Origin of the sequence: Paenibacillus sp. FSL E2-0190, from assembly GCF_037992965.1 — a bacterium.
GTDB classification, from domain to species: Bacteria; Bacillota; Bacilli; order Paenibacillales; family Paenibacillaceae; genus Paenibacillus_AQ; species Paenibacillus_AQ odorifer.
Genome location: NZ_CP150306.1, coordinates 5,708,980 through 5,824,322, shown reverse-complemented (window position 1 = coordinate 5,824,322; position 115,343 = coordinate 5,708,980). Strand labels below are relative to the sequence as shown.

The 115,343-nt window shown below is 45.3% G+C and carries 96 protein-coding genes and 1 pseudogene (2 of these 97 only partly in view); 74 read left to right on the top strand and 23 right to left on the bottom strand.

All coding sequences use genetic code 11. From position 1 onward, the window contains the following. The 3 genes and pseudogenes from NST25_RS25585 to NST25_RS25575 all read left to right on the top strand — a co-directional run. Positions 1–1,295: the 3' portion of a hypothetical protein gene (locus NST25_RS25585; protein ID WP_076302431.1), read on the top strand. 121 nt of this gene lie to the left of the window's left edge; only the last 1,295 of its 1,416 coding nucleotides appear in the window; its start codon lies off the left edge, out of view; the stop codon is at positions 1,293–1,295. 173 nt (positions 1,296–1,468) lie between these two features. Next, positions 1,469–2,374, top strand: a pseudogene (locus tag NST25_RS25580) (IS1595 family transposase); the annotation flags it as partial. 26 nt (positions 2,375–2,400) lie between these two features. Further along, positions 2,401–3,315, top strand: a complete 915-nt coding sequence (locus tag NST25_RS25575) for a phosphotransferase (RefSeq protein WP_076280494.1) — start codon at positions 2,401–2,403, stop codon at positions 3,313–3,315. A gap of 328 nt (positions 3,316–3,643) precedes the next feature. Here NST25_RS25575 and NST25_RS25570 read toward each other — a convergent pair whose 3' ends face one another. Continuing rightward, positions 3,644–4,396 carry an AAA family ATPase gene (locus NST25_RS25570; protein WP_076130435.1) on the bottom strand — a complete coding sequence of 251 codons (753 nt, stop codon included), beginning with the start codon at positions 4,394–4,396 and terminating at the stop codon, positions 3,644–3,646. Between the two features lie 253 nt (positions 4,397–4,649). Between NST25_RS25570 and NST25_RS25565 the strand changes: the two genes are divergently transcribed. The 4 genes from NST25_RS25565 (at position 4,650) to NST25_RS25550 (ending at position 8,787) form a co-directional block, all read left to right on the top strand. Beyond that, complete coding sequence (locus NST25_RS25565; RefSeq protein WP_076098583.1) at positions 4,650–5,750, top strand: DUF3880 domain-containing protein; 1,101 nt, start codon at positions 4,650–4,652, stop codon at positions 5,748–5,750. A gap of 54 nt (positions 5,751–5,804) precedes the next feature. Further along, entirely contained in the window at positions 5,805–6,920 is a 1,116-nt protein-coding gene (locus NST25_RS25560) for a glycosyltransferase (protein ID WP_076134266.1), read from the top strand. Between the two features lie 53 nt (positions 6,921–6,973). Further along, the gene (locus NST25_RS25555; RefSeq protein ID WP_340392747.1) at positions 6,974–7,153 is read left to right on the top strand and encodes a hypothetical protein; all 180 of its coding nucleotides are present in this window, start codon (positions 6,974–6,976) and stop codon (positions 7,151–7,153) included. Between the two features lie 161 nt (positions 7,154–7,314). Further along, a complete protein-coding gene (locus tag NST25_RS25550) occupies positions 7,315–8,787 on the top strand; it encodes a glycosyltransferase family 4 protein (protein WP_339188370.1) in 1,473 nt (490 codons plus the stop codon). A gap of 309 nt (positions 8,788–9,096) precedes the next feature. Here NST25_RS25550 and NST25_RS25545 read toward each other — a convergent pair whose 3' ends face one another. After that, the gene (locus NST25_RS25545; protein WP_340392744.1) at positions 9,097–9,459 is read right to left on the bottom strand and encodes a hypothetical protein; all 363 of its coding nucleotides are present in this window, start codon (positions 9,457–9,459) and stop codon (positions 9,097–9,099) included. 81 nt (positions 9,460–9,540) lie between these two features. Between NST25_RS25545 and wecB the strand changes: the two genes are divergently transcribed. Genes wecB through NST25_RS25505 form a run of 8 tightly spaced genes read left to right on the top strand, consistent with a single transcriptional unit; the run spans position 9,541 to position 16,499 of the window. Beyond that, on the top strand, positions 9,541–10,635 hold the full coding sequence (wecB, locus tag NST25_RS25540; protein WP_076195127.1) for a UDP-N-acetylglucosamine 2-epimerase (non-hydrolyzing): 1,095 nt from the start codon (positions 9,541–9,543) through the stop codon (positions 10,633–10,635). Next, positions 10,625–11,611 (top strand): polysaccharide biosynthesis protein, encoded by a 987-nt coding sequence (locus NST25_RS25535; RefSeq protein WP_036679704.1) that lies wholly within the window; start codon positions 10,625–10,627, stop codon positions 11,609–11,611. The genes wecB and NST25_RS25535 overlap by 11 nt, the downstream gene beginning before the upstream one ends. Further along, positions 11,608–12,447 (top strand): SDR family oxidoreductase, encoded by an 840-nt coding sequence (locus NST25_RS25530; protein ID WP_076130430.1) that lies wholly within the window; start codon positions 11,608–11,610, stop codon positions 12,445–12,447. Before NST25_RS25535 ends, NST25_RS25530 begins: the two co-directional genes overlap by 4 nt. After that, complete coding sequence (locus NST25_RS25525) at positions 12,444–13,415, top strand: NAD-dependent epimerase/dehydratase family protein (RefSeq protein WP_339188363.1); 972 nt, start codon at positions 12,444–12,446, stop codon at positions 13,413–13,415. The genes NST25_RS25530 and NST25_RS25525 overlap by 4 nt, the downstream gene beginning before the upstream one ends. Continuing rightward, on the top strand, positions 13,412–14,128 hold the full coding sequence (locus NST25_RS25520) for a glycosyltransferase (protein WP_076130428.1): 717 nt from the start codon (positions 13,412–13,414) through the stop codon (positions 14,126–14,128). Before NST25_RS25525 ends, NST25_RS25520 begins: the two co-directional genes overlap by 4 nt. 5 nt (positions 14,129–14,133) lie before the next feature. Beyond that, positions 14,134–14,709: a class I SAM-dependent methyltransferase gene (locus tag NST25_RS25515; protein WP_076141519.1), complete on the top strand. Its 576-nt coding sequence runs from the start codon at positions 14,134–14,136 to the stop codon at positions 14,707–14,709. A gap of 33 nt (positions 14,710–14,742) precedes the next feature. Next, complete coding sequence (locus NST25_RS25510) at positions 14,743–15,465, top strand: glycosyltransferase (protein ID WP_339188359.1); 723 nt, start codon at positions 14,743–14,745, stop codon at positions 15,463–15,465. Next, positions 15,462–16,499, top strand: coding sequence for a glycosyltransferase family 4 protein (locus NST25_RS25505; protein WP_339188356.1), 1,038 nt, complete (start codon positions 15,462–15,464; stop codon positions 16,497–16,499). Before NST25_RS25510 ends, NST25_RS25505 begins: the two co-directional genes overlap by 4 nt. A gap of 76 nt (positions 16,500–16,575) precedes the next feature. Here the strand turns inward: NST25_RS25505 and NST25_RS25500 are convergent, their stop codons facing one another. Continuing rightward, the gene (locus NST25_RS25500) at positions 16,576–17,643 is read right to left on the bottom strand and encodes a glycosyltransferase family 4 protein (protein WP_076219322.1); all 1,068 of its coding nucleotides are present in this window, start codon (positions 17,641–17,643) and stop codon (positions 16,576–16,578) included. 201 nt (positions 17,644–17,844) lie between these two features. On the opposite strand from NST25_RS25500, the gene NST25_RS25495 reads away from it, so the two are divergent. Then, a complete protein-coding gene (locus NST25_RS25495; RefSeq protein WP_076281923.1) occupies positions 17,845–18,879 on the top strand; it encodes a YhcN/YlaJ family sporulation lipoprotein in 1,035 nt (344 codons plus the stop codon). 80 nt (positions 18,880–18,959) lie between these two features. Here NST25_RS25495 and nagA read toward each other — a convergent pair whose 3' ends face one another. The 8 genes from nagA to NST25_RS25455 all read right to left on the bottom strand — a co-directional run bounded on the left by nagA (position 18,960) and on the right by NST25_RS25455 (position 28,689). After that, positions 18,960–20,144, bottom strand: a complete 1,185-nt coding sequence (gene nagA, locus NST25_RS25490; RefSeq protein ID WP_339188353.1) for an N-acetylglucosamine-6-phosphate deacetylase — start codon at positions 20,142–20,144, stop codon at positions 18,960–18,962. Continuing rightward, on the bottom strand, positions 20,132–20,860 hold the full coding sequence (gene nagB / locus NST25_RS25485) for a glucosamine-6-phosphate deaminase (RefSeq protein ID WP_076130421.1): 729 nt from the start codon (positions 20,858–20,860) through the stop codon (positions 20,132–20,134). The genes nagA and nagB overlap by 13 nt, the downstream gene beginning before the upstream one ends. After that, positions 20,860–21,738 carry a MurR/RpiR family transcriptional regulator gene (locus NST25_RS25480; RefSeq protein ID WP_339188350.1) on the bottom strand — a complete coding sequence of 293 codons (879 nt, stop codon included), beginning with the start codon at positions 21,736–21,738 and terminating at the stop codon, positions 20,860–20,862. The genes nagB and NST25_RS25480 overlap by 1 nt, the downstream gene beginning before the upstream one ends. Positions 21,739–21,972: 234 nt before the next feature. Then, entirely contained in the window at positions 21,973–22,953 is a 981-nt protein-coding gene (locus tag NST25_RS25475) for a LacI family DNA-binding transcriptional regulator (protein ID WP_076130419.1), read from the bottom strand. Between the two features lie 198 nt (positions 22,954–23,151). Beyond that, positions 23,152–24,756, bottom strand: coding sequence for an FTR1 family protein (locus tag NST25_RS25470; protein WP_339188347.1), 1,605 nt, complete (start codon positions 24,754–24,756; stop codon positions 23,152–23,154). Positions 24,757–24,994: 238 nt separating this feature from the next. After that, positions 24,995–26,332: an iron uptake transporter deferrochelatase/peroxidase subunit gene (gene efeB, locus NST25_RS25465; protein WP_340392737.1), complete on the bottom strand. Its 1,338-nt coding sequence runs from the start codon at positions 26,330–26,332 to the stop codon at positions 24,995–24,997. 5 nt (positions 26,333–26,337) lie between these two features. Beyond that, positions 26,338–27,225 carry an iron uptake system protein EfeO gene (gene efeO, locus NST25_RS25460; protein WP_340392735.1) on the bottom strand — a complete coding sequence of 296 codons (888 nt, stop codon included), beginning with the start codon at positions 27,223–27,225 and terminating at the stop codon, positions 26,338–26,340. A gap of 1,296 nt (positions 27,226–28,521) precedes the next feature. Then, positions 28,522–28,689 (bottom strand): hypothetical protein, encoded by a 168-nt coding sequence (locus tag NST25_RS25455; RefSeq protein WP_169744806.1) that lies wholly within the window; start codon positions 28,687–28,689, stop codon positions 28,522–28,524. A 215-nt stretch (positions 28,690–28,904) separates the two neighbouring features. On the opposite strand from NST25_RS25455, the gene NST25_RS25450 reads away from it, so the two are divergent. The 9 genes from NST25_RS25450 to NST25_RS25410 all read left to right on the top strand — a co-directional run bounded on the left by NST25_RS25450 (position 28,905) and on the right by NST25_RS25410 (position 39,917). After that, positions 28,905–29,129: a LuxR C-terminal-related transcriptional regulator gene (locus tag NST25_RS25450; RefSeq protein WP_019908812.1), complete on the top strand. Its 225-nt coding sequence runs from the start codon at positions 28,905–28,907 to the stop codon at positions 29,127–29,129. 166 nt (positions 29,130–29,295) lie between these two features. After that, positions 29,296–30,057 (top strand): SagB/ThcOx family dehydrogenase, encoded by a 762-nt coding sequence (locus NST25_RS25445; RefSeq protein ID WP_076130854.1) that lies wholly within the window; start codon positions 29,296–29,298, stop codon positions 30,055–30,057. A gap of 200 nt (positions 30,058–30,257) precedes the next feature. Next, the gene (locus NST25_RS25440) at positions 30,258–31,277 is read left to right on the top strand and encodes an AraC family transcriptional regulator (protein WP_179086330.1); all 1,020 of its coding nucleotides are present in this window, start codon (positions 30,258–30,260) and stop codon (positions 31,275–31,277) included. 171 nt (positions 31,278–31,448) lie between these two features. Next, on the top strand, positions 31,449–33,230 hold the full coding sequence (locus tag NST25_RS25435; protein WP_340394469.1) for an ABC transporter ATP-binding protein: 1,782 nt from the start codon (positions 31,449–31,451) through the stop codon (positions 33,228–33,230). Continuing rightward, entirely contained in the window at positions 33,227–34,966 is a 1,740-nt protein-coding gene (locus tag NST25_RS25430) for an ABC transporter ATP-binding protein (protein ID WP_340392734.1), read from the top strand. The genes NST25_RS25435 and NST25_RS25430 overlap by 4 nt, the downstream gene beginning before the upstream one ends. A 32-nt stretch (positions 34,967–34,998) precedes the next feature. Beyond that, positions 34,999–35,415: a hypothetical protein gene (locus tag NST25_RS25425; RefSeq protein ID WP_339244773.1), complete on the top strand. Its 417-nt coding sequence runs from the start codon at positions 34,999–35,001 to the stop codon at positions 35,413–35,415. 621 nt (positions 35,416–36,036) lie between these two features. Continuing rightward, on the top strand, positions 36,037–36,936 hold the full coding sequence (locus NST25_RS25420; protein WP_076186413.1) for a hypothetical protein: 900 nt from the start codon (positions 36,037–36,039) through the stop codon (positions 36,934–36,936). 92 nt (positions 36,937–37,028) lie between these two features. Beyond that, entirely contained in the window at positions 37,029–37,493 is a 465-nt protein-coding gene (locus NST25_RS25415) for a phage tail protein (RefSeq protein ID WP_076186411.1), read from the top strand. Between the two features lie 471 nt (positions 37,494–37,964). After that, positions 37,965–39,917, top strand: a complete 1,953-nt coding sequence (locus NST25_RS25410; RefSeq protein ID WP_340392732.1) for an AraC family transcriptional regulator — start codon at positions 37,965–37,967, stop codon at positions 39,915–39,917. Between the two features lie 98 nt (positions 39,918–40,015). On the opposite strand, the gene NST25_RS25405 is transcribed toward NST25_RS25410, so the two are convergent. The 4 genes from NST25_RS25405 to NST25_RS25390 form a co-directional block, all read right to left on the bottom strand. Continuing rightward, positions 40,016–41,185 (bottom strand): DUF4179 domain-containing protein, encoded by a 1,170-nt coding sequence (locus NST25_RS25405; RefSeq protein ID WP_076194583.1) that lies wholly within the window; start codon positions 41,183–41,185, stop codon positions 40,016–40,018. Then, positions 41,172–41,705, bottom strand: a complete 534-nt coding sequence (locus NST25_RS25400) for a sigma-70 family RNA polymerase sigma factor (RefSeq protein WP_340392730.1) — start codon at positions 41,703–41,705, stop codon at positions 41,172–41,174. The genes NST25_RS25405 and NST25_RS25400 overlap by 14 nt, the downstream gene beginning before the upstream one ends. Positions 41,706–41,942: 237 nt before the next feature. Next, complete coding sequence (locus tag NST25_RS25395) at positions 41,943–42,491, bottom strand: hypothetical protein (protein ID WP_076194586.1); 549 nt, start codon at positions 42,489–42,491, stop codon at positions 41,943–41,945. A gap of 87 nt (positions 42,492–42,578) precedes the next feature. Beyond that, positions 42,579–43,790: a sugar efflux transporter gene (locus NST25_RS25390; RefSeq protein WP_052097297.1), complete on the bottom strand. Its 1,212-nt coding sequence runs from the start codon at positions 43,788–43,790 to the stop codon at positions 42,579–42,581. Positions 43,791–44,038: 248 nt separating this feature from the next. Here NST25_RS25390 and NST25_RS25385 point away from each other — a divergent pair, with 248 nt between their 5' ends. Then, positions 44,039–44,968, top strand: a complete 930-nt coding sequence (locus NST25_RS25385; RefSeq protein ID WP_340394466.1) for an aminoglycoside phosphotransferase family protein — start codon at positions 44,039–44,041, stop codon at positions 44,966–44,968. A gap of 200 nt (positions 44,969–45,168) precedes the next feature. Here the strand turns inward: NST25_RS25385 and NST25_RS25380 are convergent, their stop codons facing one another. Further along, positions 45,169–45,354 carry a hypothetical protein gene (locus NST25_RS25380; protein ID WP_036679656.1) on the bottom strand — a complete coding sequence of 62 codons (186 nt, stop codon included), beginning with the start codon at positions 45,352–45,354 and terminating at the stop codon, positions 45,169–45,171. Between the two features lie 507 nt (positions 45,355–45,861). On the opposite strand from NST25_RS25380, the gene NST25_RS25375 reads away from it, so the two are divergent. The 24 genes from NST25_RS25375 to NST25_RS25260 all read left to right on the top strand — a co-directional run bounded on the left by NST25_RS25375 (position 45,862) and on the right by NST25_RS25260 (position 74,161). After that, on the top strand, positions 45,862–46,773 hold the full coding sequence (locus NST25_RS25375) for a dihydrodipicolinate synthase family protein (RefSeq protein ID WP_038573110.1): 912 nt from the start codon (positions 45,862–45,864) through the stop codon (positions 46,771–46,773). A gap of 5 nt (positions 46,774–46,778) precedes the next feature. After that, positions 46,779–47,420, top strand: a complete 642-nt coding sequence (locus tag NST25_RS25370) for an SGNH/GDSL hydrolase family protein (RefSeq protein ID WP_076186401.1) — start codon at positions 46,779–46,781, stop codon at positions 47,418–47,420. Between the two features lie 148 nt (positions 47,421–47,568). After that, positions 47,569–48,975 (top strand): extracellular solute-binding protein, encoded by a 1,407-nt coding sequence (locus NST25_RS25365; RefSeq protein WP_076138085.1) that lies wholly within the window; start codon positions 47,569–47,571, stop codon positions 48,973–48,975. An 84-nt stretch (positions 48,976–49,059) separates the two neighbouring features. After that, entirely contained in the window at positions 49,060–49,935 is an 876-nt protein-coding gene (locus NST25_RS25360; protein ID WP_076129168.1) for a sugar ABC transporter permease, read from the top strand. A gap of 13 nt (positions 49,936–49,948) precedes the next feature. After that, positions 49,949–50,791, top strand: a complete 843-nt coding sequence (locus NST25_RS25355; RefSeq protein WP_080742596.1) for a carbohydrate ABC transporter permease — start codon at positions 49,949–49,951, stop codon at positions 50,789–50,791. Between the two features lie 24 nt (positions 50,792–50,815). Continuing rightward, positions 50,816–51,505, top strand: a complete 690-nt coding sequence (locus NST25_RS25350) for an N-acetylmannosamine-6-phosphate 2-epimerase (RefSeq protein ID WP_339188327.1) — start codon at positions 50,816–50,818, stop codon at positions 51,503–51,505. A 23-nt stretch (positions 51,506–51,528) separates the two neighbouring features. Beyond that, positions 51,529–52,407: an ROK family protein gene (locus tag NST25_RS25345; protein ID WP_312149213.1), complete on the top strand. Its 879-nt coding sequence runs from the start codon at positions 51,529–51,531 to the stop codon at positions 52,405–52,407. A 23-nt stretch (positions 52,408–52,430) separates the two neighbouring features. After that, positions 52,431–53,285 (top strand): MurR/RpiR family transcriptional regulator, encoded by an 855-nt coding sequence (locus NST25_RS25340; RefSeq protein WP_051491079.1) that lies wholly within the window; start codon positions 52,431–52,433, stop codon positions 53,283–53,285. A 30-nt stretch (positions 53,286–53,315) separates the two neighbouring features. Beyond that, positions 53,316–53,789 (top strand): YhcH/YjgK/YiaL family protein, encoded by a 474-nt coding sequence (locus tag NST25_RS25335; protein ID WP_076281915.1) that lies wholly within the window; start codon positions 53,316–53,318, stop codon positions 53,787–53,789. 236 nt (positions 53,790–54,025) lie between these two features. Next, positions 54,026–55,018 carry a MetQ/NlpA family ABC transporter substrate-binding protein gene (locus NST25_RS25330; RefSeq protein WP_139329957.1) on the top strand — a complete coding sequence of 331 codons (993 nt, stop codon included), beginning with the start codon at positions 54,026–54,028 and terminating at the stop codon, positions 55,016–55,018. Further along, positions 54,999–55,775, top strand: a complete 777-nt coding sequence (locus NST25_RS25325) for an ABC transporter ATP-binding protein (RefSeq protein ID WP_076194592.1) — start codon at positions 54,999–55,001, stop codon at positions 55,773–55,775. Before NST25_RS25330 ends, NST25_RS25325 begins: the two co-directional genes overlap by 20 nt. Then, positions 55,769–56,521, top strand: a complete 753-nt coding sequence (locus tag NST25_RS25320; RefSeq protein WP_081383954.1) for an ABC transporter permease — start codon at positions 55,769–55,771, stop codon at positions 56,519–56,521. Before NST25_RS25325 ends, NST25_RS25320 begins: the two co-directional genes overlap by 7 nt. A gap of 470 nt (positions 56,522–56,991) precedes the next feature. After that, a complete protein-coding gene (locus NST25_RS25315) occupies positions 56,992–59,565 on the top strand; it encodes an alpha-L-arabinofuranosidase C-terminal domain-containing protein (protein WP_340392729.1) in 2,574 nt (857 codons plus the stop codon). Positions 59,566–59,640: 75 nt separating this feature from the next. Further along, positions 59,641–61,077: an extracellular solute-binding protein gene (locus NST25_RS25310; RefSeq protein WP_076129173.1), complete on the top strand. Its 1,437-nt coding sequence runs from the start codon at positions 59,641–59,643 to the stop codon at positions 61,075–61,077. Positions 61,078–61,244: 167 nt separating this feature from the next. Continuing rightward, the gene (locus NST25_RS25305) at positions 61,245–64,175 is read left to right on the top strand and encodes an extracellular solute-binding protein (RefSeq protein ID WP_076194598.1); all 2,931 of its coding nucleotides are present in this window, start codon (positions 61,245–61,247) and stop codon (positions 64,173–64,175) included. After that, on the top strand, positions 64,172–65,137 hold the full coding sequence (locus tag NST25_RS25300; protein ID WP_076129175.1) for a sugar ABC transporter permease: 966 nt from the start codon (positions 64,172–64,174) through the stop codon (positions 65,135–65,137). The genes NST25_RS25305 and NST25_RS25300 overlap by 4 nt, the downstream gene beginning before the upstream one ends. A gap of 1 nt (position 65,138) precedes the next feature. Then, entirely contained in the window at positions 65,139–65,999 is an 861-nt protein-coding gene (locus NST25_RS25295; RefSeq protein WP_036679629.1) for a carbohydrate ABC transporter permease, read from the top strand. An 8-nt stretch (positions 66,000–66,007) separates the two neighbouring features. Beyond that, positions 66,008–67,501: a hypothetical protein gene (locus NST25_RS25290; RefSeq protein WP_340392728.1), complete on the top strand. Its 1,494-nt coding sequence runs from the start codon at positions 66,008–66,010 to the stop codon at positions 67,499–67,501. Continuing rightward, positions 67,498–68,112: a YIP1 family protein gene (locus NST25_RS25285; RefSeq protein WP_076129177.1), complete on the top strand. Its 615-nt coding sequence runs from the start codon at positions 67,498–67,500 to the stop codon at positions 68,110–68,112. The genes NST25_RS25290 and NST25_RS25285 overlap by 4 nt, the downstream gene beginning before the upstream one ends. A gap of 18 nt (positions 68,113–68,130) precedes the next feature. Then, positions 68,131–70,503, top strand: coding sequence for a DUF5696 domain-containing protein (locus tag NST25_RS25280; protein WP_340392727.1), 2,373 nt, complete (start codon positions 68,131–68,133; stop codon positions 70,501–70,503). A gap of 4 nt (positions 70,504–70,507) precedes the next feature. Then, positions 70,508–71,383 (top strand): sugar ABC transporter permease, encoded by an 876-nt coding sequence (locus tag NST25_RS25275; protein ID WP_081382489.1) that lies wholly within the window; start codon positions 70,508–70,510, stop codon positions 71,381–71,383. Positions 71,384–71,386: 3 nt separating this feature from the next. Continuing rightward, positions 71,387–72,379: a carbohydrate ABC transporter permease gene (locus NST25_RS25270; protein WP_081387615.1), complete on the top strand. Its 993-nt coding sequence runs from the start codon at positions 71,387–71,389 to the stop codon at positions 72,377–72,379. A 199-nt stretch (positions 72,380–72,578) separates the two neighbouring features. After that, positions 72,579–73,667 (top strand): low temperature requirement protein A, encoded by a 1,089-nt coding sequence (locus NST25_RS25265; RefSeq protein WP_076186426.1) that lies wholly within the window; start codon positions 72,579–72,581, stop codon positions 73,665–73,667. Positions 73,668–73,798: 131 nt separating this feature from the next. Then, positions 73,799–74,161 carry an HAD-IIB family hydrolase gene (locus NST25_RS25260; RefSeq protein ID WP_256721105.1) on the top strand — a complete coding sequence of 121 codons (363 nt, stop codon included), beginning with the start codon at positions 73,799–73,801 and terminating at the stop codon, positions 74,159–74,161. 147 nt (positions 74,162–74,308) lie between these two features. Here the strand turns inward: NST25_RS25260 and NST25_RS25255 are convergent, their stop codons facing one another. Beyond that, on the bottom strand, positions 74,309–75,304 hold the full coding sequence (locus NST25_RS25255) for a serine hydrolase (protein ID WP_340392725.1): 996 nt from the start codon (positions 75,302–75,304) through the stop codon (positions 74,309–74,311). Positions 75,305–75,417: 113 nt separating this feature from the next. Between NST25_RS25255 and NST25_RS25250 the strand changes: the two genes are divergently transcribed. The 6 genes from NST25_RS25250 to NST25_RS25225 all read left to right on the top strand — a co-directional run bounded on the left by NST25_RS25250 (position 75,418) and on the right by NST25_RS25225 (position 85,731). Next, positions 75,418–77,790 carry a YcdB/YcdC domain-containing protein gene (locus NST25_RS25250; protein WP_340392724.1) on the top strand — a complete coding sequence of 791 codons (2,373 nt, stop codon included), beginning with the start codon at positions 75,418–75,420 and terminating at the stop codon, positions 77,788–77,790. Between the two features lie 794 nt (positions 77,791–78,584). Beyond that, positions 78,585–80,249 carry an extracellular solute-binding protein gene (locus NST25_RS25245; RefSeq protein ID WP_339188309.1) on the top strand — a complete coding sequence of 555 codons (1,665 nt, stop codon included), beginning with the start codon at positions 78,585–78,587 and terminating at the stop codon, positions 80,247–80,249. A 183-nt stretch (positions 80,250–80,432) separates the two neighbouring features. Next, on the top strand, positions 80,433–81,338 hold the full coding sequence (locus tag NST25_RS25240; RefSeq protein ID WP_036679607.1) for an ABC transporter permease subunit: 906 nt from the start codon (positions 80,433–80,435) through the stop codon (positions 81,336–81,338). A 19-nt stretch (positions 81,339–81,357) separates the two neighbouring features. After that, entirely contained in the window at positions 81,358–82,245 is an 888-nt protein-coding gene (locus tag NST25_RS25235) for a carbohydrate ABC transporter permease (RefSeq protein ID WP_076099478.1), read from the top strand. A gap of 83 nt (positions 82,246–82,328) precedes the next feature. After that, positions 82,329–84,092: a histidine kinase gene (locus NST25_RS25230; protein WP_076129182.1), complete on the top strand. Its 1,764-nt coding sequence runs from the start codon at positions 82,329–82,331 to the stop codon at positions 84,090–84,092. Beyond that, positions 84,070–85,731: a response regulator gene (locus NST25_RS25225; protein ID WP_076186370.1), complete on the top strand. Its 1,662-nt coding sequence runs from the start codon at positions 84,070–84,072 to the stop codon at positions 85,729–85,731. The genes NST25_RS25230 and NST25_RS25225 overlap by 23 nt, the downstream gene beginning before the upstream one ends. 78 nt (positions 85,732–85,809) lie before the next feature. Here NST25_RS25225 and NST25_RS25220 read toward each other — a convergent pair whose 3' ends face one another. Then, positions 85,810–86,637 (bottom strand): TerC family protein, encoded by an 828-nt coding sequence (locus tag NST25_RS25220; RefSeq protein ID WP_036679597.1) that lies wholly within the window; start codon positions 86,635–86,637, stop codon positions 85,810–85,812. Between the two features lie 662 nt (positions 86,638–87,299). Here NST25_RS25220 and nifB point away from each other — a divergent pair. The 10 genes from nifB (at position 87,300) to NST25_RS25170 (ending at position 98,317) form a co-directional block, all read left to right on the top strand. Next, positions 87,300–88,676, top strand: a complete 1,377-nt coding sequence (nifB, locus tag NST25_RS25215; RefSeq protein WP_248549545.1) for a nitrogenase cofactor biosynthesis protein NifB — start codon at positions 87,300–87,302, stop codon at positions 88,674–88,676. Between the two features lie 3 nt (positions 88,677–88,679). Then, positions 88,680–89,549, top strand: coding sequence for a nitrogenase iron protein (nifH, locus tag NST25_RS25210; protein WP_235219430.1), 870 nt, complete (start codon positions 88,680–88,682; stop codon positions 89,547–89,549). Positions 89,550–89,624: 75 nt separating this feature from the next. Continuing rightward, a complete protein-coding gene (gene nifD / locus NST25_RS25205) occupies positions 89,625–91,088 on the top strand; it encodes a nitrogenase molybdenum-iron protein alpha chain (RefSeq protein ID WP_076129186.1) in 1,464 nt (487 codons plus the stop codon). Then, positions 91,085–92,626 carry a nitrogenase molybdenum-iron protein subunit beta gene (gene nifK, locus NST25_RS25200; RefSeq protein ID WP_076303286.1) on the top strand — a complete coding sequence of 514 codons (1,542 nt, stop codon included), beginning with the start codon at positions 91,085–91,087 and terminating at the stop codon, positions 92,624–92,626. Before nifD ends, nifK begins: the two co-directional genes overlap by 4 nt. A gap of 161 nt (positions 92,627–92,787) precedes the next feature. Beyond that, entirely contained in the window at positions 92,788–94,152 is a 1,365-nt protein-coding gene (gene nifE / locus NST25_RS25195) for a nitrogenase iron-molybdenum cofactor biosynthesis protein NifE (protein WP_076303287.1), read from the top strand. Beyond that, positions 94,142–95,479: a nitrogenase iron-molybdenum cofactor biosynthesis protein NifN gene (gene nifN, locus NST25_RS25190; RefSeq protein ID WP_076186360.1), complete on the top strand. Its 1,338-nt coding sequence runs from the start codon at positions 94,142–94,144 to the stop codon at positions 95,477–95,479. The genes nifE and nifN overlap by 11 nt, the downstream gene beginning before the upstream one ends. Continuing rightward, on the top strand, positions 95,445–95,849 hold the full coding sequence (locus NST25_RS25185) for a NifB/NifX family molybdenum-iron cluster-binding protein (RefSeq protein ID WP_076186358.1): 405 nt from the start codon (positions 95,445–95,447) through the stop codon (positions 95,847–95,849). The genes nifN and NST25_RS25185 overlap by 35 nt, the downstream gene beginning before the upstream one ends. Next, a complete protein-coding gene (locus NST25_RS25180) occupies positions 95,833–96,399 on the top strand; it encodes a DUF269 domain-containing protein (protein WP_340392723.1) in 567 nt (188 codons plus the stop codon). Before NST25_RS25185 ends, NST25_RS25180 begins: the two co-directional genes overlap by 17 nt. Positions 96,400–96,437: 38 nt before the next feature. Next, on the top strand, positions 96,438–97,190 hold the full coding sequence (locus NST25_RS25175) for a HesA/MoeB/ThiF family protein (protein ID WP_340392722.1): 753 nt from the start codon (positions 96,438–96,440) through the stop codon (positions 97,188–97,190). Next, a complete protein-coding gene (locus NST25_RS25170; RefSeq protein WP_076186351.1) occupies positions 97,187–98,317 on the top strand; it encodes a homocysteine methyltransferase in 1,131 nt (376 codons plus the stop codon). The genes NST25_RS25175 and NST25_RS25170 overlap by 4 nt, the downstream gene beginning before the upstream one ends. Before the next feature lie 92 nt (positions 98,318–98,409). Here NST25_RS25170 and NST25_RS25165 read toward each other — a convergent pair whose 3' ends face one another. The 3 genes from NST25_RS25165 to NST25_RS25155 form a co-directional block, all read right to left on the bottom strand. Continuing rightward, the gene (locus tag NST25_RS25165; RefSeq protein WP_036679567.1) at positions 98,410–99,300 is read right to left on the bottom strand and encodes a carbohydrate ABC transporter permease; all 891 of its coding nucleotides are present in this window, start codon (positions 99,298–99,300) and stop codon (positions 98,410–98,412) included. A gap of 27 nt (positions 99,301–99,327) precedes the next feature. Next, positions 99,328–100,212 (bottom strand): sugar ABC transporter permease, encoded by an 885-nt coding sequence (locus NST25_RS25160; RefSeq protein ID WP_036679565.1) that lies wholly within the window; start codon positions 100,210–100,212, stop codon positions 99,328–99,330. Positions 100,213–100,419: 207 nt separating this feature from the next. Further along, positions 100,420–101,796: an extracellular solute-binding protein gene (locus tag NST25_RS25155; RefSeq protein WP_076129193.1), complete on the bottom strand. Its 1,377-nt coding sequence runs from the start codon at positions 101,794–101,796 to the stop codon at positions 100,420–100,422. A gap of 238 nt (positions 101,797–102,034) precedes the next feature. Here NST25_RS25155 and NST25_RS25150 point away from each other — a divergent pair, with 238 nt between their 5' ends. The 5 genes from NST25_RS25150 (at position 102,035) to NST25_RS25130 (ending at position 109,210) form a co-directional block, all read left to right on the top strand. After that, on the top strand, positions 102,035–103,855 hold the full coding sequence (locus tag NST25_RS25150) for a sensor histidine kinase (protein ID WP_340392720.1): 1,821 nt from the start codon (positions 102,035–102,037) through the stop codon (positions 103,853–103,855). Further along, complete coding sequence (locus NST25_RS25145; protein ID WP_038573084.1) at positions 103,856–105,511, top strand: response regulator; 1,656 nt, start codon at positions 103,856–103,858, stop codon at positions 105,509–105,511. A gap of 71 nt (positions 105,512–105,582) precedes the next feature. Continuing rightward, positions 105,583–107,274 (top strand): alpha-glucosidase, encoded by a 1,692-nt coding sequence (locus NST25_RS25140; RefSeq protein WP_076186343.1) that lies wholly within the window; start codon positions 105,583–105,585, stop codon positions 107,272–107,274. A gap of 152 nt (positions 107,275–107,426) precedes the next feature. Continuing rightward, positions 107,427–108,161, top strand: a complete 735-nt coding sequence (locus NST25_RS25135; RefSeq protein WP_076186340.1) for a class I SAM-dependent methyltransferase — start codon at positions 107,427–107,429, stop codon at positions 108,159–108,161. Positions 108,162–108,199: 38 nt separating this feature from the next. Then, the gene (locus NST25_RS25130; RefSeq protein ID WP_340392719.1) at positions 108,200–109,210 is read left to right on the top strand and encodes an MBL fold metallo-hydrolase; all 1,011 of its coding nucleotides are present in this window, start codon (positions 108,200–108,202) and stop codon (positions 109,208–109,210) included. A gap of 1,649 nt (positions 109,211–110,859) precedes the next feature. On the opposite strand, the gene NST25_RS25125 is transcribed toward NST25_RS25130, so the two are convergent. Next, positions 110,860–111,459: a phosphatidylglycerophosphatase A gene (locus NST25_RS25125; RefSeq protein WP_340392718.1), complete on the bottom strand. Its 600-nt coding sequence runs from the start codon at positions 111,457–111,459 to the stop codon at positions 110,860–110,862. A 269-nt stretch (positions 111,460–111,728) separates the two neighbouring features. Between NST25_RS25125 and NST25_RS25120 the strand changes: the two genes are divergently transcribed. From NST25_RS25120 to NST25_RS25110, 3 genes are all read left to right on the top strand, one after another. After that, on the top strand, positions 111,729–112,862 hold the full coding sequence (locus tag NST25_RS25120; RefSeq protein ID WP_175617402.1) for a GerMN domain-containing protein: 1,134 nt from the start codon (positions 111,729–111,731) through the stop codon (positions 112,860–112,862). A 163-nt stretch (positions 112,863–113,025) separates the two neighbouring features. Then, positions 113,026–113,784: a ribonuclease PH gene (gene rph, locus NST25_RS25115; protein ID WP_036686952.1), complete on the top strand. Its 759-nt coding sequence runs from the start codon at positions 113,026–113,028 to the stop codon at positions 113,782–113,784. 1 nt (position 113,785) lies between these two features. Continuing rightward, the gene (locus tag NST25_RS25110; RefSeq protein ID WP_076129200.1) at positions 113,786–114,442 is read left to right on the top strand and encodes an XTP/dITP diphosphatase; all 657 of its coding nucleotides are present in this window, start codon (positions 113,786–113,788) and stop codon (positions 114,440–114,442) included. A 393-nt stretch (positions 114,443–114,835) separates the two neighbouring features. On the opposite strand, the gene NST25_RS25105 is transcribed toward NST25_RS25110, so the two are convergent. Further along, positions 114,836–115,343, bottom strand: partial view of a glycosyl hydrolase family 18 protein gene (locus NST25_RS25105; RefSeq protein WP_340033587.1) — the final stretch only. It continues 1,883 nt past the right edge of the window; the window shows 508 of its 2,391 coding nt (coding positions 1,884–2,391); the start codon falls outside the window, past its right edge; it ends in the stop codon at positions 114,836–114,838.

Sequence of the window (115,343 nt, the reverse complement as noted above, 5' to 3'; positions counted from 1 at the left end):
TGAATACCATCGGTCTGAACTACTATGATACTGGAGCATCGTATGCCGACCAGTTTTTCAATTTTAGTCATTCCAGTTTTGCGTATGAAAATTTATTTAGAGGTTTTTATCCATCCTCACAGATTTTTATAGTACTTGTGCCGAGATTGATCGGCGGGCTCATCCATGGCAGCTTTTTTGATGTTCGTTTGCTGGGTGCAGTTTATGGGCTTCTTTTACTGGCGGCAACTTGGCTGCTGGTGAAGTATAATGCTCGTGGCTCTTATGTTACAGGGCTGCTGTTGGGAGCAGCTATCTTATTTGTATTTTACGATATCGGGTATGTGGCCTATTTCAACTCCTTGTTTGGAGAACCAGTGTCGATGGTGTTTATGCTGCTGACATTTGCATTAGGATTAAGATTAACCAGCCAAGAGAAGCCAACCACTAAAGGATTAACCTTATTTTTTATCGCGATTCTGTTTCTGGTCACCTCCAAAATCCAGAATGCACCGATTGGGATTGCCTTTGCACTGATTTTCTTGCGGTTTATGATGCTTGACGGAGAGGGCAAATGGAGGAAGTTGGCGTTACGTTTTTCGATTGCCATCTTTCTTGTATCCATCGTTTTGTATGTGGCAGCGCCAAAAGATCTTAAGCATATTAATCTGTATCAAACGGTGTTTTTTGGGATTCTAAACGAATCGCCGGATGTGAAGGGAGACTTGCAGGATCTCGGATTGCCGGAGCGGCTGGAGGTACTGGCGGGTACAAATTATTTTCAGACCGATACAGTGATTAAGCAGGATGATCCTTCGCTGGTTCCGGACTTCTATGACCGTGTATCTCATAAAGATGTATTGTTCTTCTATCTGAAGCATCCGGACCGGTTGATAGATAATATGAAATATGCTGCGAGTAACAGCATGGCGATTCGCCCGTATTATCTAGGAAACTATGAGAAAAGCGAGAATAAACCAGCAGGTGCATTATCCTATACTTACAGTGCATGGAGCCAATTCAAAAACAAACATATTCCGCACACGCTCGGATTTCTCTCCATATTCTATCTGGTGTATTTTGCGGGAGCTTTGTTCCAGTATTTCCGCAGCAGGGATATTCGTGGCAAAGTTGCCGGCGAGCTGCTGATGCTGCTAGGGCTAATAGGGATTTTCTCCTTCTTGGTTCCGATTCTTGGGGACGGAAGGGCTGACATCGGTAAGCATTTATTCTTGTTTAATGTGTGCTTCGATATGATGGTTGTAGTCATGTTTGGATGGATTGTTCACAAGCTGACGGGGATTGCGAGACGCTAATTTCAAGAACCTATCAAACACAAAATAACACAAAGCAAACAGCAAGTTTCCGATTTGGAGACCTGCTGTTTTTTTTAAAATATGGCTATGTTAAACTTTGTTGTTGATATTTCATAATTACGAACAAGTGTTCTATAATAAGGGCGATATAACTGTTCGGAGATGATTTGCCTATGGATTTAAAGGAACTGAAAAAGCTTGCTGATACGTTGGACGATAATGGTAAGCGAGAACTTATCTACTTTTTGCAGTCCCGAACCAAGGGAGTGGCACTTCCAGTTCGAGCGATTGATGAAATTCAAGAGCAGAAGCATAAAGATGGACTTGTTTGCCCGCATTGCAAAAACCATTCTGTTGTTCGATTTGGAAAGTAGGCTGTAAGAACACGCACTGGAGAGGTTAAACGTCAACGTTACCGTTGTAAGTCCTGTCGCCAAACATTCAATGACCTTACGAACACCCCTCTGCAACGAATGAGGCGACCTCATATGTGGGTTCGTTTTATCGAATGCATGATTGAGGGCTTTTCTCTGAGAAAATGTGCAGAGCAGTTAAACGATGAAGTCACGCATGTCACCTTGTTTTACTGGCGGCATAAGATTCTTTCCGCTCTGAAGCAGATTCCAACCGAAGCATTTCAAGATATTGTTGAAATGGACGAGACCTACTTTCTTTACTCGGAAAAGGGCAAGCGGAATATTACCGAACGCAAGCCACGTAAACGTGGCGGCAAAGCGAAATATCGTGGTATAAGCCACGATCAAGTGTGCGTGCTGGTTGCCCGTGACCGTCAGAAAATGACTTACTCTGGCGTACTTGGGCGTGGACGTATTCGGATTACAAAATTAGACGAAGCGATTGGTGGTCATCTATCTGACTCAAACGTGTTATGCACTGATTCATGGAGGGCATTTAGCTCCTATGCGAATTCAAAAGGCATGACTCATTACCGATTCAAGACCGACGGAAAACAACGTGTGAAAGGCGTGTACCATATCCAAAACGTAAACAGCACCCACAGCCGCTTGAAGAAATGGATGGATCGCTTCACTTTTAGGGAATGTAAACATCTAAATAACGTAAGGAACGAGGAGGCAGACAATTCATGGGAGGAACGAATGTATGGGATGCGGAGTGGGAGGTTAACGAAGAGCAGGCGCGGACGCTGATCGGCAGACAATTCCCTCAGCTGTCATCGAAGCAAGTGAAGCGATTGGGCTGGGGCTGGGACAATACGGTTTTTCTCATCGGTGACGAGTACGTGTTCCGGTTTCCAAGAAGAACGATTGCAGTTGGCTCGATTCGTATGGAAGGGAAGCTGCTGCCAAAGCTGGAGACATATATAACCATCCCCTATCCGAAACCGTTGTTTTATGGCGAAGCAAGTGACGAATACCCGGCACCATTTCTTGGCTATGACTACGTGCTAGGAGATTTCCCAATCGGTTTGACGGAAGAACGCCGGGCTTTATCGGCAGAGACGCTGGCGAAATTTTTGCGGAGATTGCATGAGTTTCCGGTGCAGGCGGCGCTGGAGTGCGGAGTTCAGCAAGATCATCGAAACTTGACGGACATAGCATCGCGCAAAGTGAAATTGGAGGGCTTTCTATCGAAGGTGGTTGAACACTTGTCGCCGGAGGAGTCCGGTGTGATCGAAGCGTATATTAGCAGGCTGCAAAAGGACCGTGTCGAGGCGGTGAATGCACTGCTACATGGCGATCTTCATTTCAAAAATATGCTTGTGAATGAGAACGGGATCGTTTCCGGCATCATTGATTGGGGCGATCTGAGCGTAGGCCATCCGGCTTGCGATTTGAGCGTTGCTTATAGCTTTTTACCACCTTACGCTCGCGGCGTGTTTTTCGAAACGTACGGAGGAGCGGACGAGGAAACGAAGCTACTGGCGCGGCTAATCGCGGTATACATCCCCATACTGATCTTAATGCAAGCGGTCGATGACGGGAATGAAGCAATTGCGGCAGAGGCGAAATCCAACATCATGCGGGCACTGTCGGATTAGGCTTATTATTTCGTTGCGGCTATGGGGCTATGGCTATCGGCACCATTTTGTCGTTTAAAGGCCGCGATAAGGTACGATCCGCCTTCTCTGATGCCGCTTTATGTTGAGGAACACGAAATTCAACAGAGTAAGTCGTTGCGCTAACGGGACACGATAGCTAGCAATAAACCGCCTTTTCAACGAAGGCGGTTTTCTTATGGTCAAATATCAACATTAGAATTTAACATAGCCAAAAATATAAGAATTTATATGTTCCATGTTGTAAATATCCTTATATTTCTCGCTTAAACGCTTACCGTCCTTAAAGGGACGTCGAAGTCGTGTATGCTTATTCATCTTCAAATAACTCACGCAACATCCCTTGACGATCGTTCATAAACGCTTTGGTCACGGTATAATGTTCGGTTTCCTCCAAGGCGACGGACCGTATTCCCTCCCCCTCCAAGAGAAAAATTTCAGCGCCGGGATAGGACATCAGAATGGGGGAATGTGTTGCGATAATGAATTGTGAATCTTGCCCGACCAGCTCATGCATACGCACCAGCAGAGACATTTGACGTAAGGGGGAAAGCGCTGCTTCAGGCTCGTCGAGGATATAAAGACCGCGGCCGCCGAAACGGTGAACGAATGTAGCTAAAAAAGACTCTCCGTGGGATTGCTCATGCAGAGATTTGCCTCCGTAGGAGTCTTTGATCGGTGGGCCACCGGGTTGTTCATCCAACTCATCAATATAAGAAGCCACATTATAGTAACTCTCCGCACGCAGAAAAAAGCCGTCCTTCGGCCGTCTAACCCCTCTAGCAATTCTAAAATACTCATAAAGATTCGAATGCGAGGAACGAGTGTTAAAAGAAAAGTTTAGCGTTCCACCCTCAGGGTTAAAGCCCCAAGCAGCAGCAATTCCCTCTAACAAGGTTGATTTGCCTGTGCCGTTCTCTCCAACAAGAAAGGTCACTGGTTTTTGAAAAGTCAGGCGATCCAGCGTTCGAACAGCAGGCAGATGAAATGGATAGGTTTGAAAGGATGGCACCAGATCACGCAGCAGCTCCGCGTGTCGCAAATACAACGTGGTGTTATTCATAGTTCCCCCCTTGTGAATTTCAAAAAGTAATCATCTTCGGACAGATTGGACAGAGATGACAAGTTTAGTGCCTCTAGCTAGTCCTTTATAGTATAACAGCATCCAGCGAGTGGATGAAATCTGACGGGGTTCGGGCAAGCCGGGCAAAAGACAGGGTACATCTGCCAATTTAGTTCTAGTAATGACAGATGTCCATGAGGCGAGTGCTGACTCCGCATATAGTTATACTGTCTTGAGAATACAACGGGGCAGGGTGAAGGCCGTGAAAGCAAAAAGGAGAAAACACAAGCGTCCGCGAGATTATCGCGACGGTTATCACGAAGGATATCGTCTCGGCATGTGTGAGGCTGTGCAGCGTCGGAGTACTGTAGAGGTCGAAGCCTGTCGGCCATTTAAGCTAATGTATGTTCCTCAAGGGTTCCATGCAATCGATACTGGGGTAATTGAGGCGCTTCAGCAGCTTGTAAGTGAGCTTGTGATAAGCACTCCAGAAACTATGCTGGAGACCGCGGCTCGGGAGATGCCCGGGGCAGTGCTGGTTATGAATGGACTGCATGTTTTTCCGGAAAATCATTTAGAACAGATTACAGAAATCAGAAAGCTGGGCATTCGGACTGCGATCTGGTTTGTGGATGATCCTTATTTTACAGAGGATACTTCAGTGATCTGCCGGCATTATGATCACGTCTTTACGCATGAGCTCGGTTGTGTGGAGTTTTATCAATCCTTTGGAGTTCCATCCGTTCATTATTTACCGCTTTGCGTCAATCCAAAGATGTTCTATCCGCGCCGTACGGCACCGCAGTATAAGTACGACATTGTGTTTATTGGCAATGCATTTCATAATCGGACAGCGCTGTTTGATGAACTTGCCCCCTATCTAAAGGATAAGAAGGTGCTGATCGCTGGCGGCTTCTGGGAACGGCTTGCGACTTATGACCAGCTTGCCCCTTTTATTAGCAATGGCTTTATCCCGCCTGAGGAAACTGCGAACTATTACAGTGGTGCAAAGCTAGTCATTAATATTCACCGTCCGTGGGAGGAGGGGCAGGATAACCGGAATAGCTTCCGTTTACCATCACGCTCTATCAACCCACGTACTTATGAGATCAGTGCCTGCGGTACTATGCAGCTTACGGATGTTCGTGAGGATCTGGGCAATTATTATCGGCCAGGTTATGACTTGGATACTTTTGGCTCTGCTAAGGAATTGCAGGAGAAGATTGAGTACTATCTGAAGCATGAAAAAGAGCGCCGAATTTACGCTTTACGGGGACTACAGACAACCATGCGGAACCATACATTCACTGCGCGTTTGCCTCATTTGCTGAATGTGATTGCTTCAAGTGTATGAAATCTATAACGGGATAAAGGAGCGAGGATGATGATAAACAACAATGAATTTATTATGCCTGCACCACCGCTACCACTGACACCTCCAGAGGAAGAAAAGCTTCGTGGTCGTCTGAGTGGTTTTAAGGGCGGATATGATGAGGGATATTTACGGGGACGGCTTGCGATTTTAGATGGTCGGCCAGAAGAAGTATTTCCTGTACGGAATATTCATGTAATGTATGTGGCTTCTGGTAAAGGATATCCCTACTCTCCATTAGACGATGCAGTCCTCTACGCGCTGCAAAAATTAACCACACAAGTCACGATAACAGATGTGCGTCAAAACTTAGTGGAGTTAGCCGCCGCTCAAAGACCGGATCTGGTACTTGTGCTGGATGGTATGGATTTACCGCTTGAGCAGATCTCCGTTCTTCGGGCTAGCGGGATTAAGACAGCCATTTGGCTTACAGATGATCCTTATTACACTGATTTTACAGTTAAAATTGTGGCGCATTACGATTTTGTGTTCACGCTTGAGCGTAATTGTATTGATTTTTATAAGGGACTTGGCTGCCCTGAAGTTCATTATCTTCCTTTTGCCGCTCACCGCGAGCATTACCGTCCAACTACAACACGTTCACCATTGAATCGCGAAGTTAGTTTTATTGGCTCTGCCTATTGGAACCGGGTTAATTTCTTCCGTGAGATTCTTCCGGATTTGATGAACTATAACACGGTGATTAACGGCATCTGGTGGGACCGTCTGCCTGAGGCGGCACTCTATGGAGATCGAATTGAGATTGGCAAGTGGATGTCACCACAGGAAACAGCGGTAGCTTACAGCGGATCCAAAATCGTCATTAACCTCCACCGCTCGCACATTGATGAAGTAGTGAACAACAATACGCTTTCGATTCCGGCGGTATCTCCTAATCCGCGTACTTTTGAAATCGCGGCTACGGGTACGCTGCAATTAGTGGATGCCAGAGATGATATGGGATCTTTCTACAAACCTGGGGAAGAAATTGAGACTTTTGCAAGCCCTCAAGAAATGATGGATAAAATCCGTTATTACCTGACTCATGAGGAAGAACGCCGTGCGATTGCCCTGCGCGCTTTTGAACGGACGCTTAAGGATCACACCTACACCAAACGTATACACCAGCTGTTAACAGTAATTTATGGCTAGGTCATATGCCCGGAAATGGAACGGAAATGTGCGCTTACCAGGGGACAGGTGTCGTGCCGGCATCTGTTTTTCCTCGATATACTGTAGAACCGAACCTCAGCTTATGCCTGTGGCCTGATGAAAAGAAGCAACGTCTGGAGCGGGCTTGTATAGCGGAGCGGAAGCGACTGGCTAGATTCGAGAGCAGAGTGGAAGTGAAGGGGGAAGCTCGGGAGCGAATTGAAATTGACTGACGAGATTCTAGAGCGAAGCGGAAGCGATGTTGCGAGTCACAGGAGCGACCATTTTCAAAGAGAGTTTTACTGCGAAGGATAGAAATTAGCGCAAAGTTTGTAAATTTTTTAAGGAGGTGAATGGCTGCTCCAGGCCCCTCGTTAGGGAGCGCCGAAACGCCATGGCTGACAAAGCTACAATCGTCCTCTTTTCACATGTATCCAATACACGCAGTATTACGGGAGCGGAGAAGCTATTGTTGTTTTTCGCTCAGGAGCTTTCTCCGTACTTTAATTGTATTCTCGTTGCGCCTCAGGACGGCAAGCTGACTTCTCAGGCTCGAAGCTGTGGAATAAGTGTACAGTTGCTTTCGATTCCTCTTTTATATGGAATGTACACTCCTTATGCAGGGTTGGAGGCAGATGCTCAGAAATTCCAGGAAAGCAGGGAGTATCACGAATTAACAGACTGGCTGAATTCCCTGCGCCCGGCGTTTGTTATTACAAGTACCTGTGTGCATGCTCTGCCAGCAATGGCTGCAAAGTCACTGGGCATTCCGGTGATATGGAAAATATCAGAGACGATAACAGACAATGAATATACACCTATTAGTGTAGGGCTGATTCATCGGAATAGTGATGAGATACTAGCTATTTCACAAACAGCTGCAGCTTGCTTTCCAGAGGACGTGAGAGCGGAAAAAGTGATCCAGCTGCCTCCCTCTTGGAATGATAAAGAGATGATGATTGAGGCTTGGAGCAAGCTTCGGAGCGAACGGCGGCGGGAATTGCGGGTTAAACCGCATGAACAGCTGATCGGTTATATTTCTTCTTTTATCAACAAAGAAAAAGGTCTAGAACATTTTGTGAAAATGGCTGTGCTTGTGCACGCGGTTCATCCAAGCTCGAAATTTGTTGTCATTGGGTCAGCTGGCGATAAAAGCTACTATGAGCGCTGTGTCCGCAAGGTGAAGCTTGAGGGACTGTACACCCGGTTTAAATTTGTTGGTTATGCTGAATGTCTTCCATCTGCCTATTGCGCCATGGATGTGCTAGTGGTTCCTAGTCTGATCCGCGAAGGCTTCGGTATGACTGCTTTGGAAGGAATGGCTTTTGGAAAGCCCGTGGTCGCTTACGACTCTGGGGGCTTGCGAGAAATTCTGCACGCAGCGGGCTGTGGCGAAAATCTCGTGCCAGCATCGGACATTTCCGCGCTGGCAGAAAGAGTCAACGTCATGCTGGCGCAGCCGGGATTAGCGTTGACTCTAGGCAGTCAAGCGCGGGAGCGCGTCGACGCCGTCTATGGTCCGGCGGCTTATCGGAGCCGCCTGCAGGGTCTTGCGGAGATGTGGAACCTCCGCTATTGCAGCGCACCTGCGGTGCACGAGGCTGACAGCGTGGTGGTGGTGGAACCACCTGCTGTCCAGCCTGATTTACCCGCAGCGTCGCCGGCTTTGCCGGCGCGAAGCAAGGGCCTGCCAAGCCGCGTCGCCCGCAAGCGGCGCGGCAAAGCCCGGGCGCGCCGGCGAAGCGGGCGTCCGTTGGTTTTGCGCCGCGTTGCTCGCAAGCGGCGTAAAGGTTCTGCCCGGCGGCGCAGCACCACCGGGGGCAAGCGCCGCCGGGCCCGCCGCGGTGGACGGCGGCGCGCGGCGTAAATGCCTCGATTGCAGCGAAGCGGCAAGCTAAGCGCAAAGAGAGGCATATATGCCCTCGAATGCGTCGAATTCGGCAAGCTGAGCGCAAAGAGAGGCATATTTGCCCTCGAATGCGTCGAATTCGGCAAGCTGAGCGCAAAGAGAGGCATATTTGCCCTAGATTTCGTCGAATTCAGCTAGCCGAGTGCAAAGAGAGGCATATTTGCCCTAGATTTCGTCGAATTCAGCTAGCTGAGTGCAAAGAGGGGCATATATGCCCTCGAATGCGTCGAATTCGGTAAGCTGAACGCAAAGAGAGGCATATCTGCCCTAGATTGCAGCGAAATTGGCAAGCTGAGCGCAAAGAGAGGCATATATGCCCTCGAATGCGTCGAATTCGGCTAACTGAGCACAAAGAGAGGCAAAAATGCCCTTCATTGATCTCAATCCAGCAACCAGAGCCAAATGAACGGTACATTTCCCGCAAAAAGAGCTCATTCCAGCAACCAGAGCCAAATGAACGGTATAAATCCCGCTAAATGAGCTCAATCCAGCAACCAGAGCCAAATGAACGGTACATTTCCCGCAAAAAGAGCTCATTCCAGCAATCTGAGCCCAATGAGCGGTATAAATCCCGCTAAATGAGCTCATTCCAGCAACTTGAGCTAAATGAACGGTACATTTCCCGCTCAATGAGCTCAATCCAGCAACCAGAGCACAGTCCGCTGACTGAGCCAAGTCAGACCATAATTAAACAGGCAGGGGAGTGAACTCATGAAGATCATGACGATTTTAGGCACGAGGCCTGAAATCATTCGCCTCAGTGTAATCATTCCGCTTCTCGACGAACATGCTGAGCGGCACATCCTGGTGCATACAGGCCAGAACTTCACCGCCAGTCTCAGCGGCATTTTCTTTGCTGAGCTGGGACTGCGGGCACCGGATTATGTGCTGCAGGATAAACAAGCAGGACTAGGCGGCCAGCTTGCCGCCATGTTCGGAGGGCTAGAAAGCATTTTACTAAAAGAACAGCCAGATCGCGTCTTGCTTCTGGGCGATACGAACAGCGCGTTATGCGCGATTTTGGCTGAACGTATGGGAATTCCGGTGGTGCATATGGAAGCGGGCAACCGCTGCTATGACCTCCAAGTACCAGAAGAGAAAAACCGCCGTGTCATCGACGCCGTTTCGACCATTAATATGCCTTATACGCAGCAGAGCAAAAGACATCTAATCAGCGAAGGTTTCCCTAGCAGGCGTATCGTGTTAACAGGAAATCCGATCCATGAGGTCATGACCCACTTTGAGCACAAAATCCAGACCAGCGACATTCTGGAGCAGCTGAAGCTTACCGCAGGACAGTATTTCCTAGTCACGGCCCACCGTGCTGAGAATGTAGATGATCCAGAGTCCCTTGTACAAATTATGTCGGGTCTTAACGCAGTGGCTGAGCATTTTGGAATTCGTTTAATATGCAGCATTCATCCTCGCACTCGCTCCAAACTTACCGAGCAATTTTCCCTTCCAATGAACCCACTAGTTGAATTTCATGAACCTTTCGGATTTTTTGATTTTGTCTACTTGGAACAGCACGCCTTATGTGCCATCACCGACAGCGGGACTGTACAGGAGGAATGCTGCTTGATGAAAGTGCCAACAGTTACGATTCGCAGAACGACGGAACGTCCAGAAACAGTGGATTGTGGCAGCAATGTAGTCTCAGGTGTAGATCAGAAAAGTATTCTGCGCAGCGTCAAGCTGATGACGGCGCTCAATCGGGATTGGGAGGCACCGGAAGGATACATGACTCCGGATGTTTCGGTCAAGGTAGTTAAATTCTTGCTTGGAGGGAACCTGCATGTTCAATAATAAAAGGATTGTGGTCACAGGCGGAACTGGTTCCTGGGGGCATGAGCTGATTAGGCAACTTCTGCCACAAAATCCTAAGGAAATCATCGTATTCTCCCGCAGTGAATCCGCTCAAGTGGCGATGAGCCGGGAGTTTGAAGATCAACGTCTCAGCTTTATCATTGGCGATATCCGTGACAAGGATGCGCTGATTGCAGCCTGCCGTGGCGTTGATTACATCTTTCATCTGGCGGCGCTCAAACATGTTCCAGTCTGTGAAGATCAGCCTTATGAAGCACTCAAAACCAATGTAGTGGGAACTCAAAATGTGATCGAAGCTGCCATTGTAAATGGCGTTGAGAAAGCAATTTACATCTCTACCGATAAGGCTGCGAACCCATCCAACTTCTATGGAATGACCAAAGCGATCGGGGAGAAATTGTTCGTTTATGCCAATCTGATTGGCTCAAACACCCGGTTCGTTACTGTACGCGGAGGTAATGTGCTCGGAACGAACGGCAGCGTAGTGCATTTGTTCATGAAGCAGATTAAAGATAAGGGTCAGGTACGCATTACGGATATGAAAATGACCCGCTTCTTTTTTACCCTACGCGATGCTATTACGTTATTATTTAAAGCTTCTGAGGTTAGCTTGGGTGGAGAAATCTTCGTCATGACTATGCCTACCTGCCGAATTATCGATCTTGCTGAGGTGCTGATTGAGGCTTCCGGAGAGTCCAATGTGAGTATTGTTGAGACCGGGATTCGTCCGGGGGAGAAAATCCACGAGATTCTGATGAGCGATTTCGAAAGCTTAACTACCGTTGTCTACGATGAACAGTATCTAGTAATTCTCCCTACGCTGAACATGCCGGAATTAAAGGCACATTATAGCGCTTATCCTCATGTCTCTTTCAATAGCTTCAGTTCAGAGACGAATCTGATGGATCGGGAAGAGATCAAAAGCATCTTGATCCGGGGAGGGTTCCTGCAATGAAGCTGCTTATCCTAGGTGGAAACGGTATGGCGGGGCATATGCTGGCGGATTATTTTCGCCGCCAGGGCAAGCATCACGTCTTCCATACAACCCGGGATAAGAGCGATCTTGGCGGGCTGTATGTAGATGCGAACGATATAGCCGGAGTTGAGAAGCTGGTCGATATCGTTTCCCCTCATTGCATTATCAATGCAATGGGGGTTCTCAATCAATTCGCGGAGCGTGACAAAATTGGGGCTTACCACGTGAATGGCTTTCTCCCTCATCACTTGTGGCGAAAGGCGGAGGATGTTCAGGCAAGGCTCATTCATATCAGTACCGACTGCGTGTTCGAAGGAACACGCGGAGGGTACACCGAAGAGGATGCTCCTGATGGAACCTCTGTATATGCAATTTCGAAAAGTCTCGGTGAGGTGCAAAAACCCGGGCATCTTACGATTCGCACTTCCATTATTGGTCCCGAAATCCGCTCAGGCGGTATTGGTCTGATGGATTGGTTCCTGGCGCAGAGTGGTAAAGTTTCAGGATACCGGCGGGTGATGTGGAACGGGGTCACAACGCTCCAATTAGCCAAAGCAGTGGATGTAATGCTGGATTCCCCCGTATCGGGGCTAATCCATTTAGCGCATCCAGAGCCGGTAAGTAAATATGAGCTGCTTCAGCATATTCAGGCGGCTTTTCATAAAGAAAATGTGGAGATCATCCCTGAGGATGAACATATTCAGGATCGTACACTAGTGAATACAAGAGCGGATGTCCTCTTGCCGCTGCCTTCATATCCTTTAATGCTGCAGGAACTGGCTGACTGGATGAAACAGTCAGAGATGTATTTATGACAGGTCAAAGACTTCTGATTACCGGAGCCGGTGGATTTACCGGGCAACATGCCGTTCGATTATTTTCGGCAGGAGGGGCTGAGGTTATCGCTGTATTGCGGCCGCAATCGACAGCTGCCTCCACTCTTTTTCCAGAAGGAGTAAAGATATATATTTGTGATTTAAGTGACCGGAAAGCAGTAGCTGAGATGATCAAGCAAACTACACCGGACGCTGTCCTTCATTTGGCTGGGAAGAACTCCGTACCCGAGTCATGGCTTAATCCCTTGCTTTATATGGAGACCAATGTGATGGCCACCTTATATTTACTGGAGGCCATGCGAAGCCTGCCGAGCAGTCGGATTCTAGTGGCTGGCTCCAGACTTAAGTTCAAACCGGGTATGGTGGCTGGGCCACCACACCCGTACAGTCTTAGCAAAACAATAGAAGAGCTGGTGTCCCTCGCTTGGGGCACCTTATTTAAACAGCCGGTTCTGCTGGCTGAGCCCTGTAATCTGATTGGTCCCGGTCCTTCCACCGGCTTCTGCTCTTTATTAGCACAGCACATTGTCCGAAGTGAAGGCCAGCCAGAAGAGGAAATACCTCCATTTAAGCTCTCTTCTCGTTATGCGCTGCGTGATTTTTTAGATGTAAGAGATGCCGTTAGAGCTTATGATTACATTTTGCGTAAAGGTACAAATGGAACCATCTATCGCATCGATTCGGGGAAGCAGCGGGAACTCGGGGAGATCGCGGAGCAGTTGCTCAGTCATTCTGTAGGTCCAGTGCCAATGGACTGGGGACCTGCAGATGCTGAACGGGCTATTTCAGAGATCGCAGCCACAGCGGATAAGAAGGTTCATTCAGAAGCATCAACCCCTGAGGCTGATGTGACTTCACTGGGCTGGCTTCCGGAAATTGGGCTTAACCAATCGTTAATGGATATTCTGAATTATTACCGAGTTAGCGGGGAGGGGAGGTTGTTATGAGACCGAAGGTTTCGGTAGTGATTCCTTTTTATAATTGTCCTTATATTGAGCACGCCCTGCAAAGTGCGTTCTCCCAGTCTTGGGAACCTTACGAAATCATTGTTGTCGATGACGGCTCGCATGCCCATAGCAATCTAATTACACCGTATCTTTCCCGAATTCATTATTTGGGCAAAGGCAATGGGGGAACCGCCTCCGCACTGAATCACGGCATATTGAATGCAACGGGTGACTATGTGGTCTGGCTTAGCTCGGATGATTTATTTTATCGGGATAAGATCAACAATCAGGTTCTGTTCATGGAGCAGAACCACTTGTTAATCTCCTATACCAACTTTAATTATATTAACGCTCAATCGCAGCTGGTTCAGCTGAATGCTGCGCCATTGTTTCCTAGTCACCTGGATTACTTACGTTGTTTTTTACACGGTAATCCCATTAATGGCTGTACAGTGATGTTTAAACGAGAGGTATTTGGAGCCATCGGGCTTTTTGATGAATCACTTCCTTACACCCATGATTATGACTTATGGTTCCGCGCCATTCTGAACGGATATCCACCGGTGATGTTGAATCAATCCCTCACAGCTTACCGGACGCATGAGGGCATGGGAACGATCAAATATTTTGATGTAATTATGGCAGAGGCAGCTGCGACCAATGCCCGCTACAAGAATTCGCTGCAGCACTTGATTTCTTCTATGGGGGGCTGAAGGTAATGTACCGGGAAATTGAAGTGAATGACTTTCTGCCAGTCTTACTGGAACAGTTGAAATTCTGCCAGAGTATTCTGGATATCGGCAGCGGCACCGGTACCCTGCTTGAACGATATGAAGCCGCAGTAGTGCTTGGATTAGAAATTCACAGGCCGTACCTGCTGCATCGTCAATATAAGTCACCTCATATTATTCCGGTACATGCAGATGCCAGTCATATGGATAAATTATTCCTCCCCAAAACATTTTCAGCGGTTACCTTTATTGATTCAATAGAGCACTTTAATAAAAATGAAGCGAAGACTCTGCTAGGGATGGCCGAAAGAATCGCCAATAACCGAGTAGTTGTATTTACCCCTCGGGGCTTTTTTCCACAGGAGGGTATGGATCATTATCATTTGCAGGGAGAGTATTTTCAAAAGCATCGGAGCGGATGGGAGCCGGAGGATTTTATTGCACTTGGGTATGAGGTAACGGTACTTAAAGGTTTCCATCATGCCCAAAACCCATCGTTTCGTGAAGCATTCGGGGAGGGCCATGCACCAGTAGATGCCCTGCTTGCTTGTAAAACAGTATAAAAGTTGAGCTCCGGGTGAAGGAGGTGAGCGCGTATGAGTGAAGAACCTAAAGTATCGGTGATCATCCCATTTTATAACTGTTCGTATGTGGATCTCGCCATCCAAAGTGTCTTGGATCAAAGCTATCCGAATATAGAACTTATTGTAGTCGATGACGGTTCTACCCTATGGCTGGAGAAGTTGGCCCCCTTCCGTGACAGAATCATTTATATACAAAAGAGTAATGGAGGGACGGCTTCTGCTTTGAACAAAGGGATAGAAGTGGCTACCGGAACGTATTTTGCCTGGCTCAGTGCAGATGATCAATTTCACCCGGATAAAATCAAAAACCAAATAGAAAAGCTCAAAAGTACGGGTACTTTGTTTAACTATACAGCTTATTATTATATAAATGAGCAGGGAGAACGGATCTCAGATACGGTAAGTATGCTTTTTAGCAGCAGAGCCCATTTTATTGAGACTATGATGTTGGGTTGTCCGGTGAATGGGAGTACAGTTCTTCTTCATATGGATATATTTCGTGCTGTAGGAACGTTCGATGAAATGTTGTTATATACTCAAGACTATGATTTATGGCTGCGTATTTTACCGCATTTTAGCTGGTCTTATATTGAGTATCCGCAGCTTGATTATCGAGTGCATCAAGAGATGGGCTCAGTGATTTATAGTGAGGCGCAGAAAAGAGAGATAGAACTGGTACAAGCAAAACATCATGGGGTTCTATCGCATCTGCTGCTAAAGGAGAGAGGGGAATGAAATTAATATTTCCTGTTCTAACTCTATCTAGGGGCGGAGCACAACGGATGCTGGCAGAACTGGCTAATCGTCTGTCAGAGATCGGTCATGAAATTACGATCCTCTTGCCCAGCGATGGTGTCGTTGAATACGAGATAAATTGTGAATTGCGTTATGCGGCAGATGGTGATTTGTCGGCCAGCGATTTTCCAGTGGGGGACGTGATTGTCTCCAACTTTTATACCACAGTCGAGGTATCGCAGCAGGCAAGTAATGAGGGAAAAGGGATTCATATTCGTTTAGCGCTTTGCTACGAGCCCACTTTTTTACCTGACAATAGCCGTTCTTTTGCATCCTATAGTTTAACCAGCAATCTGCTTGTACTATCCCGTTGGCAGCAAGAAATCGTCCAGATGAATCATGGGATTAAGGGGACAATCGTGCCCATTGGTGTGAATCCTGTTTTTAGAAATTTGAACATTCGTGAACCTGAAAATAAGCTTGTAGTTTCCGCGGTTATGCGAAAGCCAGAGGGTGGATTCTCAGGCCATCGTGAACAAGACTATTTGCTTGAACAGTTAAATCGGGTCAGAAGACTTCATCCAGAAGTTGAACTTTATTTGATCATTCCTCCTGGTGAATTTGCTGAGTCGACTACCCTGCAAACTTTATTAGCGGACGAACGATATCATATAAGGACTCCTGCAAATGATACTGAGCTTTGTTACCATTATAGTGAGAGCGATATTTTTGTAAGCTCAAGTACGTATGATACGGGATCGTTACCAGGCATCGAGGCTATGCGTTGTGGAGCAGCACTCGTTACTGTTTACTCCGGTGGGAATATGGAATATGGCAAGCATGGCCATAACTGCTTAATGTCCTACCGGTTTGAGAATCGGCTCGCGGATGATATCATAACCTTAATTAAAGACCCGGATTTACGCCAGCGGCTGGCTCGTAAGGGGGAGCAGGATTCACAGCATTTCACTTGGGAAAAAAGCACACAATTGTTTCAGAATGCACTGTTTGAGATCGTAGCGAGGAACTCTTAATAATATGTCCTTAAAATATAAAAAACCTTCAATACCACGTGAGAAGTGGCTTGAAGGTTTTTTTGCATGATATCGGTTAGAAGATGGCATAGGAATTCATCATTTCACGAAAAGATTGCGCATACTTCTCGGTTCCGAAGCGTGAGACCATATATCCTCTTCCTTGCTGGCGGAGACCCTCTCGCAGAGGAATATTGTTCATAAGCTCCAGTCCTTCGTTGACGGCAGTTGGAATATTGCCAAGCGGGTAAAATTTACCCGTGACATTATGAACAATAAAGGATCTGACACCATCGGAATCTGTACTAAGTACTGGACAAGTGCAGCAAATCGCTTCGGCAACAGCATATCCAAATCCTTCTGTAATGGAGGTAGCTAACAGGAATCCACCCGAATTAGCGATCGAGGAATAATAAATGGGCATTACATGATTAGGAATATTGGTAAAAGTACTTAGACGATCATTCAGCCCTAGGGCGTGTAGCTCCTCCTGAAAGGATTGTTTCTGATCCTCTGCGGCTAAATTAGGATCATGGAACATCCACAAATGAATATCTGGTTTATAAAGGCGAATTTCATGGGCGATTCTCAAATATTCCCGCCAATTTTTATTGCTCTCTAGCCGGCCTACCCAAGCGATAACCGGATTAGCGGGAGGTTCAGCAGGGATATGCTGAAAGGACTGGACATCAACAATATTCGGAATTACATAACGATGCAGCCAGGGACAGATTTCAATAAACAGCTCCAATAAATGATCGGTTGGCGGGATTAGTACTGCATTACAATAAGAACGTAAATAAGGGACGGCATCTCTGATCAGAGTTTCCGCATGACTGCGTTTTCCAAGGCCTTGAGATTCGTATATCATAATACCGCGGTAACCAAGTTCACGCAGACGTTTCAGTAATAAATAATCAGATGTAACAATAATGGCATCGTAATTATGGGTCTCCAGCAAATTTTTAATTTCTTCATCTGAAGATGAGACAAATACCGGAAAATTGGTCGTATTCTGGCCTGAACCCGGCATTAGATATAAAACATGGCATTCGATTCCACTTCGCTGGAGACTTTCACATCGCAGCTTATTTAATGTCTCCACCCCGCCACTCGGTACATAAAACGTAAATAGAACTTTCATGCACAAGCCTCCTGACTTTTGCGGAGTAATACCGACTTGTTGAGATATGGCTTACTGTTTATAAGATACGCCGATCTGCACTCGCGGGTGACGGTCAAAGCGGCATAGTTCCAAATCCTTTCAGGATAGCTTGTTCTTCAGAAGGTCATCCTAACGATCGTACACTGCACACATACAACATTAGAGATGGAGGATGAATTCATGTTGCGATCCAAGATCAGTATGTCAGTCTCAGCTGCATTGCTTCTCGGCTTGGTGAGTATTACAGGGTGTGGAACCAATACGGCAGAAAAATCGAATGTGCAAACCAATAGTGTCCGGGGAGTAAATGATGGGCGTATTGGTGTGAATTCCGTACGCGGTGGCACGCATAACATCACTAAGATGGAAGTTAGTCAGGAGCTTGCAGACCGGATTGCTGCAATGCCTGAAGTCCGCTCAGCGAATGTAATGCTTGCAGGAAAAAGCGCGTATGTAGCAGTAACTTTAAATGATGCAACTGCTGGCCTGCGTGCCAAAGGGACTCCATCGTATCGGGCAAAATCCTCAACCACTCCTCACAATTACGGCCCGACTGGCGTAATGTCTGGTACAGGAAGAGTGAAAATTGGCCGTGATGGAATGAATGATACTGGAGCCGTAACCAATGGTATGAACGGAGCCTTAAAAGGTACTGTAAATACAGTTCCTGGTACAACAAGTACTGGACCGGCAACCAGAAATGGAATCAATGGCATGGGGAATTTGGGAGCGGATATGTTGGGAACAGGAACAGGTACAGGTACTATGGGAACAGGTACGACAAGAAACCATACTTATAATAATGGTCCTCTTCTGAACAGCAATGGCTCGAAACATGATGTAGATATGGGGATGGGAAAAGGTATGGGAACTGGAATGGGAATGGGCATGCGCAGTACCACTCCTAGTACCCATGATACGAATTACAGAAGTAATTCGACGCATATGTACAACACCAATAGCACGAATAACACAAATAACACCATAAATACAAGAGAAACAGAAACAGTTACCAAAGCAATTAAAGATAAAATTGCTGCAGAAGTTAAAAAACATGATGCGAGAATTAAGGATGTATACGTATCAGCAAATCCTGACTTCGTGGAACGCGCCAATGTTTATGCTGAAGAGGCTCGTGCCGGTCATCCGATAAAAGGATTTGTGGATGAATTCCGTACCATGGTTGAACGAATTTTCCCAACACGTAATTATTAATGATTTTGTGATCTAAATAAAAAAGCAACAATCTCACCATCTGGAGAGAATTGTTGCTTTTTTGTTTGGAGCTAATTTTATTAAGTGGTGATTGGACGTCCGCCGATCCATACGCCGCGAATATTAAATTCAGCATCAAGGCGTAGGATATCGCCGCGTTTTCCAGCCTCCAAGGAGCCAATGCTTCGTTCCATTCCAATGGACGCCGCTGGCGTAAGGCTTGCAGCGCGGGAGGCCTCTTCCAAGGTGAGTCCTACCTCTTGGATCAGATAACGGAAGCCGCGAATCATCGTTAGTGTGCTTCCAGCTAGAGCAGCGGGATTATCTTTAAGGGTAGCGATGCCATCTTGAACGAGTACAGGTAAATCACCGATTGTATATTCACCATCACTAAGTCCAGTTGCAGACATGGCATCAGTAATCAGTAATAAATTGTTCTCTTTCTTGAGACGGGTCAATATAGAAATGGCTGCGGGATGAACATGAATCCCGTCGGCTATAATCTCTGCGCGAATGCGCTTATCGAACAAAATAGCTCCAGCCGCTCCAGGCTTACGGTGATGTAGGGGTGTCATCGCATTGAACATATGCACAGCTTGGTTAAGTCCAGCATCTGCTGCGGCAATAACCTCTTCAAAGGAGGCATCCGTATGCCCGAGCGCTGCAGTTATACCGTGCTTGCGCAGCCAGAGAATAGCTTCGAGGGCACCTTCACGTTCCGGAGCAAGCGTGACTTGCCGGATCATTCCTGGATAATCGTTCTCCCATTGTGCTAGCCACTCAATATTGGCAGGAACAATATGCTCTGGATTTTGTGCGCCGGACCATTTAGGGCTGATGAAGGGTCCTTCCAAATGCATGCCTGCGATTTGTGTGTAAGGCATTTCAGCAGCGCGATAAGCGCTGACTTCGGAGAATACTTGGTCAATAGCAGACTTGGAAGCGGTCATGGTTGTAGCCAGCATTGTTGTTGTTCCTTGGGAACAATGGAACTTAGTGATGGCATTCAGCGATTCAGTATCACTGTACATAAAGTCGTGGCCAGCTCCACCATGAACATGTACATCTACAAATCCGGGGATCAGAAGATCCGTTGCTTGACCACTGGCAGGCCAATGCGCGTAACGCTCTGGAAGCCAAGCCGCATCGCCAGCATAGTGGATCTGCTCTCCAGATACGGCAATCACACCGTGCTCAATTAAACCTTGGGGAGTCAGTACCTTACCGAACAGCAACTGTTCTAGTTCTTTATTTATTTCAGCCATTTGCCTGCTCCTTCATCTACGAGAACGATTACATTTGGATGGCTCTGCAGCAAAGATGCAGGGCATTGGGTTGTAATCGGGCCTTCAACAGCATTGCGGATGGCTTCAGCTTTGCCGGCACCACGAACTAATAAGAGGATTTGGCGTGCTTTTAGGATGCCTCCAATGCCCATTGTGATCGCTTGCCGAGGGACCTCATCCAAACTGTCAAAGAATCTAGCATTTGCTTCCCGGGTATCTTCAAGCAGGTCGACGACATGGGTTTTGCTGCTGAGGTTAGCATCGGGTTCGTTGAATCCAATGTGGCCGTTGCTGCCAATACCGAGAATCTGCAAGTCAACGGGTCCGTTTTCTTCCAGCATTTTATCGTATGCAAGGCATTCTGCTTCCATATCCGCTGCGTTTCCGTTAGGGATATGTGTCTGTCCTGGATCAATATCTATATGGTTAAATAATTGCTCGTTCATGAAACTGCGATAGCTCTGTGGATGGTCGACAGGCAAGCCGATATACTCATCCAGATTAAAGGAAGTTGCTTTAGAGAAACTCACAAGTCCTTTTTGGTGCATTTCAACCAATTTGGCATAAACCCCAACTGGGGAGCTTCCGGTCGCAAGACCGAGCACGGCTTTAGGATTGCTTTGCAGCAGGCTGGCAATAAGATTCGCACCCGTTTGTACGAAATCTTCATCACTATGGAACTTTAGAATATTCATTAGGATTGTCCTCCTCGTTTGTTTCGGTATTGTTGGACATTGAGATAAGATTGCTCCAGTCTAGGAATAAAATCCCCAAAACGGGTGCTGACCATTCCAGTGAACAAAATATCAATGATGTGAAGCTGAGCTATGCGTGAGGCCATGTCTCCCCGGCGCATGCCTTTCTCCAAAGATGAGGAGAATAGGGGGATATCCGCCAGAGTAGCCAAGGTGCTGCTGCCATAAGAGGTTAGTGCGATAGTGCTTGCTCCGCTAGCCTTCGCACACATCAAGGCATCAATGGTCTCGGGAGTCTCTCCCGAATAGGATACTGCAAATACGACATCACCTTTGGTGAGTGATGAAGCAGAGGTAATCTGCATATGGGAATCAGCAAAAGCAGTACAATTTACGCCTATGCGGATCAGCTTCTGATAGAAATCCTGAGCGACAATGGAAGAGGTCGCCATCCCGTATAGATCAACGCGGCGTGCTTGGCACAATAAATGAACTGCTACCTGCAATCGCTCCAGATCTAACAGTGAGGTAGTATCCCGGATGGAGGTCAGATGGTTCGTCTGCATCGCTTCCACAATCACGGAGAGTGGGTTGCCGGCTACAATATCTTGATAAGAAGAGCCACCATCCTGCGGCGCGGCATCACTATGAGCAATTTCTGCTGCCAGCTTCACCTTGAAATCCGGAAAGCCTTTAAAATGAAGCACCTTACAGAAACGTGTGATCGTTGCCGGGCTTATTCCGCATTGTTCTGCTAATTCTGTAATGCCCATATGAACGATTTCGCCTGGTGAGGAGAGAATTCGTTCAGCCAGCTTTCGTTCCATTTGAGAGAGCTTGGCCTTCTCATGCTCGAGTGCATGCAGTATTGGGGACATCCATTCATCCACCTCGTTTCAATGGGGTATTGAAATTATTTTTATGATTATTAACTAAATGCAGAAAATTATTTTCATATTTAGGATAAAACAAATTCCATTCGGAAGCAAGGGATAAAAATGAATACTAAAGGGGAATATGCAAAAATAAAAAACGGTCTACTCGCAGAAGGCTGCAAAGTGGACCGTTAAAATGATGTAATTACTGAGATATAAGATGAAAAGGATACTATACTATACTGTATTGCGTTCTATAATACGGTACTCAAGCTTGCGGTGAACGGGTTGTCCATCATTTCGCTGGATCTGATCATAGATAATCCGAAAAGCGGATATGCCCATTTCAGTTAACTGATTATCTACTGTGGTCAGACCTAACGTTCGGCCGATAGGCTGATCATCAAATCCGATGACGGCCAGATCCTCAGGAATGCGGATGCCCTTTTTCCAAGCTTCGATGATTAAACCAGCCGCTATATGATCGCCTGCTGAAATAATCAGGGCATCAGGACGATTCTTCATCTGCAGCAGTTGGTGAAGTACGCGGGCACCGTCCTCTTCGGTCAGACAGTTATAGATCATCCATTCATCATTGTAAGGCTGATCTGTAGCTTCTAGAAAGTCTCTAAAGGCAATTTGTCGGATAGAGCTGCTGCTGCCGTGTGGTCTTCCTTCACAGTAGCCAATATGGCGGTAACCTTTATCATTCAAATATTGAAGGCCGCTGCGAAAAGCAGAATAATGCTCAATATATACAGAAGAAAATTGGCGTTCTCCCCTATCCTGACATACCACAATAGGACCATAAGCTGTATATTCTTCAATAGCTTCTGAGCTCATTGTTGAAGAGACCATAACTACACCGTCAATTTCTTTGTTCCGCAGCATCTCAAGCACCTTAATTTCTTCTTCCGTACGATAATCGGTTTGGCAGAGAACGAGCCGGTATTGAGCCAGCAGTGCTTCTTGAGCCAAGCCTGCAATAATGACTGAGAAATAAAATAAGTTGGTATACGGAATAATAACAGCTATAGCTTGAGTCCGCCCAGTGATCAGATGCACGGCGTTCATATTACGCGTGTAGTTTAATTTCTCAATAGTATTTAGGACTGCGGTTCGTTTGACTTCACTTACATAAGGGTGATTATTGAGCACCCGCGAGACTGTTGTCACGGAAACACCAGCCATACGGGCAATTTCTTTAATATTAGCCATTAGAGTACAAACAGCCTCCCTTGGGTGCTTGTGTATAGTCATTTTATTTTATCATATTGTCCGCAAATTACCTCCCAAATAAAAAGCTTGCTATGGAATCCATTTCATAAATTAGACTGTAAATGCAAGAGATTACCGGACTAAACCGGCGTAACCACAAGGGCGTGACGGACCGGTATATCTATTGTATTAATAAAACTAAGCTGTTCGTGAAGCCTTTGGCGATCTGTTCCGAAACAGCTCCCACACAATAAACAACAGGACAAGCAGCTGTGGAAGCAAGGTTTCCCAAGTGGGATACATGCCAAGCCAGTTAATTGAAGGCAAGCCCTCTTGTACATGTGCAGGAAGTTTGCCGGCAACCTGAAGCGAGTGAATGCTCTCCCCAAGAAAGCGGAATACTAGGTAATAAATCAGAATTGTAGCTGTACGGAAGAAGGCGGCAATCGGTAATTTTGCACTCAAGGCAATAATTGCATAACCTACAATACCAAGAATAATCAGAGCACATCCAATCCCAAGCAGTAATTGAGACAGCTTGATGGATGGAGCCATGCCCACATAAAAAATTGTAGTTTCTGCACCTTCACGTAAAATAGCAAGCGCTGCAACGGAGGACAGTGACCAAAGGTTTCCTTTGGCCAGCGCGCCATCAACTTGCCTACCCACGTAGTTGTTCCAATTTGCAGTGTTTGATTTGCTATGTAACCAGCGTCCGATTGTGAGCATCATAACTACTGCGACAAGACCAGTAATTCCTTCAATCATCTCCCGTGCTCCCCCGGAAGCTGCCCGAGAAATGGTATAAGTGAGCACAACAGCCAATCCGATACTTGCGATGAGGCCGACAGCTGCACCGGACCAGATCCATTTTTGCGCTTTGGCGTTCCCATCACGTTTCAGGTAAGCAAGAAGAGCTGACAAGACGAGAATAGCCTCAAGCCCTTCGCGCAAGAGAATCAAAGCGGCATCCCAAGCATTATAAGTGGTTTCACCAGCCAAAGGCGTTAGTTCGCTAAGCATATTGTTCATGATGGTTAAAGCTTGATCCAGTTTAGGCGGATTTGAGAGCAGGTAACCTGTGACAGCCGCACTCTCATTTTCGATATTGTTGTAGACTGTTGGTGAGGCGATCTGGACTTGCCCTTCGGCAGAAGGCCAGGCTATGATGAATTGCTCCATGATGTTAGCGGCCTCTGTGCTGTTATTGTCTTTGGCAGCGGAGGATGCTTTGTTCAGGTAGCTGATTAATCCCTCTATAGAAGCTGGTTCACTGGAAGTATCCCCAGCGTCAATGGTTTTGCCTTCACTGTAATCAGCCAGCAGTTGATACAGAGCTTCTGCTTCCGATTTCGCCGATGCCTCGCGAAGCGGTTCAGCCTGCAGCGCAATCCGCAGCAGGCTTATTCGCGTCTCCAGCAGGCTGTAGACGGCGGAATCGTCCGCCCGGATGTTGCGCTCCGCCGGCTTCCATCCGCTGACGATGTCGCGGTACGCTGCCGCTGCCGCGCTCCAGTCGGCGCTGCGCGCCGCATCCCGCGTGCGTTCCGCCGCGGGCAAAAGCTTCGCCGCCGTCTCGCGTCCGGCGGCTCCAGTGTCACCGCCGACCGTGCCGGAGGCGGCGGTGACGTACGCGTCCACGCTTCTCGCGAGCGTGGACAGTGCGGTTTTGGCGGGCTCGCCGCCGCCCGCCGCAAGGGCTTTCGCCGCGTCTGCAAGCGCGGCGTCAACGGCAGCAGCCGGACCGGCGAGTGCCGGGTCCGGCGTGCCTGTGTTCGCGGTGCGCCACAGCGCAGCGAACACTTCTACATCGGCCGCGGCCGCGTCCCAGCGGCTCTGGCCGGCTTCGACGAGCGCGCTGCCGACCGGCGGCAGGAGCTCGTCGACCGTGCCATCGCCCTCCGCCCCCGCGGGGTTGGAGAGCAAAAGCATACACAAAAAGCCAAACAGAATCAGCAAGGCAACCTTTGGCATTTGCCGTTTAGGATGCGTAAGAGATAACATCGGGATAATCCCCCTTCAATAATGGACAGCCATAAATTTAGCTTAGTAGTGATTCCCCGATAAAGCCGCCACTGCGGACACCGGTGAAGCAGGCAAATACCGCGCTGCCGGTGTGAGTCATATATTCGTTCAGGAGATCAGTCTTAGAGAGGCGCTGCTGAATGGCAACGAATTGTTTCATTAAATCACGTTGAAAGCTAATGAATAACAAACCTGCATCAAGCTGGCCCGTGGTGACGTCCAAACCGCTGGAAAAAGAGTAGGAGCGGCGCAGCATTTTGACTGTACCGTCACCATGCGCCAATGCGGAATGTGAATTCACCGGAATGACAGGTTTCCCGGAAGCGTCCGCAGCTGAAAGATCCAGATCATCGAATTCATCCTTAGCTCCGAGTGGAGCTCCGGTGTGACGATAACGCCCGAAGGTAGCCTCCTGATCACTTAGCGACGACCGATCCCAGACTTCAATACGCAGACGTACCCGGCGTACCGCCATATAAGTGCCGCCGCTCATCCAAGAAGGACCGTCACTGCTGCTGTTCCAGACCACTTTGTTCATTTCAGCGTTATCGGTTGTATCGGGATTGCCCGTGCCGTCTTTGAAACCCAAAAGATTGCGTGGCGTAGCCCCCTTGGGATCCGCTGCTCCAGTGCGTTGAAAACCTTCCTGTGTCCAGCGCAGTACAGCAGTCCCCCGGGCGATACGCGCCAGATTACGGATCGCATGGAATGCGACCTGCAGATCATCCGCACAGGCTTGCACACAAATATCCCCGCCACACCATTTCGGATCAAGATTGTCACCCGCAAATGCCGGAAGATCGGTCAATAGGGCTGGGCGTTTCGAAGCTAAGCCGAATCTTTCATCAAAAAAGGAAGGACCAACACCAAAGGTCAGCGTACACCGTGCAGGGTTTAGCCCGTCCGCTTCCCCGGTGTCTGAGGGTGGAAGATTGGGGTTGTCATTTACGTCACCAATAAGCTCGCCAGTAGTAAGAGCGGCAGCGGCAGTGGTCCATGCTTGCATTATTTTTTTCACATCGGCCAGTTTGGTTGTGGTGAAATCAAAGGCAGCAAAATAAATAAAGTTCTGTGCAGGTGTCAAAATCCCCGCCTGATGGCTCCCATAAAAAGGAATGGAACTGGAATCACCTTCTGCGGATTTCGTTGGCTCAGCTACAGCATTACGCGCAGCCATAATTCCACCGACACCTCCGCCCCCTAACAAAAGACCAAGGCCAGTGGCGCCAGTAAGCCGCAGCATATCGCGGCGGCTTACTTTTTTACCAAATATAGGCTCATTCTTCGATTGATCATTAAGAGGGGGACTTTCAGGACTACCTGTTACTCCAGTGAACTTGTTATGTTTATTCATGAGGGTCACACTCCTAGAATAGTTCCCATATTGGACAATGGCTCAGCCAAGGCGTCCAAATTCTGACTCAGTTTACGTACTTCATCTTCTTTCAGCTCTTCATAGGAAACATATCCATCTCCAGATTTGAAAGGGGCAAGCTCAGCTTGCAAGGCAGCGAATCGCTCACCAATGGTTTTTTCAAGATCGGCATCTTTTTTTGCTAATTCTGGTTTTAACAGCTCGTATATCTTTTGCGCACCCTCAACGTTTGCGACGAAATCATACAGGTCTGTGTGCGAGTAACGTTCTTCCTCTCCGGTTACTTTTGAGGAGGAGACCTCGTTTAAAAGCTCAACAGCACCAGTTACGAGCAGATTCGCGTCGATCTCAACGGTCTCCACTTTCGCACGCAGCAGCTGTGCATCCTTCAGCAATTGGTCAGCAACTTCTGTCATGTCTTTAGTTGTATTATCCTGCCAGAGTGCTTTCTCAAGCTTGTGGAAACCGCGCCAATCTGCCGCATCTACATCATTTTCCCGGGCATCGATGTTTGGGTCCAAGTCACCAAGTGCTTCTGCAATAGGCTCAATCCGTTCGTAGTACATGCGGGCAGGAGCGTAGAGCGCCTTAGCCTCATCAATCTTGTCCTCTTTTATAGCGTTGGTGAAACTCTCTGTTTGCTTTACAAATTCATCACATTGCTGGATGACGTATGTGCGATATTGATCTATAGCTGACGTGAAGTCAGCGGTGGCAGTCTCCGGTGTGTTGGTAGCCGCTGCAGTCGTCGGTGGGTTGGTGGCTGTAGTGCTGTTGGCAGCAGTATTTGTAGAGTTGTTGTTATTGGCACATCCAGTGAACAGTATGGAGGCCGCAAGTAGACTTGCAGGCACAGCATAAGTAAATTTCATTAAAAAAACACCCCTTTTTTTATATCTAAATGATAATCGTTATCAATTATGCTGGACTTATCATAAGTCCGTATACAATTACTGTCAATATAAAAATGTGATGTATCTCATTGTAATAATTGCACGACAAAAAACTCCCAGGGTTGGGAGTATAGTTTGTAGCAATGTATCCGATTACAATTGAAAAAGCAGAATAGTAACCGCCCTCGCGAACTTTTGCGCATACGCAGTAACTAAAGGACCCAGATGACACTAAATGCAGCATTATTTGATATTTGAGTCGCTATCGGACCGCATAGTCGCTATTGGTTTGAAAAGCACCGAATATGAGCCTGTTTCTAAGGAATAGCGTCACTGGAGTCCGAAACTTCGCTCAAAAGGCGATAAATTTGTTAATAACGCCATCTGGGTCCGAAAGCCTCAGTAGGGGCGGTGAATACACTATTGAAGCGGGTAGCCGACCTGGCGAACCATTGCGTGCACGCAGTAGTAACCGCCCCAGCAAACTTTTGCGCATACGCAGTAACTAAAGGACTCAGATGACACTAAATGCAGCATTATTCGATATTTGAGTCGCTATCGGACCGCATAGTCGCTATTGGCTTGAAAAGTACCGAATATGAGCCTGTTTCTAAGGAATAGCGTCACTGGAGTCCGAAACTTCGCTCAAAAGGCGATAAATTTGTTAATAAAGCCATCTGGGTCCGAAAGCCTCAGTAGGGGCGGTGAATACACTATTGAAGTGGGCAGCCGACCCGGCGAACCATTGTGCGCACGCAGCAGTAACCGACCTAGCGAACCAGTGTGTGTATGCAGCAGTAAAGCCCCAGCGAATCTTTGCGCGTACGCAGTAGTAACGGCCCCAGCGAACTTTTGCGCATAAGCAGTAACTAAAGGACCCAGATGACACTAAATGCAGTATTATGCGATATTTGAGTCGCTATCGGACCGCATAGTCGCTATTGGTTTGAAAAGTACCCTATATGAGCCTGTTTCTAAGGAATAGCGTCACTGGAGTCCGAAACTTCGCTCAAAAGGCGATAAATTTGTTAATAACGCCATCTGGGTCCGAAAGCCTCAGTTGGGGCTGGTGAATACACTATTGGAGCGGGCAGCCAACGGCCTACAAACATAAAGCAGCGATTCCCATTAATGGCGAATCGCTGCTTTATGTAGTTTACGATGTTTAAATGAAGGGAACCGTCTCATTTATAGTTAATTAAGCTGTTAATGTGACAGCTCCATTCTTTAAAGGTTTGATCTGCTTAAGAATAAGATCAAGGCGTCATCCGCTTTTTATCGTTCATTATGGGATTCATGATCTGCAGAGGGTTGGTTTTCGAACACTTCTGCAGCTTCCTCTGCAGAAAATTCAGGTTCGAATTTACCTACGAGTGGTAATTTGTTTAATTTCGTTGTTTGTACTTCTGCTTTGGTAGGTTGATTGTTTTTTGAATGGCTCATACATACACCTCCTTTAATAAGGAACAACAAACCGTAGTTTGCCCTGAAAAAAGATGTTCTTATTCATGAAAATTTCAGACTTTTGCATTTGAATGAACTAAGCCCATTTTATAATTGTGACAGCACCATTAACATCAACAATACATAATATGTTTTGACTGTATCCCTTTACCTTGTTATACCAAACAAACCCAGGGCAAGGAGGGGTGACACCATTGAAGGGGAACGAACACCACAGCAAATTTCTGTTGACTCATCGTGAGCGCGAAGTTTTTGAGCTTCTCGTGCAGGACAAAACGACTCGTGATATCGCTGGCTTATTATTTATCAGCGAAAAAACAGTTCGAAACCACATTTCCAATGTAATGCAAAAACTAAACGTTAAAGGCCGTTCACAAGCGGTTGTCGAGCTGATCAAGCTTGGGGAGCTGAAAATATAGCTGGCCATGTCTTCGGAAGTGACGCGTTTAAGCCTTCTTTTGCCCTTCGGGGCAAAGGGAGGTTTTTTGTTTACTCACAAAAACAACTGAAGAGTGAGTTAGATCACCGTATGATTTTTATGACATGATAAATTAGAGCTATTAAGGTAGTTCAGGAGGATCTGTTATGACCAGATATGAACAACAAAGAAATTTTCTGAAATCCAATTTTCATGAATTCAAACATATCAAAACAGATAAGATCAAGGGAATTGCACAACCGCCAATTGTTAAGCCATTTGATTCAGATTCACTAATTATTGATTTGCCCAAGGTCAGCAAAGACGTTGTGAGTAAAGATAATATTTTTGATTGTATAGATCAAAGAAGAAGTACACGGTTCTATTCTGAGGATACTGTTAGTCTGGAGGAGTTATCCTATTTATTATGGGCTACCCAAGGGATTAGCGGCATGAATAAGAACGGACTTACGCTGCGGACTGTACCCTGCAGTGGGGCGACGCACACCTTTGAAACCTATTTAATGATTATGCGTGTAGAGGGTATTGGGCAAGGGATCTATAGATACCTGCCTGTGGAACATAAGCTCTTATTTATGTTTGAATTAGATCAACTTGAACAAAAGATTGATGCTATTACTTTGGATCAGCCCTTTGTCCCTAACTTTGCCAAAAAGGCTTCTGTATTGTTTGCCTGGAGTACCACACCCTACCGCTCCGAATGGAAGTATGATATTTCTGCTCACAAAAAAATCCTCATCGATGTTGGACATGTCTGCCAGAACCTTTATTTAGCCAGCGAATCCATCGGTGCAGGTGCTTGCGCAATTGGAATCTATGATCAAAAGTTGATAGATGAGATTTTAGAATTAGACGGCGATGAAGAGTTTGTTATCTATCTTGGGGCAGTTGGGAAGAAACGAGAGTAGCTATGAAGGCTAGATACGGCTTCGGAAGTGAGACATATAAGCCTTTTTCACCCTTCGGGGTGGGAAAGGTTTTTTTGATTATAATCCAGTGTATTTGCCCAACTGCTCAGTCTGAACGAAGAGGAAATCGTAATGTTTAATTGATAATCATTCTCATTGCATATATAATTAACCCAAAGTAAGAGGAAGCAGGGATGTGCATGGAGCGAAGCAATGGACTGAAAGAAGCAGAAACGATTGATGCCCATAAGACGCTTACATGTGAAGGGGTGGATTATAATTATCGTTTTGATGGGGCTCATTTTGAGATTAAACCTCCAGTCGAAATAGGGGAAGGCAGTTGCCGCAGCCTGCTTAGCCATGGGTATATCCAGATGACAGATTTTAATCTCTGTTTTAATCGGGATATCGAAGCGAAGGGCAATTTTAGCACTCCGCGTACAGAGCTGGCATTCTGCATGGGGCATGGCATTGAGTGGGGGACCTCGCTGAAATCGGACTATTTTGTTATAGATACAGGAGAAATTGCGCTGTTTCATGGCGGAGTAAGAAGTGAAAACTGCACATACCTGAGTGGAGCGGGGTACCGATTCATCAGCATAGATATGAGCCCTGCACAATTTGAGCGGATGACCAGTGGTCTGACTGAGGATACACGGCTTCGCATCGGAGCTGGTGCGGGTTTGTTTTTTGGAAAAAATAACATCACACCATCCATCCGCTTCATTCTATCGCAGATTGCGGATTGTTCCTATAGCCATGGCATGCGTGAACTTTATCTGGAGGGCAAAATGCTGGAGCTTATGGCGGTCTATCTCAATGAATCTTTATATGAAGCAGACCGGATTCCACGCTCGGTCAAGCTGTCCAGAGAGGATATGGAGAGCCTGCGGCTCGCTAAGGAGATTTTACAGCGTGATTATTTGCACCCGCCGACGCTTGCAGGCCTTTCTCGCATTATATGCCTCAATGAGTTCAAGCTGAAAAAGGGCTTTAAGGAAATGTTTGGTTATACCGTGCATGCCTACGTTATCGAACAACGGATGCAGAGAGCGCAGCAGCTGCTGGAACAAGGGAGTATGACTGTAAGTGAAGCAGCCTCCAGAGTTGGATACGGTAATGTGAGTCATTTCTCGGCAGCCTTCCGCAAAAAGTTCGGTGTGCGTCCAGGAGAATATCTGATCAGCGGCAGGCAGCGCCTCTTCGGTATTAAGTTGTAAGTCCGTATCCTGCACAGATGCTCCTGATTTGGTTAATTATAATCCCTTAAACGGTAGCAATCGTGAACAACGTTCCTATACACTAGTGCACAGAGAATCATTCTCAGTGCACTTTTTTTGCGCGTAATTACCAAGAGTGGGGGAACGGCTGTGAGTAAAACCAAAATCGGCATGCCAAGGCTGCTGGAGATCGCCGGAGAGAAGCGAGGTTTGCTGCTCTTGTCCGGAATATTGTCATCTGTCAGCGCCGTATTAATGCTGATTCCGTTTTTGTCTGTTTATTTCATTTTGGCAGAGCTGCTGCGCCATGCTTCATCGCCTGGACAGGTCGACGGTGCGTATATGATCCGCTGGGGGTGGATTGCACTTGGAGGGTTAATCGGAGGGCTGGTGACTTCGTATTGTGGTATTATGTGCTCGCATATTGCGGCTTTTCGTATTCAATATAATTTGCGTGTGCGAATGACCGAGCATTTGGGCAGATTGCCGCTCGGTTTCCTGAACGGGACTTCAACAGGCGTGGTCAAGAAGACGCTAGAGCAGAATGTCGACAAGGTGGAAAATTTCGTAGCGCATCAGCTTCCCGATTTAGTCAGCGTGCTGGCTTCTACAGTGCTGATGATCGTGGCGATGTTTTGGCTTAGTCCGCCGTTGGCGGTAGCTTGCCTGCTGCCGATAATTATAGGATTAGGTGTGCAGTCAGCGCTTATGATGAGCAGCAGTGGCAAGGCCAGTGTGAAGCAGTATCATGATTCGTTGGAGCAGATCAATACTTCGGCGGTGCAGTATGTACGGGGGATGCCCGCGGTTAAGGTGTTCGGGCAGACGGTGCATTCTTTCAGAAAGTTTTACAGTGATATGACCAGCTACCGCGATTATTGTCTGGAGTATACGGACCGTTATCAAACAGGTTATATCTTATTCAAAACATTGCTTGCGTCACCGTTTACCTTTATTTTGCCGGTGGGCGTCTTCATGCTAAGCGGTCGGCCGGATTCCATGTCCTTTGCGCTTGTGCTGTTGTTCTTTCTGATTATGGCACCCGGCGTTTCATCTCCGCTCTACAAGCTACTTCTGCTGGCTTCAAGCACTCGGGATATTGGCGAAGGCGTGGAGCGGATGGACCGTCTCTTGGCACAGCAGCCTGTACCGGAAATAGCAGAACCGCTATCTCCGCATACTTTTGACGTTGAATTTGTCGATGTAACCTTCTCCTACAGTGAAGATGCAGGGACTGCAGCGGCGCTCAGCGAAGTCTCATTCCGTGCGGAACAAGGGAAGGTTACAGCACTGGTAGGCCCGTCAGGTTCGGGAAAATCGACGGTGGCCAGCTTGGTGCCGCGGTTCTGGGACCCGCAAGTGGGTGCGATCCGCATCGGTGGAGTCGATATTCGCCATATGGCAATCCATGAATTAATGAATACAGTTGCTTTTGTATTTCAGGAAACCTTCCTGTTCTATGACACTTTGTATGAGAATATTGCTGTCGGCAAACCGGGAGCGACTTTGGAGGAAGTCCAGGCTGCAGCCAGAGCGGCACAATGCGACGAGTTCATTACTCGGCTCCCGCAGGGATACGATACGTTAATTGGTGAGGGCGGTGTCTATCTCTCGGGTGGTGAGGAGCAGCGCATTGCGGTAGCTCGGGCTATTCTCAAAAATGCACCAGTGCTCGTGCTCGACGAAGCGACCGCTTTTGCCGACCCGGAAAATGAGTTTCATATGCAGTTAGCACTTACGGAGCTTATGCGCGGCAAGACGGTTATTGTCATTGCTCACCGACTCTCCTCTATACGTGAAGCTGCACAAATTCTGGTGCTGCGGGATGGAGAAATCGTGGAACGTGGAGAGCACGCAGGTTTGATTGAGGCGGACGGGCTTTACGCAAAAATGTGGCATGCCTACACTGACGCCGGAGATTGGCATATGGAAAAAGGAGGGGATCAGCTATGAAGGTATTGCATAATATTACTGCCGGTAAACCGCAGCAGTTGCTGAAGCCTGTGCTTTTTTCCTTGTTGGCTAATCTAGTTAGTGTGCTTCCGTTCGCGCTTGTAATTGAGGCGGTGCGGTTGATTTTTGCTCCTTATATTACTGTAGGCGCAGAACTTCAGACAGAACGCCTTTGGTGGATCTGCGCAGGGCTTGTCGCCGTCATGGTGCTGATGTTCCTGAGTGAGATTCCCGCCTATCGCACCGCTTACCGCGGGGCATACAATGTTGCTGCACAGGGACGTGCGGAATTAGCAGAACATCTGCGGAAGCTTCCGCTGGGTTACCTGACTCGCCGGGACCCAGGTGATTTAGCCAATATGATGATGGGCGATTTCACGCTCGTTGAGACGGGCATATCACATCTGCTGCCACAGCTTGCGGGGGCTTTTGTCCTGCCGATATTTGCACTTGCTGGTTTACTGTTTTTGGACTGGCGGATGGCGATTTCCATGTTCGTAGCGCTGCCGGTTGCTCTCCTGATCATGTATATATCGGGCAAGCTGCGGCGGAGACTCGGAGCGGATCATATGAAGGCCAAGCTGAACGCTGCGAACCGCTTGCAAGAATACTTGAACGGTATACGGGTGATGAAGGCCTATAACCTGACGGGAGAACGATTTGTCCGTCTGGATAACTCTTTTAAAACTTTGATGAAGGAAAGTGTGAAGCTGGAAGGGATGTTCGGTCCGGTTATTCTAACCGCTATGGCTCTTCTTCGTGCGGGACTGACCTTAATGGTATACGTAGGTGTTCATCTATTATTAGGGGGGGAGCTCGGTATTTTGCAGTTGGCAGTATTCCTTATTGTCGGCACACGTATCTATGATCCATTGACCACAGCGCTAGCCAATTATGCCGAATTCCGCTATAACGAACAAGCGGGTGAACGTATAGTAGACCTGCTACGCCAGCCGGTAATGACAGGTAATACGAGTCCTCTTCCTAAAAGCAGCACCATTCGGTTTGACAATGTAACCTTCAGCTATGGAGGAGAGCCTGTTCTCAAAAATTTAAGTCTGGAAATGCCGCAAGGTTCACTGACTGCAATTGTGGGCCCGTCAGGCAGCGGCAAGAGTACAGTGCTGCGCCTGATCTCACGTTTCTATGATCCTGAAGAAGGGAGCGTTCTGCTAGGTGGGCGCAACATCAAGGATATTGATCCAGAACATCTGCTAGGATCTGTATCGGTGGTGTTTCAGGATGTGTACCTATTCCAAGATACCATCGGGAACAACATTGCTTTTGGGCGGCCGGGGGCGTCGCATCGGGATATTCAGCAGGCAGCGCAAATGGCTCACTGCCATGATTTCATCATGAAATTACCGCTTGGTTATGATACGCCGGTAGGCGAAGGCGGCAGTACGCTCTCCGGAGGGGAGAAGCAGCGAATTTCCATTGCCCGTGCGATTCTCAAGAATGCTCCAATTGTGCTGTTGGATGAAGCTACTGCATCGCTTGACCCGCAGAATGAGGCCGAAATCCAGAAAGGAATTGATGCGTTGATTACGGGCAGAACCGTCATTGTTATCGCTCACCGGCTGAAAACCATACGCGGTGCGGACAACATTATCGTACTGGAAGACGGTCGGCTGGTCGAGCAGGGACGACATGAAGCCCTACTGTTGCGCGGCGGACTGTACGACCGGCTCTGGAAGCTGCAACAGCAATCCGTCGGATTCCGCATCACATCTTAGGCAATGCTCAGCACAGTTTAGGAGGGACACGTATGGCTATAACAAAGGATGAATCCGCTTGGCCGATCATAAGCCTTAGTTTGGGGGAGGCGTTTGATCAGGAGACAGTAGAAGAATATATCGCTTATTGGGAAGAGCTGCTCGCGCGCCGATCTGCCTTCGGCCTGCTGATGGTGCATTCTGCTGAGAAAAACACACGTCCAGAGCGTGCGGTCACACAGCTGTATATGAACTGGTGCAAGATGAACAAGCGGGAAATCGCCCAATATTGTTCAGGCATCGCGGTCGTAATGCAGAATGCTAAGTTACTTGCTGTCTACAAGCCAGTTACAGCGTTGTCCACTAAAAGAACCTACGGCTGCCCCGGAGGCGCTTTCTCCGGAGAGGCTGAGGCGATAAGGTGGCTGGAGGAGCAGTTGACTAAGGCACCCTCGGGTACGAAAACCTAATATAGCTGCCCATAATTTGGGGATACACATTTAAGCTTTCTTCACCCTTTTGGGTGGGGAAGGTTTTTTTGTCTAGAAAGATAAGAATCCGCCAACCCCTTACAACCAACGTGTCAGAGTAAGCTTTTTGAAATATAAATGGGGTGTGTTAGATGAAGATAAATAATAATTATTTGAAAGAAGAATTAAACCAAGAAGTTTGTAGAGGAATTAGGTTTTCAAACATTAGAGGATGATCTCTAGCCAATGGTTATTTCAAGTGGTCGAAGAGATGATGGACTTCTTTATTATTGACTTGCTGAAGTTACCTGATGACCTACCAATCCTAATAGATTTAGGAATAATGCCTGAATTTATATTACCGTTTATCCCGGAAGAGAGAATGCACTAAGCTGGGCATCAAAACCATAGAAAGAACACCAAACATGAGCGTAGAAGAACAATTTAGGTTAGTTCGTGAACATTTTAAAATGTAGGGATGACCGAAAGGTATACCTACTCAAAGAAACCATTCCTTTGTCAGGGATGGTTTCTTCATAACTAGAAAAGTACACAGGTGTGCCCGTATAATAAATAGGAGTAAGTAATTGGCAGTAGACTGATAATGAGGGGAGAGAAGACATGTTTTTCTTTAAGAAAAATAAAGGCATCACCAAAGAGGAGCTGCAGGCCCTGGTTGAAGGCTTGGAGCAGGCTTATATGGATAAGGATGAAGAAGGTTTGAGCAAAAGATTTCATCCAGATAAGAGGGGAATGTCCTTTTTAAATCATTTTCAATTAATGATGACATTTCAAATCTATAATATAAAATCTGAAATTCTCGAATTTGAATTGCTGTCAATGGATGCCACTAAAGCAGTCTTTACATACACTCGGAAGCACATTCATACCTGTATCAACCCCGCCGATGAACGTGAGGAAAAAAGAAATCAAATAATCAGTTATTACGTTGAGGCTGTGAAGGAGAATGGTTCAATTTGGATTACGAGGTACAGCCCTTATAGCACGATTTATGTAGATAAGAAGGGTGATTTCCTTAGTGGTGTGGATGCGGTCATTCCTCCTGGAGAAGAGATCAATTCAGGCATTGCGCGATTCATCCCGTATTTTCAACTTGATAGCTATGTACCTGCAACCTTCCATGTCTACAGTAACAGTCAATTTATCGGATATTATCCGCTGGGAGAATACCATCGGTACGAACCTTCGCATACGTTCACGATTAATTATTTTGATAAGATAGAGGCATCTTCTGTAGAGAAGCATACAGCGGATTATATCTCCCAAGAGACCTTGTTGACCGCTCAAGTACTGCATCAGACTGATAATAGCTCTATAGTGGAGACGCAGTTGATGAACAATAATGTATTAGAGCATGAACTTGTTACCAGCCTGCTTACGAAGGATGGGTTCTATATGATTAGATTTCTGTATGACAAAGGGGAGCCGATCCCGCCAGAGGAGCGAGAAAAGTGGAAGCGTGAGATGGTCACTTTAATAGAAAAAGAGCACAGCAGTTAACACAGAAACTTGCCGTTACAGACAACACGCGAACCGTATCCTAAGTAACGATAAGTTTTTTTGGTAATAATGAGAGAAAAGGAGAGATGGAAATGTCCTATATCGTTGATTTTAAAAATGTGTCTACGGTTGGGTTAGAATCTTCACCTGTAGTAGATGCACTTGCTGGTCTGCGTGCTAATGAGGCCCGTTACTTTATGAACAAATACAAACATGAGTTTACGGTTGTACAAGCCAGCGAAAGTCAGGAGACCCTTGATTATGTGAACCGAATTTTAAAAGAAGAACGTGATATTGAGTTTGCGGCCAAGCCTTTAGAAACGTCGCGTTTTCAAGTGGAAAACATTAAATTTGCTTATGTCTTTTATGAGGATGGTCTTGCAGTCAACGTTATGTATACGGTGGATGACCCTAAGAAGCGGGCTGTTGGTTTTAAGCTTTCTGAGGGGATGGAGATCCCAAAGGAGCTTGAAGAGAAGTTTAAGTTTGCTAGGCAGAAGTCCAAGTTAGCCGGAACAATTCGGGGTTCGTTTTTTGTAATTAAAGGAGAGTATTAAGGTTAGCAAAATTGCAACTTAATCAATGAGAGGGCCATCCTGTAAAAGGATGGCCCTAAATCTTGCCGATATAGATAATTTGCGTAGGTTATCTATGGGAATGGACTCTCATTCAAGAGGCCGAATTTGTTATATAGAGCAACGAAAACTGGAGTTGCGAGCGTACTTCATAATTATTTTGCATGAATAGCTGGAACGGTGAAATGTACGGTATAAATCCCGTAGAAAAGAGCTGAGGTGGCTGGAACGGTAAAATGTACGGTATAAATCCCGTAGAAAAGAGCTGAGGTGGCTTGGCTATATCGACTTGGTTGGAGACTCTCCGGGGGCATCAGATTTGATTCATTCAAATGTGTTCGACAAGTCACCTATCATTTGACAATGATAATGGTTATCGTTTACGATTTTGGTTTGTATAGGGATTTGCAGCTGCAATGGGTTAGCATGCTTTTGGACTTGGGAGGTTTAACATTGAATTGGGAAGAATACATCCAGGTATGGGACGCTTCATGGATTCAACTGGTGGATATTCGCCAACATGTGATACGTAGACAGAGTAAACAGCAACATATACTCCCAGCTAGTTGTTTTATATTTGTCGTGCGGGGGCAAGGTGCGATCTGGTTGGATGGTAATCGGCATTCCTTAGAACGATTCTTTGTTTTACATGCGGGAAAAGGAAGTAACATCAAGTTCGAGGTTGGACATGAGGATGTCACATACTATTACATTTTATATAGAGGTAGTATTTCTACTAAAGCTAGTAAAACAATATTGAAATCCTATCATATAAATAACCCTTTTCATCTGCAATATGCATGTAAACCAAATTCTCCGGTTGTTTTATACCGTCATGCGGAATCGATGTATGAGGAATGGAATCGCAGACCGGCTATGGAACGGTTCCAGGCGAAAATCCAGTTTTATCAGTTTGTATATACACTTGTCCAGCAGTTACAGCTTCAAGGAGTTGCCCCCAAAGAAATAGATTTAGTGGAACAGATCATTCAATACATTCACAAACATTATTATGAACCTATTTCACTTGAATCTATGGCAGAAGTATGGAATTATAGCATTCAATACTTATCGAGGCAGTTCAAACGCCGTACAGGGAGAAGTCCCATTGAATATGTAATTCAGACCAGGATGGCTAAAGCGAAGGAGTTACTGATTCAAACCGATGCCACCGTACAGGAGATTGCTGTAAGCGTAGGTTATAGTGATGTCTTTTATTTTACCCGTCTGTTTAAGAAGCAGGTTGGGAAAACGCCAGTTCAATACAAAAATAAGGTGAAGTCAGGTTTGATCGTTTCAGATAGTCCATGGCAAGAGTTCTTATCCTCCATGGGCAAATATTCTTCTGCTTGTTATATTGATGATGATAATCATTATCAACTAAAACTTGAAGGGGATAAACAGATGTTAAAGGGGATCGAAACGAAAAAAGGATTAATGCTAATGCTTGTGCTTACACTGTTACTTACAGCTTGCGGAAATGGGAACACTAGCCGTAATAGCAATGCGGGAGCAGAACCAACACAAAGTAAACCTTCCAATCAGGCCATTGAAAATACGGGTTTACGGAAAATAACAACGGTCATGGGGGATGTTAATGTTCCAGCCAATCCCCAACGTGTTGTAGTTGATTGGGATTTGGGACCAGTCTTAGCAGTTGGGGTAGTACCGGTTGGAGCATCAAATACCCAACTGGAGTATTCTCAGTTTCTCAAACCTTTCTTAGATGAGACGGTACAAGATATAGGGGCGGAAGGAAGTATTTCTTTTGAAAAAGTATTAGAGCTAGCGCCAGACGTCATCATAACCTGGAATAAAGATGCTTATAGTAACTATTCTAAGATCGCACCGACCGTATTATTTGATACAAGTAAATACGCAACGATTCAAGAAGAGATTACAGCTATGGGAGAAATTCTGGATCGAGAAGAAGAGGCTAAACAGTTTGTGGCAGATTTCGAAAAACGTAAAATAACTGCCCGCGAAAAAATTAATAATGTACTTGCAAAAGATGCAACTATTTCTATCGTAGATTATATCACCGTAGAGAAATTTTTAATGGTCATTGGTAATCAGGGTGAGAGAGGCGGCAGAGCTACTTACGATATTTTGGGTCTGAATCCCGCTCCAAAAGTTCAAAGTGAAATCATTGATAAGGAAATGAGCCGGGTTGAGGTTTCTTGGGAAACGGTAAATGATTATGTAGGTGACTACGTTATAGTCCTTACCGTAAAGGACAAAGAACCGCCTAAGTTGCCAGCAACATGGAAGATGTTGGATGCGGTCAAAAACAATCGAATGATTGAGATTGATATGGAAAAATATTTTGCAGCAGATTCATACTCCTCCTTATTACAAGCCGAAGATATTGCCGACAAATTAACGAAGCTGGCTTCATCAAAATAACCTTATTGGATTGAACCTACCTGAAGCCATCTAAATATAAAGACGAAGCCTATTATGGCTTCGTCTTTTGTAGTTTTGCATACCCTTTTACAAATGAACTATTGGACCGAAAGTACAGTCTCCAGCTCAGGGATATATTCCTTGACCATATTGTTGTCTTCCCACAGTCCTTTAGTCCCAGCTGGGGCTTGACCTTCGGAAACGACTAAGTACGGTTTGATGGTTACGGTATTCGGTATAGTCTTGAAGGGTTCAAAACGAACATTATAAGATTCGCTTAAGGGGTGAGCACCGATGGGCTTCAGTTGAACGCCACGTTCATCGACAATGTCAAATTGAAGAGCGATGACGCCCCCGTTAGCACCCTTATATTTCGAAGGGATAGAAGCGAGCATTTCTTCTACGCTCTGGCCCGGTTTGGTTTTGTACTCAATGGATACCTGCGTTGTGATTGGGGTGATTTCTACCTTACTGATCTGCAAGTTAATGTTATCGTGATGCTTGGTCTCCTCTGAAGTTAGTGCGGTAACAGGCGTTGATTTGGTAACAGGCAGAACGAATTCGAACGGGACATCGTAACCCTTTAACGTTACATTTACAGTCAAGTCAAACTGATCAGGGAACTGGACAGTCTGTGTTGTTGTGCTCGGATCATAATAAGTGTTCAAAACCTGAACCATTATGCTGGAAGCAGTCTCACCATCCATGTGTTCGTAACTCCAGAGCAGAGGTTGACCTTTATAGAGAACCTCAAACTTATCCACCGCGCCTTTATTGGCATCTGAAGGCGGCGAATTGGGCTCCGAAGCCAAACGGTTTCCAGGAGTGGTTAGGTTCATAAGAATTCGGGTTCCGTCAAATAACAACGTTGGGATATTCATGGTCACCTCGCTATGGGTCACGCTTTGGTTTACGTTTGTGATGAAATCCCCGGCTTGTTGAACACCGGGATCTAAGTTTTTTTCGCCCCATAATGAATAGATTTGTCCCAAAACCGGAATTTGCTTGAGTGCACCAGCCATTGCGGGCGATACAAAGCCGGAAGCAAGGACTGTAACTCCAAGAATTGCAGCGGCTGCAGTGGAAATCAACCACTTATTAAAAGTTCTTGATGTATCCATCTTTCTCTGAATGGGGGAAGTGGAATTATCGGTCTCCCTGATGATTTGGTAAGTCTCATTCAGTTTGGAGCGGGCAATATCCGATAACTGAGCGGGAAGTAGGCTTTGGCAGTTCTTTAACTGTTCTTCTAACTTAGTGTTTACCATGTCGCAACTCCATTTCTTGATTGAATTGAGATGAATGCTTTAGCTTTTTGCGGGCGCGATGCAGCCGGGTCTTCACGGCAACCGTAGAAATTTCGAGAATGTCGGAAATTTGACGGATCGGCATGTCCTGTAGGTAATGAAGGTGAATGACAATCCGGAGGTTCTCCTCAAGATGTTGAACGGCATCCCATAATTCGATTTTCTCATAATCATTGGAAGTGGAAGGGACTTCGGGAAGCTCTCCATAAGGGAGGGCTCTTGAGTTGTTTTTGAGCATTTTATTGCATTCATTAATCAGAATCCGGAAGATCCACGTTTTGAAAAAAGCGGGCTCTCTGAGTGTATGGATGTTCTTAAAGGCTTTAAGCATCGTCTCCTGCAGGGCATCTGCACAATCTTCTTCTTTGTTGACGATGGACCTTGCAGTTCTGTATAAAGGTAACTCTATCTCCTGCATCAACTGCACGAATGCTTCAGGGTCTCCAGCTTTGGCTTTGACGACAATAGGATCTATATGCAAAGATTTACCTGCTTTCTTGACTAGAAGTCTTAGGATGTTCGTAACGTTACTTAAATATTAGATCGGGTAGGTAGCTAGAAGGTTACCCAAACATGATTCCATTCTCCGCAGCTCGCAATGCTAGCAAGGGGAGAAATTGTTTTTTTTCCACAAAAAAATCGCCGTTCAAATTCCCTGTCAGGAATCGGACGACGATTTTCAAAAGCTAGTCAGTCAGTTAGTCAATCAATCAGTCAATCAATCAATGATATAAATGACCCATTCCCCTTGATCGTTTGGCCGAATAGCGTATAGCATTTTTACATTTTCAACGGTCTTTGCGGCCATATCCAAGCGTTGTCCGGTCACCGTTATATTTACCTGATGTTCGTTGGGTAATATGGAATCGATGCTTTCGATGTCTGTGAATTTGTACTGATATTGTTCGTCATAATAAGGTTCCATAGCATCTGCTAGTTTTTTGTTTACGAACCCGGATTGGAAAAGTGTGTGGTCATGCTCAACCAAAGCGGTTAGGTTTTTTTCCAGCACTTCAAGCGCGGGGAGATCATACTCTGTCAATTGATCTGAATATGATTTCAGATTTATTGACAATTCTGCTTTAAAGCTGGTTTCATTTGGCTGCTTGGGTTCTGTGTTTTGCGGCTTTTGCGTATTCATCGCTGGACTATGAGTTGGCGTATTTGCTCCTGTGCTCGGCTCCTCGATGGGTTTAACATCCCCTGCACATGCTGCCAGAAAGATTAAAGACATCAACATGAGCATTCTTGCAATAGTTTTTAACATCTAACCCCACCTTTTTAAGGATATGTTAGTTAGTCGCGAGAAAATATGGAGAAGTTTCAAGGGCTGAATGAAGCCCGAAAAAGCGGATTAAATCGCTAGTTTTTGTGGATCATCTACAGAGTAACGTCCGCTTACCGCAAGCATGATTGTAGAAATAATGACGAGTATGAAACAGAGCACAAATGAATACCGGTACCCAACAACACTAGCTAATAACCCGCCAACAAGACTGCCAATCAGTCTGCCGATCGTGGATGAATTAGAGTAGAGCGTGGATGCATACCCAGGCATGTTTGGAAGCAGATCCTGAATGTAGCTAATGCCAATCGCTGAAATAACGGCAACAAAAAAGGCAAGCAAAATTTGGGCTGCAAGCATTTGCCACATCGCGCCTGAAGTAATGACGACGAGATAATAAGCTCCTCCGAAAATGGCTCCGCACATCATCAGGATTCGGTTACTGTATTTTGCACTAAGTAGTCCCAGCATGATCATAAAAGGAATTTCCAGCGCAGCACAAATACTGCTGACTAAACCGACATCGCTTGTTGTTCCCCCTAGATTGTTGGTAATAAAGAGGGCAGTATTGATGCTACTCGTCCAGTGGGCTACATACATGAGTATCATAATCAGAAAAGGAAGCAGAACATTACGGTTCTGACCCAACCGGAAACTTTTTACTTTTACTTCTGCAGTACTGCTTTTCACTTCTGTATTTGATTTCAGGAATAGCGAAATAAGTAAGGCAACCAGCAGGAATACTCCGATGGTGCCCGAGAAGATCCCCTTAAACCCAACAGCAGCAATTAGCAGAGTACCGATTAAAGGACCTGTAATAAAGCCGAGAGAGAAAGCAGAACGCAAGGTAGAATTTGCAAACGCAGTATCCGTAAAATCGCTCTTATTCACTGCTTCTCTAGCTATGGCGAACAATTGAGGCATCCCTGGTGCACCGAGGGCGGTGAACACAATCATGTAGATGAATAAGATCGTAAAATCCCCAATGAGCAAGTATCCGCTATAAGCCAGAGCATTACAGAGCGTGGAGACAAGGTAAATGTTTCTTCGATTTAAGCCGAGGTCAGAGCGTCTTCCGATTAGTGTACTGATCCATATCCCGGCAATTAACGTGGTGGCCAGAAAAACACCAAACAACCCGACAGATACTCCAAGCTGTTCCGTAAAATAAATGGATAAAAAGGGTGCGCTGAGTGAAATCCCCATCCCCTGCAGTAACATACATAAAAAGAGTAAGCCATAAGAGGGAATCGAAAATAGTGCAGTTAGTCGTTTGAACATGTTGTGAAAGTACTCCTCTATATTTGTTTAGATATTTCATAAAAAAAAGCCGTTGAAATGAATTCCAACGGCTTTTTGTATGCTTGTTTTTTTCAAGACCTTATTCAACATCATAATTGATCAGAAAGAATAAGTCTATACTTTCGGCTGGATTTTATTTACTATTGTGAAGCCGGCAAAACCTAATAAATGGAGTGTTGTTAATGGACGTTACTTGTCATCTCGATAAGGCTGACTTACAGGATTATATTAGTAGGGTTTTTGGCAGCAGTTATTTCGTTGCTCGTGTTTCGCGCATGCATGGCGGCGCACAAAAGGTGGTCTACAAGATTGAGTGCAGTAATGGATTTTCCTGCGTTTTGTATGTGTGGGATCTTTCCATGAATTATTTTAAAGAAGAAAAAGCCAATGAAGATATAAATGAACAATCCTATGGAAGTCATTTATTCGAATTAAATAACAGGTACTTAACACAACATGGAATTCAGACCCCTGCTCTTTATGATCTGAATAAGGCAAGAGATCGTTACTCTTTCGATTATGCTCTGGTTGAATATATAGATGGAAGAATGGCAGAAACCTATTTTCATCATCCCGAGCTACGTGTTCAAGATAAAGTTTTTAAGCGTGTGGGGGAGATGCTTACTGCTATGCATACCCACGAGAGGCATGTTTTTGGGAAAGCAAATGCTAACGAGAGCAGCATGGAGCAATGTCATTTATTACAAATGGAAAATGCGAAAGTACAGCTAGCCTATGCCTCCCAACATATTGAGAAGATCAGGTCTAATCAAAGCAAACTGCTCGATAAGTTGTACGAGCTTGAATCAAAAATTCAACCCAGACAGCAATATGGGTTTATTCACGGGGAACTGGGTCCTGACCATGTTATGGTTAACGATAAACTGGAACCTTTCTTGATCGATATCGAAGGAGCAATGTTTTATGATATTGAGCATGAACATAGTTTTTTGCAGATGAGATTTGGGGATTTCTACCGGTACTTAAAGAACGATGCTCTGGATCATGATAGGCTGTTATTTTATCAATTCCACCATCATGTCTCCTTAACTTCAGGTGGATTAAAGCTGCTGCATAGAGGATTTCCTGATCAACAATTCGCCCAAGGCCTAGCTGATTATCAATCGGAACGCGCGCTGAGGTTTATCGAAGGATGAACTAAACAAGGTGTTTGGATTGATAACCTACTGCATGTCCTCGAAAGTAACCTATTAGCCTTCTTCACCCTTTAGGGTGGAGGAGGTTTTTTCGTTATACAACTACAAGGCATAATAAAAGACCGCATCCACTGAAATTACTTCCAGAACTGGCGGTCTGATATCTTCGTTATGAATCAATCTTTATCTGAAAGGGTTAATTAATGAAATTTAACGGTCTTGATGCGAGCCTCTTCTTCATAGCTAAGTGGTTTCGGAGATTGCGGAGTGTGCAGATGGCGCTCCACGGAGTACTCCATTTTCCGGTAGTCCTCATTACCTGTATTCAATGTTGGATTCCAGTTTTCTGTCACCCAATTTTTAAGTTCCTTAAGTCCTGCTAGCATTTCCTCCAGCCTCCTTTGGCGAAGAAACAAAATAGATTTTGTTGTTCTTTGTTTACGCTTTCATTATAATCCTAAACTCCATTTTTTAAAAGGTGTGTCCGTCTGAAAAACACAGATTATTCAGTGAACATTGTGTGTTATTTAGGTTTTGTGCTTCATCTGGAGAGAAGTGTCTCCCTGTAGGAGACACTTTTAGTGAAGCTGAAAGGATACTCATTAGTACCACTTTTTTAAATTATTTTACATCCGTATATCCAACAAATACTGCCCTGAAGAAATAAATTTAGGGTGGAGAATTTACAGGATTATTTTCTAATGAATATGGAAAAATAAATGATTATTAGCTGCGAGTTGCACTGAAAACCATTATTTTGCTAATCATAAATAAGATTGGTGGAAATAAATTTTATTTTTATAAAAATAGAGAAAATAATTTACAAAAGCAAAATATAATGATATTTTGTTTATGTAGAAAAGAAACCGCTCACAACTTAAGGGGGATTAACAATGACACTCACAAAGTTCCACGGAATTATACCTGCCTTTTATGCCTGCTATGACGATCAAGGAAATATTTCGGAATCCCGGACGCATGCTTTATGTGATTACTTATTTGAAAAAGGAGTTCAAGGTGTATATGTGGGAGGCAGCTCAGGAGAATGTATTTACCAGAGTCTCGACGAACGCAAAGCGGTACTAAGCTACGTAGCTAGTAACCTGAAAGGTAAAATGACACTGATTGCCCACGTGGGTGCCCCTTCCACTAGAGATAGTATTGAGTTAGCGAAACATGCTGCAACCTTAGGATACGATGCATTATCCGCAATCCCGCCTATATATTTCAAGTTACCTGATAGTGCAGTCTATAAATATTGGAGCGAGATTATGGAGGCAACCCCTCTAAGCTTCATCATCTACAACATTCCTCAGACTACTGGATATACACTGACTCCGTCCCTATTTGAGAAGCTGCTTGCGAACAAAAAGGTGATTGGTGTGAAGAACTCCTCCATGCCGACTATGGATATTGAAAGATTCAAAAGAGTGGGTGGAAAAGATGTAGTGGTATTTAATGGACCGGATGAACAATATGTTGCGGGAAGAATCATGGGAGCGGATGCGGGAATCGGTGGAACCTATGCGGTTATGCCTGAGCTGTTCCTGCAAGCTAATGAATTTGTTAAGGCTGGTAAGTTCGAAGAAGCTGGACAAATTCAAAGCGATATCAACGATATTATCATCGCCCTTTGTTCGCTGAAAGGTGCCATGTATGCCGGAATAAAAGAGATTCTAAAATTAAGAGGCGTAAACATTGGTAGCGTAAGAGCACCGCTTGAGGCAGTAGCCGCTGAAGATGCTGGTCCGATCGCAGACATTATGAAATTGATTGATCAAGCTATTGAAAGATATTGCGGTTAAGACAAATGAAGAAATCCATCGTATGCTTTGGCGATTCTAATACTTGGGGCTACGACGCAGAGACAGACCGCAGATTTAAGGATGATATTCGTTGGACGGGAATTCTTCATACAGAATTGGGTGACGCCTACCGTATGATCGAAGAAGGGCTTCCGGGCAGAACAAGTGTCAGTGAGGACCCTCTATTTGAAGGACTTTCTGGAATTTCCTATATCTATCCCTGCCTGATGTCACATTCGCCATTAGACTTGGTTGTGATCATGCTTGGGACCAATGATACCAAAGAAAGGTTTGGATTAACTTCTTATAACATCGCACAAGGTATTGTTAGGCTGGCTCTTAAAGCTAAAGGTAGCGGTGCAGGACCTGAGGGGAAGGCTCCAGAGGTTCTAGTAATCGCGCCCCCTCCGATTGGAGCAGAGTATATTCATACCCCTATTGGCAAACCAATGGGTAGCGGATGTAGTGAGAAGTCTATGGAGCTCGCTGAGCATCTTGCAGCTTTGCTAACGGGAACTGGTATCCACTTTGTAGATTCCAGAGACCATGTATCGATGAATGAAATTGATTATATGCATCTTGATCCGCAAGGACATCGCAACATGGCCGATTTAGTGCAATACCATGCCAAACGGATTTTAAATTAAAGGTTCTATGCTTTCGAAGCGAGTTTTGTACGAAGAGATTCAGAGAAGATAATGCTCACAAAACTTTAAGCGTATGCTTTCGATGCGAGTTTTGTACGTAGCGATTCAGAGAAGGTAATGCTCACAAAACTTTTAGGGAGGTTTATAAATGAAGAAAAAACGTTTACTCTCGACAATGGTTGCGCTAATGGTGATTATTTCTTTAATTTCAGGTTGCTCAGGTAACAATGCTGCGAGTTCTAATACATCCGATAATTCTTCTGCATCTGGGAAGGAAAAAGTGGCGATCAGAGTATGGCTGACTCCACAGTGGAAGGGTGTTGTGGATGCCACGGAGGCAGGCGCGGACTATGATAGCTTCCTAAAGCACGCCGCTGAGAAATTCAAAGCACAATATGATAAATACGATGCAGATATTCAAATAGAGGTCATTGCTGGAGATCAGCGCGATCAATTGCTTAACGTTAACTTAAGCGGAGGAACACCTCCAGATGTGTTCTTTGAGAGTGTATTCCCGATGGGGGATTACGTTCACCGGGGAGCATTGGTTCCTTTGACCGACATCATTGATGAAGACGCGAAAAGCGATATTGCTCAAAACTACTGGGACGCTGTAACGTTCGGAGAAGATATTTATTTCTATCCATTCCAGCACAACCCAGGCACCTTGGTTTACAACGCGGACATGTTTAAAGCAGCAGGCTTAGAAAAGTTTGTGGGTGAAGAATCCGAAATCAAAACTTGGAACTTGGATGAATATCAACAAATTCTTGAGGGTCTGAAAAACAATCTGCCGAAGGATAAGTATTCCAATGCATATCCAATGGCATTATTCGCTGTAAATAATCAGGGCGATACATGGAACCTTGCCTATATGAGAATGTTCGGCAATAAGTTCTTTGATGATCAAGGCAACATTGTCCTGAATGATGAGAACGGAGTTAAAGCTGCAACTTGGCTGAAAAACCTATATGACGGCGGATATACAAATCCAGGCGCAGAATCTGTTTCTTCTAATGATGCCAATGCTATGTTCCAAAATCAGCAATTAGCGATCAGTTTCACTAACCCAATTCTGTTTAATGGTACGAAAGCTAATATGGCGGACGGTACGGCAGCGAAATTCGATATGAGACTTGCTAATATTCCGTCGGAAAGCGGAGATCCTCTATCCTTTACTTATGTAGTAGGCGCTAGTGTATTCAAGTCCAAAGATGCTAAGAAGACTGAAGTAGCTAAGGATTTCGTGAAGTTCTTCTCAAGCGATCCTGAGTTAGTTAAATCCTCTAAGAATGGTATTCCTGTAAGAAGTTCTGTAGCCGAAGCGCTTAAAGCGGAGAATCCACTGTTTGCAGCTTACGATGCCAACTCTAAATATTTGTTCAACTTCACAGGCAACGTTCCAGGATACAGCCAATTAAGAGAGGTTTTATATCCAGAGCTACAAGCACTTTACATGGGAGCTAAGACACCGGAACAGTTTGTGCAAGATTATCAGGCAAGTGGCAACAAGGTGATTGAGACCAATAAAGCTGGCTCTGTAATTTTCCAATAATCTAAGACCAGATAAACAATACACGATTGACAGCCTTTAGGGTCTGAAGAGACTCTAGGGCTGTTAATTAGAAAGGTAAACGATATGAAACTACGTAGTAATTACCTAAAAGAGAATATTACAGGTTATCTGTTTATTTTACCTCAGATGATAGTATTCTTAGCCTTTCTTGTCTATCCGATCTTAGAAGGGATGCGGCTGAGTCTATACCAGATTAATTATGACAGCGAGAAGTTTGTGGGTTTTGCCAATTACACTACATTGTTTAATGATCCGGTATTTTTTAAGGCTACCATCAACACCGTTGTGTTCGTAATATTTATCGTTCTACTTACAGTGGGGTTTGCATTGTTCGTAGCCTCTGCGGTATTTGATAAGAATGCTAAGTACGTTTCCTTTATTAGAGGAAGTTATTATATCCCGGTAATGGTGTCCATGGTGGTTATGAGTATGGTCTGGAGCTTTTTGCTGAATCCGGCTAACGGACTTATCTCTTATCTATATAAAGACATGGGACTAGGGACGATTAATCTGCTGGGAAATCCAAAGACGGTTCTGCCAGTCGTGATATTTGTAACCTTCGCAACTAACGTGGGCCAGGCAATTATTCTGTATATAGCTGCGATGATTGGTGTCTCGAAAGAGCTTTTTGAAGCAGCAGAAATCGATGGTGCTAGCAGATGGCAAGTGATTACAAAGATCCTGATTCCTTCGGTAGGACCTACAACAACTTATATTACGATTATCAATATTATTGCCGTATTAAAAATCTTTGTAGTTATTCAGTTATTGACCGGTGGCGGACCGAACAATTCCTCCGTAACGCTGATGTACTACCTTTATAATAATGCCTTTAAATATAACCAACTCGGTGTAGCTTCTGCGGTAGGGGTTATCATGTTCGTGATTACATTGATATTGTCTGTGCCACAGCTACGAAGCATGATTAAGGTGAAGTGAGGGGGAATACAACATGTCGAAGATTAAAAACAAGAAAAAGAGAGAGAAGTTTGATGTGATATCGAATGTGATCATTATCCTCTTCGCACTCCTTAATCTTTTTCCACTATATTGGTTATTCACAAGTTCACTTAAAAACAGCTCGGATGTTGTGAAGATGCCTCCAGACTGGTGGCCCAAATCGATTACATTCTCCAACTATGTGGATGTATTTCAGAACCAGCCGGCTTTAAGATGGACTTTTAATAGTATTTATGTATCAGGTGTTTCTACTATTTTGGTTATCGTTGTAGGCTCAATGGCCGCCTATGCGTTCTCAAAGATTAATTTTAAAGGTAAAAATATAATCTTCATTATCTTTATATCAAGCTTGATGATTCCTAAAGAAATTATGATTGTGCCCTTATTCCGGATCACCCAACAATTTGGAATGGTAAATAGTTATAACGGTATGATTTGGCCGAACGTGGCGGGTGCATTTGGAGTGTTCCTATTAAAGGGATTCTTCGATTTAACCCCTAATGCCTTAAGAGAAGCCGGGAGAATAGATGGTGCAAATGAATGGAGAATCTTCACGCGCATCATGTTGCCTATTGTCAAACCTGGTATTGGAGCCTTATTTATTCTGAATTTCGTGCAAGTCTGGAATGATTACTTGTGGCAGCTGGTTATAGGCCAAGAGAACAAAATGAAAACATTAATGGTTGGTACTGCGACCTTAATGCAGGATTTGAATCCTAATTTCGCTTATAAAATGGCCGGAGCTACCATCGCTGCAATTCCGATGTTGCTAGTGTTCATGTTATTCCAACGGTTCTTCACCAATGGGATTACGGCAGGAGCAGTTAAAGAATAAATAAAAATGTGGAGTGGGTTACTGATGAATACTGAAAATAATGTACTTAAAAAAATAAAACATAAACTAGTCGTTTCCAGTCAAGCCTTACCAGAAGAACCGATGCATAGCCCGTTTATTATGGGGAGAATGGCTTATGCTGCTTACTTAGGCGGGGCTTCTGGAATTCGGGCAAACAGCGTAGCGGATATTCAAGAAATCAAAAAGCAAGTGAATCTGCCGATCATTGGGATAATCAAAAAGGTGTATGAAGGCTCTGAAGTCTTTATTACACCCACTCAAAAGGAAGTCGATGAGCTGTACCGCGAAGGGGTAGATATCATTGCTATGGATGCTACAGACCGTATTCGCCCGGACGGATCTACTATTTCTGAACTTTTTCCACTTTTAAAAGAGACCTATAAAGATCAACTGTTTATGGCGGATTGTTCTACATTTGCGGAAGCTGCGAAGGCTGTTGAGCTGGGATTTGATCTGATAGGAACTACCTTGAGCGGTTATACCGAGGCTACTAAAGGCCGCAACTTGCCAGATTTTGAATTGGTTCAACAAATCGTCAACAACTTCTCTGTTCCCGTTATAGCTGAAGGTGGGGTTTCCACTCCTGAAGAATTAAAGACCATGTTTGATTTAGGTGTGTATTCAGCAGTGGTTGGCTCTGCGATCACGAGACCGATGGAGATTACGAAACGGTTTGTGAACGCTATTCAGTAGAACGCCAGAGAGGGTAGATGGGAATGAGAATTGTAGCCGTAGATATTGGCGGTACCAATACCAAGATGTGTATATGCGATAAACAGGGGAATGTACATGACTTCAAGGAGTATGCAACAGAAAGCTACTTGGGGGGACCCCATGTAATCTCGAGAATGCTGGAAAAGATTGCAGAATACGATCATTTTGATGCCATTGCCATAAGCACCGCGGGCCAAGTTAATGCAGAAGAAGGATTTATTGTCTATGCTAACGAAAATATACCTAGATATACTGGAATGAAAATTAAGGATATTGTCACCCATCATTTTCATAAACCTGTTATGGTAGAGAACGATGTGAATTCAGCAGCATTAGGCGAGGCTTATTTTGGGGCTGCTCAGAGCTTTAACAATTTCTTATGTCTAACCTTTGGCACAGGCATTGGCGGTGCGATCGTCATTAATCGTCAAATCTATAAAGGGGCTAATGGGGTAGCGGCTGAATTTGGCCATATCTTTACTCACCCATTGTCGGCCCCATCCGGAGTAGAAGGACTGCCGTATTATGAGAAATACGCTTCAACTACAGCTTTAGTGAAGATGGCTCAGCTGGCAGATCCCGAATGCACGGACGGAAAAGCTTTATTTGATAAAATACAGAGCGGAAATGAGCAGCTTGAACGTATTTTAGATCTATGGATTACTGAAGTGGCTGTTGGTTTAGCTTCTATCACACATATCTTCAATCCATCCGCCATTATTATTGGTGGCGGCGTAATGGAACAAGAAGATTTGGTTCGAAGGGTAGAAGAACGCACGAAGTCTTTGATTATGGAAAGCTTTGCGGGAGTGAGAATTGTTAAAGCCTCATTAGGGAATAAGGCAGGTCTGCTGGGAGCTTCCTCCTTATTCGTACATTAATTTATTGAAAAGGAGGGGCTTTTTTGCGGACAATCAGTATTTTTTCTTCAATTCATTCTAAATACAATAATTTGACGAATACGGAGAAGAAGGTAGCGGACTACGTACTGGAGAATACGAGAAGTGTAGTCTACATGTCGATTACTGATCTTGCAGATGCATGTGATGTTGGGGAATCAAGTATATTTCGATTTTGCAAATCTTTAAGTTATAAAGGGTATCAAGAGTTCAAGATCGCATTGGCACATAGCATCACTGTGGAGAATGAGATCCCGCAGCTTACCGATCAAATTCTGATGGATGATACGATTGAAGCTGTTGCTTCTAAAGTGCTGACCACGAATGTAAGTGCACTCAACGAGACCTATAATTTAATTGATATACAGAAGATCAGTGAGGCCATTGAGTATTTGATTAATGCAGAACGTGTATTGTTTTTCGGTGTGGGCTCTTCTCTAGTCACAGCTATGGAAGCCAAGATTAAATTTATGCGTATTACGAACAAAACGGAATGTTTAATGGATTCACATCTGCAGATGATGTCGGCAGCGTTGATGTCTAACCGGGATGTCGCTGTTGTGATTTCTTATTCCGGCTCGACCAAGGATAGCATTGAGGTTGCGAGAAAAGCAAAGGAACGAGGAGCCAAAGTAATATCCATTACTAGGTTTGAAAAGTCACCGTTAACCTCGTACTCCGATCTGACCCTGCTATGTGGTGCTAATGAAGGACCGCTGCAAGGGGGTTCATTATCTGCAAAGATATCGCAGCTCTATCTGCTTGATATTTTATATGTAGAATATTTCAAGAAGACTAGTGAGCAATCCATAATCAATAAAGAAACTACAGCTTCAGCAGTCAGTGAGAAACTGGTTTAGTACATTAAGATGTGAGGGGAATGGGAAGTTATGATCTTAGGTTCTTTGTCATCTTGGGAAGAGCATATCAAGTATGAGAATCCTGTCATTGTTGAGGCTATTGAGGAATTGAAAGTAATCTTACAACATGATCCTGATCTTGGGCGAATCGAAATCCGCGGGAACGAAATGTATGCTTCGATTATGGCTCTGGAGGCAAAATCGCTGGAGGAACAAGCCGCAGAGAAGCATGAGACTTATATTGATGTGCATTATCTGATCGAAGGTGAAGAAACGATTGGCTGGGCACCCCTGCAAGAAGGGATCGAGCCCATTAAGCCTTACGATGCCGAAGGAGAATATGCGCTTTATCCCCCATCAGCAGATGAAATATTGTTATCTTTGAAGCCTGGAATGTTCGCGGTCTTTTTCCCTCATGATGTTCACAGACCGGGTATGGGTCAACCGGGGCAGCAGATTAAAAAAGCTGTCATTAAAATCCATACAAATCTACTAACTCCATAACATAGAGATTGAGGCTGGTAGCGGAACCATTCCGCTGTCAGCTTTTTTTGCGTCGCTTCTATTTACTTATATCTAAATTTATAAATATACAAAATATAAAGATTGGTGGTAAACTTAACATGCCTAAAGCTTTTTTTGTAGAGCTTAAGGATTTTTTTGCATGCACATTTATGAGTGAGCAAAGAATATTACAGAGAATTACACTATAGAAAGAATAATGGAGGCAGGAGAGTTAAATGAAGAATAAAGGTCTAAAGAGAATGTTGTTGTTATCTATGATGGTTGTTGTCATCGCTGCACTTGCAGTCGGTTGTGGTTCGAAAAATAATACAAATACAGAATCGTCAGAGGGAGCTGCTCCAGAGGCTGCAAAAGAAGTTACCTCCTTGTCGCTCGGTTTATTACCCTCGATTGATGCTATTCCTTTTATCATCGCACATGAACAAGGTTTCGATAAAAACCACGGTGTGGATCTGGACATCCAGACGTTTAAAAGCGCCAAAGATCGGGATGTAGCTTTTCAAGCAGGCAAGCTGGATGGTCTAAGTGCTGACCTGGTTGCGATCTCCATTTACAATGAGGCTGGACTGGATGTGAAGATCACCAGTACAACTTTTGGGGAATTTGATTTGCTGACTGGAAATGAATCGATCCAGGATGTGAAGGGTTTGAAGGGGAAAACCGTGATTTTGTCCAAAAATACCTCCACACAATATACAGTGGCCATGATGCTGAAACAAGCAGGTCTGACCGAAGCTGATATTACAGTGACAGAGGTTCCACAGATTCCGACCCGTTTAGAATTGCTTAAGAATAATAAGGCGGATGCGGCAATTTTGCCAGAACCTTTTGTAACGATGGGCAAAACCTCAGGCCTGCGTGTACTGAGCTCAACGCTAACTGCGGGAGTAAATCCGTTCGTATTAGCTTTCCCGCAAACTGCAATTGATGCCAAAGCAGAAGCTATCCGCAGTATGTATGCTGCATATGATGAAGCAGTAGCTTATATGAAATCCCATGAGCAATCTGAATATATCGATCTTGTAATCAAAGAAGTAGGATATCCAGAGACATTAAAAGATGAGATCAAAGTACCGGATTATGTACCAGCTTATCAAGTGGATGTGAAGGAAGTAGAGGCTGCATTTGCTTGGGCACGGGAAAAAGGTTTGCTCAGCAAAAATATCTCGGCTGAAGATGTGATTTCTGATGTCCAATTCAAGAAATAAAGGACTCGCCATAAAGGATCTGAAAGTAGAATATAAGAGCGGACAATTAGCCTTAGGTCAGGTGGATTTATCTTTGCCGGAACATGGGATCTACACCATTATCGGACCCTCTGGCAGCGGGAAATCAACCTTATTACGGGCGATTGCGGGCTTGCTGCCTAGCTATCAGGGACAAATTCTTTTTAATGAGAAATCTGTACATGAGAAAGAAACGTTAATCGGGCTGGTGCCGCAGAACTACGGGCTTCTTCCTTGGAAGACTGTACATGATAATATTCAGATAGCGATGAAGATTACGCATACGGCAAGTTCATCCAAGCAAGAACGGGAGACGCAGATTAAGCAGTGGCTTTCGTCGATGGGGATCTCTGATTTAGCAGAACGTTATCCCTTATCCCTCAGTGGAGGCCAGCAGCAAAGAGTAGCGATTGCCAGAGCTTTTGCCATTTTGCCTACTATTCTGTTGCTGGACGAGCCATTCTCTGCACTCGATGCGATAACAAGGGAAACACTGCAGGTCCTCTTTTTAGAGAACTGGCTGGCTAACCCAACGACTACGTTATTTGTCACTCACGATGTGGAAGAAGCGATTCTGCTGGGGCAAAAGATTATCGTCATGCCGTCCAACAAAGAAACTACACCTGAAATTATTGATAATCATTTGGTGTTTCATATGAAGCATGAGGATAAGCGGGACAGTGTGGATTTCTTTGAGCAGACTAAGCGGATTAGAAAGGTAATGCAGGAGATATGGTAAACAAACGTCGACTTCATCATCTAGTAAGGCTTCTATTTGTATTTGTCTGTATGAATGTAGTCTGGTATATCGCATTTTTACTTATGAACCATTCGATTCTGCCAAGTCCCTTTGCTGTATATAAGGCGATGTTTCAGTTAGGGGCGCAGGATATTGCTATAAATGTAGGGTATAGCTTGTTCAGAATTTTTGCAGGTGTGGTACTGGCGTTAATTATTGGACTGCTTATAGGTCTTCTAATGGGACGTTCATTGACCTGGAACAAACTGCTGGACCCTGTGGTTTATTTGACCTATCCTGTTCCCAAAATTGCCCTGCTTCCAGTAGTGATGCTGTTCTTCGGGCTTGGGGAGACGTCCAAAATCCTAATGATCATGCTGATTTTATTGTTTCAGATCATCATTTCGGTAAGGGATGGGGTTAAGGCTATTCCGGACAATACCTATGATGTCTTAACTAGTATAGGTGCCAGCGCTGTGCAGAAGTTCTGGCATGTGACACTGCCGGGTGCATTGTCAGTAATTCTGAGTACGATTCGTATTTCGCTTGGAACGGCGATATCTGTACTGTTTTTTACGGAGATCTATGGAACAGAGCATGGTATGGGCTTTTTCATCATGGATGCGTGGTTAAGATTAGATTATCCGGAGATGTATGCTGGAATTATGTTGTTCAGCTTGGTCGGTTTTATTCTCTTCTTGCTTGTTGATTTTCTTGATTACAAGTTTATGAAGTGGCGGAACTAAATTTAGTTGGAGATTGAACTATAGCTTTCCTTTGCCTGAGTTTAGGCAAGGGGGAGCTTTTTTTATATGATTTTTTGGGGGCAATACAATTAATTTTAGTTTCATTATTATTTGAATGGAAAAATAAAACAGTAAAATAAATGAAGAAAAAAATGAAAATTAAACTTACTTAGGGCTGTAAACCCCCGTTTATTTTAGAAAAATATAAAGATGGTGAGATGAAAAGAGGGAATTTGTTTTAAAAAAACTAATAAATCTTTTAATTTCTTGCAAATCTATTGGAAATTATATTCATAAAAGTATAAAAAGGTTTAGTTTAATTTATTTACAACCAGATTTTAGTATGGTATTTTATCAATGGAAACGGATTCATTTAGGTTTTGTGAAATGATTTTAAGTTATTACGAATGGAAGGATCTGTTCACTTCATAAAAATGAAAACGCTAATAAAAAGTTGGAGGGAATTATCTTTGAATAAATATGGACGGAAGCTATGGCTTACGGTGCTGATTTTCGTGATTGTGATTGGCGGGCTGACGTATTATTGGGCTTCTAAGGGCGAAAACCCAGCAACACTGTCTCAGGAGTCTGCCAAAGAAGCAACGGGTGAAGCGGGAAAGGAAACTCTTCCAACGGCGACAGCAGCTAACACAAGTAGTGGAACCGCATATACGTTGACTGTGGATACGGGGAATCCGGGAGCTAAGATCAGCCCGATGTTGTACGGAGCCTTTTTCGAAGAGATTAATCATGCGGGAGATGGAGGACTATATGCAGAGCTGATTTCCAATCGTTCCTTTGAGGATAGTTCGGTCACACTGTTCAATTGGTGGATGGATGAAAAAGGAGGGAGTAAAGGGAAGCTTGCTCTGACCAGCACTAAGCTTTTGAACGATGCTCAGACCCAGGCAATGGCTTTAACAGTATCATCAGCTGCCGAGGGTGGTTCGGTATCTGCTGTGAATAATGGTTACTGGGGGATTGCTTTGACGAAGGAGGCCAGTTACAAGTTGTCTTTCTATGCGCGGCCAGAGCCAGGGGACAATATGCCACTGCGTATAACGTTAGAGAGCCCAGATGGCAAAGAGCTATATGCTGAACAGACCGTTGATAAGTTAAAAGAAGGATGGAATCCATATACATACACACTGACTTCTACAGGTACTGTAGCAAACGCACGAATTGTAATCTCTGCTGCCAATGTAGGGACTGTTTATCTCGATATGGTGTCTTTGTTTCCTGAGACTTGGAACAACAGGGAGAATGGGCTTCGCATCGATTTGGCTGAAAAGGTAGCTGCGATGAAACCCGCATTCGTTCGTTTTCCGGGGGGATGTTTTGTGGAAGGGAAAACGCCAACTGATGCTTATCAATGGAAGAACACCATTGGTCCGATTGAAACGCGTCCCGGTCATAAGGGATATTGGGATTACCGCTCCTCAGATGGGCTGGGCTTCCACGAATATCTGCAATGGGCCGAAGATCTGAAAGCGGAACCATTATATGTAGCTTATATCGGGATTTCACATAACGGAGATCCTATAGCCAAGCAGAATACCGTTCCAGTCAGTGAAATTCAGCCATGGATACAAGATGCGCTGGACGCCATTGAATATGCAAACGGACCGGTTACTAGCAAATGGGGGGCACAAAGAGCCGCTAATGGTCATCCGGAGCCTTTTAATATGAAATATGTAGAGATTGGTAACGAAAACAATTTCCAGATGAGTGAATATATTAAGCGTTATGGCTTGTTTTATAAAGCAATTAAAGAGAAGTATCCAGAGATTCATCTCATTGCCAATGCGGCAGTTGAAGGTGAGCCTATCGAGATGGTTGATGAGCATTACTATGAAACCACTGAATGGTTCCTCAGCAACTCGAACAGATACGATACTTATGACCGGAGTGGTCCTGAGATTTATGTTGGTGAGTATGCGGTAACCAAGGGTGCCGGAGAAGGCAATCTGAACGCTGCAATCGGCGAGGCCGCTTTTATGATGGGCATGGAACGGAATTCTGATATCGTAAAAATGTCCTCTTATGCCCCGTTGTTTGTGAATACGAAGGATCGTACTTGGAACCCGGACGCTATTGTGTTTGATTCATCGACTAGCTACGGAACACCTTCTTATCATGTGCAGCAGATGTTCGGAAGCAATAAGGGGGATGTAGTTCTTCCAACCTCACTTGTGGCTCTAGGTCAAGAAGAAACCTCCGGTAAGCAATCCATTCAAGGTGGAATTGGTTTGGGGACTTGGGCCACCCAGGTAGAGTACAGCGATGTACGAGTAGCGAAAGGTGATAACGTTCTTTTTGAAGATCATTTCAAGAAGGATTCCGGAGCCTGGACTCTAAACAATGGGGACTGGGAACAATCCAAGGGTACTTTTAAGCAGACTTCTAATGATATTGATATTCGTGCAGTTGCCGGTGAGGCTTCATGGAGTGATTATACACTTTCTCTTAAGGCGAAAAAGACTGGCGGAGCAGAAGGCATGCTCATTATGTTCGGCTCTAAAGATGAAGGTAACTTCTATTGGTGGAATCTTGGCGGCTGGGGAAATACGCAGAGCGCGATTGAAAAATCAGTAGGTGGAACAAGAGCAGTCATCGGAAGAACGGTTCCTGTAAGGATTGAGACTGGGAAATTGTACGATATCCGCATTGAATTATCAGGTGCTAATATCCGGCTCTATCTCGACGATGAGCTTATACAAGAGGTGAACGATGAAAGTCCAGCAGGGCCGCTGTTCCAAACTGCGAGCCGTGATCTTGCCACAGGTGAGCTGATCGTTAAAGTCGTTAATGCGGGTGACACTGCTCAGCGCACGGATGTTTCTTTTGCCGGACTTGCCACATCAAGTCTGGAAGGAACAGCTACCGTACTTCAGTCGGACGATTTAAATGCTGAGAATAGCTTCGCTGAACCTGACAAGGTGGCACCTGTAACTCAAAAGGTAAGTGTAGACAAAGGTAGTCTGGAGTTTGAATTCCCGAAATATTCCGTGACCGTGTTAAGACTAAAGGAAGGGGGGAAATAGCCGGTCACGGAGGGAGGTTCACTCCTTCACTATAAACAAGCATTTATTTGTTCAATTTAAGAGGGAGGTTAGGTTATGATTTCGCAAAGAAAAACGAGCAGTTTAGTCGTATGTATGGTAATGGTTTTTGTGCTTATTCTGTCAGCCTGTAGCAGCGCTGGAAGCTCAACGACGAATCAAAATGCAGCTAACAACGGTAAAACGAACACTGAAAAAACTAATAATGCTAGTGAGCCAACCAATGCAACAGCTACTGAGGGCACGGAAGCAGCAGATCCTGCCAACGACCTGCCAAGCAAAGATATTCAAGGTGAGGTTACCGTTTGGGCCTTTAATGAAAAAGTGTTCGAGGAAGTCGGCGCTGCATTTATGGCTGAATATCCTGGAATCAAGCTGAAGACGGTAGTTATGCCCTTTGGCGACCTGCATGACAAGCTGCAAACGACAATCGCCGCAGGTAGTGGAGCGCCGGATGTAGCTGAAGTAGAAATGTACCAGTTGAACCGTTATATGGCGGGCAATGTGCTGGAGAATCTTTTGGAAGAGCCTTATAACGCTGGAAAATATAAAGATCTGGTTGCTCCATATAACTGGGAACGTTGGATGACACCAGACAGCTCACAGCTGCTTGGTATGCCTTGGGATATGACACCGGGGGTTTATTACTACCGTGCAGACATTTTTGAAGAGCTTGGATTGCCAAGTGATCCTGCTGAGCTTGGTGAATACATGCAAGATGAAGAGAATCTCTTGAACCTGGCTCAAATTTTGAAAGCTAACGGTAAATATTTCATGGAGTGGAGCGATGGCCCGATCGTATGGGCAGGAGATGAAGTCGGCTACTTTGATAAGGATATGAACTGGACACGTAATACGGACAAAATGGTGAAAGTTCTTGATATTACAAAACGTGGACAACAGCTGGGCTGGGCACCTCATATCGGTTATGGCTCAGACGAAGGTAAACAGCTAGTTCTGAAAGGTGATTTAGTTGGTGTCGTATCGGGTTCATTTGGAGCGCGCGGACTTCAGGAAACATTCCCTGAGCTTGCCGGAAAATGGAAGGTAACCCGTTTGCCAATAGGAATTAACGTGGGAATGGGCGGCTCAAGCTTTGTTATTCCTTCGCAAAGCAAAAATAAAGAAGCGGCATGGGCTTACATTCAGTGGAGCATGAGAAGTGAAAATGCTTGGAAAATTTGGACAAAACATTCCATTCAGCCGGGTTACAAGGATATTTCCAGTCTTGATTGGTACGCAAACACTAAAAATGAATATCTGGGTGGGCAAGAGGAATTTAAACTATATGAGCAATTAAGCAACGATATTCCAGTCAAACACCTTACACCAGTAGATAACAAGGGCTGGGAAATCTTTATAGCGGCGATCGGTGATGCACTGGCTAAGAACACAGATTCCAAGACGGCTATTCAAAAAATTGGTGATGATGTCTTGAAGCAAGCTTCCAAAGAAATTGCTGCCTTTAAAAAGGCAATGGGAATGCAGCCGTAAGGAAATCTAATAACAGGAGGGGCAGCCTGCAATTGCCAGAGCTGCCCTGCTTGTATTCACTTAAGTCCGAGAGGCCCGTAAAGATGGGAGGAGACCGATGCGTGTTACGCATACTGCGAAAATATAAGATTAGTTTGTTGTTACTGGTACTTTTAGGAGTCTCCCTAGTGTGGTGGAATCAATCACGAGGGTTTGATAATTCAGCGATGGAGGGCATCCCCGTTTATGCGGATGTTGATGAAAGCTCTATTTTAGAAAGCGATAGTGTGAATTCAAAACTCGAAGCCTCTTACTTAAGCTATTACGAGGAAAAACAGCAGGATGGAGCAAAGGACTCATCGGATTTTACGCTTGCTATTCCTTCGGCGGATTATACGGCCATTAGTGCTGAAGGTACAGAGGTAATGACGGATCTTGGTGGAAAACCCGGCAAGGTACTAGCGCTTAAAGCAGAGGATAGCTGGGTGGAATATACATTTACGGTTCCGGCAGATGGGTTATATCAGATGGGGATGGAGTATTATGCCCTTCCTGGTAAACGATCCTCGATCATTCGAAGCGTAAAGATTGATGGGGAGTATTTATTCTCTCAAGTAAAAAAAATGGAATTCCAGCGGATGTGGAAGGAAAGTGCAGAGCCATGGCTGGACAATCAAGGGAATGAATTTAATCCCAAGCGGGAAGAGGTAACAGGCTGGCAATATCGGGAGTTTCGAGATGCCGAGGCCAGAACTGCGGATCCCTTTCGCTTTTATCTGACCAAAGGGGAGCATACGGTGAAGCTGGAAGCCATCCGGGAACCGGCTGCACTTAGTGAACTGAGAATATTTTCTCCAGAACCGCTCCCGACTTATGCGGAAGTGAAGCAGGAGTATGAGAATAAGGGTTACAAGCCTGTTCAGAATCAAGTGATCAAAATTCAGGCAGAAGAATCCTCCCTTCGTTCAGATCCAACGCTGAAGCGGATCGAGGACCGGGAGCCACTCACCGAACCTTTTAACAAAGATGCTATTGTGCTTAATAGTTTTGGGGGTGTCGGGTGGCGTACGGGTGGACAATGGGCGGAATGGAATTTCGAGATTCCTGAGTCAGGGCTCTACAATATCGCAATTCGTTACGGCCAGTGGTTCCTAAACGGGATACCGGTGGAACGCCGGATTATGATTGATGGCGAGGTACCGTTCCAAGAGCTGAATGCCTTGAAATTCCCTTACAAAGCGGAATGGCAAGTAAACAAGCTGGGGAATGAGGACGGAGAATACTTCTTTTATCTCGAACAAGGCAAGCATACGTTGCGGATGGAAGTTCAAGTATCGGGTGTAGGCGGAATGATTGAAGCTGTGCTGAACACTACACATAAAATGTCTCTTTTGGGACGTGAAATCACGCAGGTAACGGGAACGAACCCCGATCCAAACGGGGATTGGCAGCTGGAGCAGAACATTCCTAATCTTGTGCCACGTTTACATTTGATGGCGCGGACGTTGGATGATGCCGTGCAGGATATGTATGCTTTTGGCGTTGCGGATGGAAGCTCTGAGCTGAGTACGCTTTATGAAGCACGTGATCGGTTCCTGGAAATGGCGAAGGATACCTCAAGTATTCCAGGTCGTCTTCAGCAATTTACGGATCTGCAGTCATCGCTTGGCTTATGGGTCAACGGATTAATGAAGCAGAGTATTGTAATGGACTATATTGAAGTGAAGTCGGAAGATCAGCCATGGCCTAAAGACGCGGCTCCTTGGTATACCCGTGTAGGGACGATGACGTATGACTTCTTTAGTTCTTTTACAAAGGATTACAGCGGCATAGGAAATACGTACAAAAATGAAAAGGTGCTGGATGTCTGGATCTCTCGTGGACGTGATTGGGCGGAGATCATTAAGCAAATGGTGGATGAGGACTTTACACCAAACACGGGCATCAAGGTGAACGTCAATATTATTCCTACGCTTGCAGCGGATCAGAAGCAGATTCTGTTATTAGCCAATACTGCCGGACTTGCTCCCGATGTGGCACTGGGGGTTGAGGGTGAAGTGCCGATTGACTTCGCGGTGCGGAATTCACTCGTGAATCTGAATGAATTCTCGGATTATCAAGAGGTTGCTGAACGTTTCAGAGCGGGCGCACTGATTCCTTATAAGTATGATAACGGAGACTTCGCATTGCCGGAGAATCAGAACTTCACGATGCTCTTTTACCGGAAAGATATTATGGCACAGCTGGGCATTAGCGAGAAGGATATTCCGAATACGTGGCAAGAGGTTATGGAACTGATTCCTGTGCTGCAACAAAACGGGATGGACTTCTATTATCCACATGCCCCGAACAATCCGAGTCTAGCCATTAATGAGTTTGCGCCGTTCTTATTCCAGTATGGTGGAGATTTCTATAAGAATAATGGGATGTTGTCTGATCTGGATTCACCAGAAGCTCTGACAGCTATGAAAATGTGGACGGGACTCTTTACGAACTACAAGCTGCAGAAACAAGCGGATTTCTATAACCGTTTCCGTTCTGGAGAGATGCCAATCGGCGTTGCTGATTATTCCACATACATTCTGTTATCTACTGCCGCACCTGAGTTGACAGGCTGGTGGGGCATGAAACCAATGCCGGGTATTGAACAAGCCGATGGACAGATTAACCGTTCTACAGGCGGGCTTGCACAGACAGGAATTATTTTTAAGGATACGGATATGAAAGAAGAGTCTTGGGAGTTCCTGAAATGGTGGACCAGTGCGGATGCACAGGAGAACTTCGGCTCAGAGCTTGAGTCTTTGCTGGGTGTTGAAGCTCGTTGGAATACAGCCAATGTTGAAGCGCTCAAACGTCTGCCGTGGCAGCAGGATGATATCGACGCCATTATGGAACAGTGGGAGTGGTTTAAAGAGCGCGAAGTGGTGCTTGGAGGATATTACACGACCCGGCATATCGCCAACATCTGGAATGAAATTGTGCTCAACGGTAAATTCCCGAGGGAGGCGATGGAGCAAGGTGTGCGTGAAATCAATAAAGAGCTTAGTAAGAAACGCGAAGAGTTCGGAATTGAAACTTCCCAGACTTCAAGCGCTAAAGAGGAAGGAGGTCAGAAATGAGTAGTGAAATAATTACACCGGCACAGAACGAAGCCGTACAGATGCAGCCGACGAAAACTCCCGGGAAATGGGCTCAGCTTTGGTTGGATATCAAGAAAAATAAAGTTTCCTATTATTTCTTGGCCCCTTTCCTGATTCTGTTCACCGTTTTTACTATTGTTCCTATTATCATGTCCGTCGTTCTAAGCTTCAGCTATTACAACATTATTGAGACACCGAGATTCATTGGCTTCTCTAACTATAAGCTGTTGTTTGTAGACGATGATATCTTTCTTAAAGCTGTTGGGATTACGCTAAAATTTGCTATTATTACAGGTCCGATAGGTTATATTATGGCCTTCTTGCTGGCCTGGCTGATTAGCCAGATTCCGCAGAAGTTCCGCTTTTTCTATACCCTATGCTACTATGTGCCATCGATTACAAGTGCAGTAGCAATGTCCGTGGTTTGGTTGTATTTGTTCGCCGGAGACCGCAAGGGGTTGCTCAATCACTGGCTCATTCAGCTGGGGATTATCAATGAACCTTATTTATTTCTACAAAATGTAGATTCGATCGTACCGGTGATCATCATAGTTTCCTTATGGATGAGTATGGGGGTAGGTTTCCTTGCTTTTCTGGCCGGACTTCAAAATGTACCGACAGATTTATATGAAGCTGGCTCAATTGATGGGGTCAAGTACCGCTGGCAGGAGCTTTGGTACATTACGATTCCATGCGTCAAACCGCAGCTATTATTCGGTGCGGTGATGCAGGTGGTCGGTTCGCTTACCGTATTTGACGTCAGTATGCGGCTTGTTGGATTTCCGAGTCCCCTTTATGCAGGCCATACGATTATGGCGCATCTGTTCGACTACGCATTTATCCGCTTTGAGATGGGATATGCGTCAGCGATTGCTGTATTACTGTTCGCTTTGATGCTTGGGCTCAACCGTCTCATCTTCAAAGTGCTGGGGAGGGATTAGGATGCACAAAATAAATTTAAGGCGTATTGACTATGGCGGCATCTTTTTATATCTGTTCTTAACGGTGTTTGGCCTAATTATGCTGCTGCCACTTGTCTATATGGCAGTGACTGCTTTAAAACCAACAAGCGAACTATTCCTGTTCCCACCGCGGTTTTTCGTAGTGAATCCGACGTTGGTGAACTTTCGTGATTTGCTGTTAATTACCGGAACTTCGGCGGTGCCGTTCTCACGGTTTATTTTCAATAGCGTGGTCGTTACATCGGGGATTGTGGTCGGGGGTGTCTTAATTTCAGCAATGGCGGCTTATCCGCTTGCCAAGCACAATATGCCATTTAAAAGCGCTATCTTTAGTATGATTGTGGCGGCGCTGATGTTTTCACCTTTAGTATTGCAAATACCGCAATATCTGCTGATTAGCCGCAGCGGATTAATGAATTCGTATTTTGCAATGATCTTACCTTATCTGGCTGCACCGATGGGAATGTTTCTTATGACCCAGTTCCTGCGGCAGCTTCCAGACGCTTTATTAGAGGCGGCCCGCATAGACGGGGCTTCAGAATGGAAGGTATTCTGGGTGGTTGTGATGCCAATGCTTAAGCCGGCGATTTCGACTTTTGCTTTATTTAGCTTCATTTCTGCTTGGAATGATCCGTATCCTTCAATGGTCTATACGACTGTTCAGGAAATGAAGACATTGCCGCTTGCCATCCAAACCATCAGTGGTGGAGCCGGAGTCGTTGCTAGGGTAGGCACTTTGGCAGCAGCAAGCTTCTTGATGATTCTCCCGACTATTCTTGTCTTTATATTAACGCAGCGGATGGTGCTTCAGACAATGGCCCATTCGGGGCTGAAGGAATAGGGGGAGTCATGATGATAGGACGTAATATGAAAAAAATGCTGCTAACAGGGCTACTGGTGACGCTGACACTGCCAGTGCTGCTGCTTCCAGGGCAGGCGCTAGCTGGCGAAGCCCCGTATGAGGGGTATACGTGGAATCAGTCCGGCAATGAGGTCCGCTCGATTAATGGTTATCTCTACGATTCTTCTATCGATCCAACAGGAACAGATACGGGGTCCTTCAAAAATCCGGAATCTCTCTTTATTAGTGATGACGATTCACTCTACGTAGTAGACACGGGCAATAGCCGTATTGTTCATATGGATAAGGACGGTCGTCTGCTAAATCTGATCGGTGATGCGGAGGGCAGCGGCAAGCTGCAGGAGCCGAAGGGTGTATTCGTGAAAGAGGATGGAACGGTATATGTAGCAGATACAAAAAACGCGCGTATTGCTATTTTTGATAAAAATGGCAAGTTCGTAAAAGAGTTTCTAAAACCGGATAGCCCATTACTGGGTGCTAATTTCTCTTATTCTCCTTCTAAATTAGTTGTAGATAAGCGTGATTATATGTATGTGGTGAGCGATGGTAACACGCAGGGGTTGCTGCAAATTGACTCGGGCGGTAAGTTCAAGGGGTTCTATGGAGCGAACCATGTAGGCTTCTCCTGGACACGACTCTTAATTAAGCTGGTGGCCACCAAAGAGCAGCAGAACCAGCTGGCGACCGTTAAACCTTCTGAGTTCTCCAACGTGGATCTGGATGAAGAAGGATTTATCTACAGCACGACCCTGGGCGAAGAGTATAACCAGATCAAACGGTTATCTCCGGTAGGCGTAGATACGCTGAACATTGGTAAACACTGGTACGGCGATTATTACTCCGAGGGTCCATTCAGTATGGCTTCTTTTATGGGCATCAGTATTGATAAGAACGGGTTTATAACCGCGCTGGATTTGCAGTCCAGTAAAGTCTTCCAATATGACAAGCTGGGGAATTTGTTATTCAGCTTCGGCGGGATCGGGGATCAGAATGGACTCTTCGTGACTCCTTCCGCCGTAGATCAAACCGCTGATGGTTTGATCTATGTAGTGGATAAAGGACGGGGCAGAATCGATCGCTTCCGGACCACGCCGTTTGCGGATTTGGTTCATCAGGCATCTTTGCTATATGTAGATGGCAGCTATGACGAAGCGCAATCCTTATGGCAAGAGGTGCTGCGATTGAACGCCAATTATGATATGGCTTATCAGGCTATCGGCAAAGCGCTTTATAAAGCAGAGCAATATAAGGAATCTATGAGCTATTTCAAGCTTTCAAATTCCAAAGCTGACTATTCATCCGCTTTCCGCGAATATCGTAAATTGTATATCCGGGAGCACTTTACTTATTTCTTTGCCGGCGGAATTGGACTGTTCTTAGTACTGTTCTGGAGTGCGCCGAGATTATACCGGAGATTCCATGCCTGGCTGTATAGAGGAAACAAGGCAGTTTTGGAACCGGCAAAGGGGGAGATTGGATGAACACTTTGCGAATGATTCATCAGGTTGTAGTTCATCCTTATCAGTTCTATAACGATATTCAAGGAAAGCAGCGTATCCGCTGGATACAGGGGATTGCCATCGTTCTACTGACCTTTGTGGCACGAATGATCTCGATTCTGATTACAGGGTATGCTTTTCAAACTAGAGAGCCGCATGAAATCTCTATGTTTCATGAGTTTATTTGGCTTATCGTTCCTTGGTTGACCTGGTGTGTCTCGAACTGGGGTGTCAGTACGATTATGGATGGTGAGGGGAAATTTAAAGAGATTTTTGTGGGCAGTGCCTTTGCGCTTGTTCCATACATGCTCTTTATCATCCCAGTCACACTGCTAACGTTGGTCCTTTCGCTGGATGAGGCTTCAACCTTCAATCTGCTGCACAAGTTTGTGATTCTTTGGGTGGCTTGGTTGATTTTAATGAAGGTGAAGATCCTGCATGATTTTGAGATTCGCAAGGTTATTTTTATCACCATAATCAGTGTAATAGGGATCGCCATTATCTGGTTTGTAGGCATTTTGCTGTTTGGTATTTCCAATCAATTTGTTTCATTTATTGTCGATCTGCTCAAAGAGTTGAGATTGCGCGCGTAAGGAGGGAAAGGTAACACGATGAGAAAAAAAGTTAAAGTGCGGGGCATTCTCTGTATTGTTGTGATGATGCTGTTCGCAGTGATAAATGTTCAACCCCTACACAGTTCCGCCGATCCGTCTACCGCTGCGCAGTCTGTTCAGACTGAAGAAAGCAAAGAGGTTGGGCAAGAGCAAACATCGGTGGTGACTGAACCAGCTGAAGGGCAGGCCACTGCTGTGCAAGAAAAGGAGACCACGGCTCCCGTAGAAGAGCAGGCTCCAGCCGCTGTAGCAGCACCTGTACAGAAGGTTGAGCTGCAGCCGGTCACGCCTGGAACAAAAGCATTGGAGAACGAACGCTATATTTTATATGTAGATGAGAAATCGGGAAATCTTCGCATCACAGACAAAATCACAAACAAGGAGTGGCTTGGATCTCCACAGCTGGAGCGAACAGCCATGCCAAATATTAAGAAATACACGACCGCGCCGATTTATGCCAGATACACACAGGGGGCTGATATTACACAGGTCTACCCACTTAAAGATGAAGACTCCACGGTTACCGTAACGATTGAGCAAGATGTCGTCCGCGCGGAGTTTGCTTTTATTAGCCTGAAGCTTTCTTTTGCTCTGGAGTACAGACTGACTGCTAATGGATTTGAGGCTTCCATTCCACAGGAGTACTTGAAGGAAGAGGGGAATGCGAAATTCACGAGTCTGGAGGTTCTGCCATTTTTTCATGCGGCTAGAGAAGATGCAGAGGGGGCAATGATGCTTCCAGATGGTTCAGGGGCATTGCTGGAGTTTCGGAAAGATCATCCCGCTTATTTGAAAGGTTATTCTGAATACATTTACGGCGGGGACGAAACCTTTGTGAAACAAAATCATGAAATTACGGATAACTCTTGGCAAAAGGCGGCACCTCTTAAAAAAGCTATCGCTTTGCCAGTGTTTGGGATCTATCAGGGAGACACCGGATATTTAGCAATTGTCACTAAGGGAGATACCGATGCTAAAATCAACGGTGTTCCATCAGGCATTCGCGCTATTTCGCTTTATAGAGCATCAAGTGAATTCACTCTGCGCAAGGATGATGTTATTTTTGTCGGCAATTCCGGCCAAATTCCTTATTATCAGGGTGAGATGATCAAAACCGATCGTAGCGTACGTTATGTTCTGCTCCAAGGCGAGGAAGCCAACTACGTTGGGATGGCGAAGGAATACCGTAATTACTTAATGGAAGAGAAAAAGGTCAAGGAAGTAGTTCTTGAGAACACGCCATTGTATCTTCAAGTGCTCGGCGGGATTTCACGTGATGAAGTCATCGGTTCAACTTTTATAGAAGCAGCTACGTTTAAACAAATCAAGAACATGATTGATCAATATCAGGCAGAGGGTGTTACTCAGCTAGAGATTACGATCGAGGGATGGTCCAAAAATGGTTTATACGGAAACCAGCCAGAACAATTCCCTGTTGAGAAGAAGCTGGGAGGCAAAAAGGGACTTAAAGAGCTTCAGGAATATGCCGCAGGCAAGGGCGTAAATCTTTATTTGAAAGCTAACTACGTGAAACCTTACCAAGATAGCAACGGCGTGAAGGCAAGCAGAGATGCTGTCCGCGGTATTAATCGTGAAGTCTTGAAGCAGTACGTCTACTATCTCTCTACCCGGTGGAATACGGATGATTATTTCTATTTAATGAAACCTAGTGTTATCGCAAAACGCAGTAATGCTGAGTTAAGCAAGTTTCAGGATCTGGGTGTGAAGGGTGTACAGTTTGAACACTTTGGAAGCTTGCTATACTCCGATGAGGATAATAAATCCAATACGGACCGCCAGCTTACAGAAGATACTTATGTTAATGCATTGGATAACTTCCGTAAAGGTGAGCTTAACACGGCAGTAGATTATGGTTTTGCCTATACATTAGGACATGTGAACCGGATTGATCAAGTGCCGCTCGACTCCAGTCAATTTGTCTATACAGATCGGGCGATTCCTTTCTATCAACTGGTGTTACACGGCTTAGTGCCTTATACAGCAAGCCCGGTTAATTTGTACGATGATTCCCGTAACCAAACCTTACGGGCGCTGGAATATGGAGCCCTTCCAAGTTATGAATTAACTTATGCTCCGACTAGCGATCTTCAGAGAACCATGGCAGACCGGCTGTTCAGCTCTAGTCTTGAGAACTGGCTGGCACCTTCTGTGCAGAATTATCTCGCATTGAAAGAGGTCTATGACAGCATTAGCAACCAGCAAATGACGAATCATGAGCAGCTGCAAAGTAAAGTCTTTCGGACGACTTATGCAAACGGTGTGAGCATTATAGTCAACTATAATGAGCAGTCTGTTGACGTGTCTGGTCAGACCGTCGAGGCATTCGGCTATGCGGTAACAGGAGGATGATGAAGTGAAAAAATCAAAGCTATCGATGCGAGCGCGTTATTTCGTTGAAGGATATTCCTTCATCGGCCTGTGGCTGGTCGGATTTCTGGTGTTTATGGCTGTTCCGCTGGGCCGTTCCTTGTATTATTCCTTTCAGGATCTCCAAGTGAGCAAAGGCGGCTTACTGGCCACTTTTGTTGGGATGGAGCATTATCGCGCCGCTTTTACTACAGATGTTAATTTCTTGCCTCTGCTCAAATCGACGATGGTGTCGACGGTGACTCAGGTTCCGTTAATTCTTATCTTTTCGCTCTTTTGTGCGATTCTGCTAAATCGCGGACTCGTAGGAAAAACCTTTTTTCGTGGCGTGTTCTTTTTGCCGGTCATCATTGCTTCAGGGGCGATCCTGGGCAAATTGATGGATCAGGGTGCCGCAAATTTACCGATTTTTTATAATCAGGATTTATATGATAAGCTCCATAACTTTATCCCCGGCGACATTTTGAAGTCGTTGCTGAAATATGCAGAATCTTTAACGCTGGTGATGTGGGATTCTGGCGTGCAAATTCTGATTTTTCTAGCGGGGTTACAGACGATTTCTGTTTCACTGTATGAAGCGGCCAAATGTGATGGAGCAACCGCGTGGGAAAGCTTTTGGAAAATCACCTTCCCGATGATTATGCCGATGATGCTTGTAAACACGTTGTTTAGTATCGTCAGCTCATTCACGAAGGCAGATAATCAAATCATGAGTCATATTTTGAATGTCGTCTTTAAGAATAATGATTTTGGATATGGCTCAGCGATGGGCTGGATTTATTTTGTGTTTATTTTCTTGGTTCTGGGTTTGGTCTTCCTGTTATTCAGCAAGTCGCTCGGTGCCACCGAAGGGAGGAAGTAGAAGATGTTGAAGGAATCCGTAAAGCAGGTTCGGACAACGAACATGGAACATCTGACAACTCGTCTAAAAGCAAGCGGCAGGCTGGACAGGGTCGTGAAACGTTCGCTTCAGGTGCTGAATATCGCTTTTTATTACTTGGTTATTCTCAGCTTAACGTTCGTATTCCTATATCCCTTGTTATACATGGTATCCAAATCCATGATGCAAGTAACAGATGTAGCTGATGCCACAGTGCAATGGCTTCCGAAAAAGATAAGTTTTGGCAACTATTTTCTGGCATGGGATTCGCTTAAATTCTGGGCCGGGTTCGCAAATAGTGCGATTATTTCTTTCGGGAGTGCGGTTCTGCAAATCTTAAGCTGTTCCTTAATCGGTTATGGTTTTGCCAGATACCGTTTCCCAGGCTACGCAGTATGTTTCGTTCTGCTGCTGTTTACTTTTCTAGTTCCACCGCAGACGATTGTTGTGCCACTGTATTTGTTCTTTAGTGACTTGGGGTGGATTAATACACATTTGCCGTTTGTGGTTCCTTCTATGTTTGGGCACGGGTTGAAGGGGGCATTATTCGTACTGATCTTTATTCAGTTCTATCGCGGAATGCCTAAAGTGTTGGAGGAAGCAGCACGTATCGATGGTGCAGGCGCATTCAGAACGTACTGGAAAATCATGTTTCCTATCGCCAAGCCGGCAATGCTGATCGTATTCTTGTTCTCTGTGGTATGGCACTGGAATGACAGCTTTGAACCGAATACGTATTTAACAACACCGGATTTCTATAATCTGTCGCAGCGATTAGCGATGTTTTATGGTTCCAATAATCAGGCAGCGGAGACGATGTCGCAAATGACTTCGGGTTCTATTGGGATGGCCCCAACTGGACTGAATCAGGTTATGGCGGCGTGTATTCTAACCATTCTGCCAATTCTGATTCTGTATTTGTTCGTACAGCGTCATTTTGTAGAAAGTGTGGAACGCTCCGGTATTGCCGGGGAATAACTTTATTTACTAAAAACCAGCAAGCTCTCTGTGTGGAGGCTTGCTGGTTTTATTTTTAGGTAAAGGGTCTTCAAATTAGTATATCAATTCGGTTAAGATGGATAAGTATTCGATAAACTGTATTAGAAATATACATCCAAACCAAGGGAGTCAGACGATGAATAAACGCACATCGGGATTTGAGCACAGTACAGTATCCATTGCTGAGAAGAAAGTTACTTGGCTGGAGCTATTTTATGATCTGCTTTTTGTAGCAGCAGTTTCAAAAGCGAGCCATGTCCTATTGCATGTAGAGGCGGGTACAATTCCACTTGAATACTTATCCAAATTTATCTTAATATTTATTCCGATCTGGTGGGCTTGGGTAGGGCAATCGCTTTTTGTGAATCGGTTTGGGCAAGATATCTTTTCACATCGGATATTCTTGATTCTACAATTATTTTTTGTATTAATAATGACGGCGAGCTTATCGGTTAACTTTGATCAATATTATATGCCATTCTTAATAGGTTATGTTGGTTTAAGAGCTATGACAGCCATTCAATATCTTACGATAAATAAGAATGAAGCGGCTGATAGAAAGAGCACTGCCCGGTATTTGGGAAGCAGATTTTGGATTGGATTAATGATCTCTTCTTTATCACTTTTCTTTGACTCTTGGATGCGTTATGTAGTTTTGTATGCGGGAATTACTGTAGACATTCTGCTTCCATTAGTAGGCCGGAAATACTTGGTGAAAAGTCCGATCAATACTCATCATTTATTGGAACGCTTCTCGTTGTTTACGCTTATTCTGCTTGGGGAATCAGTGGTCAGTATCCTTGCGGTTTTACAGTCTAGCCACTGGACATGGCAATCTATTGTATTTGCATTATTAACTTTTCTATTAATTATAGCTATGTGGTGGCAATATTTTGATAATGTTGAAAAGAAAGTGGATAAGACTATAGAGACTGCCGGGCAAACCATAATTTACGGGCATTTATTTATTTATGTATCCTTGAGTATGATTGCAGCTTCGATCCAACTGCTATTTTTAGATCAATTAAATTATATATTTATGGTGTGTTTTATTTTTGGATCGGTCCTGCTCTACTTCTTCTCTACCTCACTGGTCTTCCATAAATATAGACGTATACAGCAACGGTTAGGGATATTCCATTTGACGTTATTATTAGGTTTACTTGGTGTTTTTTTCGTAGTAGATTTGTTGTTCCTTATACCTAATTACCTGATCATTGGTGAAATGATGTTATTTTTTGTGGTATATGCAAAATTAACGACGTAAGCTTGTTGTGCCGAAGCTGAATACGAAAATAAGAAGGAAGCTGATCCGTGTGATCGGCTTCCTTCTTGTTTTAGATCCCATGAAATATAATCTATCTAGTTACGATCGAACGGGGAGGCTTATTTCATAATATGTATAAGATTGTATTTTTTGATGTGGACGGTACTCTAGTGAGTGAAATTGATAGAAGTATCCCAAGATTTCCTGAATTACGGTTCGAACGTTTTCACGGATACGTTATGAATGTGCTTGAAGAAACAAAAGTTTCTAAATCAACGGCGATTAAACAGGTGCTGGATTATCTGAATATTTGCAAGTCAGAGGCTATCGCGTTTGGTGACGGTGGGAATGATATCGACATGTTGGAGTATGTGGGATTGGGCATTGCGATGGGAAACGGTGCGGAACAGTTTAAACAAAAAGCCGATTTTGTTACAAAAAAAGCAAGTGAAGGCGGGATAGCCTACGCATTAAAGAAATTTGGTGTCATTTAAGCTTGCAGCAAACGAGTTGAAGAAAAATTAATTGCGATCATTTGTACAAATCTAACAGTGACAGCCAAGACTTTATCAGTCTATGGCTGCGGCTGCTTTATGGATTGTGTGGTATCCACACATAGAACTGCATGTGATTCCTGGTTCTTACTGCCCTAGAAGAGCTGGCACAATAAATCGGCCGAAAACATTTGCAGGAGAGCCTTTTTTGTACTTATCCGCGGTGATAACGGCAACCAGCTCGTAAGCAGGAACTACAATGATATGCTGGCCTTTAAAGCCGAGTGCAAAATAATAAGGGATCTCGTTCGGCTGTTGCTCTGAACCTGCATTGAATTGGGATACCCACCAATGCCAGCCGTAGAATCCTTTTTGCGGATGATTGGCTTCAACGTAAGGGCGAGTAGATTGCTGAATTGTATCTGAAAAAAGGATCTGCTGATCCTTCCAGCGTCCCTCTTGCAAATAAAGTAAGCCGAATTTCAGCATATCCTCCGGCTTCAGATGAAGTCCGAACCCACCGGTATGTATGCCTTGCGGATCGCTCTCCCAGTGATAGCTTTGAATGCCAAGTGGTTGAAACAGCTGATCTTCGGCAAATTCTGTAACCGCCTGTCCAGCACAATCACGCAGGATTGCGGACAAGAGCTGAGAGGAGCCTGAGTTATAAGTCATCACGGTTCCTGGTGTATGAGCTAATGGCTGTGCAAGCACAAATTTTATCCAGTCTGCGGTTTTAGTCATGGCCGGAAAAGAATTCTGCCCACCGAACTCTGTCCAGTTAAAGCCTCCGGTCATCGTTAATAAGTGTTCGATAGTGATCTCTCTTTTACGTGGGTCACGATCTTCTTTTAATGAAGGAAAAAATAAAGAAATAGGTGTGTCTGGAGGTGGAATCATTTGTTTATCTATGGCTATGCAAACTAAGGCGGAGAGTACGCTTTTGGTGCACGAGTTGATTTTGCCAAGCTCTTCAGCGATTTGTGGATCGCGGTAATGCTCCAGTACGGGTTCTCCATGTTGAATGATCAAACAACTGCGAATGTCTAGGTTAGTAATACCGTCAATAAGCGGCTGAAGGTTCCAGTCAGTAATGTCGGTGACCCCCTTTCTAGATGAATTATAGCTGCAACTGTTTACCATTATAGCTCACATCACAAAAATGTCGTAATTTCCTGTCGTTAAATAATTATGGAAAATACAAGAAAATATCTGTATAATAATATGAATCACGTGTTAGAGGAGGATGAATTCTTTTGAAAAGCAATAGTACTCTTTTTGTTCATCAAACAGCTAAAACGGTATTAATCACTTCCGTTGCACTCGCGTTACTCTTACCCCCTGGCTTAGCCGCAGCCGATTCTATATCTGTTAGCAGCAACACTTCCGTAACGCAGGTTAGTACGCAATCAGCGGCTCCAGCTACGACTACGAAATCTGAGGCTGATCCTGCAAAAGTGAAATTCACGCAGGAGCAAGCCATTGCAAAGTTAAAAGAACTATTCCCATCTCTAAAAGATGCAACTGTAAACAATGTTCAACTGGGATCTAACCAAAGCTACCCAGCTCCAGCAAATCAAATGATCTGGCATATTCAGTGGCAGGTTCAAGAAGGGAATATGGGATATGGTTTTAGCAGTGAGGTAGACGCCATTAATGGTGATATCATCAACACCTATCTCTCATTCTCCCAGGAGAAGAACGAATCCTATTATCCACCGAAAGTATCTCAGACTCAGGCATTGGAGATCGCTAAGACTTTTGTGGCTAAGGCAGCCTCATCGGTTAAGAGCAGTGAGCTGCAATTAAATGAGAATGTTGGTTATAGTTATTTTTCGGAATCATTATTCGGTCCTGTTCAATATGGATATAACTTCAGTATTCTGAAAAATGGTATTCCTTCTGGTTCAGACAGCATTAACATAGTTGTGGATGGTAACGGAACTGTAACGCAATTCTCTAAGTCTTCTCAAGGGCTTGAGTACCCGTCTGCACAGCCCAAGATTACCTTGGAGCAAGCACAGAAGCAATTTGCGGAACAGTTTGATGTGGGCCTATTTTACATTCCTATTTATAAGAACGGAAAACCTAACAACTGGATCCTAGGCTGGCGTCCAATAGATCAGTCTCTATATCCTATCGATGCATTAACGGGTAAGCGGATAGATTATGAAGGAAAAGAATCCGTATCCACCTCAGTCGTGTATTCAGAAGTAGCGAAGAGCAAGGATGTTTTTCAGGCAAGAAGTTCTAGTACAGAGCTTTCTGCAAAAGAAGCAGCACAGCTTGTAGAGAAGGTTGCTTATATCCCGGCAGATCGTAAATTGATCTCGCAAACCTTGAGAAATGACTATCAGGATTCAGATCGGAAAATCTGGCAGCTATACTGGGGCAGTAATGGAAATGATCGTTACATTGGTGCTGGCTTTCCAGAACAATCCTCTGCCGAGATCGATGCAAAGACCGGTGAAGTATTGCAGTACCAGGTTCAAGCTTATGGTGCTATTCAGGATAAGAAGAAGGAAGAGCCGGCACCTGCTGGAGGTAAGAAGCTTAGTGAGGCTGAAGCGAAGGTGAAAGCGCTTAGTATAATTAATAGTCTATATCCTCAGGCGAGCCAGAAGCTAAAGCTGGTAGAATACGGGGATAATTCGAGTTTGACTTCAGACGGATCAGGATATGGATACCAGTTTATTAGATATCATCAAGGAATTCCTGTGAGTGACAGCACCATTACGGTAAGTTTGGATCTTTACGGCAGACTGACTTCTTACATGGGGAATCGGATAAGCGGTATCGATGGAATCACATTATCGCCTGATGCAACAATTTCCAAGAAAGAAGCGCTCGAAAGTTATAAGCCTAAATATCAGATTAAGCTGAAATATACTCAGGTTGGTGGATACAATACTTATAGTAACTATGTCGCACCGAAGGTGAAGCTGGTATATGATACAACCTTTGATGAATCTAATGGATTGAATCAGGTTTTGGATGCAGCTACTGGAAAATGGGTTGCGGTGTATGATTACCTCGGTCAGCAGGATGCTCAACTATCTGCAACGGACATCAAAGGTCATGCAGCAGAGCGGGAATTATCAGAATTGGTAAACCACCATGTGATTACACCGGATGCCGACGGCAAAGTGAACCCGGATCAAGAAATAACTGTCGGTGATTGGTTATCCTATCTTGCCAAAGCTTCTAGTCCGAATTTCACCAATTATTATAATAATAATGAACGAAAAACTGTGGCAGGCGTGAAGCCAGAGAATTCATATTATGATGCAGTTATTTTTGCAGCAGATCGTAAATGGATCAATAAGGATGAAAGCCTGCAAGTAGAGAGTAAGTTAACCCGGGAACAGCTTGCTGTTCATCTGGCTAATTTCTTGAAATACAATAAACTCACAGCTTATCTTGATAAAGATGTGACTGTAAGTCAGTTTAGTGATAGCTCAGCTATAAACAATAAGGGGGCCGTGGCTCTTGTTGTGAAATTGGGACTCTTAAAGGATGACAACGGCAAGTTTAATCCGCAGCAGAATGTAACAAAAGCGCTGGCGGCTTCGGTGATCATGAAGCTAGTGGAGCTGCAAGGAAAGACCGATCAGATCATAGGTCAATAAGTGTTAATAAGACAGCCAGGCAGCGATTCTCCGATGATTGGAGAATCGCTGCCTGGTTTTTTAGTTTGCAGCGCGGCGGATTGAATAAAGCATCTCTATCTGGCAGATGCAGTTTCCAGTATTCTCTCAGCATTTTTTGTGCGCCGATTCTTGCTGGAATCCGCAAAATAACTGCATTCTATACAGCTATTTCTTATGCAAAAGGTGCATGTGTATCTTTAATTGCATTCTCTGCAACTAAAAACTAGAGAATTCACCTATTGGCGAGAAAAGCAAGAATATAAGTGTACGAAATACACTTATATCCTTTGGCCGAGTGATTTGATGCATTATAAGTGTACTAAATACAATTAAACGCGTAATACCGCGTAATTCAATGCTTAATTCAACGCTTAATTCAACGCTTAATTCAACGCTTAATTTAATCCTCAGCGTAATCCTCCGCGCAATCCTCAGCGTAATCCTCCGCGCAATCCTCAGCACAATCCTCCGCGCAGTCCTCAGTCCATTCCGCCTACACTATGCAACCGCCGGCTCACTATATAGGTAATCTTGATGGCTAAGATTCTTAAGGGATAGCATAAGGATCAGCCTCTTTTTTGTGTGATTAATTACCAATACATAGACACTTACAAACTCACAGTATTATGATAATCAGAGTGACCCTAAAGCGGAGCTTTGTTAGGCGAACATGAATAGGTAAAGAAAAGATACCGAATGTAAACGGTTCACACTCGCTGTGTTAACGCTTTCTTCTTACAATTAGGATATAGAAAATAAGGGAGGTTCAATAGATGAAAAAAAAGATTAAAGGCTTGCCTTTAATGGCATCGGCCATTGTTTTATCATTAGTTTTCAGTGGTTGCTCCAGCAATAATAGTGGAAACAGTAGTGGAAACAGTAGTAGTAGCGCAGAGGGAAACACTAGTGCGCAAACGGAAATGGAAGGCGGCCCTTTAACCAAATATGATCCGCCGATCAAACTTCGCTCCACGATGAACGAAACAGGCAAAGAGACGTTGGCGCAGGGCGATACACATTCCAATAACATCTGGACCAGAGGATACGAGGAAGAGCTTGGGATTAAAGTGTCCTATGACTGGATTGTGGCTGATGCTAACTATAATGATAAAATGAATGTTACCTTGGCGAGCGGGGATTTACCTGATTTGTTAAAGGTGTCCACGGTGCAATTCGAGCAGCTTTATGAAGCTGGCATGTTGGAGGATTTGACCGGGGTATTTGATAAATATGCTTCGGATCTTGTCAAAGAATATTACGCAGAAGAGGACGGAGCAGGGCTAAAGCCGGTTACGAAAGATGGAAAACTGATGGCGATGGTAAGCTTCCCGGGTTCGCTGGATTCCTCTGATATGATATGGATTCGAAAAGACTGGATGGACAAGCTGAATCTGGCAGAGCCAACATCCATGCAGGATATTATTAAGATTGCAGAAGACTTTACATTTAAAGATCCAGACGGAAATGGCAAACAGGATACTTACGGCATTTCGTTGAACAAGGACTTGCCAATCAATGCGTTTCTACTCGGGTACCATGCTTACCTGGAAACTTGGATCAAAAACGCCGATGGCGAGGTTGTGAATGGTACGATTCAACCGGAGGTAAAGGCTGGACTTGCGGAGCTGCAAAGATTGTATAAGGAAGGAGTCATTGATCCAGAGTTTGGGGTAAAAGACTTTGCCAAAGCGATGGAGGATGTGAATGCTGGTAAATCCGGTATGTTATTTTTGCCGCAATGGGCCCCTTTCCAAGTAAAGGACATGATTAAAAAGGATCAAAATGTTAACTGGGTGCCTTATCCAGTACAATCTATTGATGACCAACCTGCCAAAACCCAAAACCATCTTACAATTGGTGGCGTATTCGCGGTCCGTAAGGGCTACGAACATCCGGAGGCATTGATCAAGCTGCTTAACTTCCAAGCAGAGAAAATGTTTGGGGAGTCCGCTAAAACAGAACGGGCAAAATATTTGAACGGGGACACAGGTCTGGGCTTCCAAAACGCGGTTGTATCCAACCTGCCACCGAACAAAAATGTAAAGGCACAGGATGAAGTGGAAAAAGCCCTTGAATCGGGAGATACCTCAAACATGGGCCTTGAAGCTAAATTATTCTATGATGATATTCAAAGCTACCGCGGTGGAGATCTTGATAAATGGCATATGGAACGGATCTTTGGGCCGCTTAGCTCACAATCGGTTATCAAACACTACCGCGACAATGACTTGGTGTTGATGAATGAGTTCATTTATGCCCCAACTAAAACGATGAACAGCAAAGCGGCTACCTTGGATAAACTGCGTGCAGAGACCTTTGTCAAAATCATTTACGGAAGTCTTCCTATCGATGAATTCGACAAATTCGTAGCCAACTGGAAAAAGCTCGGTGGAGATCAAATAACGAAAGAAGTAAATGATATCGTAAAAGCAAACTAGTAAAAACGACGCAGAAGAGGACTGCCCCTAGTCATGATAATGACAAACGGGCAGTTCTTTTTTTGGCTGAACAGCTATTCGGTTCGATAACCAGGTCAACAAAAGATACTTAAAGTCAATACGCTACACTATTAAGGCAATTTGGGGCTGCTCTATAATTGAGATACAAGGAGGAGAAAGCATATGCACTTTAATACTAAGCAATTTCTACGTAATATTCCGCTCCATTTAATGATTTTACCTGCCTTAATAGTGATCATTATTTTTAGTTATATTCCAATGGCTGGCCTTGTAATTGCCTTCCAGAATTTTTCCCCGATTTCAGGGTTTAAGAATATGAACTGGACAGGGCTCGAAAACTTTCGTTATTTGTTTGAGCTTCCCGGTTTTGGTCAGGTCGTATGGAATACTGTATTTATCTCCGTCATGAAAATTATTGCTGGGCTGACCGTGCCAGTTATAGCGGCTTTATTGCTTAATGAGGTTCGTGTAAACGGCTTCAAACGTTCGATTCAGACGATTATTTATATGCCGCACTTTTTCTCATGGGTTATCTTGGGCGGGATTATCGTAGATGTACTGTCTCCGAGCAGCGGGATTGTCAACATGCTTTTAAAAGCACTAGGCATGCAGCCTATTCAATTTCTAGCGGACAATAGCTGGTTCCCATACGTACTAGTGATCACAGATCAATGGAAGGAGTTTGGATTCGGGACGATTATTTATTTGGCGGCTTTAACCAGCATTGACTCCTCTCTTTATGAAGCTGCTGTAATCGATGGTGCCGGAAGATGGAAGCAGACCTGGCATATTACGCTTCCGGGTATTCGCCCGATTATGATCCTGATGCTTACACTCAGCCTTGGCAACGTCCTGAATGGGGGATTTGACCAAGTGTTCAACCTGTACAATCCGCTAGTGTATGAATCAGGTGATATTTTGGACACGATGATTTACCGAATTGGTCTACAGGATGCTCAGTACTCTGTATCGACCGCACTAGGATTGATAAAATCGGTAGTTTCCTTCGTATTTATCGGGCTGGGTTATTATCTGGCGTATCGTTTTGCTAAATATCGGATTTTTTAGAGAGAAAGGAGTGGACTAAATGCACCATACTTCAACTGCTTATCGTTGGTTTCTCCGTTGCAATTATGTATTTCTGACTTTGCTCGCGGTGCTTTGTCTTTTTCCAATCGTGAATATTCTGGCGATCTCCTTCAGCTCCAGCGCAGCTGTTAACGCGGGTAGCGTAACCTTCTGGCCTGTGGATTTCACTCTTTCTTCCTATAAATATATCCTTCAGAACAACCAGTTCATTCACTCCTTTGGAACTAGCCTGCTCCGGGTAGTGCTTGGCGTATCCGTTAACCTGTTGTTTACGATTCTAGTAGCTTATCCGCTGTCTAAAGAGGCAAAGTCCTTCCGCTCACGGACCGTGTATGCCTGGGTTTTTGTGTTCACGATGCTCTTTAGTGGGGGTCTGATTCCTGGTTATTTAATTGTAAAAGAAATGGGGCTGCTGGATAGCATCTGGGCGCTTGTTATACCGGGCGCGGTGCCGATCTTTAATGTTCTGCTTATGCTCAATTTCTTCAGAGGTTTGCCCAAAGAATTGGAGGAAGCCGCATGGATGGATGGCGCGGGACACTTACGCACGTTATGGAGTGTGTATCTGCCGGTATCTATGCCAAGTATTGCGACCATTACGTTGTTCGCTTTGGTGGGTCACTGGAATGCATGGTTCGATGGTATGATTTATATGAGAAGCCCGGAACATTATCCGCTGGCCACCTATTTACAATCCATACTTCAGCAGGTATCGATCCAGACTGAAAATATTACTTTTGAACAAGCTGCGTTATTAAATCAAATCTCAGACCGTACAACGCAAGCCTCCCAGATCTTCTTGTCTATCATTCCGATCCTGGCGATTTATCCGTTCCTGCAAAGATATTTTGTGCATGGACTAGTCGTGGGTAGTGTAAAGGGTTAAACTGGACTGGACCTAAATATAAGAAGGAGCCTGAACATGGCTCCTTCTTTATTATTATTCGATAGAAGAGGGAGAACATTCCAATGAAATCATTCTCCATCGGGTGGAACCCCGATTCCATTGTGATCAAGCTGATCGGAGCTTTCCTATTGGTCATGCTTCCACTCTGCGCGCTGAGTATATCTATTACCTACTATAGCTCCAACCAAATGCAAGCTGAAGTGGAGAGGGCGAACGAATCGAAGGTTCATTTTTACTACAGCCATCTTGAATTTGAGCTGCAACGGATAACGGGCTTAGTCACGGAGTACTCTCAGGATGAAACGCTGGCTACCTTCAGTACCCGTATTCCAATTATGAGCCGGTACGAAGTGGATTCTAATCTGAACAATATATACACCAAGCTAAAACAAATCAAAGAAACCAGTCCTTATATTAGTGATGTTGTGTATTATGTCCCGGAAATTAATAAGCGGGTTAGCGCTGCGGTGGGGGTTAGGGATGTCACCAACGAGGAATGGCAAAGTCTGCTGGCCACTATGGGTAATCTGAAGGGTGCTTTATCTAAATACGAAGACGACTTATATTTACTGCGTAGTAATCCTTATAACCTGGATCGCAATCTTTCACCTAATTTTTTGCTGGGAGTGAAGCTTTCCTCACCTGAGCTTGAGTTGCGTTTGAAAGAATTTGCGGTATCAGGGGGGAGCGATATTACGTTAGCCTTCGGCAATAACGATTATGTGATATCAACTTCTGACCAGAAGCCTAGGTTGTTTCCCATAGAGAAACCTCTAAATAGTGAAGAGACTGTAAGTGTGCAGCGGTATCGTTTTGATAATTCTTTTTACTATTCGCTCTACGATCACAGCAATAACTTTAGGCTGACCGCAAATATTCCCAACACGGTGCTCATGAAGCCGATTCAAGTCTACTCATTGCTGCTGTGGCTGTTGTTCGTTGTCTCGATAGTGATCATTATCTTGTTCTCTTTATGGACGTACAGGATGATTCATCGCCCGATGTCTATTCTTATCAGAGGGTTTAAGAAAGCGGAGCAGGGGCAGACGGGGATCTTTATTACTCACTCCCGCAGGGATGAGTTTGGGTATCTATATTCTCGTTTCAATGAGATGCTTAAGCATCTGAATACGTTAATCGATGAGAACTACGTGCAGCGTATCCGGACAGGGGAAGCGGAGCTTAAACATTTACAATCGCAGATCACCCCTCATTTTCTCTACAACAGTCTATTTAGCATAAAACAGATGGCTGAGGTGGAAAATGTAGAGCTGATCAAGGAGTTCTCTGATTATTTAGGGCAATATTTTCGGTACATGACCCGGGATTCCGCCCAGGAGGTTACTTTGCAGCAAGAGCAGGAGCATGCTTTGGTCTATCTGGCTATACAGCGGATTCGTTTTGGAGCGAGAATTAGAGCTGAAGTGGATGAGATTGCAGCGGATTGCCGGGACATCAAAGTCCCACGGGTTCTCCTGCAGCCCATCATTGAAAATGTATTCGAGCATGGGCTTAAGCAAAAAAGCAGCAATGGCCTATTAAAAATGAGTTATGAAAAAGTTGAGCATACGCTGACTATTATAATAGAAGATAACGGTGACTCACTTAGTGAGGACAAGTTAAATCTCTTGCAGCGCCAGTTCTCCGAGCAGAATGCCATTCAGGGGGAGATCACGGGTTTATTAAATGTAAATCAGAGATTGAGGATCAAATTTGGTTCCCCTTATGGCTTGCAGGCAGAGAGAAGCAGTTTGGGCGGACTTTGTGTAAGAGTCAATTTACCGCTTAAAGGGGACGTGCAGGATGCAACGAATGATGATAGTTGATGATGAGCCTAATATTTTGGATGGGCTGTACGAATTTTTTGTAAAGGCAGATTTTAAAGATTTGGAGATCATAAAGGTTCATTCAGCGGATCATGCCATAGACTGGCTTAATACCGTAAAAATAGATATTGTGCTTAGTGACATCTGTATGCCAGGTATGGATGGGATGGCGTTAATTCAGGAAATTGTCGACCGCTGGCCACGTTGTAAAGTAATTCTGCTGACAGGACATAATGAATTCGATTTTGCCCATCAGGCGATCCGAAATCCATGTGTAGTTGACTATTTATTGAAGACAGAGGGGATGGATAAAATTCGTGCCGCTGTGGAGCTGACTTTGGAGAAAATATCTTCAGAAGAGGATTATTTCTATAAAAGCCAGTGGCTTCGCGACAAGCTCCCGCGCGCGCTGCCCCAGTTACAGCAGCAGTTATTACACGATATTCTAAGACGCACCGAACGGATAGACCGGCAGAGCTTGCAGGTTGAATTCGATGCCATTCAGCTCCCGTTCAAAGCGGATGGATCCGTCCTGCCTATTATTCTGCGGATGGAGGCTTGGCGAAATTATGAAACGGCTTCAGACCGGAGTTTAATTCGTTATGCGGTAGCCAATATTGCGGAGGAGCTGCTCAGCGACAAGGTTGAAGTTAAGGCTGTGGATCTGGATCCGGGGACGATAGCTTGTTTTGTTCAGCCTAAAAGTGAAAGTGTATCCTCAATCAAGGAAGAAGAGCTCTGGTTAAAAACGCTGCGCTTCGTCCACGGAACAATGGAATCCGTTCAGCAAGCCTGTGGCAAATGTCTGCAACTATCTGTGTCTATCATCGCCAGTGATCAGGAAGTGCATTGGCATGAGCTGAACTATGCCTTGAACCGTTTACGATTAGCCATTTTTGATAGCCCCGGACTTGGGATGGAAAAGCTGCTGAGGATAAATACCAAGGAAGTGGGCCCAAGTCCAGGTTCTATGCATAATCGAAATGCAACAGCGGAATTACTGCTCGACTATTTAAAACAACGGCTGCTTGAAGGTGATCTCGATTGGGGCACATCTTTTCGCAAATGGGTGGAGCTCTCGGGGGAAGGTGGGCCGGAGGATCCTTTTTTGAGATTAAGATTAATGTCTGGGATCAGCAACACCCTGCTGCAGACTTTACAAGAATTAGGTTTAACGGAAAAAGCACATAGCGGTATGAATTTATCACGCTTGTTATATTTTAATATCAATACACACTGGTCGGATGTCATCTCTTTTTATCACACGTTTTTTGAATGGATTATCTCGAACAGAAGCGCTACCTATAAACATGATGAATCGAATATCCTGTCCATGATCCACCAATATATTAAATCCCATCTGGCCGATGATTTGTCCTTAACCCGGATTGCGCAGGAAGTCTCACTTAATCCGTCCTATCTGTCACGCTGGTATAAAAGAACGACAGGGAAGGGGATTTCTGATTATATTCTGGAGAAAAAAGTGGAGCTGAGTAAGGAGCTGCTGCTTGGAACTGCTCTAAAAATGCACGAGATCTCCGGCCAGCTCGGGTTTAGTGATCAGCACTATTTTTTTCGATTCTTCAAAAAAACCGTTGGCTGTACGCCGCAGGAATATCGAGAGCAAAAACGAGGATAAATAACAATACCCCGAAAGACAGACACCTGTTCAGAAGGTGCATCTTACGGGGTATTGTTTGTGGCTGTATTTTAACGATTATTTACCGAGTTGTTTGTCTACTTCTCGAACCGGATTCTCGCCAACATTCTCTTCAACCTTGTGGCTACTCATAAACCAGCCGATTACAGCGATGAGTACGAGCACAACGTAGAAGGTGGCTTTCCACCAGGTACTATGAGCGAAATCTTCGGACAGAACACCAAGTGAAGGGTGCGCCAATGTAATGACTGACAGCTTAACACCCACCCAACCTACGATAAAGAAGGCTGCAATTTCAAGTCCTGGACGGGAATGCAACAGCTTAACGAAGAAGGAAGCTGCGAAACGCATAATGACCAGACCGATAAATCCACCGGCAAAGATGACGAGGAATTGTCCACCATCAAGGCCTCCGATTTTTGGAAGACCACTTGCAGGAAGAGCAACCGCGAGTGCAACTGCGGCTAGGATGGAATCGACCGCGAAGGCGATGTCAGCAACTTCTACCTTCAGAACAGTAAACCAAAAGCTGGATTTCTTTTTATTGACCGCACCGTCAGTGCCGCTTTCAGCAGCTTCATCTGTGACGGGCTTCTTAAACAACAGTTTTCGGAAAATATGATTACCCGCGATAAATAATAAATAAATCGCGCCGATGGCTTGTACTTGCCAGATATCGACCAGATAGGAGATGACAAATAGCGAACCGAATCGGAACACGAAGGCCCCCGCTAATCCGTAAAACAACGCTTTTTTTCTTTCCTCATCAGGAAGGTGCTTAACCATAATTGCCAATACCAATGCGTTATCTGCGGCGAGTAGTCCCTCTAGTGCTACCAGAACAAGCAATACCCAACCGTACTCTAATAATAATCCCCAATCCATTACTGTTGTCCTCCCTTTTTGAATGCAAATATCTACCAAAAGATATCTACCCTACCATTTTAACCAAATTTATATAAAAAAGACCTTTACCAAACAGATTAGCCTTTGGAATAAAGGTCTAACCTGATTGGTAAAGGTCTCGCTAACAATGTGAATTGCCAATAAAGCCGGAGAATATCCTCATATTCTCGTATTGACGACTTTATTTAACAGCTACTCCCCTTTACGGGATATATTAAATTTTTAAGATTATTCAATGTGTTCTTGCCTAAAGAGATCATATACGAGATGAAAGTCATTGTCAATAAAAGTTGCAGAAATAAATGGATTCTATCTTTTAAGAATCCTTAAAATGGCCAGAAACATGACATGATGACAGAGAATCAACAGAGATTGAATAAAATGGAAACGGAAACATGATAGATATAGGTTATATAAACTAACATTTAATATGACGAAACTGCAAACATAAGGAAAAACAGGACTTAAAAAGGGAAAACTCGATTGACGATGTAGGTTGATGGAAATATGATGAAACTAATCAAAGCAATCAAGCGAGAACTATGTTAACTAAAATTACATCAGTTGTTCTATCAGAGTGAGTTTTACTGCGAAGAAGTACTAGTAGTTCATGCTGCATAAAATTTTTAGGAGGTGGGGAAATGCCGCAGACGTCATCGAGGTTATCCATTGAAGCAGAGGAGGAGCTCAGCCGCCATCCCTGCTACAGTGAGGAAGCTCATCGTTTTTTTGCTAGGATGCACATCCCGGTTGCTCCCGCCTGTAACATCCAATGTAATTACTGCAACCGAAAATTCGATTGTGTGAATGAAAGCAGGCCTGGTGTAGTTAGTGAAGTGCTAACTCCAGAGCAAGCTGAACGCAAAGTGAAAGGTGTAGCCGCACAGCTGATGCAACTGTCGGTAGTTGGGATTGCAGGTCCGGGTGATCCGCTGGCTAATCCAGAACGAACCTTTGACACGTTCGAACGAGTCAAGCGGCAGGTCCCTGATGTTACCCTTTGCCTGAGTACTAATGGATTGACCCTTTACAGGCATGTAGACGCCATACTAGCGCTAGGTATCCGTCATGTCACGATCACCATCAATGCCATTGATCCCAATGTGGGCCGTGAAATTTATCCATGGGTTGTTGACGAAGGGATCCGGTACGAAGGACAAGAAGCAGCGGAGCTGCTGATCAGCCGCCAGCTTCAAGGTTTGGAGCTGCTGGCACAGCAAGGCGTTCTTGTTAAAGTTAATTCCGTTATGATTCCAGGGGTCAATGATCATCATCTCCCTGAAGTATCGCGAACAGTTAAAGCGCTCGGGGCAACTCTGCATAATGTGACGCCTTTAATTATCGCACCGGGAAGTCAGTATGAACGGGATGGGCGCAAGGCGCCGCGTCCTAAAGAACTGCACAACCTGCAGGAAGTGCTTGGGCGCGAAGGGATGAAGGTCATGCGCCATTGTCGGCAATGCCGTGCTGATGCCATTGGGCTGCTAGGTCAGGATCGTAATCAGGATTTTATATTAGAAAAGATGGATGCAAATCCAGTTATTAATGAGCAAGCTAGAGCGCTCTTTCAACGTGAACTCGATGCCAAAATCCGTCAGCGTGTCAAAGCCAAAGAGCTAAGGCAGAACTCTATCCAGCAAGGGCAGCACACCACTAAAGTCGCTGTTGCTACACGTGGTGGGGATAAGGTCAATCAACATTTTGGCCACGCGACAGAGTTCATGGTTTATGAAACGGATGGAATAAGCGTGAAACTGCTAGGTATCAGAAAGATTCAGGCCTATTGCCACGGTAAAGCGGATTGTAATGGGGATAAGAATGCCACGTTACAAGAAATTATTTCTATATTACAGGACTGTCAAATATTGCTCTGTTCTGGTATTGGCGATGTCCCTCGCGCCAGCTTAAATAAAGCCGGAGTATTGCCTCTGGTGCGTAAAGGTGAAATACAGGATGCGATTCTCGAAAGTGTGAAGATCAGCTCTTATTTTGAAAATATATCGATTTCGAAGGGATGATGAATGATGAGACAAATAGCTTTTTACGGTAAGGGCGGTATCGGTAAATCCACAACTTCGCAGAACACTTTGGCGCAGCTCGCCACTAAATTTGGTCAAAAAACAATGATCGTAGGCTGTGATCCTAAAGCGGACTCCACACGGCTGATTTTGAACACTAAAGCTCAGAATTCAGTGCTCCAATTGGCTGCAGAAAGAGGAACGGTTGAGGATTTGGAGCTCGAGGATGTAGTTCAGTTGGGATATGGCGACATTCTTAATGTGGAGTGTGGTGGACCTGAACCGGGTGTGGGTTGTGCCGGCCGCGGGATTATTACAGCTATTAATTTTTTGGAGCAGCAAGGGGCTTATGAAGGATTGGATTTTGTATCCTATGACGTACTTGGTGATGTGGTATGTGGTGGATTTGCAATGCCGATCCGTGAGAATAAAGCACAGGAAATTTATATCGTATGCTCCGGGGAAATGATGGCTATGTATGCGGCCAATAACATTGCGCGCGGAATTCTAAAGTATGCCAACAGCGGTGGCGTAAGATTGGGCGGTCTGATCTGCAACAGTCGTAATACGGACCGTGAGGATGAGCTCATTATGGAGCTGGCACGCCGTTTAAATACACAAATGATCCATTTTGTCCCGCGGAATAATGTGGTTCAGCATGCAGAGCTGCGAAGAATGACCGTAGCCCAATATAATCCTCATCATCAGCAAGCGAGAGAATATGAGATTTTGGCAGAAAAGATCCTGAATAACAATATGATGACAATCCCGACCCCGATTTCTATGGAAGAGCTGGAGGATTTACTCATGGAATTTGGTGTGATTGAGGATGAAGAGACGGCGCTGAAAAAGCTGAAGGCATCTGGCCAATAATTAGGTTCGTCCGGTGAACAGGAGTGGAGAGACGGCTGTTCACCGGATCACTCTGAGGGATGAGGAGGGTTCAGAATGGGGCTTAATATCGAAGATAACCAAAAGATGCTCGAAGAGATTCTTGAGGCTTACCCGGAAAAGGCACGGAAGGATCGTCAGAAGCATTTTGAAATCAATAATGAAGAGTTAATAAACTGTGGCAAATGCGCCATCAAATCGAATATGAAGTCCCGTCCGGGGGTTATGACCCAAAGAGGATGTGCTTATGCCGGTTCGAAGGGCGTGGTCTGGGGCCCGATCAAGGATATGGTGCATATCAGCCATGGTCCTGTAGGTTGTGGGCAATATAGCTGGGGAACAAGACGGAATTATGCCAACGGAACACTGGGCATTGATAACTTTACGGCTATGCAGGTGACGAGTGATTTTCAGGAGACAGATATTGTATTTGGCGGTGACAAGAAGCTTGAAGTCATTTGCCGTGAAATTAAAGAAATGTTCCCACTGGCTAAAGGAATTTCGATCCAATCAGAGTGTCCTGTGGGGCTAATCGGAGACGATATTGAAGCGGTGTCCAAAAAAATGTCTATCGAGCTAGGTATCCCGATCATTCCCGTTCGTTGTGAAGGGTTCCGTGGGGTTAGCCAATCCTTGGGTCATCATATTGCTAACGATGCGATCCGTGATTTTCTGATGGGGAAGAAGGAGCTTGCGGAATGTGGTCCTTACGATATTAATATTATCGGAGATTATAACATCGGTGGGGACGCTTGGGCTTCACGCATTTTACTGGAGGAAATGGGTCTGCGTGTAATTGCGCAGTGGTCTGGGGATGGAACCATCAATGAATTGGCGATCGCGCATAAGGCGAAGCTTAATCTGATTCACTGTCATCGCTCCATGAACTATATGGTAACGACGATGGAGAAAGCATATGGGATTCCTTGGCTGGAATACAACTTTTTCGGGCCGACCAAAACCGCTGAAAGCCTTCGAGCCATCGCCGCAAGGTTTGATGAATATATTCAGGAAAACTGCGAGAAAGTCATCGCTAAGTACACGCCGCAAATGGAGGCGATAATCTCTAAATTTAAACCCCGGCTGGAAGGTAAAAAGGTCATGCTGCTGGTAGGCGGATTACGTGCCCGCCATACACTGGGGGCTTATGAGGATCTGGGGATGGAGGTAGTGGGCACAGGTTATGAGTTCGCTCACAAGGATGATTACGAGAAGACATTTCCTGAACTTCCGGAAGGCACTATTATTTACGATGATCCAACCGCTTACGAGCTGGAAGAGCTTGCGCAAAGACTTGATATTGATCTGATGGGCTCGGGTGTGAAGGAGAAATATGTGTATCACAAGATGGGTATTCCTTTCCGGCAAATGCACTCTTGGGATTATAGTGGTCCTTACCATGGCTATGATGGGTTTAAGATTTTTGCTAAGGACATGGACATGACCATTAACAGCCCAGTGTGGAGCTTGATCAATTCAGGGAAAACAGGATCACTCCCTAAAAAGGAGGCGGGTGTATGAAGGACAAACTGGAGATCCCAGATTACAATACATTATTTCAAACTGAACCCTATGTGAAGCAACGTGAAGGGAAAAAAGCATTCGAGGCACCCTGCAGTGAGCAAGAGACAGCAGAAGCATTAGCCTACTCGAAGTCGTCTGAATATAAAGATAAGAATTTTGCCCGCACCTCACTGGTAGTTAATCCTCATAAAGCATGCCAGCCCCTAGGAGCCTTGATGGCTGCGCTGGGATTCGAAAAAACTCTGCCGTTTATACATGGCTCTCAAGGCTGCACTGCGTATTTTCGTAGTCATTTAAGCCGTCATTTCAAGGAGCCGACCCCCGCAGTTTCTTCCTCTATGACAGAAGATGGTGCGGTGTTTGGAGGGATGAACAATCTTATTGATGGTCTTGAAAATAGTGTGGCGCTCTATAAGCCAGAGATGATAGCTGTATCCACTACATGTATGGCTGAGGTTATAGGGGATGATCTGCAGGCGTTTATATCCAATGCCCGCCAGAAGGGTGCAATTTCGAACGAAATTCCAGTGCCCTACGCCAACACGCCAAGCTTTTCCGGATCACATATTACAGGTTACGACTCCATGTTAAAGTCTATCCTCAGTACCTTGTTCATCCGCTCTGGGATTGAAGCTACCCCTGGCAGTGGAGAGGGAACTGGAGAGAAGCTGAATGTCATTTTAGGGTTTGAGCCTTATACGGGGAATTTTGCGGAAATTCGAAAAATCCTTGCCGCGTTTGATACAGGCTACACCTTCCTTGGTGATCACAGCGGCAATTTTGATTCCCCGGCTACAGGTGAATATTCCTATTATTATGGGGGAACGAAGCTGGCGGATGTGCCGAAGGCAGCTAATGCGTTGGGTACTCTTTCACTTCAGAAATATTCTGTCAAAAAAACGTTGGAATACATCAGCGGCACATGGAAACAACAGACCGTTGCGATGTCGACTCCGCTGGGCATTCATGCGACAGATCGGCTAATAGAGTCTATCAGTGAATTAACGGGATTGCCCATTCCGCCTGAGCTTGTGGAAGAACGTGGCCGGGTAGTGGATGCTTTGCTCGATAGCCACCCTTATCTGCATGGCAAACGAGTGGCTTTAGTTGGCGATCCGGATTTGCTGATCGGCCTGATTGAATTCTGTCTGGAAGTGGGTATAGAGCCTATTCATATTGTGTGCTCCAATGGGGAAAACGGATTTAAAGAAGAAGCGAAAGCTCTGCTTGCTGCCAGCCCCTACGGGGCAGAAACGACGGTTCATATCGGAAATGATTTGTGGCATATGCGCTCTCTGCTGATTGATGATCCTGTGGATCTGGCCATTGGAAGCTCTCATCTTAAATTTGCTGCCAAAGATGCCGACGTTCCTTTGATCCGTGTAGGCTTCCCTGTCTTTGACCGCCATCATCTGCATCGTTATCCGATTATCGGTTATCAAGGTGCCTTGAACCTGTTAACTACTATAGTAAATACAATTCTGCAGGGGTTGGATGAGGATTCATCTGGCTTCAACCACGATCTTGTTCGTTAGTAGGAGAACGTTAAGCCGAATCGTATACTTCCGATTCATTCCCTCGTCCTCATACGGAGCCGAGCGTTGGGGAGCGGCCGGAAGTGCAATATTTATCGTAGTGACACTGAATAATTGAGCATTTTAAGCGTAAGGAGTATTCAGTTACGGGAGGTGGTACGATGGAGTCCATCAGAAACGATGTATCCGACGCGCAAGCTTGCGGGAGCTTAACTCCGAAATCGAAACCATGTCCACGCCCCAAGCCGGGCGAAGCGGCTGGGGGCTGCTCCTTTGACGGAGCCCAAATCACGCTGCTGCCGATCATGGATGCTGCGCATCTTGTCCATGGGCCGGCTGCTTGTGCCGGGAATAGCTGGGAAAGTAGAGGGGCTTTGTCAAGCGGGCCATCACTTTCACAATACGGTTTCACTACAGATCTCAACGATAACGATATTATTTTTGGCGGAGAAAAGAAACTCAAAGATAGCATTGACTATATTGCCGGGCGCTTTATGCCTCCGGCAATATTTGTATATGCGACCTGTGTGACAGCATTGATTGGCGAGGATTTGGATGCGGTATGCAAGGAAGCGGCAGGCAGATTGGGACTTCCTGTGATCCCCGTGAACAGCCCCGGATTCGTAGGCAGTAAGAATCTCGGAAATCGGCTGGCTGGAGAAGCGCTGCTACAATATGTCATTGGCACAGGTGAACCAGAAATGGAGACTCCTTTAGGTGTGAATTTGATTGGGGAGTACAATATCGCGGGTGAAATCTGGGATATCGAGAAATTAATGAAGAGTGTTGGAATTACGCTAATGTCCAGAATTACAGGGGATGCAAGATATAAGGAAATTACATGGGCACATCATGCAAAAGTGAATATGGTTGTGTGCAGCCGTGCATTGTTAGGTCTGGCAAAAGAAATGGAGGCAAGATACCACATTCCTTATTTCGAAGGCTCCTTCTATGGGGCCAAGGAGACAACTTATTCCTTACGTCAAATGGCTTATTTGCTGAATGACCGTGAGATGGAGCGGCGTGTGGATCGGTTGACGGAACGAGAGGAAAGCAGACTGATTCAGGAGCTGCGGCCCTACCGCAAGCTGCTTAAAGGAAAGAAAGCAGTTCTCTATACGGGTGGAGTAAAAAGCTGGTCGATTATTTCCGCACTGAAGGAGTTAGGCGTTCAGGTGGTAGGTGTAGGCACGAACAAAAGCACGGAAGATGATATACGGCGTATAGCGGATCGTGTTGGTGATGACACCGAATATATCCCGGAGGGCGGGGCAAGCCGAATTATCAAAACCGTCCGGGATCGTAAGGCAGATATTATGATTGCTGGCGGACGGAATATGTATGTGGCAATGAAAGAGCAGATTCCGTTTATCGATATTAATCAAGAAAGACACAAAGCCTATGCTGGTTACGAAGGTTTACTAAGGCTGGCTAAGGAGCTGACGTATTCTCTTGCTAATCCAATCTGGAAGCTGGCTGCCAGTGCCGCTCCCTGGGATAAGGAGGAACCTTCCTATGACCGTTAACAAAAGGAGTAAACCTACTTCAGTTAATCCAATCAAAATCGGTCAATCCCTTGGTTCCGTACTGGCATTTCAGGGCTGCTACAAGGCATTGCCTATTGTGCATGGTGCGCAAGGTTGTTCCGCATTTCCGAAGGCGCTGCTTACCCGGCATTTTCGCGAGCCTATAGCCGTACAGACCTCTGCTTTACAGGAGATGGATGTAATCTTTGATGCGAATCGTAATTTAGAGGAAGCTCTAAATACCATACTCAGTAAACACCGACCAGACATTATAGGCATTATTGGGACTGAGCTGACGGATGTGGCTGGAGTGGATTATCAATCCATGCTCAAGACCTATAAAAGGGAGCGGAACATGCGGGGTGGGCTTGCTTTTTCCGTCACCTTACCAGACTTTCGTGGTTCATTGGAATCGGGGTTCAGTTCTACCGTAGAGGCGATGCTTGATGAGATGATTCAGCAGGTAGGCCATCGGGGTTCAAGGAGTGTGAATTCACGTCAGATTACCCTCTTGCCGGGATCGTTTCTGACGCCGGGTGATGTGATGGAGCTGAAAGAAATGATATCCTCCTTCGGTTTTGAGGTAATCGCTGTACCTGATATATCGACCTCTTTGTCTGGGCATCTGCTGACAGGATTTTCACCGCTAACAAGAGGCGGGGTGCCTCTAGATTCGATGCTGCAAAGCTTGCATTCGGGTCTAACCCTTGCCATCGGCGGAAGTATGGAGCGTCCAGCTAGAAGACTGCATAATGCGCTGGGAACTCCCTACAAAGTATTCGAGAGTGCTATGGGGCTTAAAGCAACGGATGATATTTTGCAATTTCTGCATCAAATTAGCGGGGAGCCGGTACAGCTTCGTTATTGCTGGCAACGAGAGAATTTATTGGATAGCATGCTGGATGCTCATTTTCAATTTGCGGGAATGTCTGCACTTGTTGCGCTGGAGCCAGATCATTTGTATACCGTATCTTCTTGGCTCGAAGAGCTGGGGGTGGAGCAAAAGGCCCTGGTCACTTCCTATGAAACTCCTTTGGTGGTTGAGATGGAACGAGAGGTATGGGTCGGTGATCTGGATGATGTTGAGTTTTTGGGTAAAGGTGCAGATTTATGGATCGGTAACTCACATGGGATAAATGGAGCGGCGCGGTTAGATGCAGCATTTATGGCGGCTGGATTTCCCGTTTGGAATGAGCTTGGTGCTTATATGGCCACTTCTGTAGGGTATCGGGGAGCGATGGAGTGGACGAATAAAGCGGCGAATCTGTTAATGCGAAGGGAGGAGGAACATCGTGAAAGTAGCATTCGCTACAGAGGATGGAATTAGAGTGAATGCCCATTTTGGGCAGAGTCCGATGTTCGCAATTTATAAAGTTACCAAAAGTGGCGGGGAGCTTATAGGTCTTCGTAAACTGCCAACGATTCTCAATCAGGATGAAGCAGGCAAAATAGAGAGTCGTCTGGAGGTGGTAGAGGATTGCACGCTAATATTCATCATGCAGATTGGAGCCTCAGCAGCGGCAAGAGTCACACGTCGTAAAATTATGCCGGTAAAGGTTCCACCAGGCAGTCCTATTGATGAGCAAGTGAAGCGGATTGTTGAAATGCTACAGGGCAAACCACCAATGTGGCTAGCCAAGGTATTACATGCTGAAAATGAAGCGGAAGGGGCGAGTGTAGATGGATCCCATAGCTAATGAGAGTGCTGCATTAAAGGTCCGGGTTGCTCCGGAAGCATCAGCATTAAAACACCGTAGTCGAACCACGGAGAAAGAGCTGGATAAAGATATAGCAGAGATGTTCATACGGCGGTTGTGTCAATTGCTTGATACAGAAGACTTTTTTGGAAGACATGCTTCTCTTTCACCACAGAAGAAGATCGAACGATTGTTTCTCGCTTCCCCTGAAGATAAGAACAAATCTGATTTTAACTGCGCGGTTTCTCCAAAAGTCCGTTTGCAGGTTCCTCTCTTGTTTCAGGCGGTGGCGGGCGTGATCGAGGAGAAGAGTGGGGTTCTGGTTCAGAGTTCATCTGAAATAAACGGGGAAGGATTTGGGCGTGCTCTTTTATATAGTGATCGGATTATTCTTGTGTTAAAAAGCTTGAGAGCAGGTTTTCCGTGTCCTTTTACCTCTGAGGAGAAAGTAATTCGCTACGGCGTTGCTTGTGTAGAAGAAGGGTTAGCCTTTATGGATAAATTTAATGAAATGACAGCTCTTTATGGAACGGATGGTCTGGAGGGTTAGATTCCAATGATGCAGCTCAGCCACAGGGAGGGAGCAACATGGAGCAGCTTGTAGGCGGCACCGAACTGGAACGATACGCTCGCCAATTGAAGCTGCTTGGAGAAGGCGGGCAGAAAGCGCTAAAAGAAGCTACAGTGATGATTGCTGGAATTGGAGGGCTTGGAGGCACTGCCGCACTTTATTTAGCTGCTGCCGGAATCGGCAAGCTGATCTTGGCGCATGAAGGAAACATTGTGCCTCCAGATTTAAATCGACAGATTTTGATGGACAGTGATCATTTGGGTATGGAAAGGATGAGCACAGCCATTCAGCAGCTAAAACGTCTGAATCCAAATGTTGAAATGGAAGGATTTAATTCGAAGATAGAATATAATATAGCAAAACCTTGGGTAGAACAAGCCGATATAGTGATTGATGCACGGTATGATTTTCCGGAAAGATATGCGTTGAACCGCCTATGTGTAGAAACCGGCACGCCAATGGTAGAGGCGGCGATGTATGGATTTGAGATTTCACTAACAACGGTTATACCTGGTGAAACCCCTTGCTTAGAGTGTCTTTATCCGGATGTGAATCCAGAATGGGAACCGCTTGGCTTTCCAGTATTGGGAGCAACCTCCGGAATTGCGGGTTGTCTGGCTGCGTTGGAAGCCGTAAAATGGGTTACAAGGGTAGGGACGACTTATGCGGGCGTAATGCATCGCTTCAATTCACTCGACTTCGCCTGTTACAGCGTCCATATTACCCGTAATCCGAATTGCACTTGCTGCGGAGAGGAAGGTAAACCGTGAAAAGTCTCAGGCTATGTGACACGACACTTAGGGATGGTGAACAGGCGGCTGGAGTTTCATTCACGAGGGAAGAAAAGCTGGAAATCGCAAGGTTGCTGTCGGAATGCGGAGTGGAGCAAGCAGAGGTAGGAATTCCTGCCATGGGCAAGCAAGAGCAAGAAGATATTGCGGCTATCGCTGATTTAGGTCTACCTATGAAGATGATGACTTGGAATCGGGCTTTGGAAAGTGATATCGACAAAGCTTGGGCGACGGGTGTGAACTGGAGTCATGTATCGATCCCTGTCTCGGAAATTCAATTACAAGGTAAGCTAGGTTTAACACCTGCCAAAGGTCTGACAAGATTACTGCATGCGACGGAATATGGTCAACGGCTAGGAATGACTGTGTCGGTGGGGATGGAGGACTCTTCAAGGGCAAGTATGGAGTACCTGGTTGAACTGGTAAATACATTATATAAAGAAGGCATTCGTTGGTTCCGTTATGCAGATACGGTATCTGCTCATCATCCGGGTCAAATGGCAGAGCGGGTAAGCACATTACTTAGTGCTGTTCCTGTAGATGTAGAGCTTGAGGTACACTGCCACAATGATTTTGGTCTTGCGGCTGCAAACACACTTAGCGGTATTGCCGCGGGTGCGGTCTGGGCAAGCACTACGGTAGCAGGGATTGGTGAACGTACCGGGAATGCAGCAATGGAAGAAGTAGTGATGGCTTGGCGTTATCTTTATGGCGGAGAGAGCAGCGTACGTCCGGAGTGTTTGAAAGGGCTGGCGGATAGGGTGATCACAGCCTCGGGCCGAAGTGTCGGCGATGCCAAACCAATCGTCGGATCACTCGCCTTCACACATGAATCTGGGATACATGTTGACGGTTTGTTGAAAGAAACAGCCACCTACCAGACCTTTGATCCCACAGAGGTGGGGAGAGCACATCATTTTGTGTTAGGTAAACATTCCGGAAGTGGTGGAATCATGCATGTTCTGAACGCACATGGTTTAGAGGTTAGTGCTGGAACCGCGGGACGTTTGCTTGAACGGGTGAGAGACTATGCCGAAGTTAATAAAGTGAATGTGCCAGAGCTCCTCTTGGTTGAATGGCTGAGGGAGGATTGGCAACGACCGTAAGAGATATTAGTAAGAATGAATAAAGGCTGACAAGACGGGTACGAAACCTGTCTTGTCAGCCTTTTAATGTTGTTAGGATTAAGTTTATTGTGTTAGCCCTTAACCGCTCCAGCGGTAATACCCTTGGTCATCTGTTCTGTGAAGAGCAGGTAGATCAGGATGGTGGGGATAGCGATGATCGTCATAACCGCGAACTGTGCACCATAGTTGGATGAATACTCACCAGTGAATTTCATAATGGAGAAGGGAATCGTCTTAAGATCTTCCGAGGTGAGGAAGGTATTCGCCATAATGAATTCATTCCAAGTGCTGATGAAGTTGAGCACACAGATGGTTGCCAGCGCCGGTTTGGTGATGGGCAGGATGATACGGAAGATTAACCCGTAAATGCCACTGCCATCAATAACGGCGGACTCTTCAATGGCCCGTGGGATGGTCTCCAGGAACCCGGTCATAATCAGGACACTCATGGGGATGACAATGGCTGAGTAAGGCAAAATCAATGTGTACATATTGTTCAGCATCCCAAGCTTGTTAAACAGAATGAAGTTTGGCAGCAATGTAGCGTGAATCGGGATGATCATGCCTAACATGATTAGAGACAGGACAATGCCACTTAGCTTCCATTTCATCCGGGTAAACGCATATCCCATCATCAGGGACACCAGCGCAGAGAGCATAACAGTTATCACTGTAATGATAAGACTGTTGGCGAAATAACGTGGCACACGCCCGTAGGTAAAAGCGTTTCGATAGTTCTCCCACTGGGGTGGAGAGGGCCATTTCAGAAATGAGCTTCCAAAGAACTCACCGCTCTTGAGCAGGGAATAATCGATCAACCAAATAAGCGGAAATAACTGAATCAACGCGATGATACATAGGAACACCATCATTAGGATTTTGCCGGTTGTAGGCTTTCTGCGTTCTTGTTTGTGAAGGTTTAGCTTAGGGGGTGAAGCGGCAGGCGATAAGGAATTATTCATAGGATTTCCTCCGGTTACAGGGTTTCTTTAAAATTCTCCGATATCTTTCTTTAAAATCTTGTTGAGGATAACGGTTAGGATCAGGCAGAACACAATAAACAGAATGGAAATGGCATTACCATAGCCGTATAGCGATGATGAGAAGGCGGTTTTGTATAGATAGTTCCCTAGGAACTGTGTGCTATTTGCAGGGCCACCGTTGGTCATTAAGAATACGGTTTCCATTTGCTTAAGACAGGTGGTGACGGCAATGATGATGGCAACCCGCATCATCGGCGAAAGCAGCGGAATGATGATACGCGTGTAGAGGGTAAAGTTGTTGGCGCCATCGATTCTTGCGGCTTCGCTTAAATCTTCCGGAATGCCTTGCAGACCTGAATAATACAGCAGCAGTGCATACCCAAAGCCTTGCCACATAACAACAATGATGATGCACCAGATGGCTGTCTTCGGATCACCGAGCCAATCATGCGTAAGTGCGTCCAATCCAACTCCGCTTAGCAGCTTGTTAAGCAGTCCGTAGTTCGGATGGAAAATTCCGGTCCACAGCTTGGCTGTAACGACGACGGAAATTACAGCGGGGATAAAAAAGATCGTCCGGAATATTTTTTCGTATTTGCCGGAGTTGGTTAGGAATATCCCCATGAGAATGGCAAAGGGATGTTGTAAAAATACTGTGGCGGCGGTCAGGAGCAGGGCGTTGACCAGCGATCTCCAGAACACTTTGTCATGAAATAGAATTTCGCGGTAGTTATCAAAGCCGATGAAATTGTATTTGCCGATTCCGCCCCAATCCGTAGAACCGTAATAAGCGCTCATGAAGATAGGGATGCAGATCATAAAAGCAAATAGGAACAGTCCAGGTGCGATGAGTAAGAAAATCGCTTTTTTGTCGCTTAACACTCTGTGCATGGAAATCTCCGTCCTTTTAAAGAGTAATCTATCTATTACCATCGTAACGGGAAGCCAGGCACCGGAACATGCCGTAAATTTCAGATCGGTGTATACATTTTTTCGAAAACAAACCCCCGGCCTCTGGGGGAAGCCGGGGGTTGCGCACTGCCATCTATAAGGTTACTTCAGGAGCGCTAAGGTTCATGTTTTTTGTAGTTCTCTGGTTTATTTACCAGCGAATTTATCAGATGCAGCATCCAGTGCTTTGGCGAATTCTTCAGGGGTAATCGCATCAGATAGCAGGCTTTGATGCGCCTCCATTACCTTTTGCTTGAACTCATCGTCACCCACATCCTGCAGTGGAGTACCGCTGGAAGAGGTCATGGAGCTGAACACTTCAATCAATTCTTTTTGCAGCTGGGTTTCGTTACCCGTTAGGAATTGATCGAATTGCTGCGCAGGTGTACCCGCGCCAGCTTGCCATAGCATTTTAGACCAATGCTCTGGAGCGAAGAAATATTTCAAGAAATCAACAGCGGCTTCAGCATGTTTGGAATTTTTGCTGACTGCATATCCACCACCATACCAAGCGGCATCATCGGTTGCTTTACCTTTAGCTGAAGCTGGGAATGCGAAAGCACCTACGTTATTGCGGAATTCTTCAGAGAAGTTCTCGTCTGTTGCCAGACCCGACTCCCAAGCGCCCATAAAGAACATGGCAGCTTGCCCTTGTCCGAACAAGTTGCGTGCAGCACCGTAATCGGCAGTCAGCCAGCCATCGGCAAAACCTTTAGCATCGGCGAATTGTTGCATTTCAGTTGCAGCTGCAACCAGACTAGGATCTGTAAAGGATATTTTACGTGCAACAGCTTCATCCATTGTATTGAAATCGCCAGTCTGACGTTGGGCTACAAATTCATACCAGATAGGCAGTGTCCAAGCGTCCATACCATTCATAGCGATCGGGTTAATTTTCTTGGCACGAAGTGTTTTGACGGCGGCAAGCAAATCATCTGTTGTTTTTGGAACCTCGATGCCGTTGTCAGCAAATATTTTTTTGTTATAGTACATCACCATGTAGTCGGCACCACGCGGCAAGCCGTAAAGCTTACCGTCTTTACTGAAGCCGTCCATGGATCCGGACACAAACTGATTACCTTCGAAGTCAGCACTGTTCAGTTCAAGCAGTAGATCGTTATCCAGCAGCGGACTCAGGAAGGAGGGCTGACCCCAGGCTTGAATGATATCAGGCAGCTGATTGCTGGAGGCATATACTTTGATTTTTGATTTGTAAGGCTCATCTTGAAGCGCTTCCACTTCAATCTTGACGTTAGGGTTCTCTTTCATGTAAGCATCGATAATGTCTTGCTCTACCTTACCTGAACCATTGGCCCGATCCGCGAGCGCGGTGAAGAACTTCAGTGTGATTTTTTCGGCGGGTGTGTTTTCCCCTGCACTAGCTGTTGCTTCGGCAGTAGCTTCGGCCTTGTCATTTGTAGGTGCATTGGTAGCTTTCGCATTGTTATTTCCGCCACCGCAGCCTGCCAGCAGAGCTGGTAGCATTAGACTCATAAGTGCTAGCTTTATTCCTTTACCTTTCATCAAAAACCCACCTTTTTTATGAGATATATTTCCACGAGAACGGCTGTCATCAAACGAGGACGACAATGTCGTTTCTTCTTGCATCCCCATCTTAAGAGTTTATGACCGATAGAAACATGGTCCATATTTAAGAACTATGTAGGCATTTTTCAGTGATTGTAAAAAGCTGGTTCAGGGTTTAATGATTTCAGTTATACTTGGTTTACACATTTATTGATTATACATGAAGGTGGTTCTCATGAATCGAAACATCCGCTTATTAAGCCGTTATCGCCATCTTCCGCTCCAGTTTAAGCTGTTATTATGGTTTGTGCCGCTGCTTCTCGTGACTATATTTGCTATGGGGTGGAACTCCTATCAGATCTCTTCGCAGCAGGTGGTGGAGAAAATGAAACAGTCACAGGATCACCTGACCCGGAAAACAGCAGAGCAGATTGATGAGATGGTGAGGGGAATGATTTCTTTTTCCAATACACTCTTTCTGGATGAAAGTGTGCAGCGGCTCTTAGTGTCGTCAGAAGCACAAAAAGAACGTAATTCCGTATTTAAAACGGTCACCAACCTGATGGTCGCTGGCAATTCGATTCAATCCCTGATTCTATACTCTTTGGAAGACCAGAATAACGGGGCGGAGCCTTTTGCTGCGAACCAAGCCGGATTGACGACTGGCATGAAGTTCTCTAACTTTGTCCAAACCTCGTACTACAAGGAAGCCGTTGAAGCCGCAGGCAGTCCAACCTTTGGATTGTCCAGACCCACGGATGGCATATTTGTTGGTGATCATTATCATAAGATTGTACTTTCCAGAATTATCAAGAATGTATATACTTTAAAACCGGCAGGGCTAGCGGTGATCGGGGTCGATGCTGGTAAGATTGGAAGCCAATATCTAGACAACTCTGAAGATGATGTAGATATGTTTGTGGTTGATCGAGACGGGCTCATCATTACGGCTTCTAACCGGAGCTGGATCGGTAAAAGAGATCTTGATCTTCCGTATTTTGCGGACAGCGATCCTAAGTTGAACCTAGAGCAGAGACTGGAGTCTACAGCGGATCACAAACAGTGGATTGTCTCGCATCTGCAGTCAGAAACGACGGGTTGGTATGTAGTGGTGGTGCATTCCAAACGGCAGCTTGTCAAAGAGCTGGGGCAGATTTCACAGGTCACGGTGACGATCGCTTTTCTGTGCTTAGCAGTTAGCTTAATGGTTACCTGGCTCGCCGCCGCCTCAATAACGAAACCGCTGAAAAAGCTTTCCCGCTCCATGCGCAGATTCCAGACAGGGGATTTCACGCAGCGCGTATTTTTTGAAGGAAATGATGAGATTGGTCTCTTGGGCCATGGTTATAATCTAATGGTTCAGCGGATCAAATCGCTCATCAATGATGTATATGCCTCCAAACTGAAGCAGCAGGAAGCAGAATTGAAAACGCTTCAGGCACAGATCAGGCCGCACTTTTTATATAACACGCTGAATACGATTTGTTGGGAAGCTGAGAAGAAGGGCGACAAAGAAATAGCGGATATGGTCTATTCGCTTTCTCAAGTATTCCGGCTGAGCTTAAATGATGGGCGGGATACGTTTACATTGGAACAGGAAGTAGAGCTTGTAAAGAATTATTTGTTCCTGCAAAAAAATCGGTTTAGAGAACGTTTTGAGTTCGAAATTACCTTGGATGAGAGTATCAAGGATTTTACAGTTCCGAAGCTGCTGCTCCAGCCACTGGCGGAAAATGCAGTGATTCATGGGATCGAGCCACTGGCTGGAAGCGGACTAATCTCGATTCGCGCCTTCCGCAAAGATAGGACTATTGTGCTCGAAGTTCAAGATAACGGGGTGGGAATCACGCCGGAAAGACTTCAGGAGCTACATCAGCGTTTAGCGAGAGGAAGCTCTATTACGGAGGAAGAGGAGAATGCTGGACGTTCGGGGTTTGCACTCTCGAATGTACAGGAACGTTTAGCTTTGTTTTTTGCCGGAGCCTCATTGCAAGTAGAGAGTGTAGAAGGAGCAGGCACACGTATTATCATTCATATCACTGTGGAGGGTCCCTAAATGATGAAGCTGAAGCTGCTGATTGCTGAAGACGAAGACACCATCCGTGAGGGTATCGTCAATATGATTGACTGGAATTCGCATCAGATTGAGGTAATGGGCGAGGCGGGGAACGGAAGTGAAGCGCTGGCTCTGATGGAGTCTGAACAGCCGGATTTATTGTTAACGGATATCCGCATGCCGCAGATGAATGGTCTGGAGCTAATCGAAGCTGGACGGCGTCGCGGTTACGACTTTCGCTCGATTATTTTATCTGGCTACAATGAGTTCTCTTATGCGAAACAAGCGATTGCGCTGGGGGTTGTCGATTATGTGCTGAAGCCGTGCCGGCCGGAGGAAATTCTGAAGACGGTACTCAAGGCTAAGGAGCTAATTGAAAGGCAGCGTTGTCAGGAGAATGAGCAGCTAAAAAGAGATCGTTCCTGGCATAAAAATGCACCGCTTGTCAAAAGCCAAGTGCTGTCCCAATGGATTCATCATCCTCCGGTTCCGCTGGAGCGGCGGCAGGAGCTGATCGGTGAGTTAGCTATGGCTATTAGTCACGAAGGTCCGCAGATTGGGCTGGTCAGCTTTGATTTTGATCCTCCCTCTGCCGGTGGGTCTGGACAGGATTTTGTACTTTTACGTTACGCGGCCCTAAATATTATTAGTGAGACCTTGTCTCCTATCTATAAAGGAAAAATCGAGACCTTCCATGATGGCAATCTCCTGCTCTGGATCGGCAGTGGTTTAGCTGGAACGGATTCCCGCAAGTCTTACCGAACCCCCATCTATTTAAAAGAGCAGATTGGGATGCTGCAAAGCAATCTGGAGAAATACCTCAAGCTGTCAATCAGTATTGCTGTAGGCTCCTGTCGTGCGGATATTTCGGAAGCTCATCTGTCTTATAAAGAAGCGCTTCAGGCCATGGAATCCCGCTTTCTGAATGGGAAAGGCGGCGTTTATTTTTATACAGAAGGCTCAGGAGTTATTGGGGGTGGCGCACAGGAGATCGGGATTTTAGATGATCCTGAATTAAATGTGCTGGAGGATGAGATGCTTGTGGCAGTCGGTGCAGGAAGTAATGAGCTTGCCCTCGATCTGCTGGAGCAATGGCTGGAACGTTTTCGCGGAAACCCCGGATGCCTCAAGCAGGAGGTGAATATTCGGGCAACAGCTTTTGTCGTTCGCCTTAAGAGGCTTGCGCAGGAAAAACAAGTAGCTGGATTTGAATGGAAGCAGCATTTGGTCAATTGGATGGAGCAGGCACCACAGATCGAGACGCTGGAAGAATTATCTACGATCCTGAATAAGATCATGCAGAATGTGGTGGAGGCTTTTTCTAAACATCGCCCTCTGCATCGAACAGTAGTTACAGCGCTTGAGATCATCCGTAACAAATATAATACCAATCTATCTCTGGAGTATGTTGCGAAGGAAGCTTATGTATCTAATACTTATTTAAGTTCACTGTTCCGCCAGGAGCTGGGTGTGAATTTTCTCGATTACTTGCATCAATACCGGGTAGAAGAGGCAAAAAAGCTGCTCCGCCAAAACTTAAAAATGTACGCCGTTGCAAAGTTAGTGGGCTATGGGGAAGAACGCCACTTCAGTGCCACTTTTAAGAAATGGACCGGACTTACGCCCTCACAATATCAAAAGGGACTAGGGAAGTAGGAGTAAATTGTTATCTACTAGGCTTTGTGTGGTTAAACTCTACATATAGCTAAATAGGAGGTAACCGAGAAATGAACCCGAAATGGTGGAAAGAGAGTGTCGTGTACCAAATTTATCCGATTAGCTTCATGGATAGTAACGGAGATGGGATTGGAGACTTGCAAGGAATCATATCCAGACTGGATTATCTGCAGGATTTAGGTGTAGACGTGATTTGGGTCTGCCCTATTTATAAATCACCAAACCATGATAACGGTTATGATATCAGTGATTACTGTGACATTATGAAGGAATTTGGCACGATGGATGATTTTGACCATTTGCTGAGGGAGATGCACGCACGTGGGATGAAGCTGATGATGGATTTGGTTCTGAACCATACGTCACATGAGCACCCATGGTTTGTTGAATCCAGATCGTCGAAGGATAATCCGAAACGGGACTACTATATTTGGCGAAAAGGAAAAAATGGAGGTCCCCCGAATAACTGGGAGTCTTATTTCAGTGGCTCGGTGTGGGAGCTTGATCCGCGGACCGATGAATATTACCTTCACCTCTATTCCAAATATCAGCCTGATCTGAACTGGGAGAATCCGGTGGTCATTGATAAGCTGCATGAGATGGTGGAATGGTGGCTGAAGAAGGGTGTGGACGGATTCCGCTTTGATGCCATTGCACATATCGTGAAGACGAAAGGTTACCCGGATGCGGATAATCCAGGTGGAACACCTACCGTAAGGGCTTATGGAATGTTCTCCAATCTGGCAGATGTGCATACCCTGCTACAGAATTTATATGATAAAGTGCTTTATTTCTACGATATTATGACGGTAGGAGAGACCTCAGGACTTGGACCGGAGCAGGCGCTAGATTATGTAGGGGACGGGCGTAGAGAGCTGAATATGACTTTTCAATTTGAGCATATGTTTCTGGATGCCGCTTCGGCAGGTAGTGGAAAATGGGATGTCGTCCCATGGAGTTTACTGGAGCTGAAAAAGATTATGAGTAATTGGCAGACGGTTCTGCATGACAAAGGCTGGAATGCGAATTATCTCTGCAACCATGACCAGCCGCGCGCAGTGTCCCGGTTTGGGAACGACCTTTTTTACCGGATTCCTTCGGCTAAAATGCTGGCGACCTTCATTCACATGCTGGAAGGCACACCTTATATTTATCAAGGCGAAGAAATTGGAATGACGAATGTCTGTTTCGAATCCATTGATGAGTACCGGGATGTAGAGACGCTTAATTATTATGAAGAAAAGCGAAAAAACGGCGTTCCAGAAGAGCAGATTATGTCTGCCATTCATCATAAAAGCCGGGATAATGCCCGCACCCCGATGCAGTGGGACGATGGTCACGCAGGTGGTTTTACGACGGGGACTCCTTGGATCGAAGTAAATTCCAACTATATGGAGATCAACGCTGGCAATGCGATTAAAGATCCCGATTCCATCTACAACTACTATAAACAGCTGATTGCCCTGAGAAAAAAACACAAAGTCATCGTTTATGGAGCCTACGGGCTGCTGCTCGCAGAGCATACAGAGATATATGCGTATACTCGGACATTAGAAGATCAGCGGCTGCTGGTTATTCTGAATTTTTATGATGGAGAGCCTGTATTCGAATGGCCAGCGGAGTTCCAACCAGACAATATTGAGCTGTTAATTTCTAATTATTCCGTGGAAAAAGATGAGCAGATCCAACCGCTTAAACTTCGTCCTTATGAAGCACGAGTATATTTGCAGCAGCTTGTGTAAGGGAAGCTACAGGAATGAGTTGTCATGAAGGGGCTGAGCGCTCCACTGTGACAACTCTTCTTTGAGTTTGTGAGTAAAAGACTGTACAATGGCGATACATTAACATACATAGAGTGGAGTTACAGGAAGACGCCTGTGGGAGGAGAGACAACATGACTGAATGGTATGAAAAGAGCTTCGGAGAGGATTATCTGGTCGTATACAAACATCGAGACTTTGGTGGAGCTCGTAAAGAAGTTGAACGAATGATCTCGTGGCTGGGACTACCGCCAGGCTCCAAAGTGCTGGATTTATGTTGTGGGATGGGACGTCATTCACTGGCGCTTGCGGAAGCAGGGTACGAGGTAACTGGAGTAGATTTATCAGAGGTATTGCTGCGTGAGGCAAGATCTCAAAAAGGAGCGGAGCAGGTAACTTGGCTGCGTTCTGACATGCGGGACCTACCGTTAATAGGAGGTTTCGATGCTGTGGTTAATCTGTTCACTTCCTTTGGTTATTTTGAAGAGGATGAGGAGCAGGTAAAGGTTTTGCGTGAAATCTATCGGATGTTGAAGCCGGGTGGCAAGTTTGTTATTGATTATCTGAACCCTGCGTATGTGATTCGTCATCTGGTGCCGCATTCTACCCGTGAGGATGGAAAGAATCTGATTGATGAGTCGCGGCGGATCGAGGATGGGTATGTGAAGAAGGACATCATTTTAACCTCTAAGAATGATTCTACACCTCGTCAATATCATGAACGTGTGAAGCTGTATTCCTTGGAGAAATTCAGCGGAATGATCGAGGAAGCGGGTTTACAGCTCGAAGCTGTGCATGGCAGCTATGAAGATGAGGTTTATAATGCAGCAAGCTCCACGCGGATGATTTTTAGTGGAATTCGATCGTAATGGTATCAGGAAAAAGATTCAAAGGCGGTGATCGCACCATGTCTAAGGCGGATATCACTTCATGGGACGAGAACATTCTTCAGGTCTCGGTACCCATGGACTCGCCGCTTCGTCAAGTGAACAGCTATATTCTTCCCGATGAGGATGGCAGAATTACTATTATCGATCCGGGTCCGCGTAGCCCGGAGACAGAAAAATGCTGGCATGCGATCCTGCAGGAGCTGGGATTGTCGTGGAAGGACGTGCGGGATATCGTCGTAACGCATCATCATCCCGATCATTATGGATTGGCGGGATGGTTGCAGTCGCAGACCGGATGTAAAGTATGGATGACTGAACGTGCTCATGCCGAAGCGATGTTGATGTGGGGCGGTGACACGGATATCAATGAAGTTTTGCCGTTATATTTCATCAGACACGGAATGTCGGAAGAATGGTCGAGTGGAATAAAAGCGCATTTGGAGAGCTTTGACGCGCAAGTGGAGCCGCAGCCGGTTGTAACTTATCTGAATGAGGTAGAGCCTTTCGGGATGGGTGGCCGTGAATGGCAATTGATTGTAACTGGCGGACATGCACCGGGACATGTGAGTTTCTATCATGCGGGCAGCGGGCAAATGATCTGCGGCGATGCTGTGCTGCCGCAGATTTCGCCCAATGTCAGCCTGCTTCCAGGCAGCGATCCACAGCCGCTGCAGACGTTTCTTCAGGGGCTGCAGGAGCTGGGGAGCTACCCGGTCAGCATAGCGTTCCCGGGTCATCGGGAACCGTTCACGGGCTTCGCGCACCGGGTCAGCAGTCTGCTCGCTCATCATGAGGAGCGGCTGGATACCACGGCAGCCTTGCTCGCAAACGGCCCGCTGAGCGGCTTCGCCGTCTGCGAAATTCTGTTTCGCAGCCGGGTAACCACCGTTCACCAGATGCGCTTTGCAATGAGTGAGACACTGGCGCATCTGGCGGAGCTGATGCGCCGGGAGCGGGCAGTGATGATAGAGGCGGACGGTGCTATCTTGTTTGCAGCATCTGAAAGTGCTGGAGACCATGTTAGTTAGAGTTTCTAGCGCGATCGAAGAGTGATGAAATGAATGATGAGCGATGATGATTAGTGATGAATGATGAAATGAATTGAGATGTGAAGGTTATGATCTAGTAGAGGTACAGAGCAGTCTTGTGTTATTGGGACTGCTCTTTTTTGGGTTTTGGTTTTAGTGACTAGGTAGAGAGTATAATTCGGTGCTATTTATATGAATATTGAGCTCCTTAGTCCGATCGAATACCCAACTAACATTTGATTACTTAACTCATGTGTCACACAGATCATTCGGACTCAGATGCAGCTATTCGTGAAGTTTGAGACTTTTGAGGTTAGTATCGGACCGGAGAGGCGTTATTGCTAGAATAATGGGTTGTTATTGGTCATTTTTGAATGAATAGCGACTCTGGAGTCCGAAAGTGTCCAAATCAAAGGGGATATGTGAGTATAGTGTCACCTGAGTCCGATCGCATTACCAAACTAACATTTGATTACTTAACTCATGCGTCACACAGATCATTCGGACTCAGATGCCGCTATTCGTGGATTTTGGGACTTTTGAGGTTAGTATCGGACCGGAGAGGCGTTATTGATAGTGCAGAGGGTTGTTATTGGTCATTTTTGAGTCAATAGCGACTCTGGAGACCGAAAGTGTCCAAATCAAAGGGGATATGTGAGTATAGTGTCACCTGAGTCCGATCGCATTACCAAACTAACATTTGATTACTTTACTCATGCGTCACACAGGTTATTCGGACTCAGACGCCGCTATTCGTGGATTTTGAGACTTTTGAGGTGAGTATCGGACCGGAGAGGCGTTATTGCTAGTGCAGAGGGTAGTTATTGGTCATTTTTGAGTGAATAGCGACTCTGGAGTCCGAAAGTGACTAAATCAAGGGTGTTTTATGGAAATAGTGTCACCTGAGTCCGATCGCATTACCAAACTAACATTTGATTACTTTTCTCATGCGTCACACAGATCATTTGGACTAACATTTGATTACTTTGCTTATGCGTTATGCAGGTCATTCGGACTCAGATGCAGCTATTCGTGGATTTTGAGACTTTTGAGGTTAGTATCGGACCGGAGAGGCGTTATTGCTAGAGTAATGGGTTGTTATTGGTCATTTTTGAGTGAATAGCGACTCTGGAGTCCGAAAGTGTCCAAATCAATGGGGATATGTGAGTATAGTGTCACCTGAGTCCGATCGCATTACCAACTACCATTTGATTACTTTACTCATGCGTTACGCTGAGCATTCGGATTCAGATTTGATTACTTTACTCATGCTTCACACAGATCATTCGGACTCAGATGCCGCTATTCGTGGGTAGAAACACATCTTGCCGAGTAGCTAAGTGTTGGTATTGACTAATTGGGGAATTTCTCCCTGTTTTTTGAGGTTTGTTGGAGTGTAGAGCGAATATTGGGGAATTTCTCCCTAATAATCTACGAATGTAGCTATAAATTAAGGTTTTCGTAGAGTTATTAGGGGAGAATTCCCTAATAACTTAGGTTTTGAACGATTTTCGGTATTTTTTAGGGAGTTTTTCCCTAAAGCGGTCCCAACCCAACCTTAAAAAAAGCGATTGTCTCATAACCCGCAAGGGTTACGAAACAATCGCTTTTTAATTCTCAGAGTGTACCCAAAACACCGGTTACTCCGGTTATTTTTCATGTTCTGCAAGTTTCCTTGCAGTTTCTTCGCGATCCTCAGGTGAATGCGGAAGTTCGAGGTCTATCTCACGCTCAGCTTGCTTACGGTGTGCGATTCGGCTACTAGCTGCAGCGGCTACCGCGCCGACGATATCGTCGAGGAAGGTGTGGATCTGTACGGTGTTTTTGTCGTTCAACCGTTCAAGAACGCCTGGCTTAAGCTTGTCCACATAACCATAGTTGGTGAAGCCAATGCTGCCATATACATTTACGATGGAGAAAGCCAGAATCTCATCCACTCCGTATAATCCCTCATCATTTTCGATCATATCCTGAAGCGGTGGAAACAACTTCCCCTCCTCCGCGAGCATGTCCAATTGAATGCCCGTAAGTACCGCATTTTGCACTTCTCGTTTGCTGAGTACCATCTCAACGTTATGGACACATTCTTCCATCGTTAAGTTTGGATAATATTTTTTTTGCAGAAACATAACGAGCTCTGCGATTTCCTGCAGGTTTACTCCACGCTTATTCAACCACATTTTGGTCGCATCTGCGACTGCCTTGCTGTTCAGACTGTAAGGTATTTTTGCGATTGGTTCATCAGCCATGATTAGTCACCTCGTAAGTTAAGTCTTTGCATTACAACGTTCGTTAGCATGATGTTAAGCGCTGGTGTTATCTCAGATTGTACGTTTAGAAAAAGTATTTGTCCAGAAAACGGAGTCTATGTGAATTAAAATCTAGATCCAACCTAACCTGAAAATAAAGCGCACAGGCTTTTCCAACAATTTAGGATAAGCAGTTGTTATTTTTTGGACAAAGGTCTCGTATACATAGCAGTACAAATGCTATCTAACCTTGAAAGGGGTAATAAATGATGAAAACAATGCAACAAATCCGCGGGATTTCCGCAGTCTGCCTACTCGCAGTTCCACTGGCACTGTCCGGTTGCGGCTTGTTCGGTTCGGAATCAGCATCGATTGATGCTCCGCCACCTGAGGTTGAAGCGCAGATGTTACAGACAGAGGGAAATAATACTTTGGATTCAGGTGTATTTGGTCCAGTGGCTCAGGATGATGCACAAGCAGTTGTGAAGGACAGCACCAAAACCGCTAAAGCAACGGATAAAGCAACGGCTTCCGGTGACCGGACGACCGTATATTTGGAAGATGGAAATGGCTTACTCGCTCCAGTGTCGCTAAATCTGCCAAAAAGCAAAGATTCCAGCACGCTCAAGAACTCTTTAATGGCATTAGTGAATAAGGGAGAATATGCGTCCTCATTGCCAGAAGGCTTCCAAGGCATTCTACCAGCTGGAACTGAGGTGCAAAGCATTACGGTAGACAAGTCGAATCTGGCAGTTGTTGAGTTCAATTCGGAATTTAACAACTACGATGCTGCGGATGAACGCAAAATCCTTGAAGCGATCACTTGGACACTTACCGGTCAAGATGACATTAAAGGTGTGCAGTTCTGGGTAGATGGTAAAAAGCTTACGGAAATGCCGCTTCAAGGCACTCCGCTGGATCGCCCGCTGTCCCGCACAATGGGCATTAACCTGCCAAAACAAGGTCCATCTTTGATGAACTCTAGTGCGGTTACTGTTTATTTTTCCACAACATCTCCTGACGGTATCCAATATTATGTTCCGGTTACGCGCTTTGTACCCGCAGGGCAAGAACAGCTGACTGCTGCTATCAATGAACTGATTGCGGGACCTGAATCCGGAGACGGTCTGGAAATGGTTATGACACAGGGGACATCACTTGATTCGGTTGAAGCCGGACAAAACGGTGTTGTTACTGTATCCTTGACTGACGATATGTTCGCAGATGGGAAGGAAGTTCCTGCCGAATTGCTGGAATCGGTTGTTCTGACTGTTGCGCAAAATACGGAAGATGCTCTGGTTCAAATTCGTTTGAACGGCAAACAATCGATTACTGACACTGACAATGTGGATTATAGCAAACCTGTTTCTGCACCTGAATTTTTGAACGAGCTCCCGTTATAGAATGACCTTCTAAGGTTTAAAAGATGCTTTTGTGCCTCCTCTTTGGTAGAATAAAAGTTGCTCAAAAAGACGTAACGTCCCGAACGGTGAACTGCCGCAATGAACAACAGGGAAACGGGACTCACACTAAACTATTAGCTATACGATGTAGGAGGCAGAAAAGATGAGATCAAACGGGCGAACTGACGACCAATTACGGCCGCTGACAATAACGACCCAAACGAATAAATATGCTGAGGGCTCCGTGATCATTGAGATGGGAGACACCAAAGTTATTTGTACGGCTACTGTAGAGGAAAAAGTGCCTCCGTTTCTTAAAGGACAAGGAAAAGGCTGGGTAACTGCCGAATATTCGATGCTTCCTCGGGCCACCCAGTCCCGTAATCAACGTGAAGCTGCACGCGGTAAACTTACCGGACGTACAATGGAGATCCAGCGGCTGATCGGCCGTGCGCTTCGCTCCGTGGTGAATTTACAAGCGTTAGGTGAACGCAGTATTACGCTGGATTGTGATGTGATTCAGGCGGATGGGGGAACTCGGACGGCTTCGATAACAGGCGCTTTTGTTGCCATGGCATTTGCTATTAATAAAATTGCACTACAGCACAAGCTGGCTGTTTTTCCTATAACAGACTTTTTGGGAGCAATTAGTGTAGGTGTTGTAGGGGATAAAACATTGCTCGATCTGAATTATGAAGAGGATTCCAAAGCCAAAGTGGATATGAATGTAGTCATGACCGGCGGCGGTGCTTTTGTTGAGGTACAAGGGACTGGCGAAGAAAGACCATTCTCGCGTCAAGAGCTGGACCTATTATTAGGTCTAGGTGAGAAGGGAATTTATGAACTGATTGCGGCGCAAAAAGAAGCGCTCGGAGCGATTGCTCTGAAAATCCCTTCCGGCCAACCGGGCCAAGAGGTGTAACATGAATTCCACGGGCAATATTCTCATTGTCGCAACGAAGAATAAGGGGAAGGTGCGCGAGTTCGAGCACGCTTTTGCCCCGCTGGGCCTGACAGTTAAGAGTATGTATGACTATCCGCATCTGCCCGATGTGGTGGAAGACGGGGCTACTTTTGCAGAGAATGCGTTTAAAAAATCCAAAGCCGTAGGTGATGCACTTGGAATTCCGGTACTCGCTGATGATTCGGGTCTTTGTGTAGATGCTTTGGATGGCAGACCGGGTGTGTACTCTGCACGTTTTGCCGGTGAAGACGCTACGGATGGGGAAAATAACCTGAAGCTGCTTAGCGAGCTAGAGAGATTGAAACAGGGGGAAGACACAGATCAGCCTTTGCTGAGCACAGCTAGGTTCGTCTGTACTTTATCGCTGTACGATCCAGTTTCCAAGCAGGAGCTAACCGCAGAAGGTGCGGTCGAAGGTTGGATTACTTCAGAACCATCAGGTGCTGGCGGTTTCGGTTACGACCCGCTATTTTATCTGTCGGAACATGAAAAAACTATGGCCGAGCTTACGCTGGAAGAGAAGCAGCAGATTAGCCATCGAGGAACTGCACTGCGACTGCTGACGGCGAAGCTGGAGAAAAAACTGGCAGCCGAAGGCGGCCTATCGCAGGAATAGATTTTTATATAAAAGTGGGGGTGTCCAAAAGCCGCGAAATGGCTGCTGGGCACCCCCGTTTTTTATTCCTTCCCCTTAAACAAAGCATCAAACTTCGTTCGATTCTAGCACATTCACCCGTATGAAGCGGCTACCCGGACACAGCTGACCTTAAACGCAGCTATATCCGATAATTGAGATTCTACTGGACCCCAAAGTCGCTATGGGCACGAAAAACACCCCAATAGAAGCATTTCATAAGGAATAGCAGCACTGGAGTCCGAAACACAGCTCCAAAGGCTTGAAATTTGTAAATAACGTCAACTGGGTCCTTAACGTAAGCCCCAGAGAATGAGTATGACTCTGCACTAATAATGGGATGTTCTCCTTGTTGGAATCAAGGAGAGCACCGGATTATATCAGCTTCCAAAGAGCAGGTGTGGAAGCTGGCTCCCACCCCTGAAGTGAAGTGTGAGGCTGCAAGCAGGTATACGTTTTTCCACTGTAGGCAACAACATCACCTACTTTATAAGCAACTCCTGTTACCCAGCTAGACCCTCCCGAAGTAGGTGTAGCAGTCGGTAATGGAGTTTGCGTGGGTGTTACGGTTGCGGTGGGCGTTGGTGCCACCGTAGGCGCTGGAGTAACGGTTGCAGTAGGCGTCGGTGCCACCGTAGGTGTCAAAGTCGGTGTTACTGTTGGAGCTACAGTTGCCGTTGGTGTAGAAGTTGCTGTTCCACACACGCTGATGTATTTCCAGACACCGTCCGGTCCGCTAAGATCGGGACGATCGCCTTGTGTCCACCACTTGGCTTCATAGAGTGAGCCGTTGTAGGAAACGCGTTGTCCGCCAGTATATGCGGTTGCCGCATTCCAGGTCGCTGCCGAACATTGTCCCGGCGTAGGAGTAGGTGTTGGCGCT

Bases quoted from the DNA above. Each gene is read 5' to 3' on its own strand.
- NST25_RS25575 (WP_076280494.1), top strand. From the start codon at position 2,401: ATGGGAGGAACGAATGTATGGGATGCGGAGTGGGAGGTTAACGAAGAG.
- NST25_RS25570 (WP_076130435.1), bottom strand. From the start codon at position 4,396: ATGAATAACACCACGTTGTATTTGCGACACGCGGAGCTGCTGCGTGAT.
- NST25_RS25560 (WP_076134266.1), top strand. From the start codon at position 5,805: ATGCCTGCACCACCGCTACCACTGACACCTCCAGAGGAAGAAAAGCTT.
- NST25_RS25550 (WP_339188370.1), top strand. From the start codon at position 7,315: ATGGCTGACAAAGCTACAATCGTCCTCTTTTCACATGTATCCAATACA.
- wecB (WP_076195127.1), top strand. From the start codon at position 9,541: ATGAAGATCATGACGATTTTAGGCACGAGGCCTGAAATCATTCGCCTC.
- NST25_RS25535 (WP_036679704.1), top strand. From the start codon at position 10,625: ATGTTCAATAATAAAAGGATTGTGGTCACAGGCGGAACTGGTTCCTGG.
- NST25_RS25530 (WP_076130430.1), top strand. From the start codon at position 11,608: ATGAAGCTGCTTATCCTAGGTGGAAACGGTATGGCGGGGCATATGCTG.
- NST25_RS25525 (WP_339188363.1), top strand. From the start codon at position 12,444: ATGACAGGTCAAAGACTTCTGATTACCGGAGCCGGTGGATTTACCGGG.
- NST25_RS25520 (WP_076130428.1), top strand. From the start codon at position 13,412: ATGAGACCGAAGGTTTCGGTAGTGATTCCTTTTTATAATTGTCCTTAT.
- NST25_RS25515 (WP_076141519.1), top strand. From the start codon at position 14,134: ATGTACCGGGAAATTGAAGTGAATGACTTTCTGCCAGTCTTACTGGAA.
- NST25_RS25510 (WP_339188359.1), top strand. From the start codon at position 14,743: ATGAGTGAAGAACCTAAAGTATCGGTGATCATCCCATTTTATAACTGT.
- NST25_RS25505 (WP_339188356.1), top strand. From the start codon at position 15,462: ATGAAATTAATATTTCCTGTTCTAACTCTATCTAGGGGCGGAGCACAA.
- NST25_RS25500 (WP_076219322.1), bottom strand. From the start codon at position 17,643: ATGAAAGTTCTATTTACGTTTTATGTACCGAGTGGCGGGGTGGAGACA.
- NST25_RS25495 (WP_076281923.1), top strand. From the start codon at position 17,845: ATGTTGCGATCCAAGATCAGTATGTCAGTCTCAGCTGCATTGCTTCTC.
- nagA (WP_339188353.1), bottom strand. From the start codon at position 20,144: ATGGCTGAAATAAATAAAGAACTAGAACAGTTGCTGTTCGGTAAGGTA.
- nagB (WP_076130421.1), bottom strand. From the start codon at position 20,860: ATGAATATTCTAAAGTTCCATAGTGATGAAGATTTCGTACAAACGGGT.
- NST25_RS25480 (WP_339188350.1), bottom strand. From the start codon at position 21,738: ATGTCCCCAATACTGCATGCACTCGAGCATGAGAAGGCCAAGCTCTCT.
- NST25_RS25475 (WP_076130419.1), bottom strand. From the start codon at position 22,953: ATGGCTAATATTAAAGAAATTGCCCGTATGGCTGGTGTTTCCGTGACA.
- efeB (WP_340392737.1), bottom strand. From the start codon at position 26,332: ATGAATAAACATAACAAGTTCACTGGAGTAACAGGTAGTCCTGAAAGT.
- efeO (WP_340392735.1), bottom strand. From the start codon at position 27,225: ATGAAATTTACTTATGCTGTGCCTGCAAGTCTACTTGCGGCCTCCATA.
- NST25_RS25455 (WP_169744806.1), bottom strand. From the start codon at position 28,689: ATGAGCCATTCAAAAAACAATCAACCTACCAAAGCAGAAGTACAAACA.
- NST25_RS25445 (WP_076130854.1), top strand. From the start codon at position 29,296: ATGACCAGATATGAACAACAAAGAAATTTTCTGAAATCCAATTTTCAT.
- NST25_RS25440 (WP_179086330.1), top strand. From the start codon at position 30,258: ATGGAGCGAAGCAATGGACTGAAAGAAGCAGAAACGATTGATGCCCAT.
- NST25_RS25435 (WP_340394469.1), top strand. From the start codon at position 31,449: ATGCCAAGGCTGCTGGAGATCGCCGGAGAGAAGCGAGGTTTGCTGCTC.
- NST25_RS25430 (WP_340392734.1), top strand. From the start codon at position 33,227: ATGAAGGTATTGCATAATATTACTGCCGGTAAACCGCAGCAGTTGCTG.
- NST25_RS25425 (WP_339244773.1), top strand. From the start codon at position 34,999: ATGGCTATAACAAAGGATGAATCCGCTTGGCCGATCATAAGCCTTAGT.
- NST25_RS25420 (WP_076186413.1), top strand. From the start codon at position 36,037: ATGTTTTTCTTTAAGAAAAATAAAGGCATCACCAAAGAGGAGCTGCAG.
- NST25_RS25415 (WP_076186411.1), top strand. From the start codon at position 37,029: ATGTCCTATATCGTTGATTTTAAAAATGTGTCTACGGTTGGGTTAGAA.
- NST25_RS25405 (WP_076194583.1), bottom strand. From the start codon at position 41,185: ATGGTAAACACTAAGTTAGAAGAACAGTTAAAGAACTGCCAAAGCCTA.
- NST25_RS25395 (WP_076194586.1), bottom strand. From the start codon at position 42,491: ATGTTAAAAACTATTGCAAGAATGCTCATGTTGATGTCTTTAATCTTT.
- NST25_RS25390 (WP_052097297.1), bottom strand. From the start codon at position 43,790: ATGTTCAAACGACTAACTGCACTATTTTCGATTCCCTCTTATGGCTTA.
- NST25_RS25380 (WP_036679656.1), bottom strand. From the start codon at position 45,354: ATGCTAGCAGGACTTAAGGAACTTAAAAATTGGGTGACAGAAAACTGG.
- NST25_RS25375 (WP_038573110.1), top strand. From the start codon at position 45,862: ATGACACTCACAAAGTTCCACGGAATTATACCTGCCTTTTATGCCTGC.
- NST25_RS25370 (WP_076186401.1), top strand. From the start codon at position 46,779: ATGAAGAAATCCATCGTATGCTTTGGCGATTCTAATACTTGGGGCTAC.
- NST25_RS25365 (WP_076138085.1), top strand. From the start codon at position 47,569: ATGAAGAAAAAACGTTTACTCTCGACAATGGTTGCGCTAATGGTGATT.
- NST25_RS25360 (WP_076129168.1), top strand. From the start codon at position 49,060: ATGAAACTACGTAGTAATTACCTAAAAGAGAATATTACAGGTTATCTG.
- NST25_RS25355 (WP_080742596.1), top strand. From the start codon at position 49,949: ATGTCGAAGATTAAAAACAAGAAAAAGAGAGAGAAGTTTGATGTGATA.
- NST25_RS25350 (WP_339188327.1), top strand. From the start codon at position 50,816: ATGAATACTGAAAATAATGTACTTAAAAAAATAAAACATAAACTAGTC.
- NST25_RS25345 (WP_312149213.1), top strand. From the start codon at position 51,529: ATGAGAATTGTAGCCGTAGATATTGGCGGTACCAATACCAAGATGTGT.
- NST25_RS25335 (WP_076281915.1), top strand. From the start codon at position 53,316: ATGATCTTAGGTTCTTTGTCATCTTGGGAAGAGCATATCAAGTATGAG.
- NST25_RS25330 (WP_139329957.1), top strand. From the start codon at position 54,026: ATGAAGAATAAAGGTCTAAAGAGAATGTTGTTGTTATCTATGATGGTT.
- NST25_RS25325 (WP_076194592.1), top strand. From the start codon at position 54,999: ATGTCCAATTCAAGAAATAAAGGACTCGCCATAAAGGATCTGAAAGTA.
- NST25_RS25320 (WP_081383954.1), top strand. From the start codon at position 55,769: ATGGTAAACAAACGTCGACTTCATCATCTAGTAAGGCTTCTATTTGTA.
- NST25_RS25310 (WP_076129173.1), top strand. From the start codon at position 59,641: ATGATTTCGCAAAGAAAAACGAGCAGTTTAGTCGTATGTATGGTAATG.
- NST25_RS25300 (WP_076129175.1), top strand. From the start codon at position 64,172: ATGAGTAGTGAAATAATTACACCGGCACAGAACGAAGCCGTACAGATG.
- NST25_RS25295 (WP_036679629.1), top strand. From the start codon at position 65,139: ATGCACAAAATAAATTTAAGGCGTATTGACTATGGCGGCATCTTTTTA.
- NST25_RS25290 (WP_340392728.1), top strand. From the start codon at position 66,008: ATGATGATAGGACGTAATATGAAAAAAATGCTGCTAACAGGGCTACTG.
- NST25_RS25285 (WP_076129177.1), top strand. From the start codon at position 67,498: ATGAACACTTTGCGAATGATTCATCAGGTTGTAGTTCATCCTTATCAG.
- NST25_RS25280 (WP_340392727.1), top strand. From the start codon at position 68,131: ATGAGAAAAAAAGTTAAAGTGCGGGGCATTCTCTGTATTGTTGTGATG.
- NST25_RS25270 (WP_081387615.1), top strand. From the start codon at position 71,387: ATGTTGAAGGAATCCGTAAAGCAGGTTCGGACAACGAACATGGAACAT.
- NST25_RS25260 (WP_256721105.1), top strand. From the start codon at position 73,799: ATGTATAAGATTGTATTTTTTGATGTGGACGGTACTCTAGTGAGTGAA.
- NST25_RS25255 (WP_340392725.1), bottom strand. From the start codon at position 75,304: ATGGTAAACAGTTGCAGCTATAATTCATCTAGAAAGGGGGTCACCGAC.
- NST25_RS25245 (WP_339188309.1), top strand. From the start codon at position 78,585: ATGAAAAAAAAGATTAAAGGCTTGCCTTTAATGGCATCGGCCATTGTT.
- NST25_RS25240 (WP_036679607.1), top strand. From the start codon at position 80,433: ATGCACTTTAATACTAAGCAATTTCTACGTAATATTCCGCTCCATTTA.
- NST25_RS25235 (WP_076099478.1), top strand. From the start codon at position 81,358: ATGCACCATACTTCAACTGCTTATCGTTGGTTTCTCCGTTGCAATTAT.
- NST25_RS25230 (WP_076129182.1), top strand. From the start codon at position 82,329: ATGAAATCATTCTCCATCGGGTGGAACCCCGATTCCATTGTGATCAAG.
- NST25_RS25225 (WP_076186370.1), top strand. From the start codon at position 84,070: ATGCAACGAATGATGATAGTTGATGATGAGCCTAATATTTTGGATGGG.
- NST25_RS25220 (WP_036679597.1), bottom strand. From the start codon at position 86,637: ATGGATTGGGGATTATTATTAGAGTACGGTTGGGTATTGCTTGTTCTG.
- nifB (WP_248549545.1), top strand. From the start codon at position 87,300: ATGCCGCAGACGTCATCGAGGTTATCCATTGAAGCAGAGGAGGAGCTC.
- nifH (WP_235219430.1), top strand. From the start codon at position 88,680: ATGATGAGACAAATAGCTTTTTACGGTAAGGGCGGTATCGGTAAATCC.
- nifD (WP_076129186.1), top strand. From the start codon at position 89,625: ATGGGGCTTAATATCGAAGATAACCAAAAGATGCTCGAAGAGATTCTT.
- nifK (WP_076303286.1), top strand. From the start codon at position 91,085: ATGAAGGACAAACTGGAGATCCCAGATTACAATACATTATTTCAAACT.
- nifE (WP_076303287.1), top strand. From the start codon at position 92,788: ATGGAGTCCATCAGAAACGATGTATCCGACGCGCAAGCTTGCGGGAGC.
- nifN (WP_076186360.1), top strand. From the start codon at position 94,142: ATGACCGTTAACAAAAGGAGTAAACCTACTTCAGTTAATCCAATCAAA.
- NST25_RS25180 (WP_340392723.1), top strand. From the start codon at position 95,833: ATGGATCCCATAGCTAATGAGAGTGCTGCATTAAAGGTCCGGGTTGCT.
- NST25_RS25175 (WP_340392722.1), top strand. From the start codon at position 96,438: ATGGAGCAGCTTGTAGGCGGCACCGAACTGGAACGATACGCTCGCCAA.
- NST25_RS25165 (WP_036679567.1), bottom strand. From the start codon at position 99,300: ATGAATAATTCCTTATCGCCTGCCGCTTCACCCCCTAAGCTAAACCTT.
- NST25_RS25160 (WP_036679565.1), bottom strand. From the start codon at position 100,212: ATGCACAGAGTGTTAAGCGACAAAAAAGCGATTTTCTTACTCATCGCA.
- NST25_RS25155 (WP_076129193.1), bottom strand. From the start codon at position 101,796: ATGAAAGGTAAAGGAATAAAGCTAGCACTTATGAGTCTAATGCTACCA.
- NST25_RS25150 (WP_340392720.1), top strand. From the start codon at position 102,035: ATGAATCGAAACATCCGCTTATTAAGCCGTTATCGCCATCTTCCGCTC.
- NST25_RS25145 (WP_038573084.1), top strand. From the start codon at position 103,856: ATGATGAAGCTGAAGCTGCTGATTGCTGAAGACGAAGACACCATCCGT.
- NST25_RS25140 (WP_076186343.1), top strand. From the start codon at position 105,583: ATGAACCCGAAATGGTGGAAAGAGAGTGTCGTGTACCAAATTTATCCG.
- NST25_RS25135 (WP_076186340.1), top strand. From the start codon at position 107,427: ATGACTGAATGGTATGAAAAGAGCTTCGGAGAGGATTATCTGGTCGTA.
- NST25_RS25130 (WP_340392719.1), top strand. From the start codon at position 108,200: ATGTCTAAGGCGGATATCACTTCATGGGACGAGAACATTCTTCAGGTC.
- NST25_RS25125 (WP_340392718.1), bottom strand. From the start codon at position 111,459: ATGGCTGATGAACCAATCGCAAAAATACCTTACAGTCTGAACAGCAAG.
- NST25_RS25120 (WP_175617402.1), top strand. From the start codon at position 111,729: ATGAAAACAATGCAACAAATCCGCGGGATTTCCGCAGTCTGCCTACTC.
- rph (WP_036686952.1), top strand. From the start codon at position 113,026: ATGAGATCAAACGGGCGAACTGACGACCAATTACGGCCGCTGACAATA.
- NST25_RS25110 (WP_076129200.1), top strand. From the start codon at position 113,786: ATGAATTCCACGGGCAATATTCTCATTGTCGCAACGAAGAATAAGGGG.